The 115343-nt window shown below is 45.6% G+C and carries 78 protein-coding genes and 1 tRNA gene (2 of these 79 only partly in view); 65 read left to right on the forward strand and 14 right to left on the reverse strand.

Features of this window, described 5'->3' with window-relative positions; all coding sequences use genetic code 11:
• A protein-coding gene (locus tag AAE250_RS08195) for a DUF6268 family outer membrane beta-barrel protein (protein ID WP_294596176.1) crosses the window boundary here: on the reverse strand, nt 1-480 show its 5' portion. Its footprint begins 426 nt before the window's first position; the window shows 480 of its 906 coding nt (coding positions 1-480); it begins with the start codon at nt 478-480; its stop codon lies beyond the left edge, outside the window.
• A gap of 560 nt (nt 481-1040) precedes the next feature.
• On the opposite strand from AAE250_RS08195, the gene AAE250_RS08200 reads away from it, so the two are divergent.
• The 7 genes from AAE250_RS08200 (at nt 1041) to AAE250_RS08230 (ending at nt 10493) form a co-directional block, all read left to right on the forward strand.
• Entirely contained in the window at nt 1041-2540 is a 1500-nt protein-coding gene (locus AAE250_RS08200; RefSeq protein ID WP_294596178.1) for an ATP-binding protein, read from the forward strand.
• 136 nt (nt 2541-2676) lie between these two features.
• Nucleotides 2677-3771: a hypothetical protein gene (locus AAE250_RS08205; protein ID WP_294596180.1), complete on the forward strand. Its 1095-nt coding sequence runs from the start codon at nt 2677-2679 to the stop codon at nt 3769-3771.
• On the forward strand, nt 3716-6799 hold the full coding sequence (locus AAE250_RS08210; RefSeq protein WP_294596182.1) for a hypothetical protein: 3084 nt from the start codon (nt 3716-3718) through the stop codon (nt 6797-6799). The genes AAE250_RS08205 and AAE250_RS08210 overlap by 56 nt, the downstream gene beginning before the upstream one ends.
• A gap of 155 nt (nt 6800-6954) precedes the next feature.
• Nucleotides 6955-7233 carry a hypothetical protein gene (locus AAE250_RS08215; RefSeq protein WP_294596184.1) on the forward strand — a complete coding sequence of 93 codons (279 nt, stop codon included), beginning with the start codon at nt 6955-6957 and terminating at the stop codon, nt 7231-7233.
• A gap of 4 nt (nt 7234-7237) precedes the next feature.
• Nucleotides 7238-7960: a DUF6266 family protein gene (locus AAE250_RS08220; RefSeq protein ID WP_294596186.1), complete on the forward strand. Its 723-nt coding sequence runs from the start codon at nt 7238-7240 to the stop codon at nt 7958-7960.
• Between the two features lie 200 nt (nt 7961-8160).
• Nucleotides 8161-9159, forward strand: a complete 999-nt coding sequence (locus AAE250_RS08225) for a hypothetical protein (protein WP_294596188.1) — start codon at nt 8161-8163, stop codon at nt 9157-9159.
• Between the two features lie 131 nt (nt 9160-9290).
• Complete coding sequence (locus AAE250_RS08230; protein WP_294596190.1) at nt 9291-10493, forward strand: hypothetical protein; 1203 nt, start codon at nt 9291-9293, stop codon at nt 10491-10493.
• Between the two features lie 81 nt (nt 10494-10574).
• Here AAE250_RS08230 and AAE250_RS08235 read toward each other — a convergent pair whose 3' ends face one another.
• Nucleotides 10575-11780 (reverse strand): ATP-binding protein, encoded by a 1206-nt coding sequence (locus tag AAE250_RS08235; protein ID WP_294596192.1) that lies wholly within the window; start codon nt 11778-11780, stop codon nt 10575-10577.
• 203 nt (nt 11781-11983) lie between these two features.
• Here AAE250_RS08235 and AAE250_RS08240 point away from each other — a divergent pair, with 203 nt between their 5' ends.
• The 15 genes from AAE250_RS08240 to AAE250_RS08310 all read left to right on the forward strand — a co-directional run bounded on the left by AAE250_RS08240 (nt 11984) and on the right by AAE250_RS08310 (nt 29642).
• Entirely contained in the window at nt 11984-12568 is a 585-nt protein-coding gene (locus AAE250_RS08240) for a hypothetical protein (RefSeq protein WP_294596194.1), read from the forward strand.
• On the forward strand, nt 12565-12861 hold the full coding sequence (locus AAE250_RS08245) for a winged helix-turn-helix domain-containing protein (RefSeq protein ID WP_294596197.1): 297 nt from the start codon (nt 12565-12567) through the stop codon (nt 12859-12861). The genes AAE250_RS08240 and AAE250_RS08245 overlap by 4 nt, the downstream gene beginning before the upstream one ends.
• A gap of 56 nt (nt 12862-12917) precedes the next feature.
• A complete protein-coding gene (gene creD, locus AAE250_RS08250) occupies nt 12918-14291 on the forward strand; it encodes a cell envelope integrity protein CreD (protein WP_294596199.1) in 1374 nt (457 codons plus the stop codon).
• Nucleotides 14292-14478: 187 nt separating this feature from the next.
• Nucleotides 14479-15609 carry an AAA family ATPase gene (locus AAE250_RS08255; RefSeq protein ID WP_294596202.1) on the forward strand — a complete coding sequence of 377 codons (1131 nt, stop codon included), beginning with the start codon at nt 14479-14481 and terminating at the stop codon, nt 15607-15609.
• A 353-nt stretch (nt 15610-15962) separates the two neighbouring features.
• Nucleotides 15963-18278 carry a TonB-dependent receptor gene (locus AAE250_RS08260; RefSeq protein ID WP_294596551.1) on the forward strand — a complete coding sequence of 772 codons (2316 nt, stop codon included), beginning with the start codon at nt 15963-15965 and terminating at the stop codon, nt 18276-18278.
• 36 nt (nt 18279-18314) lie between these two features.
• Nucleotides 18315-19367 carry a sensor histidine kinase gene (locus tag AAE250_RS08265; RefSeq protein WP_294596205.1) on the forward strand — a complete coding sequence of 351 codons (1053 nt, stop codon included), beginning with the start codon at nt 18315-18317 and terminating at the stop codon, nt 19365-19367.
• 9 nt (nt 19368-19376) lie between these two features.
• Nucleotides 19377-20444 (forward strand): sensor histidine kinase, encoded by a 1068-nt coding sequence (locus AAE250_RS08270; RefSeq protein ID WP_294596206.1) that lies wholly within the window; start codon nt 19377-19379, stop codon nt 20442-20444.
• Nucleotides 20441-21157, forward strand: a complete 717-nt coding sequence (locus AAE250_RS08275; RefSeq protein WP_294596209.1) for a LytR/AlgR family response regulator transcription factor — start codon at nt 20441-20443, stop codon at nt 21155-21157. The genes AAE250_RS08270 and AAE250_RS08275 overlap by 4 nt, the downstream gene beginning before the upstream one ends.
• Nucleotides 21158-21238: 81 nt before the next feature.
• Nucleotides 21239-23281, forward strand: a complete 2043-nt coding sequence (gene metG, locus AAE250_RS08280; protein ID WP_294596212.1) for a methionine--tRNA ligase — start codon at nt 21239-21241, stop codon at nt 23279-23281.
• 9 nt (nt 23282-23290) lie between these two features.
• Nucleotides 23291-24736 (forward strand): lipopolysaccharide biosynthesis protein, encoded by a 1446-nt coding sequence (locus AAE250_RS08285; RefSeq protein ID WP_294596215.1) that lies wholly within the window; start codon nt 23291-23293, stop codon nt 24734-24736.
• Complete coding sequence (locus AAE250_RS08290; RefSeq protein WP_294596218.1) at nt 24733-25647, forward strand: beta-1,6-N-acetylglucosaminyltransferase; 915 nt, start codon at nt 24733-24735, stop codon at nt 25645-25647. The genes AAE250_RS08285 and AAE250_RS08290 overlap by 4 nt, the downstream gene beginning before the upstream one ends.
• On the forward strand, nt 25644-26573 hold the full coding sequence (locus AAE250_RS08295) for a glycosyltransferase family 2 protein (protein ID WP_294596222.1): 930 nt from the start codon (nt 25644-25646) through the stop codon (nt 26571-26573). Before AAE250_RS08290 ends, AAE250_RS08295 begins: the two co-directional genes overlap by 4 nt.
• A 79-nt stretch (nt 26574-26652) precedes the next feature.
• The gene (locus AAE250_RS08300) at nt 26653-27564 is read left to right on the forward strand and encodes a glycosyltransferase family 2 protein (protein ID WP_294596225.1); all 912 of its coding nucleotides are present in this window, start codon (nt 26653-26655) and stop codon (nt 27562-27564) included.
• A gap of 70 nt (nt 27565-27634) precedes the next feature.
• Nucleotides 27635-28900, forward strand: coding sequence for a glycosyltransferase family 4 protein (locus AAE250_RS08305; RefSeq protein WP_294596228.1), 1266 nt, complete (start codon nt 27635-27637; stop codon nt 28898-28900).
• The gene (locus AAE250_RS08310) at nt 28893-29642 is read left to right on the forward strand and encodes a glycosyltransferase family 2 protein (protein ID WP_294596230.1); all 750 of its coding nucleotides are present in this window, start codon (nt 28893-28895) and stop codon (nt 29640-29642) included. The genes AAE250_RS08305 and AAE250_RS08310 overlap by 8 nt, the downstream gene beginning before the upstream one ends.
• Nucleotides 29643-29841: 199 nt before the next feature.
• Here the strand turns inward: AAE250_RS08310 and AAE250_RS08315 are convergent, their stop codons facing one another.
• On the reverse strand, nt 29842-30558 hold the full coding sequence (locus tag AAE250_RS08315; RefSeq protein WP_294596234.1) for an SIR2 family NAD-dependent protein deacylase: 717 nt from the start codon (nt 30556-30558) through the stop codon (nt 29842-29844).
• Between the two features lie 169 nt (nt 30559-30727).
• On the opposite strand from AAE250_RS08315, the gene AAE250_RS08320 reads away from it, so the two are divergent.
• The 17 genes from AAE250_RS08320 to AAE250_RS08400 all read left to right on the forward strand — a co-directional run bounded on the left by AAE250_RS08320 (nt 30728) and on the right by AAE250_RS08400 (nt 46125).
• The gene (locus AAE250_RS08320; RefSeq protein WP_294596237.1) at nt 30728-31399 is read left to right on the forward strand and encodes an outer membrane beta-barrel protein; all 672 of its coding nucleotides are present in this window, start codon (nt 30728-30730) and stop codon (nt 31397-31399) included.
• Nucleotides 31400-31414: 15 nt separating this feature from the next.
• Nucleotides 31415-31876 carry a hypothetical protein gene (locus AAE250_RS08325; protein WP_294596240.1) on the forward strand — a complete coding sequence of 154 codons (462 nt, stop codon included), beginning with the start codon at nt 31415-31417 and terminating at the stop codon, nt 31874-31876.
• A 176-nt stretch (nt 31877-32052) separates the two neighbouring features.
• Nucleotides 32053-32646 (forward strand): FKBP-type peptidyl-prolyl cis-trans isomerase, encoded by a 594-nt coding sequence (locus tag AAE250_RS08330; RefSeq protein WP_294596243.1) that lies wholly within the window; start codon nt 32053-32055, stop codon nt 32644-32646.
• An 18-nt stretch (nt 32647-32664) separates the two neighbouring features.
• Nucleotides 32665-33531 carry an FKBP-type peptidyl-prolyl cis-trans isomerase gene (locus tag AAE250_RS08335; RefSeq protein WP_294596244.1) on the forward strand — a complete coding sequence of 289 codons (867 nt, stop codon included), beginning with the start codon at nt 32665-32667 and terminating at the stop codon, nt 33529-33531.
• Nucleotides 33532-33774: 243 nt separating this feature from the next.
• Nucleotides 33775-34239 (forward strand): Lrp/AsnC family transcriptional regulator, encoded by a 465-nt coding sequence (locus tag AAE250_RS08340; RefSeq protein ID WP_294596247.1) that lies wholly within the window; start codon nt 33775-33777, stop codon nt 34237-34239.
• 129 nt (nt 34240-34368) lie between these two features.
• On the forward strand, nt 34369-34680 hold the full coding sequence (locus tag AAE250_RS08345; RefSeq protein WP_294596250.1) for a DUF4491 family protein: 312 nt from the start codon (nt 34369-34371) through the stop codon (nt 34678-34680).
• A gap of 92 nt (nt 34681-34772) precedes the next feature.
• A tRNA-Ile gene (locus tag AAE250_RS08350) sits at nt 34773-34846 on the forward strand.
• Nucleotides 34847-34988: 142 nt separating this feature from the next.
• Nucleotides 34989-36260 carry a phage integrase SAM-like domain-containing protein gene (locus AAE250_RS08355; protein ID WP_294596253.1) on the forward strand — a complete coding sequence of 424 codons (1272 nt, stop codon included), beginning with the start codon at nt 34989-34991 and terminating at the stop codon, nt 36258-36260.
• 85 nt (nt 36261-36345) lie between these two features.
• The gene (locus tag AAE250_RS08360) at nt 36346-37161 is read left to right on the forward strand and encodes a hypothetical protein (protein ID WP_294596256.1); all 816 of its coding nucleotides are present in this window, start codon (nt 36346-36348) and stop codon (nt 37159-37161) included.
• Between the two features lie 190 nt (nt 37162-37351).
• The gene (locus AAE250_RS08365) at nt 37352-37972 is read left to right on the forward strand and encodes a hypothetical protein (RefSeq protein ID WP_294596259.1); all 621 of its coding nucleotides are present in this window, start codon (nt 37352-37354) and stop codon (nt 37970-37972) included.
• A gap of 156 nt (nt 37973-38128) precedes the next feature.
• On the forward strand, nt 38129-40066 hold the full coding sequence (locus AAE250_RS08370; protein ID WP_294596262.1) for a hypothetical protein: 1938 nt from the start codon (nt 38129-38131) through the stop codon (nt 40064-40066).
• 1463 nt (nt 40067-41529) lie between these two features.
• Complete coding sequence (locus AAE250_RS08375) at nt 41530-42192, forward strand: recombinase family protein (RefSeq protein WP_294596265.1); 663 nt, start codon at nt 41530-41532, stop codon at nt 42190-42192.
• Nucleotides 42193-42791: 599 nt separating this feature from the next.
• On the forward strand, nt 42792-43295 hold the full coding sequence (locus AAE250_RS08380; RefSeq protein ID WP_342288863.1) for a hypothetical protein: 504 nt from the start codon (nt 42792-42794) through the stop codon (nt 43293-43295).
• 31 nt (nt 43296-43326) lie between these two features.
• On the forward strand, nt 43327-43740 hold the full coding sequence (locus tag AAE250_RS08385; protein ID WP_294596270.1) for a lipocalin family protein: 414 nt from the start codon (nt 43327-43329) through the stop codon (nt 43738-43740).
• Between the two features lie 280 nt (nt 43741-44020).
• Nucleotides 44021-44455 (forward strand): hypothetical protein, encoded by a 435-nt coding sequence (locus AAE250_RS08390; protein ID WP_294596272.1) that lies wholly within the window; start codon nt 44021-44023, stop codon nt 44453-44455.
• Nucleotides 44456-44556: 101 nt separating this feature from the next.
• Nucleotides 44557-45321, forward strand: a complete 765-nt coding sequence (locus AAE250_RS08395; protein ID WP_294596275.1) for a LiaF transmembrane domain-containing protein — start codon at nt 44557-44559, stop codon at nt 45319-45321.
• 3 nt (nt 45322-45324) lie between these two features.
• Nucleotides 45325-46125, forward strand: coding sequence for a LytTR family DNA-binding domain-containing protein (locus AAE250_RS08400; protein ID WP_294596278.1), 801 nt, complete (start codon nt 45325-45327; stop codon nt 46123-46125).
• A 168-nt stretch (nt 46126-46293) separates the two neighbouring features.
• Here the strand turns inward: AAE250_RS08400 and AAE250_RS08405 are convergent, their stop codons facing one another.
• Both AAE250_RS08405 and AAE250_RS08410 read right to left on the reverse strand, forming a co-directional pair.
• Nucleotides 46294-47943 carry a flotillin family protein gene (locus AAE250_RS08405; RefSeq protein WP_294596280.1) on the reverse strand — a complete coding sequence of 550 codons (1650 nt, stop codon included), beginning with the start codon at nt 47941-47943 and terminating at the stop codon, nt 46294-46296.
• A gap of 23 nt (nt 47944-47966) precedes the next feature.
• A complete protein-coding gene (locus AAE250_RS08410) occupies nt 47967-48464 on the reverse strand; it encodes a hypothetical protein (RefSeq protein ID WP_294596281.1) in 498 nt (165 codons plus the stop codon).
• A 432-nt stretch (nt 48465-48896) separates the two neighbouring features.
• Here AAE250_RS08410 and AAE250_RS08415 point away from each other — a divergent pair, with 432 nt between their 5' ends.
• From AAE250_RS08415 to AAE250_RS08440, 6 genes are all read left to right on the forward strand, one after another.
• Nucleotides 48897-50651: an ATP-binding protein gene (locus tag AAE250_RS08415; RefSeq protein WP_294596284.1), complete on the forward strand. Its 1755-nt coding sequence runs from the start codon at nt 48897-48899 to the stop codon at nt 50649-50651.
• Nucleotides 50652-50659: 8 nt separating this feature from the next.
• Entirely contained in the window at nt 50660-51412 is a 753-nt protein-coding gene (locus tag AAE250_RS08420) for an N-acetyltransferase (protein ID WP_294596286.1), read from the forward strand.
• Nucleotides 51409-52569, forward strand: coding sequence for a hypothetical protein (locus AAE250_RS08425; RefSeq protein ID WP_294596288.1), 1161 nt, complete (start codon nt 51409-51411; stop codon nt 52567-52569). The genes AAE250_RS08420 and AAE250_RS08425 overlap by 4 nt, the downstream gene beginning before the upstream one ends.
• The gene (locus tag AAE250_RS08430) at nt 52566-53342 is read left to right on the forward strand and encodes a M15 family metallopeptidase (protein ID WP_294596291.1); all 777 of its coding nucleotides are present in this window, start codon (nt 52566-52568) and stop codon (nt 53340-53342) included. The genes AAE250_RS08425 and AAE250_RS08430 overlap by 4 nt, the downstream gene beginning before the upstream one ends.
• 47 nt (nt 53343-53389) lie before the next feature.
• Nucleotides 53390-54598, forward strand: coding sequence for a THUMP-like domain-containing protein (locus AAE250_RS08435; protein ID WP_294596294.1), 1209 nt, complete (start codon nt 53390-53392; stop codon nt 54596-54598).
• 484 nt (nt 54599-55082) lie between these two features.
• Nucleotides 55083-59105 (forward strand): hybrid sensor histidine kinase/response regulator transcription factor, encoded by a 4023-nt coding sequence (locus AAE250_RS08440; protein WP_294596296.1) that lies wholly within the window; start codon nt 55083-55085, stop codon nt 59103-59105.
• A 26-nt stretch (nt 59106-59131) separates the two neighbouring features.
• Here the strand turns inward: AAE250_RS08440 and AAE250_RS08445 are convergent, their stop codons facing one another.
• Nucleotides 59132-60214 (reverse strand): glycoside hydrolase family 43 protein, encoded by a 1083-nt coding sequence (locus tag AAE250_RS08445; protein WP_294596300.1) that lies wholly within the window; start codon nt 60212-60214, stop codon nt 59132-59134.
• Nucleotides 60215-60457: 243 nt separating this feature from the next.
• On the opposite strand from AAE250_RS08445, the gene AAE250_RS08450 reads away from it, so the two are divergent.
• From AAE250_RS08450 to AAE250_RS08495, 10 genes are all read left to right on the forward strand, one after another.
• Nucleotides 60458-61843 carry an IPT/TIG domain-containing protein gene (locus AAE250_RS08450; RefSeq protein ID WP_294596303.1) on the forward strand — a complete coding sequence of 462 codons (1386 nt, stop codon included), beginning with the start codon at nt 60458-60460 and terminating at the stop codon, nt 61841-61843.
• A gap of 18 nt (nt 61844-61861) precedes the next feature.
• Complete coding sequence (locus tag AAE250_RS08455) at nt 61862-65026, forward strand: SusC/RagA family TonB-linked outer membrane protein (RefSeq protein ID WP_294596306.1); 3165 nt, start codon at nt 61862-61864, stop codon at nt 65024-65026.
• 12 nt (nt 65027-65038) lie between these two features.
• Nucleotides 65039-67141 carry a RagB/SusD family nutrient uptake outer membrane protein gene (locus AAE250_RS08460; protein WP_294596309.1) on the forward strand — a complete coding sequence of 701 codons (2103 nt, stop codon included), beginning with the start codon at nt 65039-65041 and terminating at the stop codon, nt 67139-67141.
• Nucleotides 67142-67160: 19 nt separating this feature from the next.
• Nucleotides 67161-68147 carry a DUF4973 domain-containing protein gene (locus tag AAE250_RS08465; RefSeq protein ID WP_294596311.1) on the forward strand — a complete coding sequence of 329 codons (987 nt, stop codon included), beginning with the start codon at nt 67161-67163 and terminating at the stop codon, nt 68145-68147.
• Nucleotides 68148-68271: 124 nt separating this feature from the next.
• The gene (locus AAE250_RS08470) at nt 68272-69846 is read left to right on the forward strand and encodes a hypothetical protein (protein ID WP_294596313.1); all 1575 of its coding nucleotides are present in this window, start codon (nt 68272-68274) and stop codon (nt 69844-69846) included.
• 66 nt (nt 69847-69912) lie between these two features.
• Nucleotides 69913-71766, forward strand: coding sequence for a glycoside hydrolase family 2 protein (locus tag AAE250_RS08475; RefSeq protein ID WP_294596316.1), 1854 nt, complete (start codon nt 69913-69915; stop codon nt 71764-71766).
• 27 nt (nt 71767-71793) lie between these two features.
• Complete coding sequence (locus AAE250_RS08480) at nt 71794-74088, forward strand: family 20 glycosylhydrolase (RefSeq protein WP_294596319.1); 2295 nt, start codon at nt 71794-71796, stop codon at nt 74086-74088.
• A gap of 69 nt (nt 74089-74157) precedes the next feature.
• A complete protein-coding gene (gene bglX, locus AAE250_RS08485) occupies nt 74158-76386 on the forward strand; it encodes a beta-glucosidase BglX (protein ID WP_446715745.1) in 2229 nt (742 codons plus the stop codon).
• Between the two features lie 459 nt (nt 76387-76845).
• Nucleotides 76846-79662, forward strand: coding sequence for a TonB-dependent receptor (locus tag AAE250_RS08490; protein ID WP_294596321.1), 2817 nt, complete (start codon nt 76846-76848; stop codon nt 79660-79662).
• A gap of 273 nt (nt 79663-79935) precedes the next feature.
• Nucleotides 79936-80868 carry a metallophosphoesterase gene (locus AAE250_RS08495; protein WP_294596324.1) on the forward strand — a complete coding sequence of 311 codons (933 nt, stop codon included), beginning with the start codon at nt 79936-79938 and terminating at the stop codon, nt 80866-80868.
• Nucleotides 80869-80966: 98 nt separating this feature from the next.
• On the opposite strand, the gene AAE250_RS08500 is transcribed toward AAE250_RS08495, so the two are convergent.
• From AAE250_RS08500 to AAE250_RS08530, 7 genes are all read right to left on the reverse strand, one after another.
• Nucleotides 80967-82535: a sulfatase family protein gene (locus AAE250_RS08500; protein WP_446715738.1), complete on the reverse strand. Its 1569-nt coding sequence runs from the start codon at nt 82533-82535 to the stop codon at nt 80967-80969.
• 26 nt (nt 82536-82561) lie between these two features.
• Nucleotides 82562-84490, reverse strand: coding sequence for a heparinase II/III domain-containing protein (locus AAE250_RS08505; protein ID WP_446715739.1), 1929 nt, complete (start codon nt 84488-84490; stop codon nt 82562-82564).
• Nucleotides 84480-86036 carry a sulfatase family protein gene (locus tag AAE250_RS08510; RefSeq protein ID WP_294596329.1) on the reverse strand — a complete coding sequence of 519 codons (1557 nt, stop codon included), beginning with the start codon at nt 86034-86036 and terminating at the stop codon, nt 84480-84482. The genes AAE250_RS08505 and AAE250_RS08510 overlap by 11 nt, the downstream gene beginning before the upstream one ends.
• Nucleotides 86037-86058: 22 nt before the next feature.
• Nucleotides 86059-87777 carry a RagB/SusD family nutrient uptake outer membrane protein gene (locus AAE250_RS08515; RefSeq protein ID WP_294596332.1) on the reverse strand — a complete coding sequence of 573 codons (1719 nt, stop codon included), beginning with the start codon at nt 87775-87777 and terminating at the stop codon, nt 86059-86061.
• A 10-nt stretch (nt 87778-87787) separates the two neighbouring features.
• Nucleotides 87788-90934, reverse strand: a complete 3147-nt coding sequence (locus AAE250_RS08520; RefSeq protein ID WP_294596334.1) for a SusC/RagA family TonB-linked outer membrane protein — start codon at nt 90932-90934, stop codon at nt 87788-87790.
• Nucleotides 90935-90980: 46 nt separating this feature from the next.
• Nucleotides 90981-92396: a sulfatase-like hydrolase/transferase gene (locus tag AAE250_RS08525; RefSeq protein ID WP_294596335.1), complete on the reverse strand. Its 1416-nt coding sequence runs from the start codon at nt 92394-92396 to the stop codon at nt 90981-90983.
• A 72-nt stretch (nt 92397-92468) separates the two neighbouring features.
• The gene (locus AAE250_RS08530) at nt 92469-93671 is read right to left on the reverse strand and encodes a glycoside hydrolase family 88 protein (RefSeq protein WP_294596337.1); all 1203 of its coding nucleotides are present in this window, start codon (nt 93669-93671) and stop codon (nt 92469-92471) included.
• 240 nt (nt 93672-93911) lie between these two features.
• On the opposite strand from AAE250_RS08530, the gene AAE250_RS08535 reads away from it, so the two are divergent.
• Together AAE250_RS08535 and AAE250_RS08540 are read left to right on the forward strand one after the other, a co-directional pair.
• The gene (locus AAE250_RS08535) at nt 93912-97949 is read left to right on the forward strand and encodes a hybrid sensor histidine kinase/response regulator transcription factor (protein ID WP_294596339.1); all 4038 of its coding nucleotides are present in this window, start codon (nt 93912-93914) and stop codon (nt 97947-97949) included.
• Between the two features lie 45 nt (nt 97950-97994).
• The gene (locus AAE250_RS08540) at nt 97995-99299 is read left to right on the forward strand and encodes a WD40-like domain containing protein (protein ID WP_294596341.1); all 1305 of its coding nucleotides are present in this window, start codon (nt 97995-97997) and stop codon (nt 99297-99299) included.
• 119 nt (nt 99300-99418) lie between these two features.
• Here the strand turns inward: AAE250_RS08540 and AAE250_RS08545 are convergent, their stop codons facing one another.
• Nucleotides 99419-101218 (reverse strand): mechanosensitive ion channel family protein, encoded by a 1800-nt coding sequence (locus AAE250_RS08545; RefSeq protein WP_294596342.1) that lies wholly within the window; start codon nt 101216-101218, stop codon nt 99419-99421.
• Between the two features lie 158 nt (nt 101219-101376).
• On the opposite strand from AAE250_RS08545, the gene AAE250_RS08550 reads away from it, so the two are divergent.
• The 8 genes from AAE250_RS08550 to AAE250_RS08585 all read left to right on the forward strand — a co-directional run.
• Nucleotides 101377-102339 (forward strand): calcium/sodium antiporter, encoded by a 963-nt coding sequence (locus AAE250_RS08550; protein ID WP_294596345.1) that lies wholly within the window; start codon nt 101377-101379, stop codon nt 102337-102339.
• A gap of 122 nt (nt 102340-102461) precedes the next feature.
• A complete protein-coding gene (locus tag AAE250_RS08555; RefSeq protein ID WP_294596346.1) occupies nt 102462-103598 on the forward strand; it encodes a GNAT family N-acetyltransferase in 1137 nt (378 codons plus the stop codon).
• A gap of 12 nt (nt 103599-103610) precedes the next feature.
• Nucleotides 103611-105482: a DNA topoisomerase IV subunit B gene (locus tag AAE250_RS08560; RefSeq protein ID WP_294596349.1), complete on the forward strand. Its 1872-nt coding sequence runs from the start codon at nt 103611-103613 to the stop codon at nt 105480-105482.
• Nucleotides 105479-105940 (forward strand): pantetheine-phosphate adenylyltransferase, encoded by a 462-nt coding sequence (gene coaD / locus AAE250_RS08565; RefSeq protein WP_294596351.1) that lies wholly within the window; start codon nt 105479-105481, stop codon nt 105938-105940. The genes AAE250_RS08560 and coaD overlap by 4 nt, the downstream gene beginning before the upstream one ends.
• Before the next feature lie 14 nt (nt 105941-105954).
• Entirely contained in the window at nt 105955-107580 is a 1626-nt protein-coding gene (locus AAE250_RS08570; RefSeq protein WP_294596352.1) for a S41 family peptidase, read from the forward strand.
• 30 nt (nt 107581-107610) lie between these two features.
• Nucleotides 107611-111732, forward strand: coding sequence for a hybrid sensor histidine kinase/response regulator transcription factor (locus tag AAE250_RS08575; RefSeq protein WP_294596354.1), 4122 nt, complete (start codon nt 107611-107613; stop codon nt 111730-111732).
• 127 nt (nt 111733-111859) lie between these two features.
• Entirely contained in the window at nt 111860-113716 is a 1857-nt protein-coding gene (locus AAE250_RS08580; protein ID WP_294596356.1) for a hypothetical protein, read from the forward strand.
• Nucleotides 113717-113728: 12 nt separating this feature from the next.
• On the forward strand, nt 113729-115343 hold the 5' portion of the coding sequence (locus AAE250_RS08585; protein ID WP_294596359.1) for a glycoside hydrolase family 3 C-terminal domain-containing protein. 611 nt of this gene lie beyond the right edge of the window; 1615 of the gene's 2226 nt are visible here — the first part of the coding sequence; it begins with the start codon at nt 113729-113731; the stop codon falls past the right edge of the window.

Raw genomic sequence — 115343 nt, forward strand, 5'->3', positions numbered from 1 at the left:
CCCTGCTCCAAAGCCCAGGTCAAGGTTCTTCCGCAACTGATAGACGAAAACGATTCCTCCGTTGGCAAGTATACTTTTCGTAGTCACCTCATGCTGCGGAGCATAGATACCGCCGCCTATCGAAGCAATCATACTCCATTTGCCGGACAGGGGCCGGATGTGGGAAATATTCAGGCTGGCATTCAGTATCTTGTCCGGGTTCAGTTCGTCGGCCTGCCCCTTATTGCTGAGGATACCATAAGTACCACTAATAGTTGCAGACCATGCCACCAGCCTGCCCTTGTCGTCGTGCCTGACGGAAAGCGGCAGATTATACCGCCCCGACATCACCATCATACTTCCCGACCCATACTTATTGCCCAAATCGTCCCTCAGCGAACTTTCGGGCATGTAGTCATAGCTGATATAGCCTTGCCCCAGGCAATACTGCGGCCACATAGCGAGCCCTAACATCAATAGAATAACAAAGATTGTCTTCATAAGATAATTGCTAATGTTTTCTGCAAATATACCCCTATGAAGTGTGGCGGGGCAAGTGCTTTTGGATGAAGGGCAGAATGGAGGTGCTGAAGTTCAAGAATCAGAAGATGAATGGTTTCATCAATACCAGCCTTCATTTTGTTCTATTTCTCTTCTTTCTCCTACCTGAACCCTGTTTTCTTCTTGTCTATACAGAGGGAAATTACAAGAAGCAGGTAAGAACAGGGTAAGACTCGGGTAGGAAGGAGGTAGAGAGGAGGTGAAATTGGTCTGTTTTTCGGGTGAATAAAAACAGCTACTTCATAAAACTACTTTCCTTTATATCGTCTCATTTTCCCCCTCTCATCCCCCTTTAGCATTGCAAATATTCTACCAGTAAGAACAAGAGAGTTTTCCTCGTTTAATTCGTCATTTCCGGAGATTTTTACTAAGTTTGCAAAGAACTAAAATGTATACGCATAAAATTGAAAGACAGCCATACAGAAAAGATACAGACAGGAGGTGAAGCCACTGTACTCTGCATTTTGGGTGAAGGTATGTCGAAGAAAGGGGGCAGGGATATGAATATAGAAGTACAGAAACTTATCGGAGAAGCAACTGCTTATGATAAGAAAGAAAAGTTGGAACGTAATAAGCCTAAAAGTTGGATTAAAAGTGTTTCTGCTTTTGCCAATGGCGAGGGCGGTTCACTCATATTTGGTATTTCTGATGAAGATGAGCTTGTGGGACTTGCCAATGCTGAAGAAGATGCAGAATGCATCAGTGAAGCTATTAAGACCAAACTTGACCCTGTTCCTGTTATAAGTCTTGAATTTAAAGAAGTTGAAGAAAAGAAACTCATAATACTGCATGTCAATGCCGGACAAGAAACTCCATATTATTACATTGGAGACAAACAACGCTTAACGTATGTACGTATTGGGAATGAATCAGTAGTAGCAGATCGTCTTCAACTGAAAAATCTTGTAATGAAGGGCTCTGGTCGCACTTATGACAGCTTACCATCTTCATATAAGTTTGAGGATATGGCATTCTCTAAGCTTAAATCTGTTCATTACAAACGATTACAACGCTCATTTGAGGACAGTGAGTTTACATCTTGGGGTATCATAGACGAAAATGCAAACTTGACAAATGCCGGAGCACTGTTAGCAGATGAATCTCCAATGAAGCAGTCACGAATATTCTGTACACGTTGGAATGGGTTAACAATGACCAGCGGCTTAAATGAAGCAGTGGATGATGTAGAATTGGAAGGCTGTGTAATCGGACAATTGCAGGATGCCGTATCTTTTGTAAGAAACAACTCCCGTAAGAAGTGGTGGAAAGAGGATGACCACCGAGAAGAACTGCCTGACTATCCCGAACGTGCAGTAACAGAAACGATAGCCAACGCAATCATCCATCGTGATTATATGCAAATGGGAAGCGAAGTGCACATTGATATGTATGATGACCGTTTAGAGGTGTATTCCCCCGGTGGAATGATGGATGGTAGACTCATTCAGCAACTCAACCCCATGACTGTACCCTCAAAACGCCGCAACCCTCTACTTGCAGATTTCTTCAGCCGCTTGGGGCTGATGGAACGCCGTGGGAGTGGAATGAAGAAGATAATCGATGCTTATAAGCAATACAAACATCTGATCGGTTATCATGCTCCAGAGTTTACATCCAACGCTTCCGAGTTTCACGTAACGCTTTGGAACCTTAATTTTGAGGATCAAGTTATTAGAGAAATCACTCCCGAAGAAGTTCCGATGATAAAAGAGTTCGTAAAAGACAATGGTGAGGTGTTCGTAAAAGAGTTCGTAAAAGACGCTCCAAGGTTCGCAAAAGAGTTCGTAAAAGCAAGTAGGCTGATTTATAAGTTGATTTCACAAAACCCTCAAATAAGTGCTGCCCAAATAGCTGACTCCTTGGGATTGTCAACACGTCAGGTCCAAAAATATATGAAGCGATTGCAAGAATTGCAGAAAATTGCTCGTGTAGGAGGACGTAAAACAGGAGAGTGGAAGATAATTGATGAAGAATACGAAGGTTTCTTTGATAGGATATAATGACACTTGTGAGGCATATCTAGTATAGCCAACTTCTTGAGATTGATAAGGTAGTGATTTTTAGGAGGCAATAACATTGGTTGCAATGTAATAGGATAAAGTTTGAGAATGTTATAATATAAAAGTTTTAAAATACATGCAAGGTTCATATATACAAGTCCTGCCCGCAAGGCATGGCGATGCCCTTATCCTACATTGCAGCAAAGGTATAAACAAGGGTGTAATTGTGATTGATGGGGGACCATATGTAAATCCAAGATTCAATCTCTTCGTCTCTGAGGTAGAAAACCACCTACCTATAGACTTAATGGTAATGACCCATTTTGATGATGATCATCTTGTGGGTATAAAAAAATTCATAGAGAAGCATTGGAACGATAACCCATTTCCAGTTAAAAGAATTTGGGCTAACTGTGCGAAGCATGTCCATTTTACTCTCTCTGAAAATCTTTCTTCCAACAAGGCAAGCAAGATGGCTGATGTGCTTTATGGAATATCAAAGAGATGTCCTTTGGATTGGGAGGAATATCGCTTGAATGGATTTGTCGACAGTTCGATAGTTTTTGCAGACATCGATATTTTAAATCCACGGGATGATCTATTCGGACGTTTTATTTCTGAATACAAAGAGGGATATGGTGTTGAAGTCAAAGAAGAAAACTTATCAAATTCGAAAGATGGTATACGAGATATAGATATTGATATGCATGATTTGGCAAAACGCGTCAAAGCCCCTGGCAACCCTAGTGAACCTTCCGAGCTTATTAACATGGTTTCGCTGAGTATGATTATACGATGTGATGCGTTCAGCGTGTTAGCTTTAGGCGATTCTTTCCCTCAAGAGATATACCATTCTCTTGTTGAAAGAGGTCACAGCAAAGAGAATAAACTTCGTGTAGATTTCGTAAAGATGCCCCATCATGGTAGTGCTGAAAACATCAGTAATGACTTGCTGGACATCATAGATTGTGCCAACTATATCATAACAACCGATGGTGGGAAAGGGTATAATCATCCGCATCGCGAAGCTTTGGCAAATGTGATTTGCCATCCAGAAAGAGACTATGGAAGAATGATACATCTATATTTCAACTATCCTCTCGATACGATAGTTGCTAATAGAGGAGAAGAGCTTTTCAATGAACATCTAGACCGAAATTTAAATTTTGAATGTCATGAACCCCAAGAAACTGATAGATTTGTCATATTGCCCAAATCCGACAACGCTTGAAGCCCTTTCCGTAAAAATAGAATGTTTGAATAAGGAGAAGGACATAAGTAACAATGGGACTGGTACGCTGTTTTCAAGTGATGGTTCTTTCTTTGTGATTACTGCGGCTCATTGTATAGAGGATGGAGAGACTACAAATCATGTCGATAAAAGAGATATTAGAATAAGTCTCCCACGTATCAGTAAAGCTGTTATTGAGGTTAGGGAGATATTAGACTTCAATTTGGAAGAAAAGTATGATTTCGCACTTATGTCTGTGAACTTCAATTCCGATTGTTTTCATAATGACTTTGATTATGAGAATAGAATTAAGTTTATTGGTAAAGATGAGTTTGGATTAAATACTTGTATTTACGGATACACATCGAGTGAACCAATAGGACGATTATTTAGGACTCATATGGTGTCATCAGACACTTATACGATAGAGGATAGCATATCACCAACTGGAGCTGAGTTTTCACGTGTTATGAAAGGTAGCTCAGGTGGCGGTGTATTCGTAGAGTATGAAGATTGTATTTACTGCCTTGGTTATGTAAAGAGCCGTATGACAGATACGGATAGATTGGATGATATAAAGATTCGCAGGATTCCTGATATAAACAAGAAACTTGGAGGATTTGCTTGGTTGCCATCAATTTTGCAAAATCAAGTAGTCGGACGTTCTATTGCAGGTAGGTCTGGCATTGAGATAGATTATATCAACAAATGGAGTGAGTTGAGCAGAAAACTCTCTAACAACGATGAAGCTAATAAAATACTTGACGAGATTGCAGACTTAAGGAAGAAATACCCTTATGTTAAAATCATAGTAAATCAAGAGAATGTCATAAACTCATTGTTGAGGAAAGACGAGCAATGGAGCGCTTGGGAACAACGTGCTTTTATCTATGCATTGAAAGATAGAGGTCTCTGGCCTGCACTTTACGGGCAGTTACCAAGGGCCGGAAATTTGCTTGATGTTCCCGAAACGAAATTTATGATGCTGCGTAACTCGACTTTCACTTGTAGTATGCAAGATGGAGATTTTGTTCTTGACAGCAATACCGATGAAGGTAGATACGAACTGATACTTAGAGAAGCTTATAAATTTGAATTTGACACAATGTATGAACTTGTGAAGACCTGGGAACCGACAGGGACTTGGGTTACAAAGAAAGCTTTTCTTATGAATCTCTTTGAAAAGAATGAAGACAGCCTCGTACCTGTTAAAAAATTTATAGAAAACAAAGAAAATAATGAAAGCGATAGGTTTGTTGCAACGCTTATATACAATGTGGTGTGTCAGGAGTTTCCGCAACCATTCAAATATAATGAATTTTGGAAGGATGGAGTTGAGAGCCCGAGTGAGATAATGTCATATATAGCTGATCATATTGATAAGACAAAGGTTCAGCCTAAAATTTTTGGCGTTCATACCACTCAAATTTGGGGAGGTCAAGACTCAACCTCGTTTCCCGAATCATTACGTCTGTTGCAATATGTAGTAAATGCAGGTTTAACTACAAAATTCGGCATCTTTAATATCGTAAATGTCGAGCATTGGATGAAGATATTTCGTCATCTGATACACTTCATTCCTTATCCTACAGTATATTATACTTTGCATTATGCCGAGGAAAAGATGTGTCGATGGGCTGGACAGATGATTGCATATAGTGATGATGAATTTATGGCTGAGGTACGTCCAAATTTGATAAGGTCATTATTGAAATCAATGCGTATGGAGCATCTACCGAAGTTTTTACATTTAGGCTTGTACCACATGACGCAGGAACTTTATACATCGGTTCATGAGGACGTATGGTATGAGGAGTTTAAGCAGTCGGTTTTGGATTACTTCGTCAATGAAATTGATGCCAAGAATATATGTTCTTCAGATTCTATATACAAGAATTTATTTGCTGCGATCCAGTGTATCAAGAATACAGAAAGAAGAAAAGATATCTTTGTGCTTCTTACATCGAAGATGCCTCAGAATGTTCTTCTCATCAGTAAATTGTTCTGTGAGGCTTTGTGGGTTGACGCCATATTTGCAGTCAATGATGAAGTGTCAAAATGTCTATGTACTATTATATCGAACTATCCTATTTCGCAGATATATGATGCGTTGTGCGAGTTTAAAAGGGTAGGTGCTCTTACCGATGAGAAGAATGAAGTTATTGACAAAAAGATTATTAAAGAAGAGTTGTCGTTTGCAAAAAAAGACTATCCTGCACTTATCAATCTGAGCTATCTTGCTATATCATCAGACAGTATTAATAAGATTAAACAAACAGCGCTGTCCGGCGATATTTGGAACTGTGGCATCACGAACTCATATTACACTAATCCTTCACCATATCATATCGAGGTGTTCGATGAGAAAATTGTGTGGACGGAAGAGGAATGGCAGCAAATACAATCAAACATGTCAATGAATCTTGATCTCATTGAGAAAAAAAGGGTCAAGGGTGAGTCTTCAAATTTCTATAACTGTATGTATCTTGATTTGCTGACCGACATGAAACTTTTTATGGTACGTTTGCAGCAAGCGAGTCACATCAACGTAAACGAAATGCTTGAGAAAGTCGATGCTGACATTGCCCTATTTAGTGGTTTTGATAATCTGTTAGAAGCCCTGTCTTCAGATGACTATAACAAGGTAAGCGTTGCCCTGAATCTGCTGAGTGTCTATTTAAAAATATATGATTTTGAAAAGCATAAATCTGAGATAAATTTTATAATAAGCAAGGTTGCTCTCAAGCAATCAGCAAATATCAACCATTGTATTAAATTCATCGTATTCCTCATGCAACGCTATCCCGCAGAAATGAAAGCGAATTTTAGCAATCTGTTATTGTGCCTATTGAAGAACTATGCAGATTATGATTTTGAGAATATGAATTTTAGGGTTCCAATCGTCAATCATAGATTAAGTCTTATCGCCCATTACATGAAGCCAGAGTTCGAAGATAAAGCACAAGTTCGGCATTGGACATCAGATGAGGTTGTTAATCGTTTTGGAGGATTAGAATGTCTAAAATAAAGTTTGAAAATATCATTCCCTATTAATTTGCGAGATTTGTGGAGGGGAGGGCGCGGATAAGTGTATCGGAGTGATAAACCGAAAGGGTATCCCTTCTTCTTTCAAAACACCAAAATTTACGCCATGTTTTTTGATAAAATGGTTAAAAGATAAGTATGAAAGGGAAAAGCAAGGGCATACTCCCAACAATATACAGAAGAAGTTGCTCGGACGATGAACATCTGCCGGAGACATACCAAACTTTCCACCATCCCGTGGAACGCTTTCGCCTTTTTAATTTGCAGGAGAAAAACGCCCACCCTATCTTTGCCGACGTAACGGAAACACAAACACCGTTTCTGCCGAATGGACGACACGAGAAGATTGCTGCAGAAGTCTTTTTAGCATTCATCGACAACACAAACTTTATTTTATTAATTAAAACTAGATTTTAAAATTATGGGAACTATTAAACAAGGAATCCTGGGAGGCTTCTCGGGCAGAGTAGGTACTGTGGTAGGCAGTACATGGAAATCGGTACACTACATGCGGGCATTGGCAGTAAGCACCAACGACGCGAAGACGGAAAAACAGCTATGCCAACGGGGTAAATTCTCGACAGCACTCAATTTTCTGAAGTCAATGACACCTTTCGTACGCATCGGCTACCAGAACTATACGAAGGATCAATCGGCATTCAACGCAGCCATGTCATACATGCTGAAGAATGCCGTGAAGGGATGCAGCGTAAATACCATCATCGATTATGAGAAGGCATTGGTGGCACGAGGCAATCTGGCTACAGCCTTGGATGCCACGGTTACAGTGACGGGCAACAAAGCCTCTTATGTATGGACGGACAACAGTGGAACAGGAGATGCCCAAACTACAGATACCGCTATGCTGCTGGCTTATAACAAGAATAAAAAGGAAGCTGTCTACAACGTGAACAGCGCTACACGCTCCAAAGCCAAGGCAGAACTGGCACTACCGGCAAGCTGGAGTGATGACGCACTGGCCGTTTATCTGAGTTTCTACAGCACGGCCAGCAGAGATGTTGCCAATAGCGTATGCCTGAAGAACGATGCGTTCAGCGGTGACTCGGGTGATAGCAATCCTGATCAAGGCGGTTCGGGCAGCGGCGGCTCTGACGGAGACCAAGGCGAGAATCCTTTGGGATAGGGAATGAGTAAAAGAAAAGAGGTGCATCCGGCGGTTTTCGTCAGATGCACCTCTTCTTAATATAGCGGGAATTCTACACAATTTTAGAAGATTATCGAAAAATATATCGTACTTTTGCATCCAATACAAACTAATATAAAACGATAATGAAACACTACTCAAATCTATTCCTGTTATTAGTCCTATTATCAGCTTTTACTATGGCAAAAGCACAGACTCAGATACGCCCTTATAGCCAATGGGAAGCAACGCAATTTATTGCAGTAACCGGACATCAACCTGAAGACTATGTAATACCGGATAATAATTGGGAAATACTATACAATTTGCGAACCCCGCATACCCAAGCAGAACTCCGCGAAATGGGTGTGAAATGTTCCGATAGCCAATTGTTGTTATTGGAAGTCGGTGGGCTTATCAGTAAAACAAAAGGCAAATGGAAAACAACAATACCTATTCTTGATAAAGAACAAACCAGTTCTTTAAGAAGTTTCAGCAGAGAGATTGCCGAATCTATGTATACAAAGACAAAAGCGGATTTTATATCGCTGACCCAAACTATCAGTGAAATGGGATTCAGAGATAATACGCTCTCACTCGTCTTTTCGTATCTTTTGGATGGAAGGATGTGGACAAAGCTGGTTCTGTTTGAAGATATCGACAGCCATACAAGTTGGAGTGGCTGTTATTGGGTATTGTATGAGCCAAGAAAAGGTCCTGCATGCGGTACAAATGGCTATGGAGAACAGAATTTGATTTTGACTTACGTCAACAGTGATATTGCTCCCAGTAACAAACTTATGGATCAGTGCGCAGATGAAATAGCAAAGTTTGGGAAAATAACAGATACCCAACTTATCTCCGGATTAAAACCTTATGGACTGGTAGACGATAATGGGAATGTATTAATCCCTATCATTAAGAAACAGCAAGATAGCTTTCATCAGATAAATGATAAGCTGGTGAATTCTATCAGTGATGAACTCAAGGATAATTGTAACTCCCTGGCTGCCCGATATGGCATTGATGATGAAAAAGTAGCTATGGTAATGTTATATCATGAAGTCATGTGGAACTTAGTAGATAAACTGATTCAAGATAAGATAATTTCTATCCCAGCCATTTTCAAGGATGAAAAAGCAAATAAAAACCGATTAAATGAGGTACTTTTCTTTATAGAAGGAGGGTTAATGCAATAAGGTGCGTTTATCGGAGAGCTGCATTATTTTAAACAGAAATTCAGCTATTAATTCTGGTAGCAAAATATTATGTAAATAAGATCTAATGGTTACATTTTTTATTACCTTTGCCAGCCAAATATAAAACGATAATGAAATATATAAACCCCAGCCTAATCAGCCATCTTTCCAATGATGAAACAGAACAACTAATAAAAGACTACTATAACGACATTAAAATAAAAGATATAATAGAAACATATAAAATAAATTGTCAACCTTCATCATTTAGAAAACTATTACCTGCAATAGAAACAGAACAATTGTGTCCCTATTGTAATCATAAGTTGCAAATCCAATACTTACCTCGCAATCATTCTGGTATTAACCTTCTATTAATTTGCCCAGAATGCAGACATGAACCGGAATCCGGATATTGTTGCTGCAAAACATGCATAGAGAGAGCGAGACAAGAGGAATTTGAAGAGCAAAAAAAGAAATATAAAGAAAGGCTAAAAATCGAACAAGAAAATAAACTACTTATTCAGGAGTTACTCTATTCTGAACAAAATCAAGAAAGAGATATAGCCACATTATCTTTCGAAGAAAAAGTATATATCGGAGCCGTTTTGAGAGGAGGAATTGATGAAGATTATAACATTATCAAACCATTCAGCCAATTTCATACACCCATAGCTCCGACCCCAATGTTTTCGAAAGAAATCACCGATATGCTTTACCAAAATAACATCCTAAGAGTTTCTCCCGAAACTGATTTAGAGTGCTTCGCTGATATAGATATTGAAAAAAGAAGATATACATTCTATACAAATAAAGTATATTGGTACCTTAATCTTAAATCGCCCTATTTAGAGAAAGTTACGCTTATAGATTTCCTGGTCAATCCTCTTGAAGAAGCGAATGCATATGAAGCATATTGTCTATGGAGAAAGATTGCTTTAAATGAATGCTTGGAATATCTTCTATACAGTATAAAGGAGATGTTTAATATCACCTACAAAGTAGGCGATAAAACAAATGGGGTATTAAATGACTTATTGAATGAATATTCTGTCGGACAAATCTATTACCTTATTTACAATGCTACAAATAAAGCATTGAGATTCAAAGAAGAAAACTGTGTAGGAAACAGTCACGCAGCTAACTCAATCATTGAGTATATGCAAAGTTTAGGAGAAAGGGCCCAAAATAACCATTGGGTTTTAAATAACTATAGCCGAGTGAAAGATTGTCCGCAATCACTTGTTAGCAAGTTCTTTTTTGAACGGATATTGAAAATTAATGAAATGGGATTTACCCAAAAGCCGCAAATAATAGGTGCTGAATTCTATTAACGTTATGAGTCTGAAAAAAGACTTATTCTTTTGCTAAATGAAGGTGTGCTCTAATTCTTACTTTTAGCACACTTTCATTTTTTAATATAGAAGGCCGACCATCCAAAGCGGAATGCGATTGTGATGCCCTATCTCGGTGGCATCTACAGCAAGGTAACTGTCCGGTATATCTTTTATCTGCTCGAAGGTCTTGGTACGTCCGCCTACCTCGAACAGGTATTTACGATCTACAAAGAAATCACCGGTGGCAGGAAGCAGGACTTCGTGGAAAGCACTGAGCTGATTCAGAAAAAACGTTTCCCGTATGTTGCCGATATCTACGCGAGGAGACAATGCATACATCAGGTTTGTGTTGTTGAGGTATATCTTGTCCGGGCGTGAGAGACTCCGGTAGTTCTTTACTTCGGTTGTCAGCAATGCCAGCAATCCGCCACGCTCCAAAGCATACAGCATTTTAAGACCTTGTTCGCGATTTGTTTCCAATTCCTTGTAGAGCTCGGACATCTTCGGAGTATGAGGCACACGCTCTGCCAAAATCATCAGCATCTTTTTTACTTTCTGAATAGTGATGTATTGCACGTCTTCTACTGCCGGCAGATCGGACTCAATGACTTGACGGACTACTTCCTGTAATCTGAATTCATATCCCTCGAAGGTACTTTTATAGAAGGGATAATATCCGATTTTGAGGTATTTCTCGAACAAAGGCAATATCTTGGTACCGGATGTGATGAAGGATGCTATCTCTACATGCCGCGATAATAACTCTTCCAAAGTAACCGGTTCGACTTTTATATCGTTCTCAAAGTACAGGAACTCACGGAAAGACAAGCCAGCAAGATGGTATACAATCTGTCTTCTGGAAAGATCGCCTTGCGAGGAGTCTATCTCAAGCATGGACGAGCCGGTGTAGACGATATTCAGATCCGGATAATCATCGTATAGATTTTTAAGGATGGTTTGCCACTTAGGGTAACGATGTATTTCATCCAAAAACAAGTGAGTACCTCCGTGGGTGTAATGGTACTCTACAAGGTCTGTCAATGAGTGGGTGGTAAACCAAAGGTTATCGAGAGAAACATACAGTGCTTTATCACGGTCGGGGAAATGCTCTTTGATATGTTGCAATATCAATGTGGTTTTTCCTACGCCCCGCGCTCCCTTGATTCCTATCAAGCGGTCATTCCAGTTTATCTGGTGGTATAAATACCGGATAAATGTAGTGGGAACTGCATTAAGCTTCCTATGAAACAGACGATAAATGCCTTCTACTGTATTTTCTTCCATACTTTACTTCTTTTTTTATATCGCAAATATAAAGAAATAAATTATCAAAGTGCTTTATTTGATAGAAAAAACAATCTTGAAAAGTCTTTTTTATCTCAAAAATCAATCTTGGAAGATTTATTCAAAGCTTCCTTAACTTTCTCTGTCTTTTCTTTTGTACTTTGATTTTTTATCTTTTACTTTGCAATACAAAGTACTTTTTTATGGATAAGAATAAGGCATTAGAATCAGTAAATGAGATAAAGGAGTTGATGGAAAAGTCCTCCAAGTTTGTATCTCTCAGTGGAATGACAGCTGTACTGGCCGGCACGTATGCATTGGCCGGTGCTTTTGCAGTTGGCAATTTGTTGGGCTCGGACAGCAGCCGGGAAGAATGGATTGCGGTAGCCTCACTTGTATTGGTAGCATCTATAATTACGGCATGCATCCTGTCTTGGTACAAGGCAAGAAAGATGGGGCAGAAATTATTCAGCAAGTTGACGTACCGCATTGCCTGGAACTTTGCACTTCCGTTGCTGACGGGAGGACTATTCTGCATAGCATTGCTGCTGCATGGAAATTATGGTTTGCTTTCATCGGTTATGCTACTGTTCTATGGACTTTCTCTGGTCAATGTATCCAAATTCACCTATTCTAATGTAGCTTGGTTGGGATATGCCTTTCTCTGCCTGGGCATTTTGAACTGTTTTCTTGAAGGGCACGACCTGCTTTTCTGGACCATCGGTTTTGGTGGATTCCATATTCTGTATGGAGTATTGTTTTACTTACAGTACGAAAGGAACAAATGATAGAAGCATTTCAAAATATAAATAAAGCCTTCGAAAGCAAAGTCCGTTTAGGCATCATGGCAGTGCTGATGGTAAATGAGGACGCTGATTTCAATACGTTGAAAGAGTTGCTTTCATTGACTGACGGCAACCTGGCCAGCCATACGAGGGCCTTGGAAGAACTTGGCTACATCGTCTGCCTGAAGAGCTTTGTGGGCAGGAAACCCAAGACTTCTTTCCAGGCCACCCCGCAGGGGAGAGAAGCTTTCAAAGCCCACATAGAGGCATTGGAAAGTTTCCTGAAGTCTACTTAAACCTATTATGGGGAAAAGCGAAACGATACCTATTATATACTTAATATCATTCTATTATGGACAGCTTGAACGATGATTTAAACGACAAAGTAAACGGGAACTTAGGTGAAGTAGGAAAACAGGCAAGCGGCTGCATGCACCGTTTTTCAAAATCGATTAAGGTAGTGGTTATTGCCTTCCTGGTCCTGTTGTTGCTGATTCCGATGGTCATGATTGAAAACATGATTACGGAACGGGGACAGACACAAGCAAACGCTATCGACGAAGTGAGCCAGAAATGGAGTTTGGCACAGACTATCACAGGTCCTTACATCAATCTGCAATACTCCATTGCGCAAGACGATAATGGAAAGAAGAAGGCAGTTGCGGGAGACGTCATTCTCTTTCCTGACGAACTATCGGTAGACGGACAATTGCAAACAGAAATCCTTCAAAGAGGCATTTATAAGGTGAATGTGTATCAATCGGAATTGCTCCTCAAAGGTTTCTTCAGCCCGGAAGAGCTCAAGAAAAGCAATGTCGATATGGAAGCACTTGAGTACGACAAGGCCGCCGTATGCCTGAACCTGACGGATATGCGCGGACTCAGCGAGCAGGTCAGCATTACTTTGAACGACTCTGTCTATGTGTTTGAACCGGGGATGGACGGACGGGGCATTGAGAATATGGGCGTTCATGCCATTATCAACCTTTCCGCTTTGAAAGAGAACAAGAAGCTGCCGTATGAAATGAGAATCAAGTTGAAAGGCTCCCAGGCTATTTATTTCACCCCATTGGGAAAAACCACTCAGGTCAAGCTAAAAGCCAATTGGGGCACTCCAAGCTTCGATGGTAATTTCCTGCCTGAGAAAAGAGACATAACGGAGAAAGACTTCTCGGCCCAATGGCAGGTGCTGAACCTGAACAGGAACTATTCGCAGGTGCTGGTTAATTCCAAAAGTGCCAATATACGCGATATAGAAGATTCTAATTTCGGTGTCAACCTGAAGATACCGGTAGAGCAGTATCAACAATCCTTGCGTTCGGCCAAGTATGCCATTCTTATTATCTTGCTGACTTTCACGGTGATTTTCTTTACGGAGATTATGGAAAAGACCCGTATTCATGCCTTGCAATATTTACTGGTAGGATTGGCACTCTGTCTGTTCTACAGCCTCCTGCTTTCCATGTCGGAGCATATCGGGTTCAGTCCGGCTTATGGTGTGGCTTCCCTGCTTACCATCGCTCTGGTAGGTGGGTATATGCAGGGAATTATCAAAAAGAAAAAACCGGCCCTTATCATGGTAGGTCTGCTGGGCATTCTTTATATCTATATATTCATCCTCATCCAGTTGGAGACTTTTGCACTGCTTGCCGGTAGCCTTGGACTGTTTGTGATATTGGCTTTGGTGATGTATTTCTCTAAAAAGATTGATTGGTTCAATGAATAAACTAAAGAATTACACATTTTACGTTACATACTTTACGTAACGTAAAATGTGTAATAATTCTAAATATAATGCAGACCTTAATTCGTAAGCTACTCATCAAACATCACTAAAACAAGATTTCTACGCCTATAGACCAATTATTATAAATAAGATTATTATATTTGCAATAATCTAAAATAGAATAATCATGAAGAGTGTGCAAACCAATCCCTTCGTCATAGGCGCCTACGCAGGTAGCCATTACTTCTGCGACCGCGAACAGGAGACAGCCGAATTGACCCGCGACCTGAATAACGGCCGCAGCGTAGTCTTGATAGCCCAACGCCGCATGGGCAAAACCGGCCTGGTGATGCACACCTTCCAGCAAGAGGAAATCAGCCGTAACTACTACACATTCTTCATCGACATCTTTGCCACCTCCTCCCTCCGTGAGTTTGTATACGCTTTTGGCTGTGCCATTTTGGAACAACTGAAACCTCGCGGTCGCAAGTTCCTCGACCGCTTTCTGCAAACCATTGCTTCCTTGCGCCCTGCTGTGAAGCTCGATGCCATGACAGGAGAACCGTCTTTAGAGATAGGCTTGGAGAATATACCTTCAGTAGAAACTACATTGGATGAAATCTTTGCCTACCTGAACGGAGCTGACAAACCCTGCATTGTAGCCTTCGATGAGTTCCAGCAAATACAGAATTACAACGAGAAAAACATGGAAGCCTTGCTGCGCACACAGATACAGCATTGTCCCAACGCCCGCTTCATCTTTGCAGGCAGCGAACCGAGTCTGTTGGTAGATATGTTCAGCCGTGCCAATCGTCCTTTTTATCAAAGCACTTTCACTTTGCATCTTGAAAGCATTCCATTGGACAAATACATAGAATTTGCCCGAATGCACTTTCACGAGAACGGGAAAGAAGTAGAAGACAGCTTGATAGAAGAGGTTTATACCAAATTCGAAGGCATCACCCTCTACCTGCAAATGCTAATGAATGAAATCTACCTGATGACGGAGAAAGGAACAACAGCCACTCTCGATTATTTTGAAACTGCCCTGCTTTCTCTCATCCGAAAGCAGAACTTCATTTATCAATCCCTTTTTGCCGGCTTGACAGAACGGCAACGTGAGATAGTCCGAGCCATTGCTGCCGAGAATGTAGCAACGAATGTTACTTCCGGTGAGTTTGTGCAGAAGTATCACCTGAAATCTCCCAGTTCCGTACAATCGGCCTTGAAAGGATTGTCCGGCAAGGGAGTCGTAGAGAAAACAAACGGTGGCTATGTCATCACCGACCGCCTATACAAGTTCTGGCTTCAACGATAAATAGTTCCGTCCATGCCTTGCGAACGCTTGTTCGCACAGTGCGAATACATATTCAAGCCTTGCGAATATCCGTTCGCAAGGCTTGAACAGAGAATTGTTACTGAACAGAGCAAGTTTTCTTCCTATACCCAGGATCTTTTTTCTTAATGTCGAAGAACTTTTCTCTATACATCAAAGAACCCTTTGGTATACAAACCACCCGCTTTCGTCTACAAAACCGGTAGCATCCTTCTACTATACCTACTTTTGCCCATCATTAAAAACTAAAAGTAGATATGAACATGACTAAAGTAAAGGAAGTTGCACGCAAGATGCAAGACTCTATCAAGGGAAGAGCAGGAATCTGTCTGTTAATGACATGCTTCTGCCTTCCCTCCTCCGCCCAACACCTGACGCAGAACATCAGAGGCACCGTAACAGACAAAGCATCGGGCACACCCATCGCCTACGCCACCATCCAACTGGAAGATGCTCCCGACCGAGGAGCCATCACCGATAGTATCGGGAACTTCCTGCTGAAAGGCATCCCGGTGGGACGCCACACCGTAAAGGCAACCTTCATCGGCTATGAGCCCAGCCTCATCCGTGAGATATTGGTATCTTCCGCCAAAGAAGTCTTCCTGGACATAGCAATGACCGAAAACACGCAGGAGTTGAACGAAGTAGTAGTACGCCCGCAAGTAAACAAAGAGCAAGCGCTTAACAAAATGGCACTGACCGGAGCACGTATGTTCAGCGTAGAAGAAGCCTCGCGCTATGCCGGAGGTATGGATGACCCGGCACGCCTGGCAAGTTCCTTTGCCGGAATATCATCGGGAGTGTCGCAAAATGGTATTTCCATCCACGGCAATGCTCCTCACTTGCTGCAATGGAGGCTCGAAGACGTAGAGATTCCCAATCCCAACCACTACGCCGACATCGCCACACTGGGCGGCGGCATACTGTCTTCTCTGAGCAACCATGTACTGGGCAACTCGGACTTCTTCACCGGAGCCTTTCCCGCCGAATATGGCAATGCGGTATCGGGCGTCTTCGACATGAAGCTGAGAAACGGAAACAACCGGAAAGTCGAGAACACCATTCAGGCAGGAATACTGGGCATAGACGTTGCCTCGGAAGGCCCTTTGAGCAAGAAGCACAACGCATCGTACATCGTCAACTACCGCTACTCCGCCACCGGACTGCTGGCCCACCTCAATATGGTGGACCTGGGAGGTGCCTTCGACTATCAGGACCTGAACTTCAAGTTCAACTTCCCCACCCGTCGCCTGGGCACCTTCTCCATCTGGGGTACCAGCCTCATCGACAAATACGGCAGCGACCTGGAGAAAGACATCAGCAAATGGGAGTATCTGGGCGATGGCTCGGAATCCAAAACCGACCAGTATATGGCGGCAGGAGGAATCAGCCACCGTTACTTCATCGGCGAGAACGGGTTGCTGAAGACGACCATAGCGAGCACTTACTTCAAGAGCACCGCCTCCATCGACATGTTCGACACCGACCTGAACTCTACTCCCTATCTGGACATGAGTAGGGAAAACACAAACCTGGTATTCACCACCTCTTACAATCATAAGTTCAGCGCCCGGTTCACCAACAAGACGGGAGCCACCTTCACGCAGATGTTCTACGATATGGGGATGAGCCTTGCCCCCTTCGTCAACACGCCCCTGAATGTCATCTCTATGGGCAACGGCAATACAAGCTTGTTCTCTGCCTACACCAGCAACTCCATCGGCATAGGCAATAACTTTACCCTGAACCTCGGACTGAACACCCAAGTACTGGCACTGAACAAGCATTGGACACTGGAACCCCGCATCGGCATGAAGTGGCAAGCCACTGCCAAAACCTCGTTTGCACTGGCCTACGGCCTGTACAGTCGTATGGAGAAAATGGACGTCTACTACACCCGGACACCGCAAACGGGCGACGAACTGGTAAACAAGCACCTCGACTTCACCAAAGCCAACCACTTCATGCTGACCTTCGATTACAAAATCTCCGACGACATGCTGCTGAAGATAGAGCCTTACTTCCAGACGTTGTTCGACGTGCCCGTCAGAGCCGGCGACTCTTATTCCGTACTGAACCGGGAGGACTTCTACGTGGAAGATGCACTGGTAAACAAAGGGAAAGGAAGAAATATCGGAGTAGACGTGACTTTGGAGAAATACCTCAGCCGGGGATATTATTATATGTTCACCGGTTCACTGTTCGACTCCCGCTATTGCGGAGGCGACAAGGTGTGGCACAACACCAAGTTCAACCGTCATTACATCCTCAACCTGCTGGGTGGCAAGGAATGGATGATGGGGCGCAACAAGCAGAACATACTGAGCGTGAACGCCAAACTCACCCTGCAGGGAGGCGACAGATACTCTCCGATAGACGAAGCCGCTACGATGGAGCATCCCGATAAAGAAGTGCAATACGATGAAACAAGGGCATACAGCCAACAATTCTCACCCATCTTCCTGACAAACTTCTCCGTCAGCTATAAGATAAACAAGAAGAAGTGTACGCACGAGTTTGCCGTGAAGCTGCTCAATGCCACGAACTATAAAGAGTACGGCGGGCATGAGTACAACATAAAAACGAAGAAAATAGAGCCGAATAGATTTGCCATGTCCTTGCCGAATATCTACTATAAGGTTGAGTTTTAAAGATAAAAGCATTACTTTTGATGCCAAAGATACGATATGGATAATTTCGACAATACAACTTCCTCCTCTTTTCTGCGTAAGTTTTTGCTCTCCCCCGGATACAGAACGGCAAGGCATCTCTTGCTCATCTTTATCATGGTGATCACTGCGCTCAACCAGTCGTTCATGACGATGAGGGATGGCATGGAAAGGTTAGGGAATGGAATTTTCCTCCAAGCTGCCTTTATATTCATTACTTATATGGTAGCTTGTTACTTCAATCTGTGGGTATTGCTTCCGCGCTACTTATTGCAAAAGAAGTATGTACGGTATGCACTCTGCCTGTCTGCTACCGTCTTGCTGCTAATCTTTGTCCAGACGATGGAAGAGCGCGCCGTACTCATCCGCTATGACATATTGGACGGATTCTATACGATGCCGCGAATCCCCATCACCATCCTGTCCTCTTTTGCCTTGGTGTTGCTTTGCATATCAGGCATAAGCATGACAGTGCTGCTGAAGAACTGGCTTTTGGACAACCGGAAAGTGAACCAACTGGAAAAGCTGCACATACAATCGGAAGTGGAGCAGCTGAAAGAACAAGTAAATCCCCGCCTGCTGTTCAGTATCTTGAACCGTACCGGAGTATTGGCGTCGCAACGTCCCCAAGAGGCTTCGGACATGCTTATCAGACTGAGCCAGTTGCTCAGATACCAATTATACGATTGCAGCCGGGAAAGAGTGCTGCTTAGTGCGGAGATAAAGTTCCTGAACAACTATCTTACGCTGGAACAAATGTACTCCGGAATATTCAGCTTCAATATCCAGTCCGACAAGGGATGTTCGCATATACTGGTTGCGCCCCTGCTGCTTATCTCTTTTGTGCAATCGGCCATAAGCAGAATCTACGAGGCGGACAAGCAGGCTTCCATAACGATACGGTTCGAGACTACAGACGATGCGGTAACCTTCACTTGCCGGTGCGAACCGGAAGAAGTCTTCTTCGACATGGATTTCTCCAAGGTCTGCAAGCGGCTCGATTTCCTGTACGGCAACCGTCACTCCCTGACAGTGACCGGCAAAGAAGTGACATTGAATTTAGAAATATAAGCAAGACGAATGACTGATATAGATAAGAATATAGTACCCGGCTTTCTGCAAAACCCGCGTTATAAGGTTTGCAGGCACATCTTGTTGCAGCTTATGATACTTGCACTGACCATCAATATATCTCTGGACGGCGAATCACAACTCTCCCGGGACACAACAGCCGTCCTGTCCTGGTTCTGCTATTACCTGCTCATCAACGGAGTTATTTATTTCAATCTCTATGTATTGACACCCCGCTATCTGGAGAAAGAAAAGTATCAGAAATATCTCATGGGAGTAGCCGGACTGATTCTTTTCACACTGTTGGGAATAACCATACTGCAAGCTACCCTGTATAGTTTCAAAGGCATCCAGGAGCTTTACTACGTCTATCTCATTGCCTTGAACCTGACGTCCTCTACCTTCTCGATAGGCTTGATGATTGTAGGCACATCTACCTTATTATTATTGCGCCATTGGGTTACTTATTCTCAGCGCATCAGCGAGTTGGAGTCCACCACACTGCAATCGGAGTTGAAGCATCTGAAACGGCAGATTAATCCGCACTTCCTTTTCAATATGCTCAACAACGCCAATGTGCTTATCAAGAAGAATCCGGCCGAAGCATCGCAACTCTTGTTCAAACTGGAAGACCTGCTACGCTATCAGATAAATAACGGCTCGGAAGATAAAGTTTCATTAAGTTCGGACATTCATTTCCTCAATGACTTCCTTAATCTGGAGAAGATAAGGCGGGATAAGTTTGAATATACTATATCCAAAGAAGGAGAAATAGAAAAGATATCGCTTCCTCCGCTTCTGTTCATCCCCTTTGTGGAGAATGCCGTGAAGCACAATCCCGACAGTGAGAACGAATCGTACGTACACCTTTCTTTCAAGGTATGGAAGAATGAACTGCTCTTTCAGTGTATAAACTCCAAGCCTGCGCGTCAATCGGAAGAGGATAAGCCGAAAGTGGGCGGTTTGGGACTGAAGAACATTAAGCGCCGCCTGGAGTTGCTGTACCCGGGCAAGCATACGCTGGAGGTGGAAGAGACTGAAGTTAGTTACAAAGTTAATTTACACTTGACATTATGAATTGTATTATAGTAGATGACGAGCCGCTGGCACGCGAAGCGATTGAATTGTTAGTGAAAGACATCACCTATCTAAGCCTGACGGGTACTTTCAACAACGCCGCCTCGGCAGCCGGGTTTATGGAAGAACATACGGTAGACTTGATATTCCTCGATATACAGATGCCCGGCATCACGGGGATAGACTTCGCCAAGAAAATATCCAAAAGAACACTTATCATCTTTACAACTGCCTATTCGGAATATGCTTTGGACAGTTACGAGGTAGATGCAATAGATTATCTCATCAAGCCCGTAGAACCGGAACGCTTCCGCAAAGCCACCGACAAAGCCCTCTCTTACCACTCCCTGCTGCTGCAAGAAGAAAAAGAAAACATAGAGCCTGCTGCCGACGATTATTTCTTCGTAAAGTCGGACCGCAAGTATTTCAAAGTGAACTTTGAGGATATACTCTTCGTAGAAGGGCTGAAGGACTACGTGATCCTGCAACTGGAAGAGCAGCGCATCATCACCCGCATGAATCTGAAAGCCATGTACGAACTGCTGCCCAAAAGCCTTTTCCTGAGGGTGAATAAGTCGTACGTAGTGAACACCGCCCGCATCGAAGCTTTCGACAATAACGACATCTTTATCAAAACTCACGAGATAGCCATCGGCAACAGTTACCGCGACAGTTTCTTCGAGGAGTTTGTCATGCGCAAGAAAAGGAAGTAAAGGTTTATGGTAGTTTGAGCGAAAACCGCTATCTTTGCACATCCTAAAAGCGTTCATAACAAAAGAGATACATATAATACAATGGAAAAGAAATTTAAACGTACCACCGTGACATCGGCCCTGCCGTATGCAAACGGTCCAGTTCATATCGGACACCTGGCAGGTGTCTATGTTCCGGCAGATATTTATGTCCGCTATCTGCGCCTGAAGAAGGAGGATGTAGTCTTTATCGGAGGTTCCGACGAGCACGGAGTGCCCATCACTATCCGTGCCAAGAAAGAAGGCATCACTCCGCAGGATGTGGTAGACCGCTACCATACGCTTATCAAGAAGTCTTTCGAGGACTTCGGCGTTTCGTTTGATATATACAGCCGCACCACTTCGAAGACGCACCACGACACGGCTTCGGAGTTCTTCCGCGAACTGTACGACAAGGGTGAGTTCATCGAAAAGACCAGCATGCAATACTACGACGAGGAAGCCAGGACTTTCCTTGCCGACCGCTACATCACCGGCGAATGTCCTCACTGCCATGCAGAAGGTGCTTACGGCGACCAATGCGAGAAGTGCGGCACCAGCCTCAGCCCTACGGATCTGATTAATCCGAAGAGTGCCATCAGCGGAAGCCAGCCCGTAATGCGCGAAACGAAGCACTGGTATCTGCCGTTGGACAAGCACGAAGGTTGGTTGCGCCAATGGATTCTGGAAGATCATAAGGAATGGCGTCCCAACGTTTACGGTCAGTGCAAGAGCTGGCTCGACATGGGGCTGCAACCGCGTGCCGTGAGCCGCGACCTGGATTGGGGTATTCCCGTACCGGTGGAAGGTGCCGAAGGCAAAGTGTTGTACGTATGGTTCGATGCTCCTATCGGTTACATCAGTAACACCAAGGAACTGCTTCCCGACTCTTGGGAGAAATGGTGGAAAGACTCTGAAACACGCCTGGTTCATTTCATCGGTAAAGACAATATCGTATTCCACTGCATCGTATTCCCCGCCATGCTGAAAGCGGAAGGCAGCTACATCTTGCCGGACAATGTGCCGAGCAACGAGTTCCTGAACCTGGAAGGCGACAAGATTTCCACATCACGCAACTGGGCTGTATGGCTGCACGAATATCTGCAAGACTTCCCCGGCAAGCAGGACGTTCTTCGCTATGTGCTCACTGCCAATGCACCGGAGACGAAAGACAACGACTTCACCTGGAAAGATTTCCAGGCTCGCAATAACAATGAACTGGTTGCCGTATACGGTAACTTCGTGAACCGCGCGTTGCAGCTCACCAAGAAGTACTTCGACAGTGTAGTTCCTGCCGCAGGCGAATTGACGGATTACGACCGCGAGACGCTGAAAGAATTTGTAGATGTAAAAGCAGAAGTAGAGAAGCTGCTGGATGTATTCAAGTTCCGCGATGCACAGAAGGAGGCGATGAACCTGGCACGTATCGGAAACAAGTACCTGGCAGACACCGAACCCTGGAAGATTGCCAAGACAGACATGTCCCGCGTTGCCACCATCCTCAACATTTCGTTGCAGTTGGTAGCCAATCTCGCCATTGCTTTCGAGCCGTTCCTGCCGTTCAGCAGCGAGAAGCTTCGCAAGATGCTGAATATGGACAGCTTCGACTGGGCAGAACTGGGACACACCGACCTGCTCCCTGCCGGACACCAACTGGGAACTCCCGAACTGCTGTTCGAGAAGATAGAGGACGACGTTATCCAGGCACAAGTAGACAAGCTGCTGGCCACCAAGAAAGCCAACGAAACTGCCAGCTATAAGGCTAATCCTATAAAGCCGACCATCTCCTTCGATGACTTCGAAAAGCTCGACATCCGTGTAGGTACAGTCTTGGAATGCGAAGCCGTACCCAAGATGAAGAAGTTGCTGAAGTTCAAGATTGCCGACGGACTGGAAAACCGCACCATCGTAAGTGGTATTGCACAGCACTACCAACCGGAAGAACTGGTTGGCAAGCAAGTGCTGTTCATCGCCAACCTGGCTCCGCGCCAATTCAAGAACGGACTGGTGAGTGAAGGCATGATACTTTCTGCCGAGAACTACGACGGTTCGCTGGCAGTAACTTCGTTGCTGAAGGAGGTAAAGCCGGGTAGTGAGGTGAAATAAATAAGTACGATGAGCGAATCATCACTGAAAGAAAAAACCGCCAAAGGATTATTCTGGGGAGGATTCAGCAACGGCATACAGCAGTTGCTGAATCTGAGCTTCGGAATAGTCCTTGCCCGTTTATTGGACAATTCGGACTACGGTATGGTAGGGATGCTCACCATATTCTCAGCCATTGCCGCTGCATTGCAGGAGGGCGGTTTTATTTCAGCGCTCACCAACCGGAAGGAGACTTGCCATAAAGACTATAATGCAGTATTCTGGTTCAGTACATTCTGCGGAATCACGCTCTACATCCTGCTTTTCCTTGCTGCACCATTGATTGCAGACTTTTATAAGACTCCCGAACTGATTCCTCTTTCCCGTCTTTCTTTTCTGAGCTTTGTTATTTCGAGCATGAGCATTGCGCCACGCGCCTATCTCTTCAAGAATCTGAAGATCAAGGAAACCACTATTATCTCTATTACCAGCCTGATTGTTTCGGGCATTGTCGGCATAGTGCTGGCAGCCAACGGATTTACATACTGGGGCATTGCCCTGCAAAGCATCTCGTTCGTAACCGTGGTTACGATACTCAACTTCTACTTCTCCCACTGGAGACCCAGCTTCCGGTTCGACTTCACCCCTATCAGGGAGATGATCGGATTCAGCAGCAAGATAATCATTACCAATATCTTCACTATCATCAACAACAACCTGTTCTCCGTATTGCTGGGCAAGTTCTATTCGGAACGGGAAGTAGGAGACTTTAACCAGGCCAATAAGTGGAACGCTATGGGGCATACCCTGATTACCGGAATGATAAACGGCATTGCGCAGCCCGTCTTTACAACCGTAGCCGATGACCGGGCACGCCAATTGGCAGTATTCCGGAAACTACTCCGGTTTACAGCCTTCATCTCCTTCCCCGCCATGCTGGGGCTGAGCCTCGTTTCGAAAGAACTGATTGTGATAGCCATTACAGAGAAATGGATGGGCAGTGCCTATATCCTGCAGATACTCTGTATATGGGGAGCCTTCCTCCCTATCATCAACCTCTTCTCCAATCTGATTATCAGCCGCGGACATTCATCCATCTACATGTGGAGTACCATCAGCCTGAGTGTGCTGCAACTGATAGCTGCCTGCGCCATGCACCCTTACGGGCTGGAATGGATGCTACGCATCTTCGTAGCAATCAATGTCGGCTGGCTGTTTGTATGGTTCGGCTTTGTGAGGAGAGAGATAGGGCTGACCCTGCGGGACATGCTGAAAGACATTTCCCCTTACCTTATACTATCCGTGGCGCTGGTTACGGTGGCGTATTATGCCACCCGCCCCATCGGGAACCTATATCTGAGCATAGTTGCCAAAGTAGTAATCGTTGCCGGACTCTATGCATTGACCTTATGGAAACTGCAATCCGTCATTTTCCGGGAAAGCATTGACTTCCTTTTAAAGAGAAAAAGAGCATGAGCCGCATAGCCTATATCATATCCGCATACAGAGATGCATCCCACCTGGCACGCCTTGTCGACGCCTTGAATGAGGATGCCGACTTCTACATACACATCGACCGGAAGGCAGACAGCCGTCCCTTCAGGGAACTGCTGAAAGACAAAGCGACCTTTGTACCCAGCCATTGGGTGAGCTGGGGAGGTTGGGAGCAAGTGGAATACCAAAAAGAATTGCTCGCCGCCGTACTGCATAGCGGCATACCTTACACCCGCGTAGTATGCCTGAGCGGTCAGGACTATCCCTTGTGGTCGAATGAGAAGATACACCGGTACTTTGACGAGCACAAGGAGACAGAATTCATTATGGGCATGAACCTCACCCGCTCTGCCGACAAGCGGTTATTATCCAAAGTAATCCATTACCACTTCTTCCGCGATTTACGATGGAAGAACCTTTGGTTAAAGAATAAGTTCATCGTTGCCTCCCGCAATCTGATGAAGCAGCTTCCGTTCAAGAAACAGCCTGTAACAAAGATAGGCCATAAGGAAGCCGACATCTTTTTCGGTTCCGACTATTGGGGTCTCACCTTGCCTTGCGCCCGATACGTCTACGAGAAGTTATGTACCGAAGAAGGACTGAAGCGCTACCTCAAAACAAGCTTTGTACCCAGCGAATTGTGCATACAGACCCTTGTCTTCAACTCCCCTTTCGGCAAGCACGCATTGCTCCGCGAAGGGAAGTACGGCGGACTCTTCACTTTGACTCCCCTGCACCACATCGTATATGGCAAGTCCATAAAGACCATGAGCCTGGAAGACTGGCCTGCACTGAAGCAATCCGGCAAAATGTTCTGTCGGAAAGTAGTGAGTGGAGCCTCCGACTCTCTTGTGGAAACCATTGATGCAGAACGAAAACAGGAAACCCTATGAAAATACTCGTTATCATCGTATCCTATAACTTTGAGCGCTGGATAGACCGTTGTCTGGGCAGTCTCCGCCAGTCGGAGCAACAGGCAGACGTCATTGTGGTAGATAATGCATCGCAAGACCACACCGTCCGGCTCATCGAAAGCCATTACCCCGAAGTACGCCTCATCCGGAGCAAAGAGAATCTTGGATTCGGCCGTGCCAACAACATCGGCATGAAGATTGCCCTGGAAGAAGGATACGACGCCGTCTTCCTGCTGAACCAGGACGCCTGGATCGATGCGAAAGTGCTCGGAACATTAAGTGAACTCAGCCTGAAATATCCCCGGTACGGCATTCTCTCCCCTGTACATCTGGCGGGTTCCGGTGAGAAGCTGGAACCAGGCTTTGCCGGTTATGCCGGATTGAACGGCCTGGAAGAAGTAAAAAGATGGGAAAGCCAGCAACAGGCAGGCGCCCTGCAACCACCTGTTACCCTCTCCTTTATCAATGCCGCCTTCTGGATGATCCCCGCTTCCGTGCTGCGAGAGGTGGGAGGCTTCTGCCCGTTGTTCTATCATTACGGCGAAGATGTGGACTACGTCAACCGCCTGCGCCACTACGGTTACTCGGTTGGATATTCGCCTGCCGTATTCGGCTGTCACGACCGCGAGTACCGCAAAGTAAGCCGTGAGGCATGGCTCCGGTCCGAGCAGGTTTATATGCTGGCGGAATATGCAAACATCAACTATTCGTTTCCGAAGGCTTTTGGTTTCGGTATACTGGCAGGCATCAAGAAATCCTGGAAGGCATTGATGAAGAAAGATGCCCGGACCGGCATGGCCTACATCGGAATCACCTTCCGGTTGTTGGGGCGCACCCGCGAAGTTCTGCACTACCGGAAAGCAAACCTGCACAGCAAGAAGACCGCGTTGTACCTGACTGATTAATATATGTGAACAAAAGAGCCATCGCATTCACCAAAAGCATTATCTTTGCCACATATTCATCCATATAAGCAAAGTGACCATGCCCTACGCTCCTATTCTCCTCTTCGTATACAATCGTCCGGCACATACTCGGCAACTGATAGAAAGTCTGCTCACTAATGCGGAGGCATCCCAAAGCCCCCTGATAATTTATTCCGATGCTGCCCGTGACGATTCCGCCCGGCCTGCCGTGGCAGAAGTCCGGCGTTTCATCCGTACCATCAGCGGTTTCGGCTCCATCGAAATCATAGAGAGGGAGGAGAACTGGGGACTGGCACGCAACATCATCGACGGCGTGACGACACAAATCAACCGCTACGGACAAGTCATCGTGCTGGAAGATGACCTCATCGTGGCTCCCTACTTCCTGCGCTTCATGAACGATGCACTCGACATGTACAAGGACGAACCGCGCGTAGGGCACATCCAGGCCTGCGACTTCACAAGAGACCCCTCGTTGCCCGACACGTTCCTCATCAAGTGGACCGGCAGCTGGGGATGGGCCACCTGGAAGCGTGCCTGGCAGCACTTCAATCCGGACGGCAAGGCACTGCTGAGACAACTGGAGGAACGCCGGCTGACCCGCCTCTTCGACTTCGACGGCACTTACCGCTTCACCCGGATGCTGCGCCGGCAAACCGAAGGCAAGAACAACTCGTGGGCCATCCGCTGGAATGCCAGCCTGTTCCTTGCCGACATCCTTTCGCTGAATGTGGGCCGTTCGTTGGTACAGAACAACGGTTTCGACGGCAGCGGAACCAACTGCGGGGGTGGCGGACTGTACGACTCGTCCCTCTGGCAGAAGCCGCTGCCCGTAGAAAGAATCAGCCCGATTGCCGAAAACCAGGAAGCCCGCCGTGCCTTCGCGCACTACTACCACCGCACCAACTGCTTCTGGGCAAAAGCCCTGCGGAGGATAAAACGCACCTTGAAAGGAGATTTTGGTGCCTGACCAAATGCATTTCTCAGTGAAAAGCACTACTTTTGTCCAAACATTCTGAAATCCCCCGGTAAGAGAAGCAATGAGAGTACTACTTATCAATACATCCGAACGAATCGGCGGAGCCGCCATCGCCGCCAGCCGACTGATGGAGTCGCTCAAGAACCACGGTATCAAGGCCAAACTGCTGGTGCGCGACAAGCAGACGGACCAGATTACCGTCGTATCATTGGGGCACAGTTGGCGGATGGTATGGAAGTTCGTTTGGGAGCGCATCGTCATCTGGCGCGCCAACCACTTCAAGAAAGACAACATCTTCGCCATCGACATAGCCAATACGGGTACCGATATCACTTCGCTGCCCGAGTTCCAGCAGGCAGACGTCATCCACCTGCACTGGGTCAACCAAGGCATGCTGTCGCTCAGGAACATCGAGAAGATACTTGCCTCGGGCAAGCCCGTCGTGTGGACCATGCACGACATGTGGCCCTGCACCGGCATCTGCCACCACGCCCGCGAGTGCACCCGCTACCAGCAGCAGTGCCACAACTGTCCCTTCATCCACGGTGGCGGCAGCAAGAAAGACCTCTCCTACCGCGTGTTCCTGAAGAAGCTCGACCTGTACAAAGGCCGCCACATCAACTTCGTGACGTGCAGCCACTGGCTGGAAGGGCAAGCCCAGAAAAGCGCCCTCCTCTGCGGCCATGCCGTGACGTGCATACCCAATCCCATCAACACCAACCTCTTCAAGCCCCGCAACCGGCAGGAGGCCCGAACGAAGTGCCTGCTGCCCCAAGACATGAAGCTCATGCTCTTCGGCTCGGTGAAGACGACGGACAAGCGGAAAGGCATAGACTACCTGATAGAATCGTGTAAACTGCTGGCAGAGAAGCATCCCGAACTCCGGGAGCAACTGGGCGTCGTCGTCTTCGGCAACCGCTCGCAAGAGCTGCAAAACCTGCTGCCCTTCAAGGTTTATCCGCTGGACTTCGTCAGCAACGAGCACCAACTGGTGGACATCTATAATTCGGTAGACATATTCGTCACCCCCTCGCTGGAAGAGAACCTGCCGAACACCATCATGGAAGCCATGGCATGCGGCATCCCCTGCGTAGGCTTCAACGTAGGTGGCATCCCGGAGATGATAGACCACCTGCACAACGGCTACGTGGCGCAATACAAGTCGTCCCAGGACTTTGCCAACGGCATCTACTGGACGCTGACCGAACCGGATTATCCCAGCCTCTCGGAGCAGGCCTGCCGGAAAGCCGTTGCCCACTACTCGGAGAACACCATCGCCAAGAAGTACATCGACCTCTACAACAAAGTAACCGGAAGAAATGCATAATCATCCCACACCGAAGTTCAGTGTCATCACCGTGACCTACAACGCCGCATCGGTATTGGAAGATACCATCCAGAGCGTTATCTCACAGACCTACCACCATGTGGAGTACATCATCGTGGACGGTGCCTCGAAAGACGGCACGCTCTCCATCGTCGACCGTTACCGTGACCGCATCACCCGCGTAGTGAGCGAACCGGACCGGGGACTGTACGACGCCATGAACAAGGGCATCTGCCTGGCCACAGGCGACTACCTCTGCTTTCTTAACGCCGGCGACAGCTTCCACGAGGACGACACCCTGCAACAGATGGTGCACACGCTTACCTCCCTGACCGAACTGCCCGACGTGATATACGGCGAAACAGCATTGGTAGACAAGGAAGGGCACTTCATCCGCATGCGCCGCCTTCAGGCACCGGAAGTGCTGACGTGGCGCAGCTTCAAGCAGGGCATGCTGGTATGCCACCAGGCATTCTTTGCCAAGCGCTCGCTGGCAGAGCCTTACGACCTGCAATACCGCTTCTCTGCCGACTTCGACTGGTGCATCCGGGTGATGAAGAAAGCCCGCACGCTGCACAATACCCACCTTACTATTATAGACTATCTGGAAGAAGGCATGACTACGCAGAACCGGAAGGCCTCGCTGCGGGAACGCTTCCGCATCATGGCGCGGCATTACGGCTGGATAAGTACAACAGCATACCACGCGTGGTTCGTTATACGCGCGGTGCTGAAGAAGTAGGACTTAGCCCTTCAAACACTGGAACTGAGCATATCTCACTCTAGGACTTAGCACCCAAAACATCCGGATCTTTTCACCCAATACATCCGGATCTTTTGGGGTAAAACATCCGGGTCTTTTACCCTAAAAGATGGGGATGTTTTCAGTGCTAAGTCTTAGAGTGAGGCATGCTCAGTCCTGGTATGCAAGAGCCTAAGTCCTAACCTTTCGTGTCCTGACTACTTGCAAGGCGCGCCGTCAACTCCTTTACTCCTTCCGAAGCTCCCTTTTGAATGACGTGTATCGAGCGCATGGAGTGCGTATCTACAGGCTTGGGGTCTATCAGATAGACTTCGGCAACGCGCGGCACGTAGTTCAGCAGTCCGGCGGCGGGATATACGTTCATCGAAGTACCGATAATGACGAAGATGTCCGCCTTCTCTACGTAGTTGATGGCTGTTTCAATCTCCGGCACCGCCTCGCCAAACCATACGATGAACGGACGGAGTTGCGAGCCATCGCCCGCCAGGTCGCCCATCTTCACTTCATACTCTTCGGGACGGAGTTGCTTGACGTAGTGAGGGTTGTAAGGGTCACGACTGGAACAGACTTTTGTCAGTTCGCCGTGCAGGTGGATGACTTTGGTGCTTCCTGCCCGCTCGTGCAAGTTATCGACGTTCTGGGTAACAACCGTTACATTGAAGTCTTTCTCCAACGCAGCAAGCCCCGTGTGGCCCGCGTTCGGCTCTACCTCCAGCAACTGCTTGCGACGCTCGTTGTAGAAGTTGATGACCAACTCCGGATTGCGCGCATAACCTTCGGGCGTTGCCACCTGCTCCACCGGATACTTGTCCCACAATCCGCCTGCATCGCGGAAAGTACTGATACCACTCTCGGCACTCATGCCGGCACCGGATAAGACGACTAAGTTCTTCATGACAGTTCTTTTAAGTTAGGATATGAATAGATGACACAAAAATAGCAGTAATCTACTAATCTCTATCAAAAAAACAGAAGATTCCACGCTATCCAATACTATATTTCACTATTTTTGTCCCACAGATAAAAGTCATAACTACTTAACTTCTAAAACTAAAAAGCATAACATGAAACAAAGACACCTCCTGCCACTACTCTGCCTGCTGCTTGGAGCATTGCCTTTCTCTGCCTCCCTGCAAGCCCAGAATGAATTCTCAAGAAAATCAGTCTTGACCTTGAACGTCGGCCCCTCCTGGTACAGCGGGCAGTTCATGGGGATAACGAACGATGCAGGCAGCTACAGCGATGACCTGAGAAAAGGCATGGCCTGGAGCCTGGGATACTGGTATCAGGGCAAAGCGCCCACGGAAGAAGGGCTGAAGATAGGCCCCGGCTTCATCTACCAGGGAAGCTCGTACCGGCAGACGCACGAAACCGGCTCCGATAAGATTGGAATGCACTATCTGGCTCCCCAATTCGGAGTCTTCTACCTGCGCACGCACTACCAACTGCAATTGTCCACCGGCATAGGCTACCAGTTCTACAACGACAAGAGCACCGTATATGGCAAATCGCGCAAGGTATCGATGGACAAAATAGCCTACAACCTCGCCCTGGGCGGAGAATACTACCTGAGCCGGCAATGGGGCGTATCTGCCCGGCTGAACTGGCTGGCCTCCAACACCGAGAGATATTCCGTACGCTATAACGGAAAGACCTGGAACATAGAACATCCGGAGAATGGCGAAGGGTACTTCGGCCAACTGTCCCTGCTTTTCGGATTGAATTATCACTTTTAAAAACACTGCTACATCATGAAGAAACTATTATTTCTATTCGCCACCCTTCTCCTCTGCTGCGCCTGCCAGGACGAAGACAAAAGCATTGACCCCACACTGATGCCCGAAGCTACAAGCATGGGGAAAAACACCCTGGGCTGCCTGATAGACGGCTGGATATATACAAGCGGACGATTCGGAAAGCCCACAGCCCGCACTGCCACCGGCAAAGACAACACACCGCTGGTCATCATCAGCGCTCCCGTTGATGCGATGGCCACATTACAGTTTACACTGGTCGACCCCAAGCAGGGGCAAAAATGCCGCTACATCGACACCCGGTTCAGTGACGGAGTGCCGGGAGACGGCGAAGCACACATCAGCCGCATGGACGGAAAAGTGATAAGCGGCACGTTCAGCGGCGAAGGTATCTCGGAAGGACGTTTCGACATCATTCTGGAGAAGAGCGACACGGAAGGCGGAGGTGCAGCGCGCTGAACAATCAGCACTCCCGAAGCGTGAAATTGCAGATTAAGTGTAGCATTAGTATAGGAAATAAGAAAAATTAAAGAACTAAAAGCAGATTCATTCAAATAAAAGACGTACTTTTGCCACTTGTTAATTTGCAATAGGCTGGAAAAGAAATCAATCCGGCCGTCAACAAGAACTTTTTTATGGATAAATTTAGTTATGCTATCGGCCTGGGAATAGGTCAGAATCTTTTAAGCATGGGTGCAAAAGGCATCGCAGTAGATGACTTTGCACAAGCAATCAAAGACATATTGGAGGGTAACCAAACGGCAATCAGCCACACAGAAGCCCGCGATATAGTAAACAAATACTTCGAAGAATTGGAGAATAAAATGAATGCCGCCAACATTGAGGCCGGCAAGCAGTTCCTCGAAGAGAACAAGAAACGCCCCGGCGTCGTTACCCTGCCCAGCGGACTGCAATACGAAGTAATCGAGGAAGGAAACGTTGGCCACTACGCCAAAGCAACCGACCAGGTGCAATGCCACTACGAAGGCACACTGATTGACGGAACACTGTTCGACAGCTCCATCAAGCGCGGACAACCCGCCACGTTCGGTGTAAGCCAGGTGATCCCCGGTTGGGTAGAAGCCCTGCAACTGATGCCCGAAGGCGCCAAGTGGAAACTCTACATCCCCAGCGACCTGGCCTACGGAGCACAAGGCGCCGGCGAAATGATTCCTCCCCACAGCACCCTCGTCTTCGAAGTGGAATTACAGAAAATCTTATCTAAATAAATAACAAGTAAAAGTAAAATGAAAAAAGTAACAATTCTCATGGCTCTTGCAGTAGCTGCCGGTTTGGCATCTTGCACTGCACAAAGTCCGAAAGCAAATTTGAAAACGGACATCGACTCATTGTCTTATGCCATCGGTATGGCACGTACAGAAGGTTTGGACCAATATCTTGCACAACAAGGCATCGATTCTACCCAGATGGGCGACTTCCTGAAAGGTTTCAACGAAGGTGCTGCCAAGACTTCCAAGAAAGACGCAGCTTACATGGCAGGTCTGCAAGTTGGACAGATGGTAAGCAAGCAATGGGTAGAAGGCTTCAACCAACAAATCTTCGGCGGTGACTCTACACAGACCATCAGCCGCGAAAACCTGCTGGCAGGTTTCGTAGCAGGCGTTCTGGGCAAGGGCGGCGCAATGGATATGGCTAAGGCTCAAGAGTACATGCGCACTCAGATGGACGCCATCAAAGAAAAAGCTACCGCAGAGAAATATGCTGAGAACAAGACTGCCGGCGAAAAGTTCCTGGCTGAAAACAAGGGTAAGGAAGGCGTTGTAACCACTCCGAGCGGCTTGCAATACAAAATCATCACCAAAGGTAACGGTGCTATCCCTGCTGATACAAGCAAGGTGAAAGTAAACTACAAAGGTACACTGATTGACGGAACTGAGTTCGACAGCTCTTACAAGCGCAACGAACCTGCTACTTTCCGTGCCAACCAGGTAATCAAGGGTTGGACGGAAGCCCTCACCATGATGCCTGTAGGTTCTAAGTGGGAACTTTACATCCCCAGCGAGCTGGGTTACGGTTCAAGAGAAACCGGCGGTCAGATCAAACCGTTCTCTACCTTGGTATTTGAAGTAGAATTGCTGGGCATCGAGAAGTAATCAGAAAATAATAAGCGATAGGGTGATAGGGTGGTAAAGGAGTGTTACCACTTTATCACCCTATTACTTTATCGCTTTTATCACCCTATCACTTTATCGCTCCTTATCAACTTATCACCCTATCACCTTATCGCTTATCCTCTCTTTTATTCATTTTTCCCTCCGTTTTCATAGATAAATTAAAATAAAGTTCTATATTTGCTTACTATTTGATAACAACAAGAACTTTACTTATTTACCATTATGGAAAAAATAGACAATCTTGACAGACAGATTCTGGAAATAATCTCCCAGAATGCCCGCATCCCCTTCAAGGACGTAGCTGCCGAATGCGGTGTATCACGTGCTGCCATCCACCAACGCGTCCAGCGTCTGATCGACCTTGGCGTAATTGTTGGTTCGGGCTATCATGTAAATCCCAAGTCTTTGGGCTACAGAACCTGCACCTATGTAGGAATCAAGCTGGAAAAGGGTTCCATGTATAAAACGGTAGTCGCCGAGCTGTGCAAGATTCCCGAAATCGTAGAATGCCACTTCACCACCGGCCCGTACACGATGCTGACCAAAGTATATGCCCGCGACAACGAGCACCTGATGGATCTGCTGAACAACAAGATGCAGGAGATTCCGGGTGTAACTGCCACCGAGACATTGATCTCCCTGGAACAGAGCATCAAGAAAGAGATTCCTATTTGTCCGGAGAAGTAATAACAGGGTTATTAGTTAAGTAAGTAATCATAATTAGTGTATAACGTTCACTATCTGTCATTAGCTTCGCTCAAAAGAGGTTTTGAGCGAAGCTAATGACAGATAACTAATAACTCACAACGAACAGTAATGGATTTCTTAAACGAATATCACTTGGCAGGGCTTATCATTGGCATCTGCACATTTCTCATTATCGGCTTGTTTCATCCCGTAGTGGTAAAGGCCGAATACTATTGGGGTACCAAATGCTGGTGGATTTTCCTGGTATTGGGTATCGGTGGCGTCATTGCTTCCCTTTGCACGGAGAACATCATGCTCGCCTCCCTCTTAGGTGTATTTGCCTTCTCCTCGTTCTGGACCATCAAAGAAATCTTTGAGCAGGAAGAACGCGTGAAAAAAGGCTGGTTCCCCAAGAACCCCAAACGTACTTATAAGTTCTGAGAACAGATGTTATAAGGATTTTTAGTTGAAAGGCTTGCATATTTCAATAGAAAATACTACTTTTGTCCCCGCTATCCAAGCAAGGATACATCGGACTTGTAGCTCAGTTGGTTAGAGCAACAGACTCATAATCTGGAGGTCCCTGGTTCAAGCCCAGGCTGGTCCACAAAGTAAAAGGCTCATTCCTAATGGAATAGAGCCTTTTTAATTTGTGTACCGCTCCAGTTAGAGTCCGTTGCTCAAACCAACTTCACCCCCTATTTAAAGCATTTGTTGACTAATTGTTGACTAATTAAAATGCTACTAACATGCTAACAATCAGAGCAGAAGTTAAGAAGGGAGAACTTAAAGTTGACGGAACTTACAATGTCAAAGTCAGAATTACCCTTAATCGCAAAGTCAAGCGATTATCTACAAGTTTATTCATAACTCCGCAAGACCTTACCAAGTCCTTGAAATTTAAAGAAGGTACACCAATTAAGAGAGAGATTGATAAACTTATATATACCTATCGTGAGAAATTTGCTAACTTACAGATTGATTTGAATAACTACACTTTAGAGGATGTATGCCAATACCTCAACAATGAGCGTGAGAAACAACAGACGATAGACTTTATAAAGTTCAGCCGTGAGTGGATAGCCTCTGCCACGATGCAGGGTACACCGAACTATACCACAGCTTTAAATGCCCTTGTCCGTTTTATTGGTAAGGAAGAACTGGACGTTAATCTGATTACAACGGAATTCTTAGAGAGCTTCAAAGCATTCTTGGATAAGGAACGGGAAACACGTATCAAGGCACTAATACAGCAAGGTAAACGTATCCCTTCCAATCGTTCACTCTCCCTCTACTTGGTAAGTATCAAACGCCTATTCAATGAAGCCAAGAAGAAGTACAATAAGAAGGATAGGAATTTAATTCTGATACCCAACAATCCATTTGAAGAGTTTAAAATACCCAAGCAGGAAGCTACACGCAAGAGAGCTATATCCGCAGATATTATAAAGAAGGTATGGAAGCTACCTTATAAGGATGTGAAGAAAGGCTATAAAGCTACATGCCGCTACAACTTAGCTAAGGACTGTTTTATTCTCTCATTCTGCCTCATGGGGATGAATTCAGCAGACCTTTATTATGCTACTGAAATGGAAGGTAATACAATCATTTACAATCGCACCAAGACCAAAGACCGCAGACTGGATAAGGCTCAAATGAAAGTTGATATACCTAAGTTAGTCCAACCTCTGATAGAGAAGTACAGAGATAAGACAGGTAAACGCCTCTTCAACTTCTATCAGTATTACGCAGACGAGAAGGGTTTTAATAAGGCTATCAACTACGGACTAAAAGAGATTGGGACATTGTTAGAGGTTGACGACTTGGAGTATTATGCAGCGCGCCATTCGTGGGCTACTATTGCTATTAATAAGGTGGGCATTGATAAATATACAGTCCATGCAGCACTCAATCACATTGACGAAGCAATGAAAGTCACTGACATATACATTGAACGTGACTTCGTGAATGAGAACAGAGCTAATACCAAGGTCGTGAAATACGTATTTGGGAAATCGTAATACACTCTACTCTAATTTATAATGCCACTCTGTTGTATAATGGGGTGGCATTTCTTAACTTTACGGCATTAATACTGATACACACATGGATATTATAGATAAATTCAAGATTAAGAGAAATCAGATAGATTGCTTTCCTGAAGAGTTGGAGTATATAGAAGAGTACTGCATTAAATTCTATCCGTGTATAGACTTTGACGATGCAGGAATACCATGCATTTGTGGTACATCTGTGCCTTCAATATTCTCAACTCGATATGACCGAAAGGAATTAAGTTGCAATATTTCTATTAAGAAATATGAAGGAGATAAAGAATTACCCGGATATATTAAGGAATTTAATCTTGATGTGAAGAAGTTCTACTACTTCCTACTTTTCATAAGTGATTACTGTTATGATACTACCGCTAATTTATTAGTGATAAATAAGTCTCCCATTGACGAAGTCAATGACTTTATAGAAGCCTATGAGAGTGATAAGCCTATGACGTTAACCCTTAAAGTTGGAAGAAAGAGTTATCCCATTAATAACCTATCAATTATAAACTCAATAACTAAGTTTCTGCAAAGCAATCTGAATGATTGGAAGGATATAGAACCTTTAACTTATAGAATTTTCGATATAGAAGTTGAAGATGCTCATCTACATAATTCTATAACGATTGCTTATTTCGCTAAATCTATATTACAGTTTTTCAATATGCAGCCTCACATTGTATTGAATAGGAGGAGTGGGGCAGCCTCCTCCGAGAAAGAACTACTATTCATATCAAAACTTGTTCACTTCATAGGATTTTCCAAACATGAGAGCCTATTGACAAGCACAGAACTGATTAGAAGTTATATGAAACAATATAAGAACTATAAATTCCCTACTCACTCTAAAACTTACATGTATTAATAGCGCTGATTATCACTAATTTATATCTCTCTCAATGTATATTCCATTCATTCAAGGAATAAAAATGAGAGAGATTTTTATTCTGTGTGGCTCTGAACTATCTCACTTACCTTTGCCTATGCAAACATGAGAGTAATCTCTGATTGTATGGTTGACATATCGTCAATCATAACTTAAATTTTTAATAGCTATGGCAAAAAAAGAAGCCTCTATTAACCTTCCTACAGAGGAAGAGCTTGACGCAATGCTGGATATTGCAAGTGGTAAATCTGCATCCGTGAATATGGATGTTTTACAAAGTGTGATGGAAGGAGTATATAACGGTGGAGAATTAACTCTCATACCTTACGTTCCTAACAAAGTACCCGGCATCTATGCCGTATTGACCTACTCCGACAATGAAGAGGAGTATGAAGAATGTGGCTGGACATTCGTGGATAACACTGCTATAAGTATTCTAATCAAACTGTTATCAACTGAATGTGATGCAGACGTAAAGGAATTGGTGAAGAAGTATAATGACTACTTCAAGAGTGATGTACACGTTGTAAACCCTAATGGAAACTATCTACTGGACTTCTTTGAAAGGCATTCTAATGCGAATGACAAGAAGCTTCACAAGCGGATAAGGGGTAAGGCTAAGAATGTGCCTTCCAAACAGACTGGGCATATTATCCATGCGGAGAATATATTCATAATAGAGAAGGAGTTCCCTAAAGGCTCTGTTCGCTTTCGCCTATCACTGGATGATGATAAGACAGTGCAGTATTTGCGGGATAAGCATTTCTTACATGAACGGAAGCTGTTTTAACTATCAGTTTGAGAGATTGGGGAGTTCGCTCCCCTTCCTCTCTAAATCCCACTCTTAAACATACTTCTACATTAATAATTACAGTTAGGAGCAAATTTGTAAAGGGGCTATATAAGCAATATTTAAAGAATTTCCTCCCTACATAAATCATAAGATATGCAACTCTCATTTGATATAATCAATCTCGAACGTGAAGAACTGACAATTAGTAAAGGTGAAACACTCTTAGACCTCTATAAACGGGAAGGTTATCCCGACAACGGCACTCCAACCAACCGCATTATTGAGAAGGTTGAACCGGGTATCGGTGCTACTTATGCCGAATTGGAATGCAACCGTAATTCAGTTATTATTGAGCCTAATGTACCCGTGATTGTCGGTAAGACGGAAGGTACTGACTACTTGGGAATATACGAGAAGACTACTCCTAAGAAGATAACAGATTACTTGCAGAATGATAGATATACTCCTAAGAAGTTGGTTACCACTCCCGAAGGGTATAAGACGAAGCTGATACCTACATTTAAGAAATTAGGGATTGACTGGCATAAGGATTATTTCTGCCTATATGATGAATGTGAGAAGTTGATACAAGACACTGGGTATAGACCGACTATCCGCATTAAAGACTTCTTTGATTATGAACATAAGGCATACGTTTCGGCTACTCCGTTAGGAACACGTAACCGTAAATTTTTAAATGGTGGTTTTAAATGGCTGAAAGTAACTCCCGACTATGATTATAAGAAGGATGCTACTCTAATCATCACCCGTGAATTTAATAGAACTTTACTTGAAGAATTGAACAGATTACTCCCCATTTCCAAATGTATCTGCATCTTCTATAAGACTACCGACGGTATAGCCACCATTGTACAGAAGCTATTGGCAGAGAGATTGATTAAGGACGGAGATTATAAAGTATTCTGTTCGGATGATAGTGTAAAGAAGTTGAAGGGCATGGAGTTACATAACACGCATGAACAGCTACAATTACCATTAAAACGTGTTAACTTCTTCACTTCACGCTTCTTCTCGGCAGTGGATATTAAGATTAATAAGCTGGCAGACATACTCGTACTTAGCAATTACAAGCAAGCCAATCACTCCATGATAGACCCGTTCACGGAGGCAGTTCAGATACAAGGGCGTTTCCGTAACAAGTTGGACGGTGATAGAAGATATACCTCTCTGACATTCATTACTAATACTAACGATGAATTAAAGGTTAAGAGTGATGAGGAGATTGAAACGGAGATTACAACTCAACTTGCAACATACGCCTCTATCAAGGATAGATACGATAATGCTACTAATGCAATCGAGAAGGAAGTTATTCAGAAGGATTTGAAGAAGCTTAGCTTCAATGACTTCTTGGATGATGATAACGAACTTACTGAGGAAGTTATAGACCATGTATTTAATGAAGAGCGAGTTAAGAGTTATTATCAATCTCCACAAGCACTAATCAATGCCTATAATGAAACGGGGCATTTCAGATTACAAGTAATAGATAACAGTCATGGGGTTGGAGAGGATGATAAGATGCCACTAAAAAGACGCACGATTAAAGATATATGGAAGTATCTTATTAACCAGTTGGAGCGATTGGAGCATGATAAGCAAGTTATTCCCAATTTCGATTTCGATGCGGAAGTTCGGAAGTTGGAAGCGATACACAGTGAACATCATTTCATTATTGATGCTTACTTGAAGATAGGTAAAGCTCCGATTGAAGGTGCAAATTATGCTAAGAGGAAGGTTGAAGCTGAACTGAAAGCGTATAATATCCAACAAGGTGAGAGGTTACGTTTTAGCCCGAATGTATTGGCAGAGATAGAGGATGAGTTTAGGAATGAGGTCAAAACTCAATGCTACATTACTAAATCCGATTTCATTAAAAGACTTGGACGAGTATTGGCAGCTAACGGCATTACCTTCAAAGTCCACGGTGACGGTAAGGCTGGGTATAAGGTAATGTGTAAGATTACAGAGGACACCGTTAAAGATTACTTTGATTACAAGTCCTATAATAGTCAAACTCCACCTTCATATAAACTTCAACGCTTTAAATCGGAGTTAGGAGCAAATTGATGAAGGGGCTTATATAGCATAATTTGAAGAATTTGATACCAAAGAAGTCTATGAATTGAAGTAACTCTCTACACCGAATAAGAAACTCCACCCTAAAGAGGTATGGAGTTCTTGGTGTTTATAGGCATTATTTATCCGCTTTCTTCTTACGAGGGACTAATTTTGTGCTCCCCTTCTTAGAACTGGGTTTACGGAATGGTACATCTTTACGGGGTATCAATTTAGGGCTATCTATTACAGATTGATTTACTTGGTGAATGATTTCATGGGTAACTTCATCTGTAACTATGGTTGTCGCTTCGGGGAATACTGGGATTTCTATTCGCATGGTAATTTTGTGTAATAAGTCTTTCTAACGTGGTTAATCTGTTTACGTATCTTGGTGAACCCCGATAACCGTGCCCATACTCCAATATGAACCCGATTATCAGATACACCCGCTTTTATAGCTATATCTCTCAATTCTTCATAACTAAACATTTCATTCATTATCATAGGCGATTGATTAATGGCAAGTAATCTGTGTATTATGGCAGAGTTATCTACGGGCAGCTATATCTATCAAATGAAGTCGGTAATAGGATAGCTTATAAGCAAGTTGATAAGTGACTGCAATTATATATCCGATTTGAAAATGGAAGTTCGATTTGCTGATACCTTATAAATACGGTAACGGTAAACTGCATTATATATTTGAATTACAAGCCTAAGAGACTGACATTACTAACTTCCCTTACCCACCTTAAAGATACTACATATTTGGAACTCCGTAAAATGAAACGGATATAACTTGTAAGATTGTGGCGCATATCAGAGCCACTTCATTATTAATGGCATCCAGTATCGCAGATTGGAATATACAGGAAAGAGACACGCATAATATAACGGGTACTTCATTACAGATACCCCCATCTATCCGATTCAAAGTGGAAGTATATATAAAGCCAATTCCTTATAAATAGTCAGAGCCTCATCCATAAATACGTCACGTAAACGTGACTTGACATCCTCTCATGACCCCTCCAGTGGAGTGATATAAGAAACAACATTTAAAACAGTTCAATTTATGGAAGGGCAAAGATTACTCCGAGTTAGTGAGGTAAAACTCACTTATCAACCTAAAGTTAAGGCATCCGAACGCTACTACATAGCGCATAGTGAGGACGCTTACAAATTATTAAAGGAACATTGTTACGATGAAAGCACTCTCCTTACGGATGAAGGTATGTTAAACCGTTAATTCATGGCATTATGAAAGATGTATTCTACTTTATACTCTCGCTTGCAGCAGCATTTGCTATCGTATTACTGTGTCCGTTATTTGCGGTCGCATTAATAATTTGGTGGATTATATGGATAGGTAAGGAAGTCTCGAAATATGACGGACTTTAGTTATTAATCAGAGTGTTACATGAATTGAACGTTCGTTTAGCTCGTGTAACCACTCTTAAAATATGTAAACGATGAAGACATACATAGCGTATTTACGCCAATCAACCATGAAGCAGGAAAGAAGTGGGCTTGGAGTTGAGGCTCAAAGAGAGATTATTCATAACTTCATTAAAGAGGGGGTTATCCTACATGAATTTGTCGAGACTGAAAGCGGTAAGAGGACGGATAGACCTAAACTGCAAGAGGCGTTGATAATGTGCCGTAAGACCAACTCTATTCTTATTGTGGCGAAGTTAGACAGATTGAGCCGTAATGTGGCATTTACTTCCAAGTTATTGGAGAGTGATGTGGAGATTACCTTTTGTGACTTTCCCCAAGCTAACCGCTTGATACTCCACATTATCAGCAGTATCGCTGAATATGAAGCAGGGTTAATCAGTCAACGCACGAGGCAGTCATTGCAAGCTAAGAAGGCACGAGGGATAAAACTGGGTAAATCGGATAACTTGATGAACAAGCATAAAGAGGCTATCGCTAATAGTAACCGTACCAATAGATTGAAAGCGGATAGTAACCCCAATAATATGCGGGCAATCGCTTTACTACGCTCGTTATCAATGGAAGGTAAGACCTTATCCGAAATGGCAGACCTACTCAACGCACAAGGTTTCGTCACTTCACGAGGCTGCAAGTTTCAGAAGGTACAAGTGAGCAGGTTACTTGCTAAACTCTGATTACTTTAGTTGGGAGGAAATCTTTAAAATTCTGTATATATAGACCGAGTTACAATTTCCTCCTAACCTTGATTTATCAACGGGAGACTATTCTCAACTATTAATAAACAATAGTTCTTGTCAATCAAACGTAATTTAGTAACTTTGCAGCAATTCCAAGCCCCTAAAGTGATAGAGGACTGGAAGGACATATAAGTTAACGGAGAGCGTTTAAACATATTATCCCTTATTGGAATCTCGACAATTTCAACGCACAAGGATAATGACAAGAACGCTCACGCTTACTATGTTGTTATATACCTTCTCTACGGGAGAACTATATACCTTCATAGGAGCGTGGGTTTATTGTTTATTACTTGTGCAGGCAGTCGAGAGCCCCAATAAGGTAATATTCAATAATTCCTGCGCTTCTTCTATTATTAACAGCTAACATTCGGGAATTGGTTAGCGTAATATATTGGATAAGAAACGGATATATAGTTTACTACTTACAACTACTTTATTAATGATATGTAAGCCTATTAATAGGATGCTGCCTTACATACATATATTTCACGTTGCAACCCTAAGCAGCAGGGATGCACTTATATGATTAACTTATGAAGACATTAAGATTATTAGCGGTATTAGTTATCGCAATGACTGCATCTATATGCAGTGCACAGAACGGGTATAGAGGTATGATTGAAGGAGGACGAACATTCCACCTTGATGAGACAGCTTTACACGCCACCGAGTTTTCTACTACACACGGGTATCAATTCAACCCCTATTTGTTTGTCGGCGCAGGAATGGGGTTTCACTTCACATCTTCGGATGCAGAAATGACTTATATGCCGTTATATTTGGATGTGAAAGCCAACCTTATGCAGACTAAGGTTGCTCCGTTCATTGACGTAAAGGCAGGCTACTCCGTACTGGATGCTAAGGGAGTATATCTAAGCCCGAGTGTGGGAGTTAACTATAACTTCTATAAATGCTTATCTGTATATCTGAAAGTGGGTTATACCTATCAGAAAGTGGATAGCCCTATATATGCTAACAGTGATAAAGAAATCAGCAATATAGGCGGTATCACAGCTAAAATCGGATTTGAATTCTAACTATATTACTAATTTAATCAATTAATTAAAGATGAAAACATTAAGATTTATTGGAATGGCTATCATAGCCGTAATTTTGAGTGTTAACTTCACAGCTTGCAGCGATGACGACGACGATGAAAGTAAAGATGCTGCAAGGCTTGTGGGTAAGTGGAAGATAGAGAATATTGTTTATGAAGGTGAGACAGAGGAATGGGACGGCTATCCATATTTCGTTGTAACTACAAGCAACATCTATTTCACGGATGAAGCAGGAACAGCTAAGTCGGACAACTCAACTTATACCTACGATGTTAAAAGTAAGACTATCACAGCCAAGTATGTGAATGGTGATGAAACTTATATTATCAAAGTGGTTAAATTAACCGATACTGAACTCCAATGGCAATGGGATGAAGATGATAAGAATAAGTGGACTACATTCTATTGTAAGAAAGTGGTATAAGACTTATATGTAAGAGTAAGGCGGCATTGAAGAAATTCAGTGTCGCTTTACTACTTATTAAAGCAGAATTACTAAATTTGCAATCGTAAGTCAAGTTGACTAATAGTTGACTAATGACCTACACAGAGAATATTAATAAGTTGATTAAATGCTGCTTAGGAGGCTAAAGAGTGAAACTCATAATCTGGAGGTCCCTGGTTCAAGCCCAGGCTGGTCCACAAAGAAAGAAAGCCTCATAAACAATGGTTTATGGGGCTTTTATATTATAAATAAGCTCTGCATGAAACATGGAGTAACCCAACATACTCTGCTCTTTACCGCCGGAACGCTATGGTTGTTGGCGGGAATAAACATACTGCGCATCGGGCTAGTATGCTGGATAAGTGACGATCCACGTTCTTGGCTGTTTAAAGTCTGCGAAGCCAGTCTCGTTTTTCTTCTATTCTTCTGTATCATCTTTCACAAGCTATATAAGAAACATACATTCCGTATTTCGCAAAAGAAAGGAAAGCACTGTCCCTTCTCGTTCTTCGACGTAAAGGGATGGATTGTCATGATATTCATGATTACAATAGGAGTCATAGTACGCGTTTATCATCTTCTGCCCGATTCTTTCATTGCAGTATTTTATACCGGACTGTCGCTGGCACTCATTGGTACGGGACTGCGTTTCATACGATATTGGTGGACGAACAAGAAGAATTCACCGATTTAAACCCGGAGTTCATCGGTTTTCTGGCTGTAATCACCTGAAAAGCATTTAGTAAGGCAAAGATTTCGCTTACCTTTGAGCCATCAATCATAATAATAGAAACAATGGAAGAAAAACAAAAATTCCCGCATCACAGAAGCTCCGGCAAAGTACTGGTGGCTTCACTTTTCATCCTTTCAGGAGCACTGCTGTTTGCCCGCAACATGGGCTGGATTACTTACGAGCTTTTTGATATTGTGGTTTCATGGCAATCTCTCCTTATTATATTAGGTGTGTATTCCATGACACACCGCCATTATATCGGAGGAACTGTCCTGATATTAGTTGGAGCGTACTTTCTTGTAGGAGGGTTGTCATGGTTACCGGCAGGCTCCCAAGCAATGCTCTGGCCATTGGCTCTGATATTAGTCGGCATTCTCTTTCTTACAAAGAACCGCCGCAAGGAGCACATGCGGAGAGGACACAACTTCTCCTCCGCCGGTACCGGAACTGAGGCTGAAGACGATGCCAATACCCAGCAATGTGAGTCGGAGAACGGTTTCCTGCGTTCCAACAACACTTTCGGTGCCGTGCGCCACGTCGTACTGGACGAAATCTTTAAAGGAGCCAGCATCCGCACCTCGTTTGGCGGAACAACCATAGACTTGCGGCACACGCATCTTGCACCCGGCGAAACTTATATCGACCTGGATTGCAGTTGTGGAGGGGTAGAACTCTTCATCCCTGCTGACTGGAAAGTAGTAATCAAGTGTAATGCCTTCTTCGGAGGTTGCGAAGACAAGCGCTGGCAAGGGGCAAATATCAATCCGGACTCCATATTAATAATCCAAGGCAACGTTTCCTTGGGAGGTCTGGAAATTAAAGACTAACGTATGAAAGCACATCCGATAATAGATTATCCCTATCGCTGGGTCCCGGCACTTGTCCTGGCAGTGCTTCTGGTAGCCGCACAGACGGTTTTGCTGCGGTTCTACACGGAAGCAGAGTGGCTGCCCGCAGTGATAGATGGAATTACAACGGTTGGATGGTTTATGGCACTGGCTTATTTGACGTGGTTTGTTGTTGGCATCGTTTCTATACCGAAGAGCAATCTTATCACGATTACAGTTGGCATTCTACTCTGGCTGGCGGGAGGATTTATGGTATATGATGTCACAACAAAGTTTGCAGGCATATCGTATATTCCTTTTGCACCCACAATACCTTTCCGGCTTCTGTTCGGCATACCGGCATGGATAGCTGTCACACTGTGGTATCATTTGCAGGTAGTAGAAGATGAAACATCCCAGGAAATAGAGTTCACAACCGAAGCCGAAAAGCCAGCCCCCCAACCACAAGAAGAATATATCGACCGCATCACTGTGAAGGACGGTTCAAAGATTCATATCATCAAGACAGAAGAATTACTATATATCCAGGCGTGTGGAGATTATGCCACTTTGGTTACCCCTGCGGGAGAATATATCAAGGAACAGACAATGAAATATTTCGAAGCGCACTTGCCGGCAGATAACTTTGTACGTATTCACCGGTCAACGATAGTGAACGTAACGCAGATATCCCGAGTGGAACTGTTCGGCAAAGAAACCTATCAATTACTGCTGAAGAATGGAGTTAAGTTGCGGGTCAGCCTTACGGGCTACCGATTGCTGAAAGAACGATTGGGGATATAAAAATTACTCATTAGAGTCCGATTGCTACTGTCATTCAGAGCGAAGCGAAGAATCTCTTCTTTTACATAAGGAGAGGAGATTCTTCGCTTCGCTCTGAATGACAAAATACAATTTTATCCTTATCGTATTGTTTCACTTTTTAGTGATGAGGGCTCTGAATAACAAGTTCTATTTCTTCTTATTCGTTTCCGGCTTTTCCTCCTTCTTCTCTTCCGGTTTGTCCTCCGGATGAATAATGCCTTTCACTGTTTCTCCGATCGGCAACTTATCCAGCACTCCAAGACTCGGAGCAACCGTCTTCACCAATGAACTCAGGAAATTGCTCGTACCGCCGTTTCCACCATCGAATACGGTGATATTTCCCAAGTTGATATGTTCGAATGCCTTCACCTGTTCTCCGGCAATTTCCTTCCACTGGTCTACCATCTTATACTGGATGGCAATGGCCGGATTCGATTCTGCCGCACGTACCATTGCTTCGAAGCCTTCGGCCTCGGCCAGCAATGACTTCTTCTTACCTTCCGCCTCAGCTTCCAACTTCATCCTGATGGCCTGTGCTTCGGCCTGTGCCTGCGCCAACATGGCCTTTGCACGCGCTTCCGCTTCACGGGTTATCTTCTCGGCAACGGCATCTGCCTGAAGAACAGCTTCCTGCTTGGCAATCTCTGCCGGTACAATCTTTTCCGCTTTCAAAGAAGACTCCACTTTATTAGCTTTAGCTTCTTCTACTTCTTTCTGAGCAACCTCACGTGCCGTCTGCACCGATGCTTCCGAACGTGCGGCAGCCTCACCGGCTTGTTTGTCGGCATTGGCTTGTGTAACAGCCAGTTCGGCATCCGACTGTGCAATGGCTTTCTGAGCCTCGTTTCGTCCGATAGCCGCTTTTTTGGCAGCTTCTGCCTGCTTGATTTCCATGTCGGAGTTCAGTTCGGCAATGCGGCTTTCCTTTTCCGTATTGGCCTGCTCAATCCGTATGTTCTTCTCTGCTTCCGCCTTTGCTACCTGAGACTCTTTCTCTGCATTGGCAATGGCAACCTGTGAAATACGATCCTTATCAGCATTGGCAACCGAGATCTCCTGCAATTTCTTGGTTTCGGCAATAGCGATATCCTGGTCTTTGCGGGTTTCGGCAACCTTCGTTTCACGTTCCTTTATCTGATTGGCAATCTTGATGGCACCCAGTTTCTCCTGTTCTTCTATATTCGCCTGGGCTTCGTTCAATGCCTTACTTTCAGCTTCCTTACCCAAGTTGACGATGTAGTTGGCAGCATCACGGATATCACTGATATTGATATTCATCAGATACAAACCGAACTTGCGTAGCTCCGTATCGATGTTGTCCTTCACCTTAGACAAGAACTTATCGCGGTCGGAGTTCAACTCCTCAATCGTCATATCGGCAATGACCAGACGCATCTGTCCGTAAACCACATCGGTAATCAGGTTCTGCTTGTCGTCCATAGACAAACCCAGCATACGCTCGGCGGCGTTCTGCATTACCTCCGGATCGGTGCTGATGGCAACTGTAATGGTAGTGGGCACATCCACACGGATGTTCTGGGCAGACAGCGCTCCCGTCAGTTTGCAGTCAATCTGCATCGGCTTCATGGAGAGAAACTCATATCCCTGGATGATGGGCCATACAAAAGCGGCACCGCCATGATACAGTTTGGCCGATTTCTTGTCGCCCCCGGTTTTACCGTATACTACTAAAACTTCGTCACTCTTACACTTGCGGTAACGCGAGAGGATACCGACAAAAGTGAGCAAAACGACCGCTATAAGTATGGCGGCCATAATCATCATTTCTTGTGTCATAAATCTATGTGTATTTAGTTCTATTATTGGATATATAAGGTTCCATCCTTATAAGTCGTGATTACTGTCTTATCTCCGGTCTGATAGGCCTTGCCGGTTTCCGAAACAACATCCACCTCGCGCATGGCACCGTCCTTACGGGTCTGCACCGTATATCTTCCCTCTTCTTGCCTGAAGTAGATGGTACATTCACGCCCCACAAGCTGCTCCGTCTTTTCAGAACGGTTGACTTGCTGCAATTGGTAAGCCTTCTTATAAAGAAACCATACGGCAAAGACGAAACACAAACCTACCAGAATGCCGACAGCATAGTTCTGAAGTTCTGTACTCCCCACCAGGAACATATACCAGCCAAAGCCGATGCCAAAATGTGTAAGTCCTTTGAAGGACACTACGCTGCTAAGGTCTACATCCACGTCTACATCGGCATCGATGTCTCCAAAAAAGATAGAGAGAATGAACTGTATCACAAAAATCCCGGTTGTGACAAGCGCAATGATAAGGAAAATATTACTGCTCATAGGAATTTGAGTTAGTGTGTCTTATGATATATTTAGATATATTATCCAAATATACACATTTGCAGCACACATACAAAAGAATGGTTCGCTATTTAACAAAGTTTTCTTGAAAGATGGCAGGAGATTGCAGCGGCTATTTCAAAATAATATCATCATGCAGCAAAATCCGACCATATCGGGTAAGAAGTCTGTTCAAACCTTGCGAACGCTTGTTCGCACAGTGCGAATACATATTCAAGCCTTGCGAATATCCGTTCGCAAGGCTTGAACAGAGAATAGTTACTAAACAAAGCAAGTTTTCTCCCTATTGCCGGGACTTTTTCTCTATATACCGAAGAACTTTTCTCTATATACTCTGCGTGAGGGGTGGATATATCCCGAAGAATATGTTACCTTTGTGTCTGCAATGTTATACTTAAAAGTCTTCGAGCCATGGCAACAAATGATATTAAAGCAATCCCGTACGGGTTGAGTGACTACGTTACTCTCACACGTGACAATTGTTACTATGTAGATAAAACTCACTTTATCCCCCTGATAGAACAAGCTGCACGTTTCTTCTTCCTGATTCGTCCCCGACGTTTCGGCAAGACACTGCTCATCAATATGCTCGATGCTTATTACGATATCAACAATGCCGACCGATTCGAAGAACTCTTCGGGGAACGGTGGATATACAATCATCCTACGTCGCTGCGTGCCAAGTTCATGATACTTCGCTTCAACTTCTCTGCCGTAGATGCTACGCCGGGAAGACTGGAAGAATCATTCGAAGAGCATTGTACATTTTGCTTCCTTTCCTTCCTCAATCGCTACGAGCACTTCTTCGATGCCGACTTCCGGGAAAAACTAATGCAATGTAGCAATGCTTCAGCCCGCCTGCAATATTTGGATACTTGCGCCAGCAACCTCGGCTTGCGCCTCTACCTGATTATCGATGAATACGATAACTTCACCAATACCATTCTTTCTACATACGGTACGGAGGCTTACCATAAAGCAACGCATGGCGAAGGCTTCTTCCGCTACTTCTTCAACGTAATTAAAGTCATGACTTCTGCCAACGGAAGAGCGCTGGAACGGATGTTTATCACCGGTGTATCGCCCATCACGCTGGACGATGTAACGTCGGGATTCAATATCGGATCGAACTTCACCACCGACGCACAATTCAATAATATAGTAGGCTTCTCCGAAACGGAACTGCGCACCATGCTCGAATATTATCGCGAACAGGGAGTGCTCCAAATGGATATAGAAGAAATGATCGAGCAAATGAAACCCTGGTATGATAACTATTGCTTTGCCGAAGAATGCCTGGGTGAGAGCATGTACAACTCCGATATGGCGCTTTACTATATCAGTAATTGTCTGCGTACGGGCAGACCTCCCCGCGAAATGGTAGACAAGAACATCCGCACGGACTACAACAAAATCCGTCACCTGATACGCATCGACCGCAAGCTGGGAGTAAACTTCTCCGTCATCCGCGAAATAGTGGAAACGGGACAGACAACAGCGCTTCTCAACAGCGCCTTCCCGGTAGACAAGATGGTAGACCCTAACAACTTCCGGTCCTTACTCTACTACTTCGGTCTGCTCAGCATCAGCGGCACCGATGCCGGAGAAGTAGTATTGACCATCCCCAACCATACCGTCCGCGAACAGATGTACAGCTATCTGACGGACACCTTCGAGCAATCGGACATCTTCCGCCTGGATTTCTATAAACTGGGGAAACTGATGAAAGACATGGCCTATAAAGGCGATTGGCACCCCGTCTTCTCCTACATCGCCTCCGAGTTGGAGCAACAGAGCCGCATCCGTGAGTTCATAGAAGGCGAAGCCCACGTAAAAGGTTTCCTGCTGGCCTACCTGGGATTGCTGAACTACTACTGCCTGATGCCGGAATACGAACTTGGCAAAGGCTATGCCGACTTCTACTTCCGCCCCAACCCCCAGCAGCCGGACATTGCCTACGCCTACTTGATGGAAGTGAAATACATGAAGCGCGATGCTCCCGACTCCCAACTGAAAGAATTGGAAGAAGAAGCCCGCGCCCAATTACTGAAATATGCCTCCGATCCGGTGATAACTTCCACACTGGGACGGGCACAACTACGGCTGATTACCGTCGTGTTCCGAAGCTGGGAACTGGTGGAAATGAAAGAAGAAGAATATAAATAGACACACACATGAATACCGATTTTATTAACTTAACGACAGAGAACCTTGCCGATGAGCACCTATGCTGCATCATCCGCAGCCGGACGCTTCATCCGGGCATTGAAGCAAAGCGACAATGGCTTTCCGAACGACTGGGTGAAGGCCATGTATTCAGGAAGCTGAATGCAAAGGCTACGGTTTTCATCGAATATGCTCCTCTTGAAACCGCCTGGGTTCCCATAACCGGCAATAACTATTACTACATCTATTGCTTATGGGTATACGGCAATCCCAAAGGGAACGGATATGGAAGGTCGCTGATGGAATATTGCCTGGCGGATGCCAAAGCCAAGGGTAAATCCGGCGTTTGCATGCTCGGAGCAAACAAACAGAAATCCTGGCTTTCCGACCAATCATTTGCGAAGAAGTTCGGCTTCGAGGTGGTTGATACTACCGATAATGGATATGAACTGCTTGCACTCTCGTTTGACGGAACAACGCCCAAGTTTGCACCGAATGCCAAAAGCCCGGAAATTGAGAACAAAGAGCTGACTATTTATTACGATATGCAATGCCCCTATATCTATCAAAAGATTGAAATGATAAAGCAGTATTGCGAAACGAACCATGTCCCTCTATCCTTAATCCATGTAGATACGCTGCAGAAGGCAAAGGAACTGCCGTGTGTTTTCAATAACTGGGCTGTGTTCTATAAAGGACATTTTGAGACAGTGAATTTGTTGTCGGACACCAACCACCTAAATAGAATACTGAAGAAATGAAAAAGATTTTAAAACTGTTAGGAGGCTTCATCGTTGGAGCCTGTATCGGCGTCATAGGAGCATACGTCGGAACATACATTGCTACAGGCATGTCCTTCGAGACTTTCGGAGAGAAGTTCGTCACCATAGATGTACTGCAAATGGCAGGAATCATAGGAATAGCCATCGCATTCCTGCTCCTTTCCGTTTTTCTGCAAATCATCCTGCACGAAGGCGGGCACCTGGTCTGTGGACTGGCAACGGGCTACCGTTTCGTATCCTTCCGTATCCTCAGCCTGACATTCATACGCCTGGACGGGAAACTGCGCATCAAAAACTTCAGCATTGCCGGTACAGCCGGGCAATGTCTGCTCACCCCTCCCGACAAGCCACTACAGGATATCCCATACATCTTATACAATTCTGGCGGAGTGCTTGCCAACCTGCTGACAGCCGCCATCGCCATCATCCTTCTACTCACCGTGGACGAGATGCCACCCCTCATGGAGATATTCCTCCTTCTGTTTGCCCTTGTTGGCATCATACTGGGATTAATGAACGGAATTCCCATGAAAATAGGCGGTGTTGGCAACGATGCGTACAATATGCGCCTACTGCGGAGAGACGAGAGAAGCAAACAGGCGATGGTAACCATGCTACGCGTCAACGCTTTGATACAGGAAGGCATACGTCCCAAGGATATGCCCGAAGAATGGTTCAGGCAAGAATATGACATAGACTACAGGAACACCCTTCAGGTCACCATCCGGCTTATGTACATCGGGCGCTTGCAAGACCAGTTCGAATGGTGGGACGCATACAATGCTCTGGAAGAAATGATGACGCACAAGGACGAAATCATAGGCTTGCTTGCCAAGGAAATAGAATGCGAAATGGTGTTCACGGGATTGGTAATAGCCGAGTTCGAGTGGGTGAATAAACTATATACCAAAGAACTCTCCGACTACATCCTGCAATACAAAAATGTGATGTCTTCCAAGCAGCGGATACTCTGCATATTGGCGCTCTACCACGGAAATGCGGAGGTAGAGGAAGCAAAGGAAATCTACGAGACTGTGTGCCGCCGGAAAGATAAATACCTGATGCAGGGAGAGGTCAACTCGGATATAGCCCAAATGAGATCAATCCTTGCCGATGAATGTATTGTGCCAAGATGAAGAAATACCTTTTACTCCCGTTGTGCCTGCTGCTGTGTAGCTTCCTGCTACACGGTTGCGGCGGCGAACAGCAGCAAGAGCAAAAGCAACCTCAATGCCTACGTGCGGAAGAAGATCCCGCGCACGTAGATTCCCGGGCTCACTGCCCCATCGGAAGGCCTGCCCAAAGCCGTACCGCCCGCTGCCTCGACTCACTCGGCTTCATCAGCATTGCCGAGGCAGACAGCACAATTGCCATAGACCTGATGTACACCCGTGCCGACAACTTCACCGGAACCATATTGTATGAGGATTTAAAAGAAGCCTATCTGCATCCCGAAGCCATGGAAAGCCTGAGTCGTGCACAGCGCCTGCTGAAAGAGCGCCGCCCCGGTTACAGCCTCATCGTCTACGACGCTGCCCGCCCCATGTCCGTGCAGCAGAAGATGTGGGATGTGGTGAAAGGAACTTCCAAGTATATCTATGTATCCAATCCTGCCCGTGGCGGCGGCTTGCACAATTACGGCCTGGCGGTAGATATCAGCATTCTCGATGAAGAAGGAGTTCCCCTGCCGATGGGTACTCCGGTAGATTACCTAGGCAAAGAAGCCCACATTACCGAAGAAGCCCAACTGGTAGCCCAAGGCAAAATCACCGAAGCAGAACGCGAAAACAGATTGCTCCTGCGACAAGTGATGAAAGAAGCCGGCTTCCGCCCCCTGCCCAGCGAGTGGTGGCACTTCAACCGCGTAAGCAGGCAGACAGCAAAAGAAAGGTATCAGTTAATCCCCTAAACACATTTCTTGCTATCTTTGCAGCTTCATTCCAACAAGTCTTTATTATGGCATTGAACGAAGATACCCTCCGCTTTATCCGCATGCACCGCCCGGATGACGTACGCAGCCTCGCCCTGCAAGCCCGCCGATATCCTGCGGTAGACATGCCCGCCGCCATCACCCAGATAGCCGGCTGGCAGGTGGCACGGGAGAAAGTGCCGACATGGGCTGCAAACGAGCACATCCTCTACCCCGTCCACCTCTCCCTGGAACAATGCTCCTCGGAAGCCACGGCACGCTACAAAGCAGAAGTCATCGCAGAATCGGGAAGCCACCACGACACCCTTACCGACCTCACCGGGGGCTTCGGCATCGACTGTGCTTTTCTTTCCGCCTGCTTCCGCCGGGCCACCTACGTAGAGCGCCAAGAGCCACTTTGCCGGATAGCTTCGCACAACTTCCCCGCCCTCAGCCTGAATCATATCTCCGTCTGCCACGAAGACAGCGTCCGCCACCTGCAACAGATGCCGCCCGTGGACTGGATATTCATCGACCCCGCCCGTCGCGACGGCCACGGCGGGAAGACCGTTGCCATCGGCGACTGCGAGCCCGACGTCTCCGCCCTCGAAGAGCTGCTGCTGGAGAAGGCTCAACACGTACTGGTCAAGCTCTCCCCTATGCTCGACCTCACCCTTGCCCTGCACGACCTGAAGCACGTGCAAGAAGCCCGCATCGTCTCCGTAGGCAACGAATGCAAGGAATTGCTGCTTGTCCTGGGCCACGGCGAAAGTCTGTCGGCAGAAGATATTCCCATCCACTGCATCAACCTCACCAATGCCCCGGAACGTCAATCGCTCACCTTCACCCGCCGACAAGAGAAGGCCAGCGCCTGCCCCTGCACCCCCGCCCTGAAGTCTTATCTTTACGAGCCCAACGCCTCCATCCTGAAGGCGGGCGCCTTCCGCAGCACCTCCCATATATATAAGGTGGAAAAGTTGCACCCCAACAGCCACCTCTACACCTCCGACCGCTACATCGCCGACTTCCCCGGCCGGAAGTTCCGCATTACCGGCAGTTGCAGCCTCAACAAGAAAGAAGTAAAGGCGCTGCTCGGCACAGAGCAGAAAGCGAACCTCACCGTACGCAACTTCCCCGCCAGCGTAGCCGAACTGCGCAAGCGCCTGAAACTCGCCGAAGGCGGAGATATCTACCTCTTTGCCACCACGCTAGCCGATGAAAGAAAGTTGCTGGTACGCTGCCAGACTGTTGGCTAAGACAGCGGACATTGTTGGCTAAGACGAACAGCAATGCTGGCTAAGACGCGGAACACTGCTTCCTTCCGCCCATAACTCCCTTACCTTCGAGGTAGAACACTATACCCTTTACTGCACAAGATGCCATCTTGTGTAGCATAAGATGCCATCTTGAGCAGCATAAGATGCCATCTTGTGCAAGGAAGGCTATAGAGTTACAGATGAAAGGTAGTAATGGTTCAGATGAAAGGTAGTAATGGTTCAGATGAAAGCCTATAATGCTTCAGATGAGAAGCAAAGGAGTTACCGTCAAAAGAGAATAGACCCAAGACAAGTATCCCGCTTCTTCTTCCGGGAGGAGAAGCGATTCGTGCGGTTGCAACAAGCGGCAGTCAATTGGTCGCACGAAGACGGAACGTTTAAAAAAAACCGAAACACAAATGATATATTGGGTTGAAACTATTACTTTTGCATAACACGTTAAGCTTAAATCACTCGACAGCGTATGAAGGACAAACTAATATTTTTTATCACACTTCTTCTTTTCCTTTTGGAGGGAAGCCTTCTTTACTCGACGAATCCTGAACTCTTGTTCAAGAGATATCAGATGGCCGACGGATTGTCTAACAACACCGTATGGTGCGGTATTCAGGACAGCTACGGATTCATCTGGATAGGCACCAGCGACGGTTTGAATTGCTACGACGGCCTGCGTACCAAAATCTATCGCAACGTGCCCAGCGACACCTGCTCGCTGGGAAACAATTACGTCTGCTCACTGCTCGAGGCGGACGGGGACCTCTACGTAGGCACTAACTTGGGACTTTACCTCTACCATCGCTCCACCGACAACTTTTCACCGTTTCACAAGTCCACCAAATACGGCGTTCGTGTCAGTAGCGAAGTGAGGCGCATCATCAGCACCCGCAACGGCTTGATATGGATTGCCACCCTGGGACAGGGCGTATTTGTCTATAACCCCATCCGCGACGAACTGATACAAAGCAGCGTACATACCTCTTTTATATGGGACGTCTGCCAAGGCGCCGACGGGTATGTCTATGCCTCGTCCATGGACAACGGTTTGGTGTGCTTCAACGACGAAGGCACTTTTTTACGGAACTGCTGGGATGTATCTTCCCCTACGCGAGAGGGACAGGGAGAGAGACTGAATTGTCTCTTGAGCATCGGAGACAAGATTTGGTTTGCTATGGAGAACAATTTCATGGGCTATTACCGTCCGGAGGACGCTACTCTGCATACTTTCGACATCACCGCCCAAGGCTTCGGCTCCGTCCGCAGCCTGATGGAGTACGATGAACACCAACTGCTGCTGGGAACCGACAACGGACTCTATCTCTATGACCGCACCACGCAGCAGTTCCGCCGGGGCGATGCCGCCGGGGGATTATGGGCATTGAGCGATCCCACCGTCAATGCCTTGATGCGTGATGTTGAAGGCACGCTTTGGGTGATGACCTATGCGGGTGGGGTCAACTATATGCCCCGTCAGCTGAGGCGTTTCAACTACTACTCCATCCCTTTGCCGGACAATGCTTCGGATGCCGAAAAAGAAGTGGGACCCTTCTGCGAAGCTCCCGACGGACAAATATACGTGGGCACGCGCTCCGGTGTATGGCTATTCAATCCGCATACCGCCACCTTCTCGGGCGAAGTGTTCAGGCATCTGGGTATGCGCCGCGAGGTGCGTTGTCTGATGCTGGACGGCGACCGCCTTTGGATAGGCACCTACGGCGACGGATTGAAGGTGCTCAACCTCCAAACGGGAGCGGTAAAGAGCTATACCTACCAGCGCACCGTGCCCAATTCTATTTGCGGTAACGAGGTGCTGAGTCTTTGCAAAGACAACTACGGACATGTGTATGTGGGCACCGGCTGGGGACTGTGTTTCTATAATCCGGTAGCAGACAATTTCACGAGCGTCATCCACATCGGTTCCATGAATTCTGTCACCGACCTTCATACAGACCGTGCAGGCAATGTGTGGGCAGCCACCTCCAACAATGGTGTGTTTCGCCACATCCCCCGCGAGAGCTATTGGAAGCACTTCGAATATGTACGCGGCGATTCCACCGCCCTTACGAGTAATTCGGTCAACGTCTTATTTGAAGACAACGAAGGTACGATGTGGATAGGCACCAATGGCGGAGGACTTTGTTCCTTTGTTTCCGAAACCGAACGCTTTGTCCATTTCGACCCTACGGGCCGGCTGCTGCCCGACGGTGTGATTCATTCTATCGAGCAAGATGCCGACGGCAACCTCTGGATTGCGGGCAATTCAGGACTCTACCGCATCCATCCTGCTACTATGGATAATTTCCAGCTCTTCACGTTGGACGATGGGTTGCAGGGGAATCAGTTTACACCTCGCTCTTCGCTGGTATCTTCTATGGGGCGGTTGTATTTTGGCGGAACGGGTGGCTTCAACAGTTTCACGCCGAGCCGGTCCATCCACAACAGCTATCAACCGCCGGTGTACGTGGCCGGCATCAGCTTTCCGGACTGTCCCGACGAACAAGAGGCCAAGCGCTTATTGGGCTTGAACGCTCCCTTCTATCAGACCAGGCAAATAAAGCTTCCCTACGCCCGCAACAGCTTTACGCTTCGCTTTGTGGCATTGAGCTACGAAATGCCCAACAAGAACCGTTATACCTATCAGCTGAAGGGGGTAGACAAGGAGCCGATTGCCGCCACTGCGAGCAACGTGGCCCATTACACCCATTTGGCGCCTGGCGAGTATGAATTTGTGGTTCGAGGCTCCAACAACGACCTTTGCTGGAATCCCGAGCCTGCCACGCTGCACATTATCATCACTCCCCCGTGGTGGCTTTCCACGGAGGCCAAGCTGATATATACGTTGCTTTTTATGAGCTGCGTCTTTGCCGTAGCCTATCAGTGGAATCAGTATGTCAAGCGGAAATACAAGCTCCGCATGGAGAGGTTTAAGGCCGGTAAGGAGCAGGAACTTTATAAGCAGAAAATCAATTTCTTCGTCAATTTGGTGCACGAGGTGCGCACGCCTCTCAGCCTCATTCGCCTGCCTTTGGAGAAGTTGCAGGAGGCGACGGTTACAGCCGGCGAGAATAAATACATTGCTATCATCGAGAAGAACGTCAATTACCTATTGGGCATCACCACGCAACTGCTCGACTTCCAGAAGATGGAGAACGGAGCGTTGCAGCTAAACCTGCAATCCACCCACCTTCAACCGCTGCTCACTCAAATTTATAATCAGTTTGTGGATGCTGCCGCGTTGAAAGGCATAGCAATGCGGATAGATATGCCTGCCGAAGAGGTGCGTACCCGGCTGGATGCCGAGAAGATAAATAAGGTAGTAGTCAATCTGCTGAGCAACGCATTGAAGTATGCCCATAGTTCCATCGAAGTCACCTTGTCGACAGAGAAAGAGAAAATCTTCATCATCGTGAGTGACGACGGTGCGGGCGTGCCGCGTCCGCAGCAGGACAAAATCTTTGAGGCATTCTATCAGTCGCCGGATGACCCCGTGGCCACCACCGGCACTGGCATAGGGTTGGCCTTCTCCCGTTCTTTGGCCGAGGCTCACGGTGGCACGCTCACTTTCAGCGAGCGTGAAGGCGGAGGATCATCATTCATACTTTATCTACCCCTATCGGTGACTGCCGAAGGAGTGGAGCAGGCCGAGACTTCACCCGTAGAGTACATTGGGGATGACCGGACAGAGGAAGAAACAGAAGCAATGACTTCCGAATTTGGAGACAAGCGGTTCACCGTACTGCTGGTGGAAGACAATGTGGAGCTGCTCCACCTCACGCAAGAGTCACTGCGCACCTGGTTCAAGGTGCTTTGTGCCACCAATGGTGTAAAAGCATTGGAGGTATTGGATCGTGAAAGTGTAGATGTGATAGTGAGCGATGTGATGATGCCCCAAATGGACGGTATTGAACTGTGCCGACGTGTGAAGCAAGACTTTGCCTACTCGCACATCCCATTGATATTGCTTACTGCCAAAACCACACTGGAGAGCAAGGTGGAAGGTATGGAGAGCGGAGCCGATGCCTACATAGAGAAGCCTTTCTCCCTCAAACAGCTGCGCAGGCAGATAGAAAACCTGTTGAAGCTACGCTTGGAGTTCCATAAGAAGATGAGTAAAGTCGTGGGCAGTTCGGTATCGCCTATCGCCGACGATGCCTTGTCGCAGCGCGATGTGGAATTCTTGGAGAAGATAAACTCCGTATTGCAACTCCAATTGGCCGATGAGAACTTCTCAATGGACTCCTTCGCCGATGAGATGAACATGAGCCGTTCCAGCTTCTTCCGAAAAATCAAGGCACTCTCGGGCATGTCACCAGCCGATTACGTGAAGAACTTCCGGCTGAACAAGACTGCCGAACTGATAGCGAGCGGCATGCGCATCTCCGAGGCTGCCGAGCAGTTGGGCTTCACCTCTTCCTCCTATTTTGCCAAGTGCTTCAAGGCAAAGTTTGGTGTGCTGCCCAAGGATTATCAGTCGAGATTATTGGAGTAGGTGATTTTCGGTACGAACTGCGGCGGCTAATTTGCAGGCTTAGCCAGCATCGTCCCTTCTTTTTGCGGGACGCCCAGTACCGGCATACCTTCCGCATCCCAACCAATCTTTTGCAGATGGATGCACCGGTGGTTATTAGAAAATATATCGTGTAGCGTGTGGTGGACATGATAGAGCATAAACCACTCTTCACCGTTGGGTGAGGGTACGAACGATACATTCCCCGGTCCGTAAACCTCATTCTCGGGTGCTTGCGTAAATACAGGCTCGCTCCGTTTCTTCCATGATTCCGGGCAGAGCAGGTCGCTGTCCGCATCGGCTTCCAAGAGCCCAAGACTATAAAAAGGAGTCCAAGTTGCACTGGCAGAATAGTAAATCAATAGTTTGTCGCCATTCTTAGAACGAAAAAAGCAGGGTGCTTCATTCACGTGGATGGGATAACCGCTCTTGCTGCCATCTATGCTAATCCATTGGCATTCCCATTCAAGGTCGGGACGGGAAATCAGAACGCGCTCCGATGCCAGCGTCCATGGATTCTTCATTTCGGCAATGTAGATGCACTGCGTCTCTTGATATGCCCTTCGGCTGGGCCATCCGCTCCAAATGAGATAGCGTTTGCCACGGTGCTCAAACGAACTGGCATGAATGGCCCAATTGTTGCCTGCATCGGTTGCCACCCGTCCTTTCATTACAAACTCTCCCTCCAAGGGAGTGGGTGAGTCATTTTCCAATACATAGATTTGATGATTGTCCGTATTACCATCATCCGCACAATAATAGATGTACCATTTGCCATCTATCCACTCTATCCGGGGTGACCACAAGTGATAGGCATTCAATGAATCTTTCGGAAACCATACATCTTTCTTCCTTGCCTTTTCCAATTGGGTTATATCATCAGTCTCCCACAACGTAATGCGGTCGTGTACGGTTTGCGTATAGTAGTATTTCCCATCTTTGAATATGGCCCATGGCTCTGGTCCCCAAAAGATATGGTTTACATACATAGTGGTTGAATCAATAGCTTCTGCTTGTTCTGCTTTCTTGTATTGGCAGGAGGAGGTACAAACCGTAGAGAGTATAAAAAGCAAGTAAAGTAGATTTTTCATAGTGCTTTTCCTAATAATGATGTTCGTTACAAAGGAAACAAAATCTCTGCAAAAGGACAAATAAAAGTAAAAGTATCCTCGTTTGCTTCTGTCTTTTCTCCCTCTGTTGTATTTTGAACAATTCTTTCCCTTTATTGATCTTCAATTATCCTAACGCTATCGCACTTTGCCCATACATTTACAGCGCTTTATTGATGTTTGTGTTAGACAATGCACATATTTTAATTTTAAAATCGTTTTATTATGAAGAACAAGAAAAGATGTTTAAAGGCATTTTGTTTGCTTGCTTTGCTTAGTTGTCTCATCGGCTGTAAAGACGATGATATAAAGAAAGATTCGACGGCATTCAATAACAATTTGCCTATTGAGATTGTGGGTTTTGAACCACAAGAAGTGACTTCTCGTTCGCAATTTCTTATCTACGGGAAGAATTTCGGGAATGATCCCTCTTTAGTGAATCTGAAATTAGGAGGGGTGGAAACAAAAGTGGTGAATTGTAACAACGAATGCCTCTATTGTATGATTCCGCGTAATTCGAACAGAGGAACTATTGAAATCTCTATTGGCGACCAGACTGCCATGGCCGAAGAAAGGTTCACTTACATTTCTAATACGCAGGTTACCACCTTGTGTGGCTATGTGGACGAGACAGGACGTTATGAAGTGAAGGATGGTTCGTTTGATGAATGTGGCATGAACAATCCCTCTTGGCTCAGTATTGACCCTAAAAATCCGAATCATATTTATATGATTGAAGAAGCGAACAGCATTCGCTTGATAGATATGGAGAAAAAGGAGATGTCCACTGTAATAACGATAGGACAGATGAATATTACGAGTCCGCGTAATTTGAGCTGGAGTGTGACCGGTGATACGCTGTTTGTGAACAACTGGGCAGACTGGGAAGCAGCCCCCATATCCATTACCATGCTTCTGCGGAAAGAAGATTTTAAAAAGCCACATGTACTTCTTTCCGGTTGGAATCACGTTATATCAGTAAGTGTACATCCCCAAACCGGCGACATCTATTTTTGTCAAGAGTCTGATGGCGGCGTTTATCGCTATACCATGTCCACCGGAGAGGTGTCTCGAATGTTCACGGTGGGAGGATCCTGGATATGGATATATCCTTATTTCCACCCATCGGGCGATTTTGCCTATATCATTCGCCCGCGTGATGGTGTTATCTTAAAATCACATTTCAATAGAGAAACCAAAGAATTGGAATACCCCTCTGTTTTTGCCGGAAACTGGAATTGGGGGCATAAAGAGGGAGTAGGAACCAATGCCAGTTTGGGAGTTCTGTGGCAAGGAGCCTTTGTGGAAAACGACGAGTATGTAGTTCAACATAAAGAAGATACATTCGACTTCTATGTAGCTGATGGTGAATTATGGGGAACGCATCCGGGAGATTTGATATGGCGGATTTCTCCTACGGCAGAAGCAGTTCGTTATGCCGGTCGTGGAAGCACGGCAATGGATGGCAATCATTGGGGCTATGTAGACGGTGATTTGCTGAAGGAAGTCCGTTTCGATGGACCGCACAGCATTGCATACGATGAGGCAAATAAAATCTTCTACATCGGTGACCAATATAACCACCGTATTCGTCAGATCATTGTTGAATAATTAAATCTTATACAAATTATGAAGCAAAAACTATGGGCTATCGTAACCTTCTTATATTGTTTTACGTTAGGTATAGCTGCCCAGCAAACTAATCAAAAACAGATTGTGGTATCCGGTGTGGTGACCGATACCAATAGAGAGCCATTGATTGGTGCCAATGTGACGGTGAAGAATGTGCCGGGATTGGGTGCCATCACCAATGTCGATGGTAAGTTCACCATCAAGATGCAACCCTATAACCGTTTAGTGTTCTCGTACATAGGTTTTGAGACACAAGAAATCCTGGTAAAAGAAGAGCACACCATCAATGTGGTGATGCAGGAAAATACGGAAACGGCATTGGACGAGGTGGTGATTACCGCTACCGGTGCCCAGAAGAAACTGACTGTGACGGGCGCTGTCACCACCCTCAATGTGGATATGCTGAAGGCATCGCCTTCGGGCAGCATCTCCAACTCATTGGCAGGGAACGTGGCTGGTGTGATAGCCCGTCAGACCAGTGGCCAGCCGGGTAAGAATGTTTCTGAATTCTGGATTCGCGGTATCTCTACCTTTGGAGCCGGTGCAGGTGCATTGGTGTTGGTAGACGGATTTGAACGCGACATGAACGAACTGAACTACGAAGACATTGAGTCGTTTACCGTACTGAAGGATGCTTCCGAAACTGCTATCTACGGTTCACGGGGTGCCAACGGCGTGGTTTTGATCACCACCCGCCGCGGTAAGGTGGATAAAATCACCATTGATGCCAAAGTGGAAACCATGTATAACACCCGTACTATTACTCCCGACTTTGTAAACGGTATCACCTACGCCTATATGGCCAACGAGGCTCGTCGCACGCGTAACCTTGAACCGATTTATACTGGCAACGAACTGAAAATATTGGAACAGGGCCTCGACCCCGATTTGTTGCCCAATGTAGACTGGATGGACGAATTGCTGAAAAAAAGTGCTATGAGCTATCGTGCCACGTTGAACCTGAGCGGTGGTGGACAGAATGCACGCTACTTTGTTTCCGCCAGTTACCTTGACGAAGGCGGTATGTACAAGGTGGACAAGTCCATGAAAGACTACAACACCAACAGTAATGCCAAGCGTTGGAACTACCGTATGAATGCGGACATTAATATCACCAAGACCACACTCTTGCAGGTAGGCATCGGTGGAGCGTTGAAGAAGATGAACGAAAGTGGATTGACTTCCGACCAAATTTGGCAAAGCCTGATGTTCCAAACTCCTACCAGTATGCCTAAGATGTATTCCAACGGCTATGTGCCTACTGATGCCAACGGTAACCTCAACCCCTGGGTAGCCTCCACTCAATGCGGGTACAACGAACAGTGGTGGAACAACATCCAGACCAATGTTACGCTGAACCAAAAACTGGACTTCATCACCAAAGGTCTGAACTTCATAGGTCGTTTTGGCTTCGACACGGATAACTACAATTTTATCCGTCGCTTTAAATGTCCGGAGCTGTGGAGTGCCGACCGCTATAGAAAGGATGACGGCTCCATCAATTTCAACCGTATACAAAAAGAGCAGGTGATGGAACAGACTTCAGGCAATAGTGGTGAACGCAAGGAATATATTGAAGCGGAACTTCAGTATAACCGCAACTTCCAGAAACACATGTTGAGCGGTACCTTGAAATTCTCGCAAGACTCCAAGGTGAGAACCCAAGAAATCGGTACGGAAATCGTAAACTCGCTTCCTTTCCGCCACATGGGATTGGCAGGTCGCATTGCATACAACTGGAATTATCGCTATTTCTTGAACTTCAACTTCGGCTATACGGGATCTGAGAATTTCGCTTCCGGTCATCAGTTTGGTTTCTTCCCCGCCTATTCGGCAGCTTGGAACATTGCCGAAGAACCCATTGTCAAGAAAAACCTGAAGTGGATGAATATGTTCAAAGTGCGTTATTCATGGGGTAAGGTAGGTAATGACAAAATGTACGAAGCCGATGGCACTCAAATACGTTTCCCATATCTCTACACCATAGGTTATGGCGGCATTCCCAATCTTTGGGGAGATAATAACGGATATTATTCTGCACTGGGAGGATATAACTGGGCGGATTATGGCTATGGAAGTCCTGGCACCACCATTTTCCAAGGTTTGCGCTACACCTCGTATGCCAATCCGGGTGTGACTTGGGAAATCGCCTCCAAGCACGATGTCGGTTTGGACATGAGCATCTTTGATGACAAATTTATGCTGACTGTGGATTATTTCCACGAAAACCGTAAAGGCATCTTCATGTATCGTAACTTCCTGCCCGCTACAGCAGGCATTGAGGGAGGTATGACCAACCCTCGGGCCAATGTAGGTGAAGTTCTTTCACAAGGTGTGGACGGAAACTTGACCTACAAGCAACAGATAGGAAAAGTGACTTTGACCGCTCGTGCCAACGCCACCCTCTCCAAAAATGAAGTGAAGGAAAAGGATGAACAAGAGAATATCTATCCCTATTTGATGGAGCGCGGTTATCGCGTGAATCAAGCTAAAGGGCTCGTGGCACTGGGCTTGTTCAAGGACTACGACGACATTCGCAACAGTCCTAAGCAGACCTTCGGCGACTATATGCCGGGTGACATCAAATATAAGGACATCAATGGCGATGGCATCATCAATGATCTAGATCAAGTAGCTGTGGGTGCCACTACCGTGCCCAACTTGATTTACGGTATGGGTGTTTCCGCACAATGGAAGGGTTTAGACGTGAATGTACACTTTCAAGGAGCCGGAAAATCTTCATTCTTCATCAATGGTGAGGGTGTACGTCCATTTGCCAGCGGAAACCGTGGTAACTTCTATAAAGAGGTTATAGCCCACCGTTGGATTTCGAGAGAAGAATCGGGGACGGAGGCTACAGAAGACCCTAATGCCCAATATCCGCGTTTGAGCTATGGTTACAACAACAATAACAACCGCAACTCTTCTTATTGGTTGCGCAACGGCTCTTACCTGCGCCTCAAAACGTTGGAAGTGGGTTATACGCTTCCCAAGAAATTGACAAACAGAATACACTTCAACAACATCCGTATCTATGTGATTGGCACCAATCTACTCACTTGGTCCAAATTCAAGATGTGGGATCCGGAGATGAACAGTAGCAACGGTGCGGCCTATCCGTTGGCCAAATCTGTTACTATGGGATTAAATGTTAACTTATAACAAGATAGAAATATGAAATGGTTATATAATACAGCTATCACACTCTTTGCTGCGGGATGCCTCACAGCATGTAGTGATTATTTGGAGGTGGATTCCAACTTCAAAGACCGCCTGACAATAGAAAAAGTATTTACCGACAGAGATTATACGGATGCATGGCTTTCCAATACCTATTCTTTTCTGCGAGGTCAGAATCAGGATATAGGTGGTAAAGAGACCGTACCGACAAACTTTGCCGATGACATCTATTGGGCAGACTGGAATGACCTGGGAAATGGTAAGAACACCAATGGCAGTTATTATTCTTATTTCCGAAATGTGCAATACGACGAAAATTGGTATAACGACACCTACAAGTCAAGTTACTTGGGTATAAACAAAGCTTGTGTTTTTCTCAACAATATCCACATGAACCAGCAACTCACAGAAGAGGAACGTGCCGACTATGCAGCACAGGCTCGCTTTGTACGCGCCTATTACTACTGGCTGCTGTTGCGTAAATACGGTCCCATTCCCTTGATTCCCGATGAAGGAGAAGACTATATGCAGGACTATGACGGCTTAGCTCGTCCGCGCAACACCTACGATGAGTGTGTGGAATACATCACTACTGAACTGGTTAAAGCGGCGCAAGACCTTCCGTTGGAGCGTGGAACCAACAACATCGCACGCCCCACCCGTGGAGCTGCGTTGGCCGCCCGCGCCAAAGTTCTCTTGTATGCCGCCAGTCCGTTGATGAACGGCAATACTGATGCATACGCCAATCTACTGGTAGACGACAAGGGCAACCGCCTGCTATCTGCCGAATATGATGAAGAAAAATGGGCAAAAGCAGCCGCTGCTGCTCGCGACGTAATGGAACTGCCGGGAAGCAACAACGGTCGTCGCTATCAGTTGTACGTGAAGAGCCGTACAACAAGTGGCGGAACGGAAGAGTATCCGGAAACGATTGAACCGTATAAAGATGGAAATTTCTCCGAAAAAAGCTGGCCGTATGGATATGCCGACATTGATCCGTTTGAGTCCTATCGCTCGGTGTTCAATGGTGAACTCTCTGCTTCTGAAAATCCGGAGCTGATCTTTTCACGTGTGGATAATATTACGGTGGATAACAATTCGGGAGGAATCACTTCACCGGATGGCATTGCAAACATGGTACTCCACCAATTGCCCACCGTGGCGGGAGGATGGAACATGCACGGAATGACCCAAAAGCAGTGTGACGCCTATTATATGAACGACGGTAAGGATTGTCCGGGCAAGGATAAAGAGATAGGAAGAGGGGACGGCAGCAATCGACTGACCGGCTATGTGACTCCCGATGATGTGAATGCCGGCCTATACAAGCCTTTGCGTGCGGGTGTGTCTTTGCAATACGCCAACCGTGAACCTCGTTTTTACGCATCAGTAGGTTTCAATGGCAGCGTATGGAACATGACCTCATTTGGTAACAAGCAGGGAGCTGCCCAACCTAATCAGCAAGTGTGGTACTACCGTGGAACTTCGGAAGGATACAACGGTCAGAATCGCATATTTACAGGCATCGGTATCAAGAAGTATGTGAATCCTTATGATGCCAAATATCAGAATGAGCTTTTATACAGACCGAAGGCAGAGCCGGCCATTCGCTATGCGGAAATTCTGCTGATTTATGCCGAGGCATTGAATGAACTGGAAAAAGGCTACGAAATTCCCTCATGGGATGGCAGTACCACCTACGCCATTCGTCGCGATGTGGACGAGATAAAAAAAGGCATTCAGCCTATCCGCATCCGTGCCGGTGTGCCCGACTATTCATCTGCCGAATATCAGGACAAAGAGCTATTCCGAAAGAAACTGAAACGCGAACGTCAGATAGAGTTGATGGGCGAGAATCATCGCTATTATGACTTGAGACGCTGGAAGACAGATGCCGTAACAGAGGAGGAAACGTTGATTTACGGATGTAACATGCTGATGGATGAAGGGCACAAAGATCTATTCCATACACCGGTGCCCATCATGTCATTACCGGTTCGCTTTGTGGAGAAGAGCTATTTCTGGCCGTTTAGTCACGAGCAATTGCAACGCAACAAACGTCTGACTCAAAATCCAGGATGGACTTATTATGATTAATCTTAATATAAGAACGAATATGAAGAACAGAATATATTATCCGTTATTCGCTGTGTTGCTGCTCTTGGTGGGCACGGCTTGTAATGATGAATGGACCGATGAACAATATGAACATTACGTTTCGTTCAAGGCTCCGATGGACTATGCGAGAGGCGTAACCGATATTTATGTGAAATACAAGCCGGATGGTGCGGTGACCTACAAGCTACCGGTCATCATGAGCGGTTCCACCCTGCCCGGACACGACACGGAAGTGCAGGTAGCGATAGACTCGGACACACTGAAAAACATAAACTGGGAGTATTTCCACAATCGCACGGACTTATACTACAAGGAGCTTACCGACAATTACTACGACATGGATTGCATGAGCGTGATGATTCCGGCCGGTGAGTGCATGGGGCTGTTGGATATCAATTTCAAATTGGGCGGCATAGACCTGGTGGACAAATGGGTACTTCCGCTTACAATTAAAGACAGCCCCACGGGTCAGTACACACCTCATCCCCGAAAGAACTACAAGAAAGCGTTGCTGCGGGTCATTCCTTTCAACGATTATTCCGGAACCTATTCAACCACCACCATGGAAGTGGGTTTTGCCGATGGAGGCACCAAGATGTCATCCAGTACACGCACGGCATTTGTGGTAGACGAGCATTCCGTATTCTTCTATGCAGGTTTGATAAATGAGGAAGAGTTGGATCGTGGAAAGTATAAGATTGTCTTCAGACTGAACGATGATGGCACAGTTGCGCTTTTTGCACCGGATAAAGATATTCATTTCAGTTCCTTGCGAAATCCGACATGGAAATTGACGGAAAGAATGGACGTATCGTTACCATATCTGAAGCACAAGACGATTACAATAGAGAATTTTAAATATGAATTCGATGATGTCACTTCCGTTCCGGGTACTCCTATCAAATACGTGGTCGAAGGAACCGTGAATATGGAACGCAAAATCAACATTCAGATTCCGGATGAAGATCAGGCCATCGAATGGTGATGAATGATTTTTCAGATACGGATAAGGCGGATAAGACAGATAAAAGAATCCGCTTTATCCTGCGTCTGAAAAGTCAATCATGAGTTATTAATTCAAAACAACTTTTAATTGATAAATGGAAGAAATGAAGAAATTCAGCTTGTTGTTCATCGGCTTATTCGCCGTAGTTTCCCTATGGGCGTGCAGCAAAGAGGATTCATTGCCCGATGTCGCCGGCGTTGAAATCCCTGAAGATAGAAAGAATGAAGATATTGTGTCAGTCATTGATTATGGCGTCAAGAATGATGGCTCCCTCATAGGCTCCAAACTGAACGATTTAGTCAGTCAATCCTACGGGAAAACGCTCTTTTTCCCCGCCGGAACCTATAACCTGACAGAACCCATCGTGTTGCCATTGGAATACACCAAGAATGTAAACCTTCTGTTCGACAAGAACGCAACCGTCAAATGCGATGTCCATTTGGATGCGCTGATCAAAGTCGGCTATTCCGAAATCTATTTCACAGACGTTACCCATCGCCGCTTTTCCTACATCGAAGGAGGAATTCTGGATTGCTACAATGCCGACAACGGTATCCTGCTTAACGGTAGAAAGCAGTTGGTGCAGATACGCACCATGAGTTTGGTGCGAGGACGAAACACGCACATACGCATACATATACCGGAGGAAATTGAAGCTTGGGGATATGGCAGTTCGGATACCAAAATAGACAATGTGACCATTATGGGTATTTCATCAAATGATGACGTATACGGTATCTATATAGACCGGGATTGTAATGATTGCAAAATCTCAGACACCTTTATCTATGCCACAAAAGAAGCCTTTGTGACGAAATCGGCCGGCCATATATTGAACAACATACACATCCTGTCCTGGGACACTACCGGAGGCACCCATCTTGAGGATGGCAAGAACTATTATTCTACGATTGGAATCCACGTAGCTTGCAGTGGCTTCTTTGCATTCAATCAAGTCTATTACGATACGATTGAAAGGGGAATCGTAGTAGACAAAGGATGCAATCCCGATTTGATGCTGGACCAACAAATATACTTCTCCTATATAGATAATTTTGGTAAGAATTTTGTCCAAGCAGAAGGCAACAATCCGGATATGAAGGTGAAATTGTCTAATTCTACTTTTACCCTGTTGAATAGCAATTTTAAGATCTTGGATTGCCCTGCCGACTTGGTGGGATGGGATATTACGGATAAATTCTCTTTCTTGAATTGTGTCGTTACGAATTCATGGCGTTTGAATCCTTATGAAACGACTTTGCTGCAGAGACTCAGAGGCGTAACTTCTGATGGAATTATATGGTCAAATCTAACTGATTACGACACCAATTGGACTGTATTGGGAGCAGTTGTATCTTCTCCAATGCGCAATTCCCTTGAGATAGATTTAGCTGATAATTTGACTGCTAAACTTAATTTCTTGTTTAAAGGCACTGAACCTCTTTTACAAGATTATGAAGTGCGTGGAGAGGGAGCGGAAAATATAGAGCTTGGATATGCCGTTTCCGGTCACTTCTGTGTATTACTGTTCAGGACGAAGAAGAAGGCTTCTTACAATCCTAACATCTACGACATTTTGGGTGCCGGGCGTTTTATGCCTACTCCTTATAAAGGCATAAAATATACGCCTGCCGATTATGGGGTAAGCGATTCGGACATCAAGGTTTGGTCTCGTTGATTTAGACCGTAAGGAAGTTTATTTGAATTTGAAATAGGTATCACAATACATCATTAATCAATACACATGAATTTGAAAATTTTATTTGTAGCAGCCTTGCTGGCTACCGGAGCGGCGTTTCAGGCAAATGCCGCCGACACACCCCGCAAAGAGTATCCCCGTCCGCAATTTGAACGTAGAGCGTGGGTGAACCTGAATGGAGAGTGGGACTATACTTTCGACTTTTCCAACTCCGGTATCGAGCGGGGACTGGAGAAGGCCACCACGTTCGATGGAAAGATAACAGTGCCTTTCTGCCCCGAGAGCAAACTTTCAGGGGTGGGACACAAGGACTTTATTAACCACATTTGGTATCACCGCACCCTCAACATTCCGCAGGAGTGGAGTGGCAAGAATGTACTGCTCAATTTTGGGGCAGTTTATTACAACTCGGAGATTTACATTGATGGCAAGTTTGCCGCCCGTCACTTTGGGGGTAGTTCCTCTTTCAGCGTAGACATCACTCCGTTGGTCACTCCGGGCAAGGCGCATCACTTGGTGGTGCGTGCGAGTAGCGACGTGCGTTCGGGGATGCAGAGTGCAGGCAAACAGTGCTTGCAACATACACCTTCCGGTCCCAACTACACCCGTACCACGGGCATTTGGCAGACGGTATGGATGGAAGCGGTATCTCCCGCAGCCTTGCAGTCAGCACATGTCATTACCGACATCGATCAAGGGCAAATTGTGGTTCTTCCCCGATTCTATAAAGACAGCAAAGGCACTTTGAAGATTACCGTGAAAGAGGGCAACAAAGTAGTGGCAAAAGCCGATGTAAAAGCCATGAACAGTTCTGTAGCCGTGCTTTCCTTGAAGAAAGCCAAACTCTGGAGTCCGGAATCCCCGTTCCTCTACGACCTCTCTTACCGATTGGTAGACGAAGCAGGCAAAGTGGTGGACGAGGTGAGCTCCTACGTAGGTATGCGCAAGGTACACATCGAAGGAAACAAAATCTATCTGAACAATCAACCTTATTACCAGCGTTTGGTACTCGACCAAGGCTTTTATCCGGATGGCATCTGGACTGCTCCGAGCGATGAAGCCTTGAAGCGTGATATCGAACTCTCCATGGCTGCCGGATTCAACGGTGCCCGCCTGCATCAGAAGGCGTTTGAGGAACGCTTTTACTATTGGGCAGACCGTTTGGGCTATCTCACTTGGGGCGAAGCTCCCAGTTGGGGCATGGATGCCAACAGCGTGGAGGTTGCCCGCAACTTCCTCACGGAGTGGAGCGAATTAGTGAAACGCGACCGCAACCATCCCTCCCTGCTGATATGGACACCGATGAACGAAGAATGGTGGGCGGACAAAGTGCAATATCCTCGTTTTGTGGCAGATGTCTATGACCTCACCAAGGCTCTCGACCCCACCCGTCCGGTGAACGATGCCAGCGGCGGTTGCCACATCAAGACCGACCTTTGGACGGTGCACCATTACGAACAAGACCCGGCCAAACTGAAAGACGCCATTTATAAGGACGGTGTTTTCTTCAAGACCCAGGATAGCCCGTTGGCTCCCCGTCAGCTGAACATCGGCTTCAATGCATTGCGCGACAACAACTATTATACTTTCCCCGAGTATGACGGCAAAATACCTTTCCTCATCGATGAAGTGGGCGGCATCAAGTGGGCAAAAGGACAAGAAGACTCGCAAACCGAAAGTTGGGGCTACGGTGTGCCTCCGAAGTCGATAGCGGAATTTCTGCAACGCTTGGAAGGCCAGATGCGTTCGGTATTGGAATTGCACGAACACGTGTGGGGCTATTGCTATACGCAGCTCACCGATGTGGAGCAGGAACAGAACGGTATCTATTATTACGACCGCACACCGAAGTTCGACATGAAGCGGATACATGCCGTGTTCAGTCAGAATCCATTTTAGTTAACGAGTTTATAAATCATTCATATCATGTTGAAACAACTTATCACACTTTTGCTGATAACATCAGCTTGTTTATTCACTTCTTGCACCCCGACCAGCACACAGGAGATTTCTATTCTACCCACTCCCGTCAGTATGATCCGGCAACAAGGCGCGTTCGTCCTCCGGGATGGAGTGGCAATCGGAGTGTCCGATTCAGCACTCTTGCCGGCAGCCGGATATTTGCAGGAAGTTCTGGGGCATGCCGTGACCTCGTCTGTTGAAGTGGTCGGCACTGAGAACCGTACTGCTATCCGGTTGCAATTGATGAACGGTTGCGGAAAGCCCAACTCTTATAAACTGCACGTTGCTCCCGACAGAATTTATGTAGAGGCAGAAGACTGTTCGGGCATCGTTTCGGCCATCTCTACCATTCGTCAGTTGCTTCCTCCCGAAATAGAGAGACCCGGTGCAAAGCGTACTTTTTCCATTCCCGCCGTGCAGATAGAAGATGCTCCTCGATTTGAGTGGCGCGGATTTATGCTGGATGCTTCCCGTCACTTTTGGAGTAAGGAGGAAGTGAAGCATGTGCTCGATTTGATGGCTCTCTATAAGCTGAACAAATTTCATTGGCACCTCACCGATGACCAAGGTTGGCGTATAGAGATAAAGAGGTATCCGGCATTGACCGAGAAAGAGAGCTGGAGAAAACTTCATGCCTTGGATCGCATTTGCATGGAGCGTGCAGCGAAGGAGGATGACAAGAACCTGCTGGTTCCTGCCGACAAAATGCGAACAGTAGATGGGGACACGCTCTATGGCGGTTATTACACACAAGAGGATGTCAGAGAGATTGTGGCATACGCTGCCGGAAGGGGCATCGACGTGATTCCGGAAATAGACATGCCAGGGCACTTCCTGGCTGCCATCAATCAGTACCCCGAACTGGCGTGTGACGGATTGCAACGCTGGGGCGAAGTATACTCTTCTCCCATCTGTCTAGGCAAAGATGCAACACTGGAGTTTTGCCAAAACGTCTATAAGGAGATTTTCAGCCTATTTCCTTACGAATATGTGCATATTGGCGGCGATGAGGTGGACAAATCCAATTGGGAGAAATGTACTCATTGCCAAAAACGCGTGCGTGAAGAGAAACTCACTTCGACGGAAGCCCTTCAGGCATGGTTCATCCGCAATATGGAGCAGTTCTTCCGGGCCAACGGAAAGAAGTTAGTGGGCTGGGATGAAGTGGTAGAGGACGGACTTTCGCAGGATGCCGCATTCTGCTGGTGGAGAGGCTGGGCAAAGGAATCATTGCCCACGGCAACTGCAAACAAGCAGAAAGTAATTGCTTGCACCAACGAATTTTTCTATTTCGACTACACACAAGATAAAAATTCGGTGAAGAATCTTGTCGGCTTTGACCCATGTGCAGACCCGCGCCTCTCTGATGAACAAAAAGAATATGTTTGGGGCGTGCAGGCCAACCTTTGGACGGAATGGATACCCACGCTGAGCCGGTTGGAATATCAAGCTCTGCCCCGCATGATGGTATTGAGCGAGATTGCTTGGGAAGCCCCTGAAGTTCGTGCCTCGTTCGATGGGTTCTATCAGCGTTTGGCTTCCCAGTTCAAACGTTTGGACGTGATGGGGGTGAGCTATCGCATACCCGACTTGCAGGGATGCCATCAGATAAATGCATTTGTGGATGAGGCCGTGGTGAAGGTTACTTGTCCGTTGGCCGGTGTTAACATCCGTTACACCACGGATGGAAGCATCCCTACCAGCGAATCGGCACTCTATCCGGGTGAGCTGAAAATCACAGAAAGCACAGACTTCACTTTCCGCACGTTCCGCCCGGATGGTTCCTACTCGGATGTGCTGCGTGCCCGTTATGTGAAGGCTCCATACACAGAAGCCGTAGCGGCTCCTGCCAACTTGCAAAAGGGGTTGAAGGCCGTTTGGTATGCTTACCGTGGGGATCGCTGCGCAAACATCGAAACGGGTCACGTGAAAGGCGAGTATGTGTTAGATTCCATTTCCATTCCTCAAGAGGTGAAAGGGGATAAGGGATTTATAATGACCGGCTATTTGGAAGTCCCGGCCGATGACATCTATACTTTCTCCATCTTGAGTGACGATGGCTGCACATTGCAACTGGACGGAGAAATGTTAGGTGAAAGCGATGGTCCGCACTCCCCCATCGAGATTGTGGTGCAAAAGGCACTGAAAGCCGGATTGCATCCCATAGAATTCCGTTATTTCGACTGGAACGAAGGTGTTCTGCAATTTGAAATATCCAGAGACGAAGCCAATGCACAGGACGTTCGCTTCTTCCATTAGCAGAGCGCATGAAATTAAAATAGAATAAGCATGAAAAAGTTAGTATTAGGAATGCTTCTTGGGCTGTCGATGGTGTCTTGTGCTTCGCAAGGCGAAAACAGCGAAATGAACAGCTATATCAGCTCCTTGATGGAACGGATGACCCTCCAGGAGAAACTCGGTCAGCTAAACCTGCCTTCGGGCGGCGACTTGGTGACCGGCAATGTAAACAGCGGTGAACTCTCCGAGTTGGTTCGCGAGGGACGCATCGGTGGCTTCTTCAACGTGAAGGGCGTGGAGAAGATTGCAGCGTTACAACGTTTGGCGGTCGATTCCACACGTTTGTGCATCCCCTTGTTGGTGGGTGCCGATGTCATCCACGGTTACGAAACCATTTTCCCTATACCCTTGGCCCTCTCGTGCAGCTGGGACACCGCCGCCGTGGAGCGCATGGCGCGTGTCTCAGCCGTGGAAGCCAGTGCCAACGGCATCGGCTGGACGTTCAGCCCCATGGTGGACATCTGCCGTGATGCCCGCTGGGGACGCATTGCTGAAGGCAGCGGCGAAGACCCATACCTGGGCTCGCTGATGGCGAAAGCCTATGTGCGCGGCTATCAGGGCAACGGGATGCAGGGTAAGGACGAGATACTCTCCTGCGTAAAGCACTTCGCATTGTATGGCGCATCCGAGTCGGGACTGGACTACAACGTGGTGGACATGAGTCGTCAACGCATGTACAATGAATACCTCCCTCCTTATAGAGCAGCCGTGGAAGCAGGCGTGGGCACCGTGATGAGTTCGTTCAACGTGGTGGACGGCATACCTGCCACTGCCAATAAGTGGCTACTCACCGACCTGCTTCGCCACGAATGGGGCTTCAACGGCATGGTGGTAACCGACTATGCCTCTATTGCAGAAATGTCCGTCTATGGTGTGGCTCCCTTGAAAGAAGCTTCCGTCCGTGCCCTTGCCGCCGGAACGGACATGGATATGTGCTCCAATGGTTTCCTTGGTACCTTGGAAGAGTCTCTGAAAGAGAAAGCCGTGACGGAAGCGCAAATAGATGCCGCCTGTCGACGGGTGTTGGAAACGAAATACAAATTGGGCTTGTTTACAGATCCCTATAAGTACTGCGACCCCGATCGTGTCGAAAGGGAAACCTATACTGACGAACATCGTACCGCCGCCCGTGAGGTGGCTACCGAGACTTTTGTATTGCTGAAGAACAGCAATCGCCTGCTTCCGCTTGCCAAACGGGGCAAGATAGCCTTGATAGGTCCGATGGCAGATGCGGCCAACAACATGTGTGGCACGTGGAGCCTCACTTGCAACTCTTCCCGTCATGAGTCGTTGCTTCAAGGTTTGCGCTCGGCAGTGGAAGGTCAGGCTGAAGTGCTCTATGCCAAGGGCAGCAACCTTTACTATGATGCGGAAACAGAGAAGGGTGCGGTCTATATCCGTCCACTGGAGCGTGGCGACAACCGCGCACTTTTGGACGAAGCCTTGCATACCGCCGCCCGTGCCGATGTCATTGTGGCTGCCTTAGGCGAAAGTGCCGAGATGAGCGGTGAGTCGCTGTCGCGTACTAATCTTGAAATCCCCGACGCACAGCAAGACCTGCTGAAGGCGTTGGTAAAGACGGGCAAGCCCGTGGTGTTGCTACTCTTTACCGGTCGCCCTCTGATATTGAACTGGGAAGAGGCTAATGTGCCTGCCATTCTCAACGTGTGGTATGCGGGCAGCGAAACGGGTAAAGCCGTAGCTGATGTGTTGTTTGGCAAAGTTACCCCCAGCGGCAAACTCACCACCAGTTTTCCCCGTGCCGTGGGGCAACTTCCCCTTTACTATAATAGAATCAGCCAAAGCCGTCCCGATGACGATGAAACGGTGTTCAATCATTATACAAGCAACTACCTGGACGAGAAGAACAGTCCGCTCTATCCCTTCGGCTATGGATTGAGCTACACCCACTTCACTTACGGTGAAATGCGGTTAAGTTCGGAGGTGTTGCCCAAGAATGGTAAACTGGAAGTGACTGTTACCGTTACCAACGATGGCGAGACGGATGGCACAGAAATCGTACAGCTCTACCTGCACGATGTCTTTGCGGAGATAGCCCGACCCGTTAAGGAGTTGAAAGGTTACCAACGCATTCACTTGAAACAGGGAGCGAGCCGTGACGTGACCTTCACCCTCACCGAAAACGATTTGAAGTACTACAACTCGAAGCTTCAATACGTCTACGAACCGGGAGAGTTCGATGTGATGGTAGGTTCTAACTCGCAGGCTGTGCAGACCAAACGCTTTCGGGCGGAATAAGGGCACTGCTGGCTAAGACACGGAACACTGCTTCCTTCCGCCCATAACTCCCTTGCCTTCGATGTAGAACACTATACCCTTTACTGCACAAGATGCCATCTTGTGCAAGGAAGGCTATAGAGTTACAGATGAAAGGCAGTAATGTTACAGTTGAAAGACTATAATACTTCAGATGAGAAGCAAGGGAGTTACCGTCAAAAGAAAATAGACCCAAGACAAGCATTTCATTCTGTCATTCAGAGCGTAGCGAAGAATCTCTTCTCCTAAATACACAGAGAAGAGATTCTTCGCTACGCTCCGAATGACAGATACTCAGTATATCCCCTATCAATGATGATTCGCCCCTTTACCGTAACAGAATTGTAACCGAAACGTTACCCCTTCTTCAACCCTCCGTAAGACATACGTAACGGTAACCCTCTACTTTTGCGGCAGAATTATTAACAGATACTAATAGGTATGAAACAGATTTTTAAAGGATTCTTATTCCTGCTTTTATGCACGACCCTCTGCCACACGACCAGAGCCGACGAGAAAGTAAACGTAACGAAACAAGGTACAATACGTGGCCGCGTCATCGACGCCACGAAACAGACTCTCCCGGGCGCTTCTATCTACATTGAGAAACTACACACTGGTGTGACGAGCGACGTCAACGGCTTCTACACTTTCTCTAACCTTGACCCGGGAACTTATACAGTAAAGGTGAGCTACGTGGGCTACTCTCCCGTAGAGCTGAAAATCACCATCCCCGCCGGACGTACTTTAGAGAAAGACGTCGTGCTGAACGAAGGACTGGAACTGCAAGAAGTCGTAGTAGGCGGCGCCTTCCAAGGCCAGCGACGCGCCATCAACTCACAGAAGAACAACCTGGGAGTTACGAACGTCGTCTCTGCCGACCAGGTGGGCAAGTTCCCCGACTCCAACATCGGCGATGCCCTGAAACGCATCTCCGGCATCAACGTACAGTATGACCAGGGCGAAGCTCGCTTCGGGCAAGTACGCGGCACCAGCGCCGACCTCAGCTCCGTGACCATCAACGGCAACCGTATTCCTTCCGCCGAAGGCGATACACGTAACGTACAGCTCGACCTCATCCCGGCCGACATGATCCAGACCATCGAGGTAAACAAAGTAATCACCCCGGATATGGATGCCGATGCCATCGGCGGCAGCATCAACCTGGTGACGAAGAACTCGCCTTACAAGCGCTTCATCAGCGCCACAGCCGGTACGGGCTACAACTGGATCAGCGACAAGGCACAGCTCAACCTGGGCTTCACCTACGGAGACCGCTTCTTCAACGACAAGCTGGGCGTAATGCTCTCCGCCTCTTACCAGAACTCCCCTTCGGGAAGCGACGACGTGGAATTTGTATGGGACAGGGACGTGGAGACCGGCGAACTTGCCATCACCGACTATCAGGTGCGCCAATACTACGTCACCCGCGAACGGCAGAGCTACTCCGCCGCACTGGACTATGTGCTGAACGAGAATCATAAGCTGACCTTCAAAGGCATCTTCAACAACCGCAACGACTGGGAGAACCGTTACCGCCTCACCGTGAAAGGCATCAACCTGGAAGAAGACGAAAACGGCAACGAATATTGCTCCATCAACAACAAAGGTACCATGCGCATACAAACCAAGGGCGGCACACCCGACAACCGCAACGCCCGCCTGGAACGTCAGCGCACCATGGACTTCACCCTCGGCGGTGAGCACCTCTTCGGCAAGCTGAACATGGACTGGAGCCTGAACTACGCCAAAGCAAGCGAAGAGCGTCCCAACGAACGCTACATCGACTACCAACTGAAGAAACAGAAATTCGACATGGACCTGAGCGACGAGCGCAAGCCGCTGCTCACCCCGCAAGCAGGTTCCGTCATGTATCTCAACGACGACTTCAGTCTGAAGGAAGTAACCGAACAGCAAGAGGACATCCAGGAGAAAGACTTCAAGGCGAAGTTCGACTTCCTGCTTCCGCTGAAGAAAGGCGCATTCGGCAACACGTTGCGCTTCGGCTTCAAGGAAGTGCACAAGACCAAAGACAAGGAGATTGACTTCTACGAATACAGTCCGAAAGACGAGGATGCCTTCGACAAGGCCAGCCTGGCAGCAGCCGTAGACCAGAATCGCGACGGATTCATCCCCGGCGAGCAGTACAAGGTAGGCAGTTTCGTCAGCAAAGAATACCTGGGACATCTGGACCTGAACAACGCCAGCCTTTTCGAGAAAGAACAGGTGGCAGAGGAACTTGCCACCAACTTCAAAGCCAAGGAAACCGTGACCTCCGGTTACGTACGCTTCGACCAGAAGTTGGGAAGTGACTGGGACTTGATGCTCGGCCTGCGCCTGGAAAACACGCATGTGAAGTACAGTGGTAGCCAGTACGACGAAGATGAAGACAAGACTACCCGCACGCCTTACGAATCGGATAGCTATCTGAACGTGCTGCCTTCGGTACTTGCCAAGTGGAATGTAAACGATGACTTCAAGCTCCGCGCTTCGTTCACCAATACCATCTCGCGCCCCAAGTACTCGGCACTGGCACCTAATGTCACCATCAAGCGCAGTGACAACTCCATCTCGGTGGGTAACCCGAGTCTGAAACCGACCATCTCTTATAACTTCGACCTGAACGGAGAGTATTACTTCAAGAGTATCGGTCTGGTCAGCGCCGGTGTCTTCTACAAGAAGATCAATGATTTCATCGTAGACCAGACGCTGCGCAACTACAACTACAATGGAACCAGCTATACCAAGTTCAGCCAGCCGCGCAACTCGGGCAATGCCAACCTGCTCGGCGTAGAGCTTGCTTACCAGCGCGATTTCGGTTTCATCGCTCCTGCCTTGAAGTGTATCGGTTTCTATGGAACGTACACCTATTCTTACTCACGCGTAGAGGACTTTAACTTCGAGGGACGCGAGAACGAAAGCGGCCTGCGTCTGCCGGGTTCTCCCGAACATACAGCCAATGCGTCGCTGTTCTTCGACAAAGCCGGCGTCAACATCCGTTTGAGCTATAACTATGCCTCTGCCTTCATCGACGAGATGGGCTCGGAGAAGTTCTACGACCGCTACTACGATGCCGTGAATTACATGGACGTAAATGCAAGCTATACCTTCGGCAAGAAACTCAAAACGACTTTCTATGCCGAAGCTACCAATCTGCTGAACCAGCCGCTGCGCTACTACCAGGGAGAGAAAGACCGCACCATGCAGAGCGAAAACTATGGGGTAAAGGTGAATGCAGGGGTGAAGGTGACGTTCTAAATGATAATTTAGTGTAGTAAAGCATCAGCGCAGTAAGCCTGAAAGGCTTTTATCTATTAGCCCAGGGCAACGCCCTGGGTAATAATGCGCTCCTATCTCTGCGCCCTGAAAGGGCAAAAGCCCGTTATACAATCTTATGCCCTTTCAGGGCGTAAGGTGAAGAAACACTCTTAAACCCAGGGCGTTGCCCTGGGCTGATAGATGAAAGGCTTTCAGCCTTAGACTGTGCTCCCTAAATTCCCATTTGTATAACTTAAAAAGAAAGAAACAATAATGAAGAAAATATTCCTTTTACTCTTTATCACTGTCCTCAGTAGTCTGGCGTCAGTAGCCCAAATCACTGATTACTCCATCTTCGACAAGAAGCTCAACTTCTACGTCGCCAACGACCTGGGCCGCAACGGCTACTACGACCAGAAGCCCATCGCCGAACTGATGGGCGTGATGGCCGAAGAAGTAGGTCCCGAGTTTGTCCTTGCTACCGGAGACGTACACCACTTTGAAGGCGTGCGCAGCGTGAACGACCCGCTTTGGATGACCAACTACGAACTGATCTACAGCCATCCGGAGTTGATGATCGACTGGTTCCCCGTACTGGGCAACCACGAATATCGCGGCAACACGCAAGCCGTACTGAACTATACCAACATCAGCCGCCGCTGGACAATGCCTGCCCGCTACTACACCCGTACCTTCGAAGACAAGGGTGCCACCATCCGCATTGTCTGGATAGACACCGCCCCGATGATTGACAAATACCGCAACGAAAGCGAGACCTACCCCGATGCCTGCAAGCAGGATTACAAGCAACAGCTCGCCTGGATTGACTCCGTGCTCACCGCCGCCCGGGAAGACTGGGTAATCGTTGCCGGTCATCATCCCATCTACGCCGAAACTCCGAAAGATGAAAGCGAACGCGCCGACATGCAAACCCGCCTCGACCCGATACTCCGCAAGCACAAGGTAGATATGTACATCTGCGGACATATCCACAACTTCCAGCATGTACGTGTGCCGGGATGCGACATAGATTATGTTACTAACTCTTCCGGTTCACTGTCACGCAAAGTGAAATCTATTGAAGGAACGCAGTTCTGCAGCCCCGAACCGGGATTCTCTATTGTATCGGCCAATAAGAAGGTTTTGGAGTTGCGCATGATTGACAAGAAAGGGAATGTGCTGCATACAGTGACAAGGCAGAAATAAACTAGAAACAAATTTACCTCTTTGCATTGATCGATGCAAAGAGGCGAATTTGCGACATAGATTCTATCAAACTCTTAACGTCTCAAATTGTTATTGCTTCAGTTCTCTGGAACACCTTTTGCTTTTTCCAGCTCTAATTGTTCCTTCATAGCCTTTACTATATCTGGATATTTCGAAGCCAGATTATTTTCTTCACCAATATCCTCACGCAGATTATATAACTGTTCTTGAGTAGAATTTCCCAGTTCAGTGCGAGTCATTATATTATACGGTGCGCGGTCACAAGGAGTAATATACTTCCATTGCCCATCCGAAATAGAGAGAGTTTGTGCCACCTCTATAATATAATCACGTCCTTTCTTATCTTGCCCCAATAAAGCCGGCAAAGAATTACGGCTGTCAGTCGCTACGCCATCTCCCAGTTGTTCATCTACCAACTCTGCCATAGAAGCGAACATATCAATGTGCGATACCAATGCGTCCGAGACTCCCGGAACGACCTTTGCTGGCCAATTTACAATAAAAGGTATACGTGTCCCTGCTTCAAAAATACTATATTTACCTCCACGAAAATCTCCCCACGGGCGGTGTTCGCCTAATAATTCAATTGCTTTATCCTGATAACCATCGTTCACAACCGGACCGTTATCACTGGTCAGTACAATTAACGTGTTCTCAGCAAGTCCTTGCTCTCTCAAAGCCTTTACAATCTCGCCTACCGTCCAATCAAATTGCAAAATTGCATCTCCACGATAGCCCATACTGCTTTTCCCTGCAAAGCGGGCATGCGGATAACGAGGGACATGGATATCGTTAGTCCCTACATAGAGAAAAAAGGTAGTGTCTCTATGACTTTTTATAAATTGTACAGTCTTTGCCACAATAGTATCAGCAATATTCTCATCTTCCCACAATGCCGTTCCGCCCCCTTTCATATAGCCGATACGCGAGATACCATTCACAATAGTCTGATCATGTCCATGATTAGGATACGGCTTCATCTTGGTAAGTAATTCCGGATAGTCTTTTCCAAGAGGTTCACCCGGAAAAGGTTCTTCATAACTGACATAAATAGGAGCGCTCTTATCATAATTGGCAACCCGTTGGTTGGCAATCCAAACACAAGGAACACGGTCACCAGTAGCTGCCATTAAATAAGAATAATCGAACCCTATATCTTGAGGACCAGGAGTAATGACTCCGTTCCAATCTTGTGACCCCGTTTTATCACCCAAACCCAAATGCCACTTTCCTATAGCACCGGTAGTATATCCTGCCGATTTAAACATATCAGCAATAGTAGTCTGTTCGGGACGAATAACCATTCCGGCATTTCCTGCAGCAATTCCTGTATCATTCCGCCGCCAACTGTAAAGTCCGGTAAAAAGAGAATAACGAGAAGGTGTACTTGTTGCTGCTACTGCATGAGCATCAGTAAAACGCAATCCGCTTGCGGCTAAACTATCTACGTGGGGAGTAGTAATGGCCTCTGCTCCATAACAACTGATATCACCGTAGCCAAGATCATCGGCTACTATAAAAATCACGTTCGGCTTCTTTAGCGCTTCCAAATCGGCCGTTTTGTTTACTCCAGTGCATCCCGTCGCCAGTAAGGAACTACTCAAGCTGCACCCCAATAACAATTTCGTTTTTATCCGAGCTTCCATAATATATTAGAATTAAGTTAGATACTTCAAAAATCAACTGAGAAAAGATAATCATCTTTCTTAGACAATTGTTTGGCTGTAAACGACAGCCGGTAAATCTGCTTCCCCCACACATTTGCCAAACGCGAATCGGTCAAAACGATCTTTTCTTTATTCACATCAAAAAGTTTATTATTAAACTGCAACTTGACTTTGACATCATTTATACAGATAGTGACAATCCCTTCTTTTTCTTCTATTCCAACTTCTCCCCAAGTAAGGAAATTAATCTGATTAGGGGCTTTGACTGATGCCAAAGAAAACCGGTCTTTTATGGTCAGCCGATTTCGACGAAGGCTATAAGACCGTATCCATTCCGTCACTTCAGCCTCTTGAGGATAAGCTGTAGCCAAATTTACACTGAACTCTTTTGCAGTTGCCTTGATATCCGTAGCTTTATATTTCCGCCCATGTTTTTGAGGAACACCATTAATCATCGGCAGATTATGGTAGTCACTTTGCATAGTCCAGATAGAATATCGTTCGCTGCTGAAAGTTTGGCGGGTATATGTACCCACCCCTGCATCTATTATTATCGGCACATGGTTCACCCATAATGAGAAGGTCCCCACATCATTATGATTATGGCTCTCATTGTTATGCCCGCCTTTGGCTGCTACAAAAGCACGCTCATTACTAAAATAACAAAACTCTGTTTCAGGATACCACATAAATGCCGGAGTCTTATGCCCGGTCGCAACCGTCTCCTGCAATTCTTTATCTACTCTTAAAGCTTCAAGAATACGATATATATCACGCCCATTCCAAGAAAGAGAATCTTTATCGTACAGGTATGCCGCAAACTGCTCCAGATTATTACTGCCAATGGATTGTCCATAACGATAAATCAGATGTGAGTTACCACCTCCCCTGGCCGAAGCGTCAGCAAAGTTTACAACCCAACCATCCCCAACATAACTATGCGAGATATATTCTCCCATATTTCTTATCTGCGGATTATCAAACAAAGAAATCTTTCCTCCAGTACCTCGGTAAAGCATTTCCAGATAATCCAGCACCTTTCCGGCAGCATGCTTCCAATAAGAAGGCCCTTCTTCACAAGCTCCGTCTGCATGCACGTAGTTCAAATATCGGTCAACCGATATCATCGTCCTGTAAACAGCATCCGCTAACTTATCACGGTCGCTTTCCAGTAAAAAGAAGCTTTGAAGTATATTGAAATTGCACCAAGGATTCCAATTGTTGATCATATTTCCCGGTTTGAAATTGAAAGCCATCCACCAATAACGGTCCGAATGCATATATGGCTCCAAATGCCTTTTGTAGATTTCATGAAGCATACGTTTACTTATCTGCGGGGTTACTTCATCAAATTCTTTATGGAAAAAGTAATAAACCCAAGACATTAATCCTCCCACATCACTACTTACCAAGTCTATAATCGTATCATCATAGTCCGGTAAAGGGCGATGGGACAGTTGCGAACCAGCCAAATGGGCAGAGAAAGCCCATGAAGTCATTTCACACAAAAAGTAAACACCGTTCATAAGTTGGGGTATGAAGCGTCCTTTCCCCTCTGCCAATTCGGCCAACATCAAAGTCAGTACCGCATTAGTATTGGCATCACTCGGATCTTGCATTATATTTCGGTTGCCACTTTGAGCAAATTCAATATAATCTGTTGCTTTCACCACTTGCCATTGGTAACCCAGTAATTTCACACCTCGCTCTATACACACACTTTTATATCTACCCAAATACTGATCCCATACAGAACGCTCTCCATATGAAGGATAAGGAACCCAAGACTGGTCGGTTACCAACACAGCCTTCAACTGCTCTTTGTCAGCCAAAAGTTGCAACAGATTGCGTTCAGCATAGGCATACGATGACAAACAAGTTACCAACAAACAAATCAATATATTTATTCTTTTCCACATAGCATTAATCTTCATAAGGTATCAAATCATCAAGTATCCTCTGCTTATACCATGGATCATTGGCTTCTTTCAGAAGTTTTGCCATTTCTTTATATAGATCTTTAAGCACCTTCTTATTACTATCCATATCCAAAGGAGCCATTTGATAAGGATCATTTATGTCATCGTAAAAGAGCACAGATTCAAGTTTACGCGTCACCTTGTCTATTGTCAATGCAAGCGTATAGTGGTATGTCTTAATTCCCCGAGCTACCGGGAAATAAGCCGTAAAATCTTTGTCGGCTACCTTTTTATCCGGGCTATTCCTCAAATATAAAGCTCCATTACGCAAAGGTACTTCCCGAGACCGCTCTATAAGCCAAGCCGCATAATTCCTGCCCTCCACATTTCCGGGGATTCGCCCTTTCAGGTTACACAATCCTAGAATCGTAGGCATAATATCAGGAGTAGAGAGTATTAGTTCCGTATCTATGCCAGGCTTCAGCACCCCGGGATAACGAACAATAAATGGAACATTAAAACTTTCTGAATAGGGAGAGTTCTTAGGATCTTCCACTCCCTGGCTACACATAGTATCACCATGATCTGAAGAAAAAATCACAATAGTATTTTCAGTCAGTCCCAGATGTTCCAGTTCTTTCAAAAGTCTCCCCAAATTACGGTCTATTCCGGTAATCTGCGCGAAATAATAAGGAGCAGATTTTGTCCTCTTCATGGATAAATCAACATTAGGCCTTATCAACAACTCGCTAATGCTCTTATCCTTATACAAGTTGTAGTCTTCTTCCATACAATCATCCAAGGATTTGTTGGGAGTATGGGGAGGATTATAACTAACCATCAGAAAAAAGGGTCTGTCTTTCTTCCTTTCATGATTTTCATTCCGCAAGAATTCAATCGCCTTGTCTGTTTCATGATTAGGAGACCATTCATTAATTTCATGTCTGACTCCCTGGCTATCCCAATAGTGAGGATGCTTGAACACATTATAAGTACCATAGGAATACCAGAAATCAAAACCATGTCGTTTCTCTTTGGGCGTATAAGCATCATGGATGATATTACCGTTTCCTACATAGTTTCCAGGCCGTTGAGGGTCATTGGGAGTAGGATGGTCCAAATGGTATTTTCCAATATAACCGCAGCTATATCCGGCTTCTTTTAGTACATCACTAATGCACATAACATCTGTTCGAAGTGAAGAAAAAGGCCGATTGGAAGAACAATTCACCGGAACACCATTATTCTCGGAAAACATACCTGTCATTAGGGAACCTCTATGTGGACTACTTACCGGATTATTACTCATGGCTGAGGTCAGAACAATCGATTCTTCTGCAAACTTGTCAAGATTAGGAGTATAAACAGGATCTCCCGTAAAACGTACCGAATCTTTATAAGGAGATTTCTGCCAAATTCCCATTGCAGCATTCCTCATTTGATCTGGGAAAATATAGATTATATTAGGTTCGGACACAGGCCGCTCCTGAGGTGTTTCTCCATATACCCAAACGCCTACCAAAGAATAAATACATGCTATTGTGGTATTTTTAGCTATCATAGTATATAATTTAATAGTTACTCTAATCCCATCCTGGATTTTGTTCCAAAGAAGGGTTCTTATCTATTTCATCCCCAGGAATCGGCCACAAATAATCCCGGTCTGTTACCACATGGGTATAATACACAGGATTGCCAAGCAATGATTGCTTGCCTACTCCATTCAAATCCTCAAGACATCTCCATCTACGCAAATCACTATAACGCAACCCTTCACCCGCAAACTCAACAGCCCTTTCATGCTTGATACGCTCAAATATTTCTTGCTTTGTATTTGCTTCCAGCCAAGTAGGACCACTATTTAGCCCCGGCATATTCACACGGGCTCTAACCTCGTTAATCAACTTAACAGCAGCATCACCATCACCCATTTCATTGTAACATTCGGCCAACATCAATAATACATCAGCATAACGAATAATAGGAAAGTTTATCGGGGTATCTTCTCTGTTGTTTAATTGCCCATCCATATCATATTCCGGTACAAACTTACGCCAAAGATAAGTTTTATAAGCACCATCCGTTTCGATCATACCATTTGCCACAGTTGTATTACCAGAAGTTACAATGACAAACTCACAATCCTTTGGAGCATTGTTAGTCCACCCCTTATACTGAGTATATGGAAGAAGAACAGTCGCTTGCATACGCGGATCCCTATTGCCATACATACTTACAAGTTCATCTTTATATCGAGGATACTTCGCAACTTTCTTATTGTTCTCTGATAGTTCTGCTACCAAAACTTCCTTTTTGACTTCATCACTTTCATTGAATCCAGGAAACTCATTATCCCAATTGAATGGTTTACCATCTTTATACTCGTAATAATCCAAAAAATCGGTAGCAACCATAACCTGACTCCAACCACTTCCGTAAGTAGATCTGGTTCCCATATAAAAAGCCATAGGCATACCATAGTCCTGCCCCACTCCTCCCGAATTTTGAATAGCAAAGACCATCTCTTTACTTTCATCACCTCCTGGTTTAAATAATCCGGCATAATCCGGATACAAAGCATATAGATCAGTTTTAGCTTTTACCAATTCAAAGCATTTAGCTGCTTCGGAATACTGTTTGTTATATAACAAGACTTTCCCTTTCAAAGCTATTGCCGCTCCCTTTGTAGCCCTTCCTTTATTTACCTCTTCCCAAGCCTCCGGTAAGTAAGTAAGAGACACTTCCAAATCATCCAATATAAATTTCCGGACCTCGTCTGCCGAGTTTCGTGGTTTCAACATATTATTAAAATCCTTTTCTATAATAGTTGTTTCATCATACAAAGGAACTCCACCGAAAAAGTCGAGTAACTGGAAGTAATAGAGCCCTCTCAAAAATTTAGCTTCGGCAAGATATCTATTTTTAAGTTCATCGCTCATATCTACATTCGGAATATTTTGTATAGCCGTATTAGCCCGGGCAACTCCCTCATACAAAGCCTTCCATTTACTTTTATAAGTACTGGTCCGAGAATTTGTTTTTCCCATAGCTATATCATTATACATATCACTGCTACTGCTGAATCCAATATCTGCAACACAATCAAAAGCAAAATAAGTACCAAAAACGGCATTATTCTGAAGGATTTCATATACACCCATCAATCCCTGGTCAGCATGACTTTGCGTTTTCCAAAATGTTCCTGAACTTAAATTATCAGACGGAAAGCGGTTTAAATCGTAGCAGCTGCTAAACGTGAAAAGACAAGCTGCTATCATTATCAATTTATAGTTAGTTTTCATAAATCTGAGTTTAAAAAGTTACATTAATTCCTACAACAGCCTCTCTCATTGTCGGGTAGTCTAAACCTGAAACTTCCGGATCCAAACCTTTATACTTAGTAAAGGTAAAGAAGTTTTCCAAACTACCATAAATACGCAAACGATCAAGTTGCAAAGGAGCAGTTACCTTTTTAGGAAAAGTATATCCCAACTGTATATTACGTATTTTCACATAACCGTTATCGTACAAATAAAAATCACTATCCTGTATATTACGTTTATCAGATACGTTCAGCAAACGTGGATATGTAGCATCGGTTCTACCTTCATACCAACGTCCTTCAGCTACTTCTTTATTGATAGTACATCCATACTTCACGCTAGGGGTGTTATATCCGTTAAATCTCCAGAAAGTCTTACTTCCACCAACACCCTGAACTAGAACAGAGAAATCAAGCCCTTTCCAAGAAGCCCCCAAATTAACTCCATAATAAAATTTAGGAGTTGTTCCATCTCCTACAATAGCACGATCATCTGAATTAATAATACCATCTCCATTAGTATCCTTATACAAGAAGTCTCCCTTCTCCGGAGTACCAAATGCAGAAAACGGATTCTTCTTCTTGCCGGTCTTTTTATCTACCGGTGCATTGTCTATCATATTCTGTACTATCTGCATATCCTCATCCGTCTGGATAATTCTATCTACCACCAACAAATAATGCGAATTGATAGGATGTCCTTCCCAAATCAAAGTTGTTCCATCAATGGTACGACCATCAACACCCTTCCCTTTATATTTATCAACATTATTCTTCACATAGGTGAAGTTCCCGTTTATGAAATAAGAAAAGTCTGAAATCTTATCATTCCACCCAATAGAAAATTCGACTCCCTTATTAGAAACCTGGGCACTATTCTGAGTTGGAATTGTAGCAAGTCCATGTACATCCGGTGCCGGAAGATTTATCAGAATATCTTTGGTCTTTTTATGGAAATACTCCAAAGTTCCATTCAACTTACCCCCTATAAATCCAAAATCCACTCCTACATTGGTAACATAGGTGCTTTCCCAAGTCAAATTCCGATTAGCCAATGCCAATATAGCCATACCGGTAGCAACCGAGTTATTCAAGATATAATTAGCTTGTGCATAAGTGGAAATTGCCTCATAATTGCCTATTGAATTGTTTCCTAATGAACCATAAGAGGCACGGAGCTTCAGGTTACTCAATCCATTGTTCACTAAATTCTGCATAAACTCTTCTTGCTCAATTCTCCACGCTACCGAAAAAGAAGGAAACCATCCCCAACGATTTCCCTTTGCAAATCGGGACGAACCATCCGTACGCAAATTGACTTCCAGCAAATACTTGCTTGCCCAATCAAGATTAATACGCCCGAAATAGGAATTCATAGCCCAATCAGAAGCTGCTCCTGATGCAGAAGCCTCTCCGTTAGCTGCATCAATCACACCTAGAGAAATGTCTATCAAATCTTGCTTCGTAGCAGCAAAACCTTTTGTTTGATATTGTTCGGCACTGGCACCTGCCATTACCTTTAAACCTAAATTATCTTGCAAATAGCGATGACTATAATTTACGGTAACATCCCAAAAATTTCTTTCTGCTCTGTCATATGCATCCGATATATAACTTTTCCCCGTTCCATTTACGGCAATGGTGTTAGTTTTAAAATCCCATAAATCAATAAAAACCGGTTTAGTATCCTTCTGCTGATGACTTCCTTCATAAGAATAAGAAGCATTGATTAATAAGTCCTTAACAGGCTGAATGGTAGCAGAAAAACGTGCCCTAATATTTTCTCTACGGTTATTGCCAGTCAAGGAGTTCAAGGTTCGTAAAGGATTATTGCCTCCTTGTGCTTTGTCCTCTGGATTACTCATTGCACCATACCTGCCGTCAGGAGCACGGAATACCATGCCAGGAGTTGTATCTTTTGCATACATAAACACATTATCAGCATTTCCAACTTTACTGTTTGAAATATATCCTCCTATTTGCATACCAAGTGTCAACCATGGCTTTAGATTAGCTTCTAAATTGAGACGCCCATTATATCTTTCCGTTCCGGTATTCTCCATAACTCCAGGATTCTTCATATAGCCCATAGATGCATAGAACCTTAGTTTGTCAGTCCCTCCATTAACAGACAATATATGATTGGTAGAAACAGCCGATCGGAACGTTTCATCAATCCAATCCGTGTTCGGATAAAGTAACGGATCTTTTCCAGCGTCATTTCGCCAAGCATCAATGGCTCCCTGAGAGAACTTCTTAGCCATATTCGTATTCTCCAACCCCTCATTGACCAACTCCATATAATCGGCATAATTAGAAACAGGTGTCATTGCATCTGTTTTTCTAATGGATTCAAAAGAAACATATCCATTATAATCAATTTTAAAAGAACCACTTTCACCTTTCTTCGTTGTTATCAAAACAACGCCATTGGCAGCCCGCGAACCATAAATTGCAGCAGAAGCAGCATCTTTCAAAATAGAAACGGAAGCTATGTCTTGAGGATTAACTGTATTTACCGGAGCTTCTACTCCATCAATGATAATCAAAGGCGAAGAAGAATTCAATGTTCCCTGCCCACGTACCTTAATAGTAGCTTCATCACTACCTGGTCGATTGGTCCCGGATGTAACCTGCACCCCGGCAGCCATACCTGCCAATGCTTGAGAAACGCTCGTTATCGGACGACTTTCCATTATCTTCTCTACATTGACCGATGCTACGGAACCCGATAGATTGACCTTCTTTTGGGTACCATAACCAACTACGACAACCTCCTCAAGTTCCTCCGAATCTTCTTCAAGAGTAATCTGCATCTGCAAACTGGCTTTCATTTCTTTCGTCTTGTATCCAATATACGATATTGTTAATGGAGTACCTGCAACTACGTCCAAAACAAAATTACCATCCAAATCAGTTATTGCTCCCTGAACACCTCCGGAAACAAGAATACTTACTCCAATAAGCGGCTCACCACTTTTGGTGTCTCTCACTGTCCCACTTATCTTTCCGTTCTGTTGTAACTCAGATAAATGTTCAATTCCCAAATTGTCTGCCATAATCGGAAATGGTGCCATGGCAAGCAGCACAAAGAATACGGTTCTACCTGTAGTTCTCAAAATTTTGTGTATATCCATAATAATAAGTATTAGAATTCATAAAGTAAATATGAAGAAATAAAAATCAAAACTGATTCTCTTTTTGCTTTAACTGTGAGGGGCTTTTGTAGCGTACCGCATGGTTGTTCATCAAGTCTTTATAAATCTCAAAAGTGACTTTATCCCAATCTTCACCTTCTGTCCATAATGGTTTTATCAGTTTCTTTTCCCACTCAAGCAATTCCCGGTTAAGTTCAGAATACAAACTTTTCTCTTGTGTACATAGGTCAAACTCTTCTTCTCCATCTATAGACAAATCATACATGCGCTCTCCAAGCCCATTCGCCCGAATGAGTTTATAATTTCCAATCCTCACTGCCGCCATATTGCCTTTACGCCAGAATAACTTGTGGTGCGGATTGCCCTGTTGCTTTTTCGTCAAAAACGGAAGTAAGTTTACTCCATCTAAAGGTCTTGATAAAGAATCCATTTGAACATTGGCAGACGATACGGCAGTAGAAAAAATATCTAACGATGAAACTAATCCGTCAAACCGCCCCCCTTCTTCCAAATGTTTCTTCCAGACAACAAAGAAAGGAACGTGAATGCCTCCCTCATACTTATTGCCTTTAAACCCTTTCAGCGGATAATTGCTTGACTGATTATCATGAGCTCCCCCATTATCGCTTAAGAAAAAAAGCAAAGTATTATCCATTTGCCCCGATATTTCCAACTGATGAATAACCTTGCCGATTGCCCTGTCAACTGCCCAAGTCATAGCTGCAAGTAATTGACGGGGATGCCCCTCAAAACGTTTTAAGTCTTCGTCTGTAGCTTCTAATGGTGTATGTACAGCATTAAAGGCCAGATACATCATAAACGGTTTATCATTTTTTTGCAAGAAATTAATTGCTCCGTCTGCCAGTACATCAGTCAAGTAACCACTAAACCTCTGTTGCGTACCGTTTAATTGGAGATTACGGGCGCTTCCTGGTTTATCATCACCATCAGGCTGATAAAAATAGTGTCGCCCACCAGCAAGAAAACCATAAAAATAATCAAATCCTCTCAAATTCGGATGATACTTGGGAGCATTCCCCTGATGCCATTTGCCGATACAAGCAGTAGCATATCCGTTCCGTTGAAAAACATTTCCAATAGTCTGCTCACCCAACGCCATTCCCAATGTATCTCCCAAATTACATTCATATCCAAAACGTTGTTGGTAGCGTCCAGATAATATGCCAGCACGTGAAGGGCCACTTACACTCGCTGAAACATAGCCATTAATCAGTAAAACTCCCTGTGAACACAATTTGTCTATCTGAGGGGTTTGAATGTCCTTACTTCCCATGAATCCGAAATCATTATATCCGGCATCATCTAACAAGATAATCATAACATTAGGGCGCTTTTCATGTGCATTCAGATTCGCACCTTGCATGCCAAGGGAAACAGAAAGCAATAATCCACTGAGAGGAATGCATTTATTGATATTCATAGTATAACATATTTTTTATTTAATAACATTATAAAATAACCACATCAGCTGCCTGCTAACCATCGGAAATTGCTAATCAGCCAGTTTTTTCTTTCTGAATAATGCTTCAAGATAGTAGTAATCAGCATAGCTCAATGGTACATCGACCTCATTCTTCTGAGGAATACTGCCAGTTGAATGCATCAGTATGAAATTACCATTTTCACCTGTCTTTGCACTATAGGCAGATGAAGCCAAAGAACGCATTATCTTGTCTGCCGTTTCCCGAAATGATCGTTCTGGTACGTAGTTGCTTAGCTCATACAAGGCAGAAGCTGTAATTGCCGCAGCCGATGCATCACGTGGTTCATTAGGTATATTCAATGCATCATAATCCCAATACGGAACCAAATCTTTCGGCAAATTTTTATGGGTAAAGATGAAATCATAAATCTTGCATGCCTGTTTCAGATATTCCGACTTATGTGTATAGCGATAGCACATTGTAAACCCATATATAGCCCAAGCCTGTCCTCTGGCCCAAGCCGATTCATCAGCATATCCCTGTGCTGTCTGTCTGCTCCGTACTTCTCCGGTCTTCAGGTCATAATCTACCACATGATAACAACTGGCATCACTCCGGAAATGATTCTTCAAGGTTTTGTCTGCATGACTGACCGCCATATTATAATAAATAGAGTCACCAGATAAGCAGGTTGCTTCAAACAATAACTCTAAATTCATCATATTATCGATAATAACCGGACATTGCCAACCACATCTCGCCTTCCAACCTTTATTAGTATTCCATGATTGAATGACTCCCGCTCCTGGACGAAAACGAGTCGAAAGAGATTTGGCAGCCTGCAGCAAGACATCTTTATATCCCTCTTTATGACCGAAACGAAATCCATTCAAATAGCTACAGTCAATTATAAAGCCTATATCATGATGCCATGTAATATATTGAGCTTTTTCCAATGCCTCTGTATACTTCACAGCCAAAGGTAACCATACTTCATTGCCCGTCAGTGCATATAAATACCAAAGACTACCAGGGAAAAAACCACTTCTCCAATCCTGATATGAAGTATATGTTACCTCTCCCAAGGAATCAATACTATAAGGTATTAACCCCTCGCTACTTTTGTCGATAGCTTTTGTTTGCAAAGAGTATTGTCTGACAGAATGCTCTATACTGTCAGCAAGAGAAGCATTACTCTTTTCAATAACATCTCTGCAAGCAACCACAATCAAAAAAGTACAAACTGAGCAAATCAATGTTTTTTTTCTCATGTATCTAAAATTATTTACTACACATACAAAGGTAAACAGATTGCTATTAATAAAAGGAGAGAATCTGTACAGAAAAGGTCTGCTAATCGGATTGACCTGTCTGTATCTAACAATATGTATAAATAAGTCCCCTATTATGTACGAATAAGACCTTTTTTAATATCCAGCAAAGGCTGTAGAATAAACTATTAAGATTATATTTGCAATATCCAACGAAAGAAAAAACACATTGACGGTACTATGAAACCTAAAATCTATTTCCTGATACTTTGTTTGTGCTATTTGAGTATTCCTATTGTCAGAGCGCAAGATATCTCATTTAGACATTTGACGGACAATGATGGTCTTTCTCATTATTCAGTCACATCCATCTATCAAGATGAAAGGGGATTAATGTGGTTTGGAACTACCAATGGAATTAATCTATATAATGGTAGAAGTATCAAAGTATACAAATATGACAGGAACAGTTCAAACTGTATATGCAATAGTTATATCAGACAGATTACGGGTGATCGGAATGGAACTATCTACTTCGGAACTCAAAGTGGGATATCAGCTTACAATATAAAGGAAGAGAAATTCTCTACCTTGCTCACAAAACAATCAACAAACATATTTTTCTATGAGCATCTATATATGGCCTACAAAAACCAACTCTTCAAATATGACGGGAAGAAATTCGACTTATTCTATGAACTTCCTAACAAACACAATAACATTAGCACAATACATATAAGTAAAGATTCAATTCTCATAGGAACAAGCCAGTCTGGTTTATATATCCTTTCCCACCAACAATTATCGCATCCAATCCCTCAAGGCAACATTAAAGATATTTTTAAAGACAGCTCTGGATGTTACTGGATAACCAACAGTACAGAAGGAACCGGACTTTATTTAATAGAAAACGGGAAATTACACAATTTTCAATGTATAGAAGATGATCCATATAGTATAACTTCCAACTTTACCCACCGCTGTTGTGAAGATAAACAAGGAAATATATGGATAGGAACTTTCGACGGATTGACAAAGTATAATAAGCAAGAGAAAAGATTTATCCGTCATAAGAAAAAGGAACATGACAAGAGCTTGACACATTCATCTATATGGAGCTTGTATTGTGACGACCAAGGTACTATCTGGGCAGGTACTTATTTTGGAGGAATAAATTACTTCAATCCGGAAAAACGGGTTTATTATGAGTATGTAACTTCCACAAAAGAAAATGACGGATTAAGTTCCGGCATTATCTGCCGGATGACAGAAGACCAGGATTCGAATTTATGGATATGTACGGAGGGAGGAGGTCTTAACAAATACAATCGCAAAAACCATACTTTCCAGTGGTATAAACATAATAGCAAACAAAACAGTATCTCACACAATAATGTAAAGGCCATCTATTATGATCGGGAACATCAAGCTCTATGGCTTGGTACTCACTTGGGAGGACTCAACAAGATGGATATAAAGACCGGATATTTCACACACTATAAATACTCAAAAGAAGATACTACATCCATCCCTTCCAACATCATATCGGATATCATACCTTACAATGATTATCTGCTATTAGCGACTCACAATGGTATTGGAGTGTTCAATCCACAAAATGGGAGATGCCGACCATTACTACAAAATGCAGATGATGCTGCCATCACCAAGTTCACAATCGGGCTATTAATCGACCATCTTGGAATATTGTGGATCACCAATAATCATAATGGAGTTTGTGCCTATAACTTCGAAACAAAGGAATTGTCGGTTTACAAGCATTACCATAGTATAGAACATAGTTTAAGTAGCAATCATATCAACTCTATATATGAAGATAGTCAAGGCAAATTATGGTTTTGCACCAATGAAAGTGGAATAGATTTATATCATAGAGAAACAAACCTATTTGAAAACTTTAATGTACTTCAAAATGGACTTTCTAGCAATTTAGTTTATAATGTGTGCGAAGTAGATTCTAATAAAATATTGATAACTACCGACAAAGGGATTTCCATATTGGATTATCAAACAAAAAAATGTACTAATTATACCAATCTTCCATTAGTATCACTCAAAGAAAATGCGCTTTATCGAACTAAAGATAATGAATTCTTTGTAGGAGGAGTATCTGGAATGATCTCTTTTACACAGAATAGTACAAAAGCTTTTTCGCGTACCTATAGACTCTTTCCAAGCAGATTAACAGTCAATGAACAGGAAATCTCTGTGGGAGACAATAGTGGCATTTTATCACAAAGTTTGTCCTCAACCAAACTGATTACATTACGACCTGATCAGAATGTATTCAATATAGAATATGCTATGACCGATTATATTCCATTTAACGAGGATGTCATTCTCTATCGGTTAGAAGGCTTTTCAGACAAATGGGCGCCTATGAATAAACAAAATACCATTACCTATACTAACCTAAGTCCAGGTATCTATACCCTTACAGTCAAAGCAGAAAACAAGAAATCAGAATTGATTTCAGAAAACCACCTACAAATCAAAGTACTTCCTCCATTCTATCGGACAATATGGGCCTATTGTTTTTACCTTCTTTGTGCAGCAAGCATCACCTATTATCTAATAAGGCTTTATAAGCATCGCATCAAATTACAGGAATCTCTCAAGTATGAAAAGAAACGCATAGAAGACATTGAAAAGCTGAATCAAGCGAAACTACGCTTCTTCACTAATATCTCACATGAATTCCGTACGCCACTCACTCTAATTATAGGGCAAATGGAAGTATTATTGCAGATAGGCTCGCTTTTACCGACTGTCTATAATAAAATACTAGGAGTATATAAAAACTGCCTGCAATTAAAAGAGCTCATAAACGAACTGTTGGACTTCCGCAAACAAGAACAAGGTTACATGTCTATCAAAGTAAGTGAGCAGAATATAGTTGACTTTATATATGAATATTACCTACTCTTCCAAGGACATGCACAGAAACAAAAAATAACGTTTAGCTTTCTAAAAGCTAGTGATGACATCCGTTTATGGTACGATGCCAAACAGATGCAAAAGGTTATGAACAACCTTATTTCAAATGCCTTCAAAAACACTAAAGAAGGTGGATATATATCCATCTCCGTAAAAAAAAGAAACCAGGAGGTACTTATTGAGATAACTGATAATGGCAAAGGCATTTCTCCTAAAGATATCGAACGGATATTTGATCGTTTCTACCAAACAGAGCAATTAGACTCCCTTTCGTCATCTCCTGGAACAGGTATTGGCCTGGCACTAACAAAAGGAATCATAGAATTACATCATGGTACCATAGAAGTTTTTAGTGAATTGAATGAAGGAACTACATTCTGTATACATTTGAAGTGTGGAAACAGTCATTTCACTTCTGAACAAATTGAGTTAAACGAGAATGAAAAACTATGCAAGACGGAGATCATTAAGCAAGAAATACAGCAATCTTTCCTGATGGAGCAAGAAATAGAAAAGACAGAGAATGAAACCATAACCAAGAAAAGTACGATTCTGATTGTGGAAGATAATGAGCCACTGCGAAAGATGCTATCCGAGATATTCGAGAAGTTTTACATAGTTATTACTGCCACTAACGGTAATGAAGGATTGAAAAAGGTACAATCAGAGCAACCCGATATCGTGCTTAGCGATGTCATCATGCCCCAAATGTCAGGTACTGAACTTTGTCAGGCTATTAAAAAGAATATGGATACCTGTCATATCCCAGTTGTACTACTTACTGCCAAAACTGGGGTGGAGCATACTATAGAAGGATTAAAAATGGGGGCGGATGATTATATAACAAAACCTTTCAATATCAATATTCTACTCTCACGCTGCAACAATCTGGTCAATAACCGGATCATGCTTCAAGAAAAGTTTAGCAGACAACCGCAAGTCACTCCATATATACTTGCAACTAATGAAATGGATAAATCCTTCGTGGAGAAGGCTATGAACATCATAGAAAAACACATTGACAATACTAACTTCAAAGTAGACATGCTGGCCGAAGAGATAGGGATTGCCCGAACCAAGCTATTCACAAAGATTAAAGCAATCACCGGACAAACCCCTTTTGATTTTATTATGACCATCCGCTTAAAACGTGCAGCAGTAATGCTAAAAAATAATCCTGAACTAAATATCTCGGAAATAGCCGACCGATTGGGCTTCAGCACTCCTAAATATTTTAGTAAATGCTTTAAAGAGAAATACAATATTACACCGCAAGAATATCGTAAGGAAGAAAGAAAAAACATAAACGAGAAGAAATAATAGAAGAAAAAGACATATATTTGTAGCAATCAACACATAAACGTTATGAAAAAGCTACAACTATTCTTTCTGTTCGCCTTATTGCTTGCCGCTTGCAGCGACGACGACAAAGAAAAACAACCCACGTTCGTTACTAATATCGCGATAGTCGATGCTGACAAAACCTTCGACCCGGGTGATGCCGTGACCGTGAAAGCCGACGGCTTCCAAGAGAATGACAATCTTATTCTGAACGCTTATTGGCCACTCCCTGATGAGCCGGTTCTGAATTATAAAGGATCTGCAAAATACATACGAGCCGTCATAAAGGAAAGAACTGCTACAAGCATTACTTTCCTGGCCCCCGGAGGTTATCCCGCTTCTAGAGTAGAAATCACGCTCGAACGTTCAGACCCAAGTCATCCGATGAAACTCGGCCAAATCTCTGTTTCCGACGGACTACCGCCCAAAGAATTCCAACTCTACGGTATCACCAACTACCCTCCGGAGGCAAACGAAACGAACCGCATCGAACAGATAAGCCTCGATAAATTTGCCGAGACTACACCCAAATCAATCGTACAGCTGCCCAAAGGACAACAATTCTCTTTGGTAGTCAATTCTCCGGGAAGCAACACTCTCTGCGGCATCTTAAAGCAAGACGGACAATATACCACCAGTTGCTTTGATCTGTCCATGCGCTATTGGCGAAGCACAGCAGGAACCCCCGTAACGCTCTGTAACACCTATAACAACAACATATTCGAGATTAGCCAAATTGACGAAACACATCTGACGGTCAATAATATTACATCATCATCCTATAGCAGATCATTGTCACCCGCACCACAACCCCGTTTCGAACTGCCCGAAGGATTGAAAGCAGACGCTTTGAGAAACTACCGGGGCATATGCCTCAGCGAAGGCTATATACTGCTCTCCGCCGATAATGGCGACGGAACGTTTTCACCCGCAATAATGGATTTGCGCAGTGGGAAGTATAGCATACATCTTTACGACCCGATACAGTGTGACGCCCTGATACCTTTCTGGATTGCAGTCCCCAAAGAAGGAACGAATGAAGGTACGTACACCGGCGGATATGCCATATCGAATGCGAACGGCGGTGATACAGAATTCCGGCTTTGGAATACGACGACGATGAGTATGGATGAACAACTCGATACTTTCCCAAATCCGGTACGCTCCATAACCACCTTCTGCACGGGAGACTTAGGCACACAGAAACTCTATGTACTATTTGAAGCCTACCGTAACGGCTGGCTGATTGAAGCGTACGACTTGACAAAGAAAGAGTGGCAAAGCCTCGGATTCGGATATCCTTATGCGGAGATTGTGCTGGCAAGATAAAATGGAAAAGAAAGGTTACTGCAATGAATTCAGAAATCATTGCAGTAACAATCTCAGAAATCATTAGAGCAATGATTTCTGAAATCATTCAAAAGCCCCCTGTAGAGGCCTCTAAAATATCATTTCCCCTTCTCCCTCAAATCATCCTTCGGTATCGTCGTCTCATTACCGTCCCGCATTGCCATATAATGCGGAGACATGATCTCAATACCGGCAGCATTGAAGATATCCTGGATGTTCTGATGCAAATTGGAGTAGATCTCACCGAGACGATCGGCCTCCTTGATATAGGCATTTACCTGATAGACCGGGTACCAGTCGCTGAGTGAAGTCTCGAGCACAAAGGGACGGGGGGCGTCTATCACTCCGGGGGTATTCAGAGCAGCTTCTATCAAGAGCTGGTGCACTTTGCGCCAAGGGACATCATAGCCAATGGTAACTTCGGAATGGATAATGAGGCCGTATTCGCGTGCCGAAGCACTATAATTCACGGTGTGCGAAGACATGATAAAAGAGTTGGGGATAGTCACCACTTCATTCTTGGTAGTACGGATACGAGTAACGAGCGGAGTCTTTTCAATGACATTACCCGTCGTTTCATTCAGTTGTATGCGGTCGCCCAACTTGAAGGGGCGCATATAGGTTATCACCAATCCTGCCATGACATTCCCAATTACAGTACTCGACCCCAGCGAAACAATCAGTCCGACAAACACCGATATCCCTTGGAAGACTCCGGACTGCGACCCCGGCAGATAGGGATAAATCATCGCAATCATAAACGCATAGAGCAGAAACCGCACAATGTGGTATGTCGGAATAGCCCAATCGGCATAAAAACCTCTTATCTGCAACCGTTCCGACTGTATCTCATTGGCAAGATAATGAACCAGCCTTACCAAGTACTTCACCGCCAGACATATCACAAAGATGGTAAACAAGTTCGGTACATAGTCGACAATTCCATGCAGAATGCTCTTTACAGGGTCCCAGATATAAGAAAACAGTTGGTAAGCAAAACCTTTCGTCTGTGGAAAAATAGAAAAGAGCAGCGGCACGGTCAGCAGCAACTGAAGAATCATAAATGCATAACGCAGCAGATTGGAAAGGAATACAAGCAGATTGACCTGCTTCTGCGTATCCAGCAACTCATAGTCTTGAATGGAGATCGGTTTCAGGCGCGTATCTTTCAGCTTCTGAATACGTAGTCTGAGCTTTCGGAACAGCCAGTTGGTGAGTTTGAACAAGAAGAACTGCCCCACAAGCACCAGGATGAAGTATAAGATACGTTTGCCCAGTTGCACCAGGCTGTGTTCTTTCTTCATGGATTTCAGCTTGTCTACAATGACATGCCGATGGTTGGCGGCCAGTTGGTCGCGGGTACAGTTCTCCCACAGTCCATCCTGGTCGGTGAAGGAGGCAATTACTTTATCGTTGTACATCAGGTCGGTAACGATATCACTGCTTTCTATATAGAGGGAGTCGGGATGCAGATTGAAACGCCTTCCCAATGTGGTAATATCAAGCGATACAGACTCAGCACGTTGTTGGGGAGTATGCCCGCCACGTTTGGCATAGAGATAGAACAAGGTATCACCTTCTACCACCACCGGTACACCCGGAGTCACCTTGCGGAGCGAGTCGATACGCAGTTTCTGTCCTGCCAGTTTTACCGAATCCGCCGCATAGCTCAGCAGTTTCATCTGCTCCATTTCCATCCGCAGATTGGCTTCATTCAACTTTGCCGCCGCCAGTTCTTCCTTGAGAGCTGACAGGCGTATCGAATCAGAGTCTACTTTCACCGCCACCGGCAAACTGTCCTGATGGAGCGCATCGAGCACTCTATCTACTAATTGTGCCGAAACCTTGCCTACCGGCATAAAGAGCAGCCAAAGGCAAAAAAGATAAACCGCTTTCATATCATTCCTAATGGGTAGTTTTAATTGTGTTCAATAAAGCGCACAAACATACAGAATGTTTTTGATTTTAAATCTTATTTTCAATTCAAAATGACAAAGCGCCGGAAAGAAATCACTATTATTGCTATCTTTGCCCCGAATTAAGAAAAAAGAAAACCATGAATATACTACTGCTCATCGGAGGACTCCTTCTCATACTGCTGGGTGCCAACGGGCTGACGGACGGCGCAGCATCCGTTGCCAAACGTTTCCGTATACCGTCAATCGTCATCGGACTTACCATCGTAGCATTCGGCACCTCGGCACCGGAACTCACCGTCAGCATATCTTCCGCTCTGAAAGGCAGTGCGGACATCGCCATCGGCAACGTGGTGGGAAGTAATATTTTCAACACGTTGATGATTGTAGGCTGCACCGCACTTTTCGCCCCGATCATCATCACCCGCAACACACTGCGAAGAGAAATCCCTCTCTGCATCCTCTCCTCCCTCGCCCTGCTGATTTGTGCCAACGACGTATTTCTGGACGGCAGCAAAGGAAACGTGCTCAGCATTACCGACGGTTTGCTGCTGCTCTGCTTCTTCGCCATCTTTCTGAGCTACACCTTCGCCATCGCCTCCCACCATCCTCAAGAGAAAGAGGAAGAAACGGAAGAGATCAAACAGCTCCCCATGTGGAAGTCCATACTGTACATCATCGGCGGACTTGGTGCCCTCATTGCCGGAGGAAGCTTCTTTGTGGACGGTGCCAGCGGCATTGCCCGCAGCCTGGGTGTCAGCGAGTCCATCATCGGCCTTACACTGGTGGCGGGCGGCACGTCACTACCCGAACTTGCCACTTCCATCGTCGCCGCCTTAAAGAAGAATCCTGAGATAGCCATTGGCAACGTCATCGGTAGCAATCTTTTCAACATATTCTTTGTGCTGGGTTGCTCGGCTTCCATCACGCCACTACACCTGACCGGTATCACCAACTTCGATTTATGGGTATTGGTAGGTTCGAGCATCCTGCTTTGGTTATTCGGCATTTTCTTCGGAAAACGCACCATCACCCGGATTGAAGGGAGCATCCTGATGCTTTGCTACATCGCTTACACTACCATACTGATATACAATTTGTAAGAACATAAAGATGAAGTCCTTAGGGTATCGTAAAAGTAGACATCCCGCAGACAGTTTTTGGGCACTCCACGCGGTACTTTAAAGATTATCATGTATCTTTGCCACCTCAATATTAAACAACTATGGCAATTACTATCAAGAAAGTTTCCACAAAGAAGGAGTTGAACCAGTTTATCCGCTTCAACTACAAACTATATAAAGAGAACCCATATTCCGTGCCCGACCTCTTTGACGATATGCTCAATACTTTCAACCGGAAGAAGAATGCGGCATTCGAATTTTGCGAAGCCGACTACTTTCTGGCCTATAAGGATGGCAAAATCGTAGGACGTGTAGCTGCCATCATCAATCAAAGAGCGAACGAGACTTGGAACAAAAAGGAGGTTCGCTTCGGCTGGATTGACTTTATTGATGATCCCGAGGTGTCTCAGGCTCTGATGGATACCGTTGAAAAATGGGGCAAGGAAAGAGGCATGACCCACATACAAGGCCCGCTGGGTTTCACCGATTTCGATGCGGAAGGCATGCTCATCGAAGGTTTCGACCAACTCAGTACGATGGCAACTACCTATAATTACCCCTATTACCCGCAGCACATGGAACGCATGGGCTTCGATAAGGATGCCGATTGGGTGGAATACAAAATCTACATTCCGGACGCCATACCGGACAAGCACAAACGAATCTCGGAACTTATCCAACGAAAATATAATCTCAAGATCAAGAAATACACCTCTTCCAAGAAGTTGGCACGCGAGTACGGACAGAAGATTTTCGAACTGATGAACGAAGCATACAGTCCGCTCTACGGATATTCGGCATTATCGCAGCGCCAGATAGACCAGTATGTAAAGATGTATCTGCCGATTATCGACCTGCGCATGGTGACGCTTATCACGGATGCCGATGACCAACTGATAGCTGTAGGTATCTCTATGCCCTCTTTATCCGAAGCATTGCAGAAGGCGCACGGTCGTTTGCTGCCCTTCGGATGGTATCATTTACTGAAAGCGTTGTTCATGAAACGCCGTGCCAAGATGCTCGATCTGCTACTGGTTGCCGTGAAACCTGAATATCAGAATAAAGGTGTTAATGCTTTGTTATTTTCCGATTTAATTCCGGTTTATCAAAAATTAGGTTTTATATTTGCAGAGAGCAACCCCGAGCTGGAGATGAACGGCAAGGTACAAGCCCAATGGGAATACTTCAAGACCGAACAGCATAAACGGCGCCGGGCGTTCATAAAAGAGATAAAATAATCAGGAGAATTTATGGAAGAAATCAACGGACTGATGCCCGAAGGTAATGTAGAATATACGGAAGATAACATTCGTCACTTAGACGATATGGAGCACATCCGTGTCCGTTCGGGCATGTACATCGGCCGTCTGGGTGACGGCTCGCAGAATGACGACGGTATCTATGTATTGTTGAAAGAAGTAATGGACAATAGTATCGATGAATTCAAGATGGGTGCCGGCAAACGCATAGAAGTTACCATTGACGAAAATCTCCGCGTCAGCGTACGCGACTACGGACGAGGCATTCCGCAAGGCAAACTGATAGAGGCGGTCAGCAAACTCAATACCGGCGGTAAGTACGACAGCAAGGCTTTCAAGAAGAGCGTCGGACTGAACGGTGTGGGTATAAAAGCCGTAAATGCGCTCAGCAGCCATTTTGAGGTACGCAGTTACCGCGACGGTAAGGTGCGCATCGCCGTCTTTGAAAAAGGTGTGCTCCAAAGCGACGTGACGGAAGACACGGAAGAAGAAAGCGGAACCTATACTTTCTTTGAACCGGACAGCACGCTTTTCCTCAACTATACATTCCAAAATACATTTGTAGAGACGCTGCTGCGTAACTACACCTATCTTAATACAGGTCTTTCCATTATCTACAACGGTCAGCGCATCCTTTCACGTCATGGACTGGAAGACTTGCTGAAGGATAATATGACCGCCGAGGGCTTATACGACATCATCCACCTGAAAGGAGAAGATATCGAGATAGCTTTCACACATACCAACCAGTATGGCGAAGAATACTATTCTTTCGTCAACGGCCAGCATACCACCCAGGGTGGTACACACCAAAGTGCACTGAAAGAACACATTGCACGCACCATTAAAGAGTTCTACAACAAGAACCAGGAATATTCCGATATCCGTAACGGTATCGTTGCCGCCATTGCCATCAATGTGGAAGAGCCACAGTTTGAAGGACAGACAAAGACCAAACTGGGTTCCCCCTCCATGGAGCCGGGAGGCGTCAGCGTCAACAAGTATGTGGGCGACTTCATCAAGACGGAAGTAGACAACTACCTGCACAAGCATCCACAGGTAGCGGAAGTGATGCTGCAAAAGATACAGGATTCCGAAAAGGAACGCAAAGCCATTGCCGGTGTCACCAAGCTGGCACGCGAACGTGCCAAGAAAGCCAACCTGCACAACCGCAAGTTGCGCGATTGCCGCTATCATCTGAGCGACGGAAAAGGCAAAGAGCAGGAAAGCGATTCGTGTATCTTCATCACCGAGGGAGATTCTGCCAGCGGCTCCATCACCAAGAGCCGCGATGTGAATACCCAAGCCGTATTCAGCCTGCGAGGTAAGCCGCTCAACTCTTACGGACTGACCAAAAAAGTGGTTTACGAGAACGAAGAATTCAACCTGCTGCAAGCAGCCCTGAACATAGAAGACGGCATAGAAGGATTGCGTTACAACAAAGTGATAGTAGCCACCGATGCCGATGTGGACGGTATGCACATCCGCCTGCTGATTATCACGTTCTTCCTGCAATTCTTCCCCGACCTGATAAAGAAGGGACACGTATATATTCTGCAAACTCCACTGTTCCGCGTGCGCAACAAGAAGAAGACCAATTATTGCTATACGGAAGACGAACGCGTAAAAGCGATTGCAGAGTTAGGTCCCAACCCGGAAATCACACGATTCAAAGGTTTGGGAGAAATCTCGCCCGATGAATTCAAGCATTTCATCGGCAAAGACATGCGCCTGGAACAAGTTTCTTTACGCAAAACGGACCTTGTAAAAGAACTGCTGGAGTTCTATATGGGTAAAAATACTATGGAACGGCAGAATTTCATTATCAACAATCTGGTTATAGAAGAAGATCTGGCATCATGAGAAGAGCTATCTTTCCGGGCACATTCGACCCGTTTACCATCGGGCACTCGTCGGTAGTAAGCCGTGCACTGACTTTCATAGACGAAATTGTCATAGGAATCGGTATCAACGAGAACAAGAACACGTACTTCCCTCTTGAGAAGCGTGAAAAGATGATTCGGGACTTCTACCGGAACGAGCCGCGCGTCACCGTGCAATCTTATAATTGCCTGACCATCGACTTTGCCAAGGAAGTAGGCGCCAACCTGATTATACGTGGCATCCGCACCGTGAAAGACTTCGAATACGAAGAAACCATTGCGGACATCAACCGCAAACTGACCGGAATTGAAACTATCCTGCTGTTCACGGAACCGGAACTCACCTGCATCAGTTCTACCACCGTGCGCGAGTTGCTGCAATTTGGAAAAGATATAAGTATGTTCATTCCCGAAGGAATGGAAATTAGTGATAAGTGATTAATAAATAGACAATGAAGAAATTCCTTAGCATTATTACAGTATGTATATGCACCGTGATGGTGCAAGCACAGAAACCGAATAATGAAGCCATACGTAAACTGCAAATGGCTGAGTTCGCCATCGCTAACCTGTACGTAGACAAAGTAGACGAAGATAAGCTGGTAGAAGAAGCCATCATCAAGATGCTGGCACAGCTCGACCCGCACTCTACCTACAACAATGCCGAAGAGGTGAAGAAGATGAACGAACCCCTGCAAGGAAACTTCGAAGGTATCGGCGTACAGTTCCAGATGATAGAAGACACCCTGCTTGTGATACAACCCGTGAGCAACGGTCCGTCCGAAAAGGTAGGCATCCTTGCCGGCGACCGTATTGTAGCCGTAAACGATACCGCCATTGCCGGAGTAAAGATGAGCACAGAGGACATTATGAGCCGTCTGCGCGGTCCGAAGGACTCCGAAGTGAAGCTCACCATCGTACGCCGCGGAGTAGACGATTCACTCTACTTCACTGTAAAACGTGATAAGATACCCATCCTTAGCCTGGACGCCGCTTACATGATACAGCCCAAGACCGGCTATATACGTATCAACCGTTTCGGAGCCACCACTGCCGAGGAATTTACTACCGCCCTGAAGGGACTTCAGAAGAAAGGCATGAAGGACCTCATCCTTGACCTGCAAGGCAACGGCGGAGGTTATCTGAATGCCGCCATCGACCTCGCCAACGAATTCCTTCAACAGAAAGAGTTGATAGTCTATACCGAGGGCAGGGCTGCACGCCGCAGTGACTTCTTCGCCAAAGGTACCGGAAACTTCAAGAACGGACGCCTCATCGTACTGGTAGACGAGTACTCTGCTTCCGCCAGCGAAATCTTGACCGGCGCCATACAAGATTGGGACAGAGGTGTAGTGGTAGGACGCCGTACCTTCGGCAAAGGTCTGGTACAACGCCCCATCGACTTGCCGGACGGTTCCATGATACGCCTTACCATCGCCCGTTACTATACCCCTTCTGGACGTTGCATCCAGAAGCCTTATGACAACACCGCCAATCTGGACGGCAGAGTCAAAGGAGATGATAACCAGGAAAAATACAACCTGGAGCTGGTAGAACGCTTCAACCACGGCGAAATGATTCATGCCGACAGCATCCACTTTGCCGACTCCCTGAAAGTACAGACCAAACGCCTGGGACGTACCGTCTATGGCGGCGGAGGCATCATGCCGGACTACTTCGTTCCGATAGATACCACCCAATACACCGACTACCACCGCAACCTGGTGGCCAAAGGCGTAGTTATCAAATCGACCACCGGCTACATTGAGAAACACCGGAAAGAGCTGAAGGACAAATACAAGAAGTTCGAGACCTTCAACGATAAGTTTGAAATAAACGATAACTTCCTGGCCGACATACGCGCCATGGCCGACAAAGAGAAGATAGAGTTCAACGAAAGCCAGTACAACCAATCGTTGCCGCTCATCAAAGCACAACTCAAAGCATTGATAGCCCGCGATCTGTGGGATATGAACGAGTATTACCAGGTAATGAATTCGATGAACAACAGCGTGCAGCAGGCTTTGAAACTCCTGCAAAGCGATGCCTACGAACAAACTCTAAAAGCCAAGCCATGAGATAGAAACCTTAGCCCAATCTAATTTATCATGAAACGCCTCATAACGATACTTGTACTTCTGCAATGGGCCATTGCCTGTATAGGTCAAGCTTATGAGTCAGACATTTATTTCTCCCATTTGGATAATACCAACGGGCTCTCTTCCAATGAAATCACCTGCATCTTCAAAGATTCACGCGGTTTCATGTGGTTTGGAACTGTCTCGCACATCAATCGTTATGATGCCAATTCCTTCAAGACGTTCCAGCACCGCGAGAACGGGGCGCCTTTTTCAGAAGAAACCGTCTTCAGGATGAGCGAGACTAAAGACGGGCTTCTCTGGATTACTTACAAAGACCAACAAATCAGCGTTTTCAACCCAGAGAAGAACACCTTTCACACAGCTTCCGAGATAGCCCGTTCACTCAACATATCGCAAGAGATTTACCAAGTATTTCCTGCAATAGACAATAATCTGCTTTTTACCGACAAGCAAGGCAATGTATATCTTTACAGTTACTTTGCGAAGACCGTAACCACTCTCAAGAACAATCAGGAGCAATGTCCGGTTTCGGCTATAGCCATCTACGAAAGCGAAATGTACCTGCTATACAGCAACGGACTGCTGGAATGTGTAAACCTGAACCGCTTCGAAACCCTGTTCAAGACCGAATACCTGCACCAGCAACATCCCGACCTCACCACCGGATGGAATGTGTACATCGACCGGGACGGAGAGTTATGGATTTATCAGGATGCCCCCAATTATTGGGGAGTTTATCTGTATTCCCCGCAAGAAAACACATGGCGCAAGTTCGATACCCAATCCAAAGTCAAGCTATCGTCCAACATGGTGAGGGGGATAGAGCAGAGCAGCAACGGCATCATCTGGATAGCTACCGACCACGGCGGCCTCAACCTGTACGACAAACGGACGGAAAGAATCACCTGCCTCAGAAACAATCCTTTCGTCAAGGGCAGCATCAGTCAAAACAGTATCATATCCATCTACAAGGATAATGAAGAAATCATCTGGCTGGGCACTTATAAGAAAGGTGTAGATTATCATCACAAGAATCTCTTCAAGTTCAAACGTCTGCTATACCCGCTGTCTGCCGACAGTGGTATCGAGGAAAATGATTGCACCTGCATTCTTCAGGACTCCCCGCAGCAGTTGTGGATAGGTACCAACGGCGGCGGACTGCTCTGCTACAACCGGCTGACGCAGGAATATAAACGCTATGTGCACAATCCGCAGAATCCCGGCAGCCTGTCTTCCAACATCATTGTATATATGATAAAAGATAAAAAGGGGCGCCTCTGGATAGGTACCTACATGGGCGGGCTGGTCTGTTTCGACGGGCAGTTCCATACCTTCTCGCCTCGGAAAATCAAGAAAGGACACAATGAGCTGACCAGCATTACCAGCATGGAGTACGATGGCGACAACAGCCTTTGGATAGGGACATTGGAAGACGGATTCTACCATTTCGATATCGATACGAAAACGTGGGAAGAGAAACATATAGTATATGGCAAAGACAGCCTTTACCAGAAGAAAGTCAATGCGATAGCCCTGGGAGGACAGCATGAGTTATTCATCAGCACCAGCCAAGGCATTAACATATTCAACACCGCTACCCAGAAAATACAGATGCTGAACGAGGAGTTCTCCCAGGGACATGCCATCAACGAAACTTATTTCTACACCATTTATGTAGATTCCAACAACCGGCTGTGGATGGGAGGCAACAACGGCATCTACATCTGCAACAGAAATACCGGGGAACTACTTCATTTCGATACAGACAACGGGCTGCCGGACAATCATATCTCCATCTTCCGGGAAGACCTCAAAGGCTACATGTGGATTGGCACCAAGAACGGACTGACAAAAGCGAAACTGGAAACCACCCAGGACAAGACCGGCTGCAACTTCCAGAACTATATGCAGGAAGACGGCCTGCCCTCCGCAACCTTCAACCGCAATGCCGGTTCTACAGACAAGGACGGAAACTTCATCTTCGGGACGACCAACGGATTGGCCATCTTCACTCCCCACGAGATAGACCTCAGGCAGAACTCACCCAAGATAATGATTACAGACCTGCAGGTACAGAACCAAATCATCTCTCCCAATACGCCGTATGACGGAAAGCCCATCATAGCGAGTGACATCAGCTATTCCCCCCAGATCAGTTTAAACTACGGACAGCATAACCTGGCACTGAGCCTGGCTATTCTGGACTATCTGCACCCGCAGAAGAACAGCATCTCTTACAAAATGGAGGGTCTCGACTCGCAATGGAACGAAATAGCCAGCAACCACCAGCTCGTCACCTATACAAACCTGAATCCGGGAGACTATGTATTCATGGCCAAAGCCAGCAACCCCAACAACGGACAGACCAGCGAGACAATACAGATTCCCATTCACATAGCACCTCCATTCTATTCGTCCATATATGCTTATGTACTGTACATCATTCTGCTTCTTGTCATTCTGTACCTGATACTGCGCTATATCCTGAACATACAGAATAAGAGATTCAGATACGAAAAGGAGAAGATGGTGTCGCGCCAGCAACACGACATGGACGAAATGAAACTGCGCTTCTTCACCAATATCAGCCATGAGTTCCGCACGCCGCTCTCACTCATCATCCTGCCTGTCGAGCGCTTGCTGAAGACGGAACAAAATGCCGAGCTACGGATGTCTTACCAACTGATCCGACAAAATGCGCAACAACTGTTGGATTTGGTGAATCAAGTGCTGGACTTCCGCAAAATAGATAAAAAGAAACACCAACTCATATTATCCTCAGGAGATATCGTGCTGTTTGTAAACGATATCGTCCGGTCTTTCCGCCAACTGTCCGAGGAAAAGGAAATCTCTTTTTCTTTTTCCTCGTCCACTCCTTCGTTTATCATCAAGTTCGATGCCGACAAGGTGCGTAAGATCCTGACCAACCTGCTGAACAATGCATTCAAATTCACCCCGGAGAAGGGAAAGATAACCGTCAAGCTATTCCCTATACAACGGAAAGAGCAGTTGCAACTTTGCATAGAGGTGTCGGACACCGGAATCGGCATCCTTCCGGAAGACCAGAAACATATATTCGACCGCTTCTATCAGGCAAACGATGACAGCAGGGGAACCGGTATCGGACTGCATTTATGCCACGAGTTTGCAGAAATACATCATGGAGAGATAACAGTAGACAGCACCTACGGACAGGGCAGCACTTTCGCCTTTTACTTCCCCATCGAAACAAACGAATATCAGGAAACAATACATGATGTAGAGGAAGAAAGCATTGCAATTCCTCCCACCGAACTCCCGAATGAGAGCGAACCGGAAGAAAAGGCAAACGCCCAAAAGCCCACTATCCTGCTGGTGGACGACAACAAGGACTTCCGCGAGTACATTTCGCTCTGCCTCAAGGAGACCTACAATGTAATAACGCAACCCAATGGCCAGGAAGCCTGGGAATGTATACTAAAAACATTCCCGGATATAGTCATTACAGACATCATGATGCCGGTAATGGACGGAATCAGTCTATGCCGTCTGATAAAGGGGGATGTACGCACTTCACACATCCCGGTAATACTGCTCACTGCCAAAACCGGACAAGAGAATGAATACACCGGCCTGCAAGCCGGTGCCGATGATTACATCTGCAAGCCTTTCAATATAGATGTGCTTTCCTTGAAAATAAAGCATATCGCCGAGCAGCAGGCACAGATACAGCAGAAGTTGATGAAGTCATCGCGTACCAGCATCCAGCTTGCCGACGCCCCAATCAGTTCCCTGGACGAGGAACTGATACGAAAAGCAATCGCTTACATCGAGCAGGAACGGTCGAACCCGTTGCTTTCAGTTGAACTGCTCAGCAAGCAGATGTGCATGAGCAGAACCAATTTCTATAAGAAGTCGCTTTCCCTGACCGGAAAAACTCCACTCGAACTTATACGCTCGGTACGATTGAGATACGCAGCACAATTATTGGAAAAGACCCAGCTACGTATCAATGAAATAGCCATGGAAATAGGCATGAACGACATCAAAGCCTTCCGCAAATATTTCAAAGAAGAGTTCGGGATGCTGCCCTCGGAATACGAGAGAAACAGCAACAAACCTTCCATTACCCAAACGAGCCCCGAATAGGAACCATCTGCCCTACCCCGGCAACCAATCTCCCCTCTCATTGAAACAAATCTCCCCCTCCCTTTCCATAATAACGGGTTAATTTTACAACGAAGTAAAAAACACCATTTATAAATCAATAACTAATATGGAAAGACACTTAAAATCGCATCTTGCATGCACACTGTTTGCCCTGTTGCTAACATGCACCACTTGGGCAGGAAACTACAAAAGCTTCAAAGTATCTGTTTACACACGTGCCTACGAAGTAGAAAAGATGAAAGACTTGCAATGGCTGGACTCCACATGGAATATCATATCCAGCCAGGTGAAAGTAGATAAAATCTATCTCGAAACCCACCGCGACCTGCTCATCGTACCCGATGCCACCCTGGAACAAGCCAAACGCTTCTTTAAGGAAAAAGGAGTGGAAGTAGGAGGCGGTATCACCTACACCATCGACGAATCGAACAGCTTCGAGACTTTCTGCTACTCCAACCCCGATCACCGGAAGAAAGTACGCGAGATTGCCGAACATACGGCAAAGCATTTCGACGATTTCATTCTGGACGACTTCTTCTTCACCAGCTGCAAGTCGGACATCGAAATCAAGGCCAAAGGAGAACAGAGTTGGACTAAATACCGTCTGGACCTGATGACCAAAGCCGGTCAGGAATTGGTGCTACAACCTGCCAAGAAAGTGAATCCGAAGGTAAAAGTGATTATCAAATACCCCAACTGGTACGATCATTTCCAGGGACTGGGCTTCGACCTGGAGCGCGGACCGCAACTCTTCGACGCTATATGGACCGGAACGGAGACACGCGACCCGGGTACCGCCCAACACTTGCAGAATTACTTGAGCTACAACATCATCCGCTATTTTGATAATCTCCGTCCCGGATACAACTTAGGAGGATGGGTAGATGCAGGGGGCAGCAATATGGGTATGGACCGCTACGCCGAGCAGTTGTGGCTGACCATGTTTGCCAAAGCTCCCGAAATCAACTTGTTTGCCTACCATCAGCTAATCGGGGTAAAGCTCAATCCTGATGTACACCGTAAGCAATGGCAAGGACAAGGCACCAGCTTCGACTATGACGAAATGATGCAGCCGGTAGCATTGAACGGCGGTGCCAAGGTAGTTCCCACCACCATGGCACGTGTAGCAGGTGTGGCTTTCGAACAGATTGACCAGTTTGTATACAAGCTCGGTAACCCCGTCGGCATCTACTCATACAAACCCTTCCATTCACTGGGCGATGATTTCTTGCAGAACTATTTAGGAATGATAGGATTGCCCATGAACATGGTACCGAGATTCCCCGAAAACCAGAAAGTGGTTCTGCTTACCGAACAGGCAGCTGCAGACCCGAAGATAATGACACACATCAAGAAGCAACTGCAAAGCGGCCACGATGTAGTCATCACAAGCAGCTTGCTGAAAGCCATCCCCGACCAGATAGCACAAGTCTCGGAACTCCGCTGCACGGATCTGAAAGCCATCGTCAATGATATGGGTAGACACGGAAAACTGGACAGAGAGATCCTGATTCCGCAGGTACGCTATCAGACCAATGATGCCTGGGAAGTAATCAGTGCAGGACGTCCGTTGGACGGAGGGGTATCGGGCTATCCCATCATGCTGCGCGCTCCTTACTCTACAGGAAATCTGTACGTACTGACGATTCCCGATGATATGGGCAATCTGTACGACTATCCGGCAAGCGCACTCAACGTTATCCGCCGCATCCTCTCACAAGACCTGGACGTACGCCTCGAAGGCCCGTCGAAAGTTGCCTTGATGGTATACGACAATGGCACTTTCATCGTAGAGTCTTTCCTGGATGAAGCCGTGACCGTACAAGTAGTAACGGACGAGAAAGTATCTTCACTGACAGACATTGTAAGCGGGAAATCATACCTGCCTTCCAACGGAAAGAACAGTTACCGCGTCACTTTAATGCCTCATTCTTATAAGGTATTCAAGAAAGAAACAAAATAAAGAATTGAAGTTATGAAACACATCAATAAACTTTTCACCGCACTGGGCATCACCCTGCTGACTGCCTGTGCACAGAAACCAAGCGAGAACGTACAGGTATCTCCACTGATGCAGAATGAAGATAAAATCACAGACCTGATTTCCCGCATGACGCTCGAAGAGAAAGTGAACATGCTGCATGGTAAGCACATGTTCTCTTCGGCAGGCGTAGAGCGCTTGGGCATAGCAGATGTGAAATATGCCGACGGCCCCTTCGGCATCCGTGAAGAAATGGAGCCGCACTCGTGGAACTCAATAGGACTGACTACCGACTCGGCAACCTTCTTCCCCACCGGTTCGGCCCTGGCAGCTACATGGAGCGAGGACATGGCTTACCAATATGGTATGGGTATGGCCAAAGAAGCCCGGCTGAGAGGCAAGGACATGATACTGGGCCCGGCCATCAACATCCAGCGCCTGCCCACCGGAGGGCGTACTTACGAATATTTAAGCGAAGACCCCATATTGAGCGCCGCACTTGCCGTACAATACACACTGGGTGCTCAGGATAACGGAGCCGCCGTCTGCCTGAAACACTATGCGCTCAACAACCAGGAGAACGACCGTGGAAGCATTGATGTAAAGGTAAGCCCGCGTGCCATGCGCGAAATCTACCTGCCTCCCTTCGAAGCTGCCGTAAAGGAAGCGGATGCTTACGGAGTGATGGCTGCTTATAATAAGGTAGAAGGATATTGGTGCTCGGAGAACGGAATGCTGCTGAATGAAATCCTGCGCGACGAATGGGGATTCCACGGAATGGTCATCTCGGATTGGGGCGGTGTGCACAATACCGTAAATGCTGCAATGAACGGAATGGACGTTGAAATGCCGGGCGACCGCTACTTCGGACAAGCCTTACTCGATTCGGTGAAAGCCGGTGTAGTGCCCGAAAGCGTCATCGATAGCAAGGTGCGCAACATCCTGCGCGTCCGTCTTGCCGTGAAAGCCGTACCGGAAGAAGAAGCCAACAAAATGATGACTTCCCAGCCCGAACAGCAACAGATTGCTTACAATGTAGCATCAAAATCCATTGTACTGCTGAAGAACCAGAACGAACTGCTTCCCATCCAAACGGATAAATACAAGAAGATTGCCGTTATCGGCGATAATGCTGTACGGGAACAGGCATTAGGCGGTGTAGGAGCAGGGGTCAAGACTCTGTATGAAGTCACCCCGCTGGAAGGACTCCTCAAGCAGCTCAGTGGTACGGATGCTCAAGTGGAATGGGCACAAGGCTACCGTGCATTCAGCAAACACGAACGTGAAACCCGTGTTTCTCCGTATACCAAAGCCGACCCCAAGCTGATGAGTGAAGCCGTACAGCTTGCCAAGAATTCAGATCTCGTGATTTTCGTTGCCGGTGACAACCGGGAAGTAGAGACGGAAGGCAGCGACCGCAAAGCCATCACCCTGCCCATGGGACAGGATGAACTGTTGAAAGCGCTTGCCGCTGCAAATCCCAATATTGTTACGGTGCTCGTAACCGGAGGTCCTTTGGACCTGCGTGTTGTAGACCAGGCATCACCTGCCATCCTCGTTTCATGGTTCAACGGTACCGAAGGCGGTAACGCACTGGCCGACGTACTGT

Source organism: Bacteroides sp. GD17 (assembly GCF_038448625.1).
Lineage (GTDB): Bacteria > Bacteroidota > Bacteroidia > Bacteroidales > Bacteroidaceae > Bacteroides.

What these genes read in the sequence shown, in the direction of transcription:
- AAE250_RS08200 (WP_294596178.1), top strand. Translation starts at nt 1,041, where the DNA reads ATGAATATAGAAGTACAGAAACTTATCGGAGAAGCAACTGCTTATGAT.
- AAE250_RS08205 (WP_294596180.1), top strand. Translation starts at nt 2,677, where the DNA reads ATGCAAGGTTCATATATACAAGTCCTGCCCGCAAGGCATGGCGATGCC.
- AAE250_RS08210 (WP_294596182.1), top strand. Translation starts at nt 3,716, where the DNA reads ATGAACCCCAAGAAACTGATAGATTTGTCATATTGCCCAAATCCGACA.
- AAE250_RS08215 (WP_294596184.1), top strand. Translation starts at nt 6,955, where the DNA reads ATGAAAGGGAAAAGCAAGGGCATACTCCCAACAATATACAGAAGAAGT.
- AAE250_RS08220 (WP_294596186.1), top strand. Translation starts at nt 7,238, where the DNA reads ATGGGAACTATTAAACAAGGAATCCTGGGAGGCTTCTCGGGCAGAGTA.
- AAE250_RS08225 (WP_294596188.1), top strand. Translation starts at nt 8,161, where the DNA reads ATGGCAAAAGCACAGACTCAGATACGCCCTTATAGCCAATGGGAAGCA.
- AAE250_RS08230 (WP_294596190.1), top strand. Translation starts at nt 9,291, where the DNA reads ATGAAATATATAAACCCCAGCCTAATCAGCCATCTTTCCAATGATGAA.
- AAE250_RS08235 (WP_294596192.1), bottom strand. Translation starts at nt 11,780, where the DNA reads ATGGAAGAAAATACAGTAGAAGGCATTTATCGTCTGTTTCATAGGAAG.
- AAE250_RS08240 (WP_294596194.1), top strand. Translation starts at nt 11,984, where the DNA reads ATGGATAAGAATAAGGCATTAGAATCAGTAAATGAGATAAAGGAGTTG.
- AAE250_RS08245 (WP_294596197.1), top strand. Translation starts at nt 12,565, where the DNA reads ATGATAGAAGCATTTCAAAATATAAATAAAGCCTTCGAAAGCAAAGTC.
- creD (WP_294596199.1), top strand. Translation starts at nt 12,918, where the DNA reads ATGGACAGCTTGAACGATGATTTAAACGACAAAGTAAACGGGAACTTA.
- AAE250_RS08255 (WP_294596202.1), top strand. Translation starts at nt 14,479, where the DNA reads ATGAAGAGTGTGCAAACCAATCCCTTCGTCATAGGCGCCTACGCAGGT.
- AAE250_RS08260 (WP_294596551.1), top strand. Translation starts at nt 15,963, where the DNA reads ATGACATGCTTCTGCCTTCCCTCCTCCGCCCAACACCTGACGCAGAAC.
- AAE250_RS08265 (WP_294596205.1), top strand. Translation starts at nt 18,315, where the DNA reads ATGGATAATTTCGACAATACAACTTCCTCCTCTTTTCTGCGTAAGTTT.
- AAE250_RS08270 (WP_294596206.1), top strand. Translation starts at nt 19,377, where the DNA reads ATGACTGATATAGATAAGAATATAGTACCCGGCTTTCTGCAAAACCCG.
- AAE250_RS08275 (WP_294596209.1), top strand. Translation starts at nt 20,441, where the DNA reads ATGAATTGTATTATAGTAGATGACGAGCCGCTGGCACGCGAAGCGATT.
- metG (WP_294596212.1), top strand. Translation starts at nt 21,239, where the DNA reads ATGGAAAAGAAATTTAAACGTACCACCGTGACATCGGCCCTGCCGTAT.
- AAE250_RS08285 (WP_294596215.1), top strand. Translation starts at nt 23,291, where the DNA reads ATGAGCGAATCATCACTGAAAGAAAAAACCGCCAAAGGATTATTCTGG.
- AAE250_RS08290 (WP_294596218.1), top strand. Translation starts at nt 24,733, where the DNA reads ATGAGCCGCATAGCCTATATCATATCCGCATACAGAGATGCATCCCAC.
- AAE250_RS08295 (WP_294596222.1), top strand. Translation starts at nt 25,644, where the DNA reads ATGAAAATACTCGTTATCATCGTATCCTATAACTTTGAGCGCTGGATA.
- AAE250_RS08300 (WP_294596225.1), top strand. Translation starts at nt 26,653, where the DNA reads ATGCCCTACGCTCCTATTCTCCTCTTCGTATACAATCGTCCGGCACAT.
- AAE250_RS08305 (WP_294596228.1), top strand. Translation starts at nt 27,635, where the DNA reads ATGAGAGTACTACTTATCAATACATCCGAACGAATCGGCGGAGCCGCC.
- AAE250_RS08310 (WP_294596230.1), top strand. Translation starts at nt 28,893, where the DNA reads ATGCATAATCATCCCACACCGAAGTTCAGTGTCATCACCGTGACCTAC.
- AAE250_RS08315 (WP_294596234.1), bottom strand. Translation starts at nt 30,558, where the DNA reads ATGAAGAACTTAGTCGTCTTATCCGGTGCCGGCATGAGTGCCGAGAGT.
- AAE250_RS08320 (WP_294596237.1), top strand. Translation starts at nt 30,728, where the DNA reads ATGAAACAAAGACACCTCCTGCCACTACTCTGCCTGCTGCTTGGAGCA.
- AAE250_RS08325 (WP_294596240.1), top strand. Translation starts at nt 31,415, where the DNA reads ATGAAGAAACTATTATTTCTATTCGCCACCCTTCTCCTCTGCTGCGCC.
- AAE250_RS08330 (WP_294596243.1), top strand. Translation starts at nt 32,053, where the DNA reads ATGGATAAATTTAGTTATGCTATCGGCCTGGGAATAGGTCAGAATCTT.
- AAE250_RS08335 (WP_294596244.1), top strand. Translation starts at nt 32,665, where the DNA reads ATGAAAAAAGTAACAATTCTCATGGCTCTTGCAGTAGCTGCCGGTTTG.
- AAE250_RS08340 (WP_294596247.1), top strand. Translation starts at nt 33,775, where the DNA reads ATGGAAAAAATAGACAATCTTGACAGACAGATTCTGGAAATAATCTCC.
- AAE250_RS08345 (WP_294596250.1), top strand. Translation starts at nt 34,369, where the DNA reads ATGGATTTCTTAAACGAATATCACTTGGCAGGGCTTATCATTGGCATC.
- AAE250_RS08355 (WP_294596253.1), top strand. Translation starts at nt 34,989, where the DNA reads ATGCTAACAATCAGAGCAGAAGTTAAGAAGGGAGAACTTAAAGTTGAC.
- AAE250_RS08360 (WP_294596256.1), top strand. Translation starts at nt 36,346, where the DNA reads ATGGATATTATAGATAAATTCAAGATTAAGAGAAATCAGATAGATTGC.
- AAE250_RS08365 (WP_294596259.1), top strand. Translation starts at nt 37,352, where the DNA reads ATGGCAAAAAAAGAAGCCTCTATTAACCTTCCTACAGAGGAAGAGCTT.
- AAE250_RS08370 (WP_294596262.1), top strand. Translation starts at nt 38,129, where the DNA reads ATGCAACTCTCATTTGATATAATCAATCTCGAACGTGAAGAACTGACA.
- AAE250_RS08375 (WP_294596265.1), top strand. Translation starts at nt 41,530, where the DNA reads ATGAAGACATACATAGCGTATTTACGCCAATCAACCATGAAGCAGGAA.
- AAE250_RS08380 (WP_342288863.1), top strand. Translation starts at nt 42,792, where the DNA reads ATGAAGACATTAAGATTATTAGCGGTATTAGTTATCGCAATGACTGCA.
- AAE250_RS08385 (WP_294596270.1), top strand. Translation starts at nt 43,327, where the DNA reads ATGAAAACATTAAGATTTATTGGAATGGCTATCATAGCCGTAATTTTG.
- AAE250_RS08390 (WP_294596272.1), top strand. Translation starts at nt 44,021, where the DNA reads ATGAAACATGGAGTAACCCAACATACTCTGCTCTTTACCGCCGGAACG.
- AAE250_RS08395 (WP_294596275.1), top strand. Translation starts at nt 44,557, where the DNA reads ATGGAAGAAAAACAAAAATTCCCGCATCACAGAAGCTCCGGCAAAGTA.
- AAE250_RS08400 (WP_294596278.1), top strand. Translation starts at nt 45,325, where the DNA reads ATGAAAGCACATCCGATAATAGATTATCCCTATCGCTGGGTCCCGGCA.
- AAE250_RS08405 (WP_294596280.1), bottom strand. Translation starts at nt 47,943, where the DNA reads ATGACACAAGAAATGATGATTATGGCCGCCATACTTATAGCGGTCGTT.
- AAE250_RS08410 (WP_294596281.1), bottom strand. Translation starts at nt 48,464, where the DNA reads ATGAGCAGTAATATTTTCCTTATCATTGCGCTTGTCACAACCGGGATT.
- AAE250_RS08415 (WP_294596284.1), top strand. Translation starts at nt 48,897, where the DNA reads ATGGCAACAAATGATATTAAAGCAATCCCGTACGGGTTGAGTGACTAC.
- AAE250_RS08420 (WP_294596286.1), top strand. Translation starts at nt 50,660, where the DNA reads ATGAATACCGATTTTATTAACTTAACGACAGAGAACCTTGCCGATGAG.
- AAE250_RS08425 (WP_294596288.1), top strand. Translation starts at nt 51,409, where the DNA reads ATGAAAAAGATTTTAAAACTGTTAGGAGGCTTCATCGTTGGAGCCTGT.
- AAE250_RS08430 (WP_294596291.1), top strand. Translation starts at nt 52,566, where the DNA reads ATGAAGAAATACCTTTTACTCCCGTTGTGCCTGCTGCTGTGTAGCTTC.
- AAE250_RS08435 (WP_294596294.1), top strand. Translation starts at nt 53,390, where the DNA reads ATGGCATTGAACGAAGATACCCTCCGCTTTATCCGCATGCACCGCCCG.
- AAE250_RS08440 (WP_294596296.1), top strand. Translation starts at nt 55,083, where the DNA reads ATGAAGGACAAACTAATATTTTTTATCACACTTCTTCTTTTCCTTTTG.
- AAE250_RS08445 (WP_294596300.1), bottom strand. Translation starts at nt 60,214, where the DNA reads ATGAAAAATCTACTTTACTTGCTTTTTATACTCTCTACGGTTTGTACC.
- AAE250_RS08450 (WP_294596303.1), top strand. Translation starts at nt 60,458, where the DNA reads ATGAAGAACAAGAAAAGATGTTTAAAGGCATTTTGTTTGCTTGCTTTG.
- AAE250_RS08455 (WP_294596306.1), top strand. Translation starts at nt 61,862, where the DNA reads ATGAAGCAAAAACTATGGGCTATCGTAACCTTCTTATATTGTTTTACG.
- AAE250_RS08460 (WP_294596309.1), top strand. Translation starts at nt 65,039, where the DNA reads ATGAAATGGTTATATAATACAGCTATCACACTCTTTGCTGCGGGATGC.
- AAE250_RS08465 (WP_294596311.1), top strand. Translation starts at nt 67,161, where the DNA reads ATGAAGAACAGAATATATTATCCGTTATTCGCTGTGTTGCTGCTCTTG.
- AAE250_RS08470 (WP_294596313.1), top strand. Translation starts at nt 68,272, where the DNA reads ATGAAGAAATTCAGCTTGTTGTTCATCGGCTTATTCGCCGTAGTTTCC.
- AAE250_RS08475 (WP_294596316.1), top strand. Translation starts at nt 69,913, where the DNA reads ATGAATTTGAAAATTTTATTTGTAGCAGCCTTGCTGGCTACCGGAGCG.
- AAE250_RS08480 (WP_294596319.1), top strand. Translation starts at nt 71,794, where the DNA reads ATGTTGAAACAACTTATCACACTTTTGCTGATAACATCAGCTTGTTTA.
- bglX (WP_446715745.1), top strand. Translation starts at nt 74,158, where the DNA reads ATGGTGTCTTGTGCTTCGCAAGGCGAAAACAGCGAAATGAACAGCTAT.
- AAE250_RS08490 (WP_294596321.1), top strand. Translation starts at nt 76,846, where the DNA reads ATGAAACAGATTTTTAAAGGATTCTTATTCCTGCTTTTATGCACGACC.
- AAE250_RS08495 (WP_294596324.1), top strand. Translation starts at nt 79,936, where the DNA reads ATGAAGAAAATATTCCTTTTACTCTTTATCACTGTCCTCAGTAGTCTG.
- AAE250_RS08500 (WP_446715738.1), bottom strand. Translation starts at nt 82,535, where the DNA reads ATGGAAGCTCGGATAAAAACGAAATTGTTATTGGGGTGCAGCTTGAGT.
- AAE250_RS08505 (WP_446715739.1), bottom strand. Translation starts at nt 84,490, where the DNA reads ATGAAGATTAATGCTATGTGGAAAAGAATAAATATATTGATTTGTTTG.
- AAE250_RS08510 (WP_294596329.1), bottom strand. Translation starts at nt 86,036, where the DNA reads ATGATAGCTAAAAATACCACAATAGCATGTATTTATTCTTTGGTAGGC.
- AAE250_RS08515 (WP_294596332.1), bottom strand. Translation starts at nt 87,777, where the DNA reads ATGAAAACTAACTATAAATTGATAATGATAGCAGCTTGTCTTTTCACG.
- AAE250_RS08520 (WP_294596334.1), bottom strand. Translation starts at nt 90,934, where the DNA reads ATGGATATACACAAAATTTTGAGAACTACAGGTAGAACCGTATTCTTT.
- AAE250_RS08525 (WP_294596335.1), bottom strand. Translation starts at nt 92,396, where the DNA reads ATGAATATCAATAAATGCATTCCTCTCAGTGGATTATTGCTTTCTGTT.
- AAE250_RS08530 (WP_294596337.1), bottom strand. Translation starts at nt 93,671, where the DNA reads ATGAGAAAAAAAACATTGATTTGCTCAGTTTGTACTTTTTTGATTGTG.
- AAE250_RS08535 (WP_294596339.1), top strand. Translation starts at nt 93,912, where the DNA reads ATGAAACCTAAAATCTATTTCCTGATACTTTGTTTGTGCTATTTGAGT.
- AAE250_RS08540 (WP_294596341.1), top strand. Translation starts at nt 97,995, where the DNA reads ATGAAAAAGCTACAACTATTCTTTCTGTTCGCCTTATTGCTTGCCGCT.
- AAE250_RS08545 (WP_294596342.1), bottom strand. Translation starts at nt 101,218, where the DNA reads ATGAAAGCGGTTTATCTTTTTTGCCTTTGGCTGCTCTTTATGCCGGTA.
- AAE250_RS08550 (WP_294596345.1), top strand. Translation starts at nt 101,377, where the DNA reads ATGAATATACTACTGCTCATCGGAGGACTCCTTCTCATACTGCTGGGT.
- AAE250_RS08555 (WP_294596346.1), top strand. Translation starts at nt 102,462, where the DNA reads ATGGCAATTACTATCAAGAAAGTTTCCACAAAGAAGGAGTTGAACCAG.
- AAE250_RS08560 (WP_294596349.1), top strand. Translation starts at nt 103,611, where the DNA reads ATGGAAGAAATCAACGGACTGATGCCCGAAGGTAATGTAGAATATACG.
- coaD (WP_294596351.1), top strand. Translation starts at nt 105,479, where the DNA reads ATGAGAAGAGCTATCTTTCCGGGCACATTCGACCCGTTTACCATCGGG.
- AAE250_RS08570 (WP_294596352.1), top strand. Translation starts at nt 105,955, where the DNA reads ATGAAGAAATTCCTTAGCATTATTACAGTATGTATATGCACCGTGATG.
- AAE250_RS08575 (WP_294596354.1), top strand. Translation starts at nt 107,611, where the DNA reads ATGAAACGCCTCATAACGATACTTGTACTTCTGCAATGGGCCATTGCC.
- AAE250_RS08580 (WP_294596356.1), top strand. Translation starts at nt 111,860, where the DNA reads ATGGAAAGACACTTAAAATCGCATCTTGCATGCACACTGTTTGCCCTG.